Raw genomic sequence first — 111,877 nt, 5'->3', positions numbered from 1 at the left:
ACCTGAAGACGCGCATCCGTCGTTTCCATCGGAACCTGCTCCACCACTTGCTCGCCGAAGCCGATGCCGGCCCATCTTGGACCGCGGCGCTTGCCCCCTGCCGAAAAACGTTCATGCAGCCTGTCGTAGTAGCCTCCTCCGTAACCCAGCCTTCCCCCGTTCAGGTCAAAAGCGAGTCCCGGCATGATCACCGCTTCGGGCACAAAGTCATCCGCTTCGGCCGGACGGCGCCGCGGATCGGGCTCCATGATGCCGTATGCGCCGGTTTTCAGCTCGTCCCACTGCTGCAGCAGGTGAATCGTCATCGAGCGGTCCTCCGGCAGGCATCGCGGCACATAAACGTCGATGCCCGCGCGCCATGCCGCTTCGACAAGCGGTTTCGTGTCCAGCTCGCTGCGGAACGGCACGTAAATGAGCATGCTCCGGATTTGCTCCCCGGTGAGCCAGGCGGCTGCGTGACCGCATGCGTGCCCCGACAAGCTTGCATGCCTCTCGGGCGGCAGGCTGCCGCGAATCCGGGACATGCGGGCGCGAAGCTGCGCTTTCAGCTGCCGCATCCTTTCCAGTTCCCCGTTCATCACGTCAACAGCTGCCTTCCTTATCCATTTTTCAGATGTTTGCAATTTCATTTCAATTTTCTGCGGCGCAAAGATCAAGATCGGCCATGGCACCATATATAGCATCGACACACCGCCATCGATCTACATTTGGCAGCCGCTTCAGCCGCTTGATGAACTTTGCGTCCATTTTGCTCTTAGTTTACCACTGTTGCTCCATTTTCGCCAAGATAACCCCGAAGTCCTGCCCTTATGTCGCGAATTCTTCATATTTAATGTAAACTGAAATTATATGAAGCCATTCGAATGAACAACGCCTGCCGCGTGCCATTCAACATCCAAATCAAAAGTTTTTCCAAAAGCAAAATACCAAGAGAATACGACAATGATCTATAGACGGAGGTTTACAGCTCATGCTGCTTCAAGCAAGTGGAATCAAAAAATTGTACGGCGTGGAGCCCGTACTTGACGGAATTAATTTGCAGATTCAGGAGAGGGATCGCGTGGGGCTGGTCGGCGTAAACGGCGCCGGCAAATCCACCCTGCTCCAAATCCTTGCCGGCGAGATGTCCTATGACGGCGGACAAATTTTTAAAGCCAAAGAAACGACCATCGGCTATCTCGCGCAAAACAGCGGACTGCAATCCGGCCGCACCATCTGGGAAGAAATGATGAACGTATTCGCCCATCTGATCGAAACCGAAAAAGAGCTCCGGCAGATGGAGGAACAAATCGCGGATCCCGCCCTCATGGAGAATCCCAAAAAATATCAGGAGCTGCTCGACCGTTATGCCGTCCGTTCCGACTGGTTCAAGGACCATGGCGGCTACGAGATGGAGACGCGCATCCGCAGCGTGCTGCACGGGATGGGTTTCGGCAGCTTTGCGCCGGACACCCCGATCTCGACCTTAAGCGGCGGCCAAAAAACGCGCCTTGCGCTGGCGCGCATCCTGCTGCAAGCTCCCGATCTGCTCATGTTGGACGAACCGACCAACCATTTGGATATCGCCACGCTGACGTGGCTCGAAGATTATTTGCGTTCCTATTCGGGCGCGCTGCTCGTCGTTTCCCACGACCGTTATTTCCTCGACCGGCTCGTGACGTCCATCGTTGAAATTGAACGGCACCAATCGAAGCGCTACACCGGCAATTACAGCCGTTACATCGATTTGAAGGCGGCGGAATACGAGTCGGCCATGAAACAATACGAAAAGCAGCAGGACGAAATCGCGCGCATGGAGGAGTTCATCCAGAAAAACATCGTGCGGGCTTCGACCACCAAACGGGCGCAAAGCCGGCGCAAGGCGCTCGAAAAGATGGAGCGGATGGACAAGCCGCTCGGCGACTTGAAAAAGGCCAGCTTTTCGTTCGAAGTCGAATACATGTCGGGCAAGGACGTGCTGCAGGTCAAAAACCTTGCCGTTTCCTTTGCGCCGCCCCATCATCTTTTCCAAAACGTCTCGTTCGATCTGCATCGCGGGGAAACCGTCGCTTTGATCGGCCCGAACGGCATCGGCAAGTCCACGCTGCTCAAATGCCTGACCGGAAGCGAACGCCCTGCGTCAGGCACGATCCAATGGGGTACAAAAGTAAAGATCGGTTATTACGATCAGGAGCAAACGAACCTGAATCCCTCCAATACGGTGCTCGAAGAACTGTGGAGCCATTACCCTCATATGGAGGAGGCCCGCATCCGGACCGTTCTCGGCAACTTCCTGTTCAGCGGCGAGGATGTCCTGAAAAAAATCGCGGCGCTCAGCGGCGGCGAAAAAGCGCGGGTCGCGCTGGCCAAACTGATGCTGCTCGAAGCCAACATGCTCATCCTCGACGAACCGACCAACCATCTCGATTTGTTCAGCAAAGAGGTGCTCGAATCGGCTTTGATGGACTACGAGGGCACGCTGCTGTTCATTTCGCATGACCGTTACTTCCTGAACAAAATGGCCGAACGGATTATCGAGCTTCATCCGCAAGGGGTGGAGCATTTCCTGGGGAATTATGACGATTATACCGCCAAAAAGCAGGAACTTGAGGAATTGTCCCAGGAGGCGCTTGAAGCTGCCGGAAACCGGGCGCAAAAACAGGAGAATGCTGCGGAATCCGAAGGCAAACCGGGCATCAACACTTTTGAGGCCGACAAGCAAGCCAAACGGGAAGAACGCAGCCGCCAGCGCAAAATCGCGGCGCTCGAGGAACGGATTCAGCAGCTGGAAGCGGAAATTTCCGGGCTGGAGGCCGAGATGACGAAACCCGAAGTGTATCAGGATTATATCTCGCTGCAAAAACATCAGCAGGAACAGGAAGCCAAGAAAAAAGAGCTTGATGAAGCTTTTGCCGAATGGGAGCTGCTTGCCGCCGATTAATGCGGCCAGGACTTTTTGATTAGGTCTTTGAGATCAACAAAATTTAATTTGTCAAATTCACAAAACTTTTTAAATTTCGGTTCAATTCAATTATTCACAGGATTATCCACATAAACGGTGCATAACCTGGTTGAAAAAATGGCCCTCAGGGCCGTTTTTTATGGATTAAATTCATCTTTTTAATGAATATCCACTATTATCCACCAAACTATCCACATTATCCACAGTTTTTAAGGGTCCTAAATGAAAATCATATCCACGTTTTCAAAACCCTTTGAAATCAACTGATTTCGCATCCATAACGGGTTTGTACACAAATTTACTTGAATATGTGGATAATCTTGTCCACAACTTGACAAAAACTTTGTCGAATGCTGCAAAAAAAGCCCGTACTTGTTGCCAAGTACGGGCCATGAGCTGCCGTGCTATATCGCTGCTTCTTGCCGATCTTCATCTTCATCTGCCTGCAGACTGCACCGCGCTGGAGCAAGCAGCCGCGTTTCCCGGACTAGTTCGATCAGGACTCCTGAACCGACCATGCTTCAAGCGAAAATTGCGGCATCGCCTTCAGGTCCAAACCGGCGAATTGCCCCTTTTTCCACTTCAAATAGGCTGCAGCGCCGATCATGGCTGCGTTGTCGGTACAATATTCGAACGGCGGAATGATGAGCTCGATGCCTTCCTCGCGGCACTGCCGCTCCAGTTCTTTGCGCAGCCCGCGGTTTGCGGCGACGCCGCCGCAGAGCAGCAGCTGTTTGGCCTCATAGGCTCTGACCGCCCGGATGGCCTTCGTGACCAGCACCTCGACGACCGATTCCTGGAAACCGCGCGCTATGGCGCTTTCCAGAATAGGCTCCCCGCGCATTTTACGCTGGTTGACGACGTTCAGCACCGCGGATTTCAAGCCGCTGAAGCTGAAATCGTAGGAATCCGGCTCCAGCCATACCCGCGGCAAATCCACCGCCCCCTCCGCCTCCAGGGCGAGACGGTCCACGTGAGGCCCGCCGGGGTACGGAAATCCGATCGCTCGCGCGACTTTGTCATACGCCTCGCCGACGGCATCGTCCCGGGTCCGCCCGATCACCTCGAAGTTTCCTTCGGACTTCATGTAGACAAGCTCCGTGTGCCCGCCGGAAACGACCAATGCCATGCACGGATATTCCAAATTCGCCACAAGGCGGTTGGCATAAATATGCCCGGCGATATGATGGGTGCCGATCAGCGGCTTGTTCAGCGCCAGCGACAGGCTCGTGGCCGCGACGACGCCGACCAACAGGGCGCCGACCAGCCCCGGCCCTTGCGTCACGGCGATTGCCGACAGATCGTTTAGGCCGATGCCGGCTTTGCGCACCGCTTCTTCCAGCATCAGCGTAATATTTTCGACATGCTTGCGCGAAGCAACCTCGGGTACGACGCCGCCGAAGGCTTTATGGGTTTCGACCTGGCTGGCGATCAAGTTGCTGAGAACCTCTTTGCCGTCCTTGACGACGGCCACCGAAGTCTCGTCGCAGCTGGTTTCGACCGCCAATATATAGCAGGATTCCAACTCGTTATGAATTTCACTCATCAGTACGTTTCGCTTCCTTCCCTACTTCCCTGCGCGCTGCCGCGCTCAGGCAGATCCGCCCACATGATCAAAGCATCCTCCTGGTTGTCCGAATAATAACCTTTGCGGAGACCTGCGGGCTTAAATCCCAGCTTACGATATAAATTCTGCGCAACTTCATTCGACACTCTGACTTCAAGCGTCATCCGCTGCATGCCCAGATCTGAGGCGGTTTTCATCAGTTCGCGCAAAAGGCGCTCCCCCCATTTCCGCCCGCGGTACGCCCGCAGAACGGCGATGTTGGTCACATGCGCTTCGTCGATCACGGTCCACATGCCGGCATACCCTACGGGCTGTCCCAAATATTGCATGATCATGTATCGCGCAAAATGGTTCTGGGTCAGCTCGTTTCGGAATGCTTCCTCCGTCCAGGGGAGCGTAAACGATTCATGTTCGATCACCATGACATCCGGGATATCTTCCACCGCCATCTGGCGGAAGGACAATCCTTCGTGATTCGGATACATCTCCTGCTCCATGACTATCGAACTCCCTTCACGGCTTCCGCAGGAGCTTTTCAGCTTCCGCCAGCTGCGTATAATTCGGCACGAGCGCGTGCACGTCGTCGGTGATTCCCTGCATCAGCCGGTCAGACCCCAAACGGCCCACCGGTTCCCCCTCCATATCGCAAGCGGCGGTATGAAGACGGTCTCCCAGCAGGGCGCGCAGACGTTCGATGGCGGGTTCGTGTTTTCCGGCATCCCCGACGAACCAGACGCCATCCGGTTGTTCCTCCGCCGGCGTTTCGTTCCAGATCCGCTCGATTTCGCCGACCCAGTTTTCCATCAGACGAATGGCGTCTTCTTGCAGGCGCGCCGGCATCTCTGTGCCTCTGGCCCGAAACAATGCCGTGTACGCCTGACCGCGACGGGCATCCATCATCGGGATCACCCAGTTGATGCCCGTGCTTGCTGCAGCCGCCGTCAGAAGGCCGCTCCATGCCAGGGCGTGCAGGCTGGAAATGCCCGCGACGGGAATGTTCCACGCCCATGCCAACGTCTTGGCGGCCGTCACCGCAATCCGCGTCCCCGTATACGAACCCGGCCCGATTCCTACCGCAATCCCGTTCAAAGCGGATGCGTCCACTCCGGCTTCGCTCAGACCTTTTTGAACGAGCGGCAGCAAATGCACCGAGTGGTTCCGTTCTCCCGCAGCCTTGATCGTATAAAGCACCTTATCGTTTTCCATCACCGCCAGCGCAAGGCAAGCGGTCGACGTATCCAACGCCAAAAACCGCTTCAGCGGCTGTGTTTGTGGTTGATTCATTCCTGAAAGACTCCATTCTGTTTCAGGCTTCCGCACCATTCCTCATATGGCTGCCCAAAGCCCTGCAACGTAATTTTCCGCTCCGTCTCGCCGACCGTCTCGATATACAAATGCAGATGCTGCTCCGGCAGCAGCTCCCGGACGATTTGCGACCATTCGACGAGGCTGACCCCGCTGCCGTAAAAATATTCGTCAAGCCCCAGGTCCTCCGCTTCCTCCAAAGACACCCGGTACACATCCATATGGTAGAAAGGCAGGCGCCCCTCATATTCTTTAATGATCGTAAAGGTCGGGCTGTTGACGACGCCCTTTACGCCCAAATGTTTGGCGAAAAATTGCGAAAAAGCGGTTTTGCCCGCTCCCAAATCTCCGTCCAATCCGATGACCGTCCCGGGAACCGCCGCTTTTGCCAGCCATGCCGCCAGCGCTTCGGTATCCTGCGGACGAAGAGAGGTATACACAAACGGTTCCCCGTTTTGAATCTGTTCCAATACCTTGACCCACCTTCGGTTTCAATTCCTTGCATGAACTTGTCCTTAATTATATCGGTCTGTATTCGCTGCCGCAAGGACGGACGGGACCATCTTCCCGATTTTCGGCATGGCCGAACTTCACTGACCGGTTTTGTCAGGGAAGCGGTCGTATGATGTTAACAAAGGATTGACCCATCACCAAACCCAACATGCTTAGGAGGACTTTTTTATGAAAAAATTCGATAATTCCGGCTCCCAAACCGGATATGTATTCATTCACGGCGCCGGATTAAACGGCGGTATTTGGAACCAGGTCATGGATCGGCTTCCGGTTCCCTGTTTGTCGATCGATTTTCCTTTTCGCCAAGCCGAAGATGCAATTAGGCAAAAGATGTCGCTTCATGACTACATCGCCGACATCAACAACCAGATCGATCGCTGGGGCGTGGAGCGCTTTATCCTCGTCGCGCATTCGATCGGCGGCGTTCCCGCATTGCGGATTGCCGCGGACCGCCGGGAGCAGGTGGCCGGTTTGGCGGCGGTTGGTGCGGTCATCCCTGCGGACGGCGGTTCCTTTCTTTCCGTATTCCCGCCGGCCCAACGCATCCTCATGGCGACGTTAATGCGCGCGTTCGGAACGATGCCGCCGGAGCAGGTGATTCGCAAAAGCCTGTGCAGCGACCTGTCGCCGGAACAGGCTGCGGAGATCGCAAAGCATTTCACGCCTGAGCCCCTTCGCATCTATACGGATAAAATAAATGCTCATTGGCCTGCCGGAATTCCCTCGCTATACGTCAGACTTGAGCAGGATCGGGAACTCCCGGCAAAGCTGCAGGAACGGATGATCCGAAACCTTGACGGCTGCAAGACTGCGGCTATAAATTCGGGGCATATGCCCATGCTGAGCCATCCCGACGAGCTGTCCGCGATTCTTCTCCGGTTTCTTGGCGGGCTCCCCGCGTCGTGAAATCATCCGGCGGCTCCGAAGCCATCGTGTCGAGGCGCCGGTTCCAAATGCGAAGGTTCCATGATGCGCGCTGTACTGCCGTCAGGCGAGAGGAGCTTCATGGAGCCGAGCACTCTCTTAAGCATCCAACTCCGCAACTGGAGTTTATTTCTGATCAGGCCAAACAAAAAGAGAACGTCTCCAAAAGACCTTCTCTAATACATTCCCTTTTCCATTGATCGTACCGGTTGACCTGCGGATGGCAGCGCCGACCCGCCGCCAACATTCAGACCCTTAGCGAGCCGCGGAACCCTCTTGCCGCATAGTAGGATTCTGCCCCGTTGTGGTACACGAAGACCGTGTCGTAGCGGCGGTCGCAAAAGAGGGCCCCGCCGAGTTTTCTAATCCTTTCGGGGGTCAGCACCCAGCTCGACGTCTTCATATCGAAATTGCCCAGCTGCTGCAGTTCCCGGTATTGTTCTTCCGTTAACAGCTCAATGCCCATGGCAGCGGCCATGTCGACAGCACTGTTTTTCGGTTTATGTTCTTTCCTGGACTCCAGCGCTTCCCGGTCGTAACAAACGCTTCTCCTGCCTTTCGGGCTTTCGGCCGAACAATCGTAAAAAATGTATTCGCCCGTCTTGCTGTCATAACCCGCAACATCCGGCTCTCCGCCGGTTGCTTCCATTTCATGGAGCGGCCACAGCTTGTCCGGATTTGCTTCGAGTTTTGCTTGTACGCCGGCCCATTCAAGGCCCGCATGGCGGCTCATGTTTTTTTCGAAACGGGCTTTTAATGTTTTGAGCAGTCCTTCGCGTTGATCCGGCGATAACTCGATCTTGGTCATGTTCCATTCCTCCCCTTCGCTTGATCTGTCTCGTTCAACTGACGCTCTTTCCCATGAACTTTTTTCTTCTATGCGTATCTGTCCCTCTCATTTAATTGCTTCAATAGAAAAGACGAATACTTAAGCAACTCTGGTTCTTTCAGCATTTTGAAATACAAGCTTCGCAAAAAATGCTTCGTGTTGGCCCGCAATGTCTCCTTCTCCGTCATGCTGCCGGCCAAAGGGGCATAGGCAATCTTGCATATCCAGTCTGCAATATCATCGTCCGCCAAGGCGTTGCGCATCAATATGACCGCTGCCGCGTCGGCAAAGCGCTCGTCTTCATCGTTCACATACAGGTAGCTGCCGATGCAAACCTTATTTCGGATCGCTTCCAGCATCCTCAGCAAATCCGAACCCGTCATCGGCTCCAATCCCGCAAGCGATTCGATGCCGTCCGCGGCATGCGCCGCCGCATGAGCCCAGCCCTTCCCCTCCACGTAGCCTCTCAAATCCTCCTCCGAATCCAGGTACTGGATGAGCTTTGTTTTCATGGCCTGCAATTCATCTTTCTGCAAAAAAGGGGTCTGTTTATGCATATACACCGCTACGGGGAGAATAAGCGCCGAAAAAGACCGGGTAAATACCGAATCGGTCCCCTTTTCCCCGATCCCGAAAAACAGATGATCCTCATCCATTGCGGAAACGAGAAGCCTGCGCATAGCTTCAGGGGAAATGTTCCGCTGCTTCGTCCAGCGGCAAATCGTACTGTAGATCAAATCGTCCCTAAGTTCTGGATCGGTGCTGCCGATATGGTTCAACATGTCCGGAAGCAGCTGTTCCGGGTGCAGATCATCCCCGGTTCCTTTCCGGCCAGCCCGCAAATGCAGCAATGTCGTTTTTAACTTCGCTTCTTCCTCGTTCATTCCACTCCTCCCTCTCTTATCCGCTATACGAATAGTGTAACTGATTTGTCCCTCGCATTTTAGGGGGATTTAATCGCAAAAGAAAAAACTATCCGGGCATCCCCCTCGAATATCATAAAAAATGCCTAAAAAGACCCGCGAATCGCCGCGGGCCCTTTGATGGTATCCAATTATGAAACGACCGCCTTCCCTTCTTCCGCCAAAACCGGACCGCGCTCCCATACCTCGCTTGGAATTTCCCGCTTGAGCACGGGCAGCACGTCTTCGGCAAAACGCTGCAGCTGCTCCTCCTGCTCCGATTCGGCCAGTCCGTCGACGCTGATGCTCAGCACCTGATGACCAAACGCTTCGTGGTAATTCAACACCTTCTCGATGACCCGCTCCGGGCTGCCGATCAAAGCCGGTCCGTTTTCGATCATGTCCTCCAGGCTGACGAAAGGCGATTGGTTATGCTTCGAGGATTCGGTCGCGCTGAATGCATTGTAGTACGGCCGATAACGGCGGATCGCCTCCTCCGTCGTCGCTGCGAGATACAGGCTGCCCGAACCGGCACCGACGACGGCGCGCGCCGGATCATGCCCATAATGGGCAAGCCGCTCGCGGTAATGGTCGATCAGCGCTTTGTATTTGGCTTGCGGATGGAACGAATTCGAGGAGAAAATCGGTTCCCCGAACTGTGCCGCCAGCTCCGTCGAAAGCGTGCTGGACGCGCTGCCGTGCCATACCGGTATCGCCTTTTGATAAGGCCTGGGGTATGTCGTCACCTGCTCCAAGGGCGGACGGTATTTGCCTTCCCACGATACGTTTTCCTCCGACCATAATCGTTTCAGCAGCCGGTAACGCTCCGCCATCGATTCCCACTGCTCCTCTTCCGTAATGCCGAAAAGCGGATAATGCCGCGGGTCGTTGCCCTTTCCGATAATCATCTCCAGACGGCCTCCGGACAGGTGGTCCAGCGTCGCATAATCCTCGGCGACCCGGACCGGATCCAGCACGCTCAGCACCGTTACCGTAGTCAGCAGGCGGATGCGGGCCGTTTGGGCCGCAATGGCGGTCAGAACGACAGGCGGGGAAGAGGATAGGAACGGCGCGCCGTGCCGCTCGCCGACGCCGTAAGCGTCAAATCCGAGCTTTTCCGCAAGGACCGCCTGGCGAATGACGTTCCGGAACTTTTGCTGCGCCGTCCAGGTTTCGCCGGTAACGGCATTGGGGATGTTCATCATCAAGCTGAATAATGCGACCTTCATGAGATCCCTGCCCCCTTAAGGCCAGGCCACTTCTGGCCGTATCCCCAAAAGGCATAAAGACCCGGCGCCGTCATACCGCCTGCCCCTGCTCGGTCCGATTCGGAGCAGAGGCATAATGCCCAAGCTCGCGGACCAGGTCGCCAATGGCGTCATCCAGCCGTTCCTGCAGCTGTTCGGTCAGCTCGTATCCCCCGTGTTCGGTGCGGCTGACCCACCCGTCCACGGCGAACACGCCGCCCAGGATATTCGTGCCACCCAGCGCGGCCACGACCGGCTTCAGCGCATAATCGACGGCCAGCAGATGCGCGATCGTCCCGCCGATAAAAAGCGGCAGTACGATTTTGCCCTGGAAGCCCTTTTGCGGCACAAGATCCAAAACGGTCTTCAGCGCCCCCGAATAGGAAGCTTTAAACACCGGACTGGCAATGATCACGGCGTCTGCCTCGTCGACGGAGGAAAGCGCCTCTTGAATGGCGGGACTGTTGAAATTTGCCCTCAGCAGCTCTTCGGCCGGAAGGTCCGCGGCGGAGATCAAATCGACGTCATACCCCGCCCGGGCCAACCGGTCCGTAGCATGTTGAATCAAACCGAATAATCGGGATCCGTTTGATGGACTGCCTGCAATCACAGCGATTTTAGTCATCTTCATCCTCCTTAGGTTGAACTGCTGCGCCCGACACGCTTATCATGATAGGGTTGCTGCGTTTCAGGAACGGACGGCTTCCGCCCGGGCTTTCGTATACCGGTTCTCCGGCACCGCAAGCCCGAGATGGCCCCTAAGCGTGTCGCTTTCGTATTCCGTTCTGAACAATCCGCGTTCCTGCAGGATCGGCACCACTTGATCCACGAAATCTTCCAGCCCGCGCGGCACGGCGGCCGTGATCATGAACCCGTCGGCTGCTCCGGCCTCGAACCATTCCTGAATCCGATCGGCCACCTGCTCCGCGGTTCCGATGAAGTTTCCGCGCGGCGTAGCGGATTGGAGCGCCACCTGCCGGAGCGTAAGCCCTTTTTCCTTGGCGTCCCGTTTGATTTTGTCCGTGCCGCTCTGAAAGCTGTTTTTGCCGAGATCCCCAAGCTCCGGAAACGGCTCATCCAGCGGATACTGCGAAAAGTCATGATGCTCGAAAAACCGCCCCAAATAGTCGAGCGCATTTTCGATCGTCACGAGGCTCGCCACCTCCTGATATTTGCGCTCCGCCTCTTCCTCCGTGCGGCCGATGATCGGGCCGATGCCGGGAAAAATCAGCACGTCGTCCGGATTCCGGCCGAAAGCCGCGGCGCGGGCTTTGACGTCCTGCGCAAACCGCAGCGCCTCCTCCAAATTTTCGGCTCCCGTAAATATGGCGTCCGCTTCCTTCGCGGCATAGTTTTTGCCGACCTCCGATGCACCGGCTTGGAAGATGACCGGGCCCCCCTGCTTGGAGCGGGCGATATTCAAAGGCCCTTTGACGGAGAAAAACTCCCCTTGATGGTTCAGCTCATGCATTTTGTCCCGGTCGAAAAATACGCCCGTCTCCTTGTTCCGCACGAACGCGTCGTCTTCCCACGAATCCCACAGGCCGCGCGTCACTTCGAGGAATTCCGTGGCGATCCGGTAACGCTTGTCGTGATCCGGATGTTCTTTTTTGCCGTAATTGAGGGCAGACCCTTCAAGCGGAGAGGTGACCACGTTCCAGCCGGCGCGCCCGCCGCTGATAACGTCGAGGGAACCGAACTGGCGGGCCACCGTAAACGGTTCGCTGTACGAAGTGGACAAAGTGCCGACAAGCCCGATGTTCGTGCTGACGGCCGCAAGCGCGCTCAGGAGGGTGATCGGCTCGAAGCGGTTCAGAAAGTGTGGAATCGATTTTTCCGTAATGTATAGGCCGTCCGCGATAAAAATCAGGTCCAGCTTGCCCTCTTCCGCCTTGCGGACCCAGCTTTTGTACAGCTCGAAATTGACGCTTGCGCCCGGGTCGACGTCCGGATGCCTCCAAAGCGAAGTTCCTCCGCCGACGCCGTGCAGGAGAGCTCCCAGCTTCAACTGTTTTTGCTTTGCCATGATTATTCCTCCCTTTTGAAAATCCCCTGAAACGGGTCCTCCGACCCAAGCCCTTCCTTATGCCTTTTCCAATGCAAGGGCAGCGGCCTGCCGAATCCGCTCGATCTGGCCGAGATGGCCTTGAACATGACGGATGAAGCCGCGAATGATTGCCTTGATGCTGACGCTCTCCCCTTTGAAGTTGACCCCGGTCTTTTCCAGCTCTTCTTCGCTCAACCGTCCGATCAGCAAAGCGTTGTACTCCAAAATCGCGTGAAAGGCATCCAAAATGTCGGACAGCCGCCCTTCGTTCGAACGTTGGCCGCTCACCCAGGCATCCTGGTCGAACGCCGGCAGCCTTGCCGCCGTCCCCGCCAAAATGTCCCGGATCCGGAACGAAATCACGAAGCTGTGATCGACGAGATGCGAAGCCACCTCCTGCACGCTCCAGATTTGCGGCGCGGGCTTCCATTTCGCCTGCTCCTCGTTCAGTCCGGCCACCGCTTCGGCCAGCTGCCCATAGGTGTCCAAAAAAGCATCCAAATCCACTTCGCTCATGTTTCATTCTCCTCCTTGTGCAAAGCTTGGCGCAGGCGCTGCCTGCCCCGAAAAACGCGAAAGCGCAAACGGGCTCAGATCATACGGCGGTTCCTCGTCCATGACGAGCTTCGAGCAGAGTTCGCCGACGGCGCTCGAAAATTTGAAGCCGTGCCCGGAAAATCCCCCAGCGACGACAATATGCGGATAATGAGGGTGCCTGTCGATGATGAACCCTTCGTCCGGCGAAAGCTCGTATTTGCATGCAGCGCCTTGGATCAGGCGCCCGGACGCGCCGGGCATATATGTCCCGAGGGCGGCGCGCAAATCCGCTTCGTCTTCCGGAAAACTTCCGAAGGGCAAGAAAGGCTCACCCGGCTTCCACTCCCTTCCGGCGTCATGCCGCCCGATTTTCAGCCCGGCCCCGCCGATATCCGGAAAGCCGTAAAACCCGCCTTCCTCCGTATGCAGCGTAAATCCCGGAAATCTCCCAACCTTGTAATCCTGACCGGCGGTTTCGAACCAGCCGACCGTCTTGCGGACCGCCCTCACCGGGATGGAAACGAACGGTGCCAGCGTTCCGAACCATGCCCCTGCGGTCAAAATCGCCGCGGCTCCGTGAAATTTGCCGTTTCGGGTATGGACCACGACGCTGCCTCTCCGGGCCGTAATTCCGGTAACGGCCGAATGCGTCAGCAGCTCGGCTCCGTAGGCCAACGCCAACCTTTTGTAGGCGTCGACGCATGCTTCGCTGCGGAGGTACCCGGCCGCCGGCTCAAACATCGCTTCGAAATGATCCGGAATCGCCAAACCCGGCCAGCGCCTGCGGACTTCGTCCGCATTCAGCTTGACGGCGGTAACGTCGTGTTTCGCGGCTTCCGCCAGGCGGCCGTGAAAATTATGAAGCTTCGGGTCCGCAATATTGAGGACGCCGGACTGCACCAGAATCTGGGTTTCCGCCTGATCCTCAAGCTCGTTCCACAGCCGGTGGGCATGAACGGCGAGTTCCGTGTAAACGGGGTGGCCTCCGTAAGCATGGCGGATCAACCGAGGTTCCCCATGATGGCTCCCTTCCCGGTGCGGCGGGTCGAAGGCATCGATCAGCAGCGTCCGCACGCCCCGCCTGGCCAGATGATAACCGGCGCTCATGCCCATGGAGCCCGCTCCGACGATGATGACGTCATAGCTTGGGATCATCGTTATTTCCGCTCACCTCCCGCGGCGCGGAGCTGCGCCAATGCGCGTTCGGACAATTCGGCAAAAAAACGGATGCTGACCGGAAGCGCCGCTTCGTCGAGCGTAAACGCCGGATGATGCCATTCCTGCGTACCCGCCGTCCCCATGAACACGAACAATCCCGGAACCTTCCGCTGATAGACGGCAAAATCTTCGCCTGCCGGCGACGGCGCGGGGACCACGGCGCGAAGTCCCGCGGCCTCCGCCGCCGCCCGGCCGAGTTCCGCCAGCGCCTCGTCGTTGTTCACCGGCGGCGGCCCCTCGATCCAGCGCACGCCGGCGCTGGCGCCGAGAGCGGCCGTCACGCCTTCGACCACCTGGCTGAAGCGCTCCAGCACCCGTTCGCGTACCGTCTCGTCGAACGTCCGGATCGTTCCTTCCAGCACCGCCCGGTCCGGGATCACGTTCCAGGACGCTCCGCTATGAAGCTGGGTCACGCTGATCACCGCGCTCTGGAGGGCGCTGACGTTCCGGCTTACGACGGACTGCAGCGCCGTAATGACATGGGCGGCCGTGACGATCGGATCGAGCCCGGCTTCCGGAACCGCCGCGTGGGAGCCCTTTCCTTCGATTTCGACGGCAAAGCCGTCCGCGGCGGCCATGAGCGGCCCGCCTTTGATGCCGACGGTTCCGACCGGCAAATCCGGCTTGTTGTGCATGCCGAAGATGGCCTGCACCCCTTCGAGCGCCCCGGCGTCGATCACTTGCTTGGCTCCCTTGGCTTTTTCCTCGGCCGGCTGAAAAATGAGCCTGACCGTTCCCTGCAGCTCGTTTTCCTTTTCTTTCAGGGCATACGCCGTTCCGATCAACGCGGCGGTATGGAAATCATGCCCGCAGGCATGCATTTTCCCGGGGATTTTGGAGGCAAAAGGCAGCCCCGTCTCCTCCTGGACCGGCAGCGCGTCGATGTCCGCGCGCAGCGCGATCACGGGTCCGGGCTTCCGGCCACCGACCTCGGCCACGACGCCTGTCGCCAAGGGGAAATCCAGGATGCGGATCTCCGCTTCCTCAAGCCATGCCCGGATCGACTTCGTCGTTTCGAACTCTTCGTTCGACAGCTCCGGATATTGGTGCAAACGGCGGCGTATGTTTATGAATTTGTCATAACCGGTTTCGGTCACCGGCTCCAGTTGATGTCCCGTCATCATCTCCACCTCCTGTAAAATGAAGGCCGATAGCAATGGCCAATGCAGGCCGATAGCAATCTGCCCGACCCGCGCATTATACCTCCGCAACCGCCCCGTTCAAGGCCTCGGCCAGCAGTTCGAAGGAACGGAGACGTTTTTCGAACGGAGCGATGTTGCTTGTCACGATGAATTCATCCACGCCGGATGACCGTTGAAGCTCCTCAAGCTTTTCCCGGACGGATGCCTTTGTGCCTTTAGTAATGAACGGCTCCTGCTCCTCGATCGTATACGGCTCGCCGGCCTGCCGGCCGAATTCCTCCGCCTGCTCGCGGGTGCCGAGCGTCAGCGTTTTGCCGCTGGACAGATGGATCTTCACCAGCTTCTGGGAGGCAACCAGGCTCTCGGCTTCCTCCTCCGTATCGGCTACGACCACGGCAAGCGCTATAATCGCCTGCGGCCGGGTTCCGCGTTCGGCGTTAAAGCCCTCTCGGTATTTCCGGATCGCTTCGAGCGCCACGTTTTCATCCCCGTTGATAAACAAGGAGAACACATACGGCAGTCCAAGGCCGGCCGCGATTTCCGCACTGCCGACGCTGGCGCCCAGCACATAAATTTCAGCGGGCCGCTCCGCCAGCGGGGCGGCTTTCAGCCCGGCCAAAGGATGGTCCGGAGCCAGGCGGTTATGCACATAGCCGTCCAATTCGGCGATTTTGTCCGTCAAGGAGGCAGCATCGGCATTCCCGCGCTGCAGCGCCTGCGTGCTGCGGGGCAAACCGCCCGGCGCGCGCCCGATGCCAAGATCGACGCGCCCCGGCGCCAGGGAGGCGAGCACGTTGAAGTTTTCGGCCACCTTGTACGGGCTGTAATGCTGCAGCATGACGCCGCCCGAGCCGATGCGGATGCGATTCGTTTTGGCCAGCAGATAAGAGATCAGCACCTCCGGGGAGGAGCCTGCCAGCTGATCGGAATCATGATGCTCCGACACCCAGAAACGCCGGAATCCGAGCCGCTCCGATGTCTGTGCCAGCAGCACCGTGCGCGCCAGGGCTTCGGCTCCCGTTTCCCCCGGGTAAATCGGGCTTTGATCGAGAACGCTTATCGTAATCGCCATAGTTTTGTCCTCCTAAATGCTATAGTTAAGTTCCGGCGTGATCCGCTGCAGGAATTGCTTCGTCCGCTCCTCGCGGGGATGGTTGAAAATCTCCGACGGCTTGCCCTCCTCGACGATGACGCCCCCGTCCATAAACACCACGTGATTCGCCACGTCCCGGGCAAACCCCATCTCGTGCGTGACGACGATCATCGTGATGCCTTCCTTCGCGATTTTCCGGATGACGGCCAGCACCTCGCCGACCAGCTCCGGATCCAGCGCCGACGTCGGCTCGTCGAACAGGATGACTTCGGGTTCGAGCGCCAGCGCCCGGGCAATCCCGACGCGCTGCTGCTGTCCGCCGGAAAGCTGGCTCGGGTAAGCGTCCAGCTTGCCGCCAAGCCCTACCTTTTCGAGCACCGCGATGCTGCGGGCTTTCGCTTCTTCTTTCGGCAGCTTTTTCACGACGACAAGGCCTTCCATTACGTTTTCAAGCGCCGTTTTATGTTTGAACAGATTGTATTGCTGAAACACCATCGCCGATTTTTGGCGGAGCCGGTAGACGTCCTTTTTGCCTGCACGTTTGCAGTCCAAGGTGTAATCCCCGACCGTAATCACTCCGTCGTTCGGCTTTTCCAGCATGTTCACGCAGCGCAGGAGCGTCGTTTTCCCCGAACCGCTGGGGCCCAGAATCACGACCACCTCGCCTTTTTGCACGGTCAGGTCGATGCCTTTCAAGACTTGCTGGCGCCCGAAGGACTTGGTGATACGGGTCAGCTTGATCATGCCACTCCCCCCCGATTGTACATATTGATTCGTTTCTCGATGACCGCGGTCAGCCGTTCGATCAAGAGCGTCAGCCCCCAAAAAATGACGGCCGCGGCCAAATAGGCTTCGAAAAACTTCCAGTTGGTCGACGCCACGATCTGCGCCTTCGCGTTGATTTCCACCACGGATACGGCAAAAGCAAGCGTGGAGCCGTGCAGCATGCCGATGACGGAATTGGACAGGTTCGGCAGGCTTGCGCCCAATGCCTGCGGGAAAATGATCCGCCGCAGCGCCTGCGGCGTCGTCATCCCGATCGAATAGGCCGCTTCCAGCTGGCCCCGGTTCACCGCGAGCAGCCCCGCTCGGATCACTTCCGACATATACGCCCCCGCCGTAATCGAAAAGGAAATGAAAGCAAAGCCGATCATCGGGATGGAAGTCGATTTGAATCCCCACCCGAGCCCTACGGACACGGCGTCCAGCAGCATCGGCAGCCCGAAATAGATCAGCAGCAGATGGGTGAGCATCGGGGTGCCCCGTATAAACGTCACATAACCGGATGCGATCTGCCCCAGGACGGGGACTTTGTAAATCCGAAGAAGCGCGGCGATCAGGCCGATGATAAAACCGCACGAAACGGATACGGCCGTAATCGCCAGCGTCGTGGGAATCGACGGCAGCAGTTGGGTAAAAGCCGTCCAAATGAATGAAGGATCGATTTTCATGCTTCCGCCCCTCCTTTGCCTGAACCGATGCCGGCGATCAGCCGCCGGTAACCGCGTTTTCTTTGCAGCCGGAACCGTCTCTGACCCGCAGGATCGGGCTGCTCATGCCGCAGTAAACGGCGCTCCGCGATCCGCAGCAGCTTCTCCAGCGTCAGGCTGACGGCCAGATAAATCAGCGATAGCGAGATGTAGGCTTCGACAAAATGCTGCGTCAGCGCGCCCAGCGTCTCCGCTTTACCCGTCATTTCCATCACGCCCAGCGTGAATGCGAGCGACGTGTCCTTGAGCAGCGCGATCACAAGGTTCGAAAACACCGGAACCGCAATCGCGAGCGCCTGGGGCAGCACGATCCGGCTGAACGCCTGATACCCCTTCATCCCAATGGCATACGCCGCCTCCACCTGTCCCCGGTCCACCGCCGTCACCGAAGCCCGGATCGTTTCGGACATGAATGCGCCGGTATGAAGGCCGTAAGTCAAAATGACGAATACGAGCACCGGAGCTTTGGACATGTCGATATGAACCAGCTTCAGCATTTCGGGAAGGCCGTAATAAAACAGGAACAGCTGGATCAAGATCGGCGTCCCGCGGAAAAAGGAGACGTAGACCCTGGCGAGGCCGTTCAGCACCGGAATCCGGTACAGGCGGGGAAGGGCGATGAGAAACGAGACGACGATCCCCGCCAGAAGCGAACCTGCCACGATCAGCAGCGTCATGCCCAGCGTCGACAGCAGCTTTGGAAAATAGCCGAAAATATACGTGTAATCAAACGGCGCTCCCATGAGTCCCCTCCTCCCTTACGATTTGTTCGATTCGCTGCGTGGCTTATTGCTTGGAATCGGCCGTAAAGTCGTCGCCCAGCCACTGCTTGCTGAGTTTCCCTAACGTGCCGTCCGTCTTCAATTCCTTGATGGCGCCGTCAATGTCGTCGGCCAGCTTCTGCGACTCCGGATCATCTTTGCGGAATACGAAAAGAATGTCGGCTTCGGACAAATCGTCCCCGGTCGTCTTCAGCTTGCCCTGCGGGTCGATCAGCGGCAGCGAGAAATCGGCGCCGATCGTGGCTTCGACGCGTCCGCTGGTGATCTGGCTTACCGAATCCCGCGCGGCTCCGCTTTGATACACGATGTTGATCGCGTTGTTGTTTTTCTTGTTGTAGTTCTCCAAAATTTGCGCCTCGGCGCTTGTCGCCCCGGTCAGCACTTTTTTGCCTTTCAAGTCGTCCAGCGAATGGATGGAGTCATTGTCTTTGGCTACGATGATTTTGTTTCGCCAGTGGGCGTAAGGCTCTTTGTTGAACAGATATTTTTGCTCGCGCTCCGGATTTTTTTCCATCTCATGCGCGACAAAATCTATTTTTTTCGTCTCCAGGCTGAGGAGGAGGTTGGCGAATTCCTGGGTTTGCAGCTCGAACTCGTATTGCGGCAATCGCTTATCGATTTCCCTGACCAGTTCGACGTCAAAGCCGGTCAGCTTGCCGTTTTCGTCGATAAAGCATACCTTCGGAAAATTCGTCCCGGTGCCGACCACGATTTTTTTGACGTCTCCCGAAGATGCTGCGGCGGTGCCTTCCTTCGACGAGTCCGCCGTTTTGCCGGCGCCCGTTCCGCATCCGGCCATCACCCCCGCAAGCAGCAGCAAAGCGGCCCATGTCCATGTTTTTCGCATGATCTCATCCCCTTTTGTCATCCAATTTAATAAATTCCAATATGTTTAGTGTGAATTGGTTGACACTAACTTTACCGCGATTCGCCGCACGCGTCTAATAGAGTTTTTCTATTCATGGATGCAAATCCTTAATCCGGCGGGCACCCGCCCCATTCCAGAAGCGCTTCCGCGATTTCCGTATGCTCGCCGGTTAACGTGATGAGGTTCGTTTGCAGGGCGATTCCGGCCGTTTCGGTAATGTCGACGGGGACGAGCAGCCCGGCTTTGACTTCCTGCTGCACGCACAAACCGGGAAGGAAGCAGATTCCGGCTCCGCGCAGCACCAGTTTTTTGGCCGTCTCCGAATTGTCGACCTGATAGACGATGCCCGGGGGCTGCTCCAGGCTCTCGAACACGCGGTGGATTCGCATCCAATCGAGGGAGCCGCACTCGAAGAAGATCAGCTTTTCGTGCCGGATGTCCCGGATCGACGCCCTTTCGGCCATCGCCAGCGGGTGACCCTGATAAACGTACAAACGGATCGGATCTTCAAAAAAGGAGTAGGACTGAAAAGCGGGATTCATCATCTTGCGCACGAAAGCCAAATCGAGCTCGCCGGAAGCCAGTTTGCCGGCAAGCTCATCCGTCGCGGCGGTCGTTATTTTGAATTTGATATCCGCAAACCTTTCGCTCAGCCGCGTGAGCAGGTAAGGCATCAAATAATTGGACACCGACACGGTGCATCCGATCCGCAGTTCATTGGGCATGACCCGTTTGGAGTGGAGTTGATGTTTGCCTTTTTGGTACGTCTGAAGAATTTGCTGGGCATAGGGAAGGAACTGCTTGCCTTTGTCCGTCAGATGAATCTGTTTGCCGAAACGGTCGAAAAGCTTGCAATCCAGCTCCCGCTCCAGCGACTGGATCCGGGCGGTGACGGTCGGCTGGGACAAAAAGAGCACATCCGCCGCCTTGTTGAAGCTGCCGTAGTGATTGATGTACACAAAGGCTTCGAGATTTTCGATATTCAAAAGACATCCACCTCCAATGGATTACAAATCAAATACTTATTATTCATATAAAATTACATGGTTTTAACTCGGTGCAGTTTCCATAAATTATTTTTATCTTAGGGAGTTGGAATTTTATTGTCAATCCCAAAAGAGGCAGAAAATCCCTTCACCCTGTCCGGCATCGCATGACAAATCGCGGATGACCGCTTTCGTTCGGGCTCCTGCCCCTCAGACGGTAGCATTGATTTTTTTAATAAGGGCATTAATATTTATAATTTCATATAGGTTTACTTGGTTTTAAACGTTATACTGGATATCAAATTCGAAGAAAGCGATAAAAGGAGTGAATCCGATGACTGCAGCAAGCGAAATCGTCATCCGCGACGCGGAGGAATTCGAGCAGGAGAACATCGCGCAGGTTATGCTCGAAGCTTACCAGCAATATGCCTTCGATCTTCCCCAGCCCCGCTGGGAGGAATACCGGGATTCCATCCGAAACTCCGTCTACGGAAACGGTCCGTATGCCCGGATCGTGGCCGTGCTCGACGGCGAAATCGTCGGCAGCGCCCAATTGTTTTTATCCTCGGAGGCAGCCTACGGCAGACCCGAATTGGGCATCCACGCGCCGATCATCCGGCTGTTGGCCGTTTCGCCCGCGTACCGCGGACGCGGCATCGCCACGCTCCTGATCCGGGAGGCCGCGCGCAGAGCGGTGTTGCTCGGCGCTTCGTCCTTGCATTTGCACACCTCCGACATGATGGCTTCCGCCGTCCAGCTGTACGAACGACTGGGCTTCGAACGGGCTTACGAAACGGACATGCGGAACGGGGAAACGCTTGTAAAGGGGTACCGGCTTGACTTGTCTTCGACACCGCTGCTCGATCGGGTGGTATAAGGAAAAGAAAAAGGAGGTGCCCGCCTGGTTTTGGCGGGATCTCCTTTAAAAATTCCATATCCATCCGGAGGCTCTGCAGCAGCGCATCAAGGTGCGGTCACATCCGATTAAAGCCCGCTCCCATTAAGCTGTCGCTCCAGCCAATCATAAGCCATCCGGCCGCTGATTTCATGCCCTCCGTCAAAGAAATCCGCCGCCAGCCGATCCTTCGCGCCCGCCGCTTCGTAAATTTCTTCCAAGGCGGCATATGCCTTCACCGCGCCTTCCCGCGGAAACACCCGGTCTTCGCTTCCCGTTTCCAGCAAAAGGGCCCTCGGCGCAATCAGGCCGATCACGTCGGCCATCCGCGCCTCCGGCATGATCCCCGGGACATAGTTGTCGATGCAGTGGCTGCGGCTTAAAATGCTGTCTTCGAACGTATTGGCGTAACCGCTGACGACCGCCGCGCCGATCCGTTCGTCGAGCGCCGACGCAAACGAGGCGACCAGCCCCCCGCCGGATATGCCCATGCATCCGATCCGATCCGCAACCGCCTCCGTTCGGGTCTGCACGTAATCGACCGCCCGCATCGTTTCATAGACGCGATAGCCGGCCAGCGTTCGGCCGGCCATCAGCAAATGAAGGGCCAGGAGATGGCAAGAGCTTTTTTTCGGATCGCCGTCCAGATCCTCCGCCAGCCTGCGGTCGCCGAAGCCGAGAAGCTCCGGGGCGGCCACGACGAATCCGCGCCTTACAAGGTCCAGCGCAAAATCCTTGTGCAGCCCCGGCTCCCCGCTCCGCTCCGTTCCGTCCGGTTCCAAACCGACGATTTCCCGGCTGCCGTAGCCGTGGCCGTGCAAAGCCACGATGACGGGCCGCGGCTTGGCATCCGCATCCAAGGGAAGCAGGACGTAGATCGGCATCCGCAAGCCCTCGTAAGTCGTGATTTCGACCCGCTCCCGGATATGGTCGCCGAACGCCGTCCGTTCCAGAACGACCGGATCGAGCGCCGCTGCGCGTTCGGGAAACCCGCCCAATAGAAACGCAATCCGCTCCTTCAACGCCTTCCTCCAGCTTGGCCAATCGGTCCCCTGGCGAAACGCATGCTCCGCCCCCTTCGCGGCCAGCTGCTTCAAATACGAATCCGGGCGCCATCTTCCGGCATCTTCCTTTTTTCCGGCGGCAACCTCCGTCATGTCATTTCCCGGCATCATCAGCTTCAGCACCTTTCCGAATCCTACTGTTTTTGCAGCCTCCCATTCGCAGGTGTGAAAATCCATCGAAGTATCGTTCTCGCGCAAGGCTTTTGTCGGGAAGATTGTATCAAAAGCCTTTTGCCGGATCAATGACGATCTTAGGCGTGAACCTCGCTATTTTCCACGGGCGAATCTACCATGCTGCAAAATCGGACAAATAGATTCTACCTTCCGACGCAGTCCCAAACGCACAAAAAAAGCCCGATTCCCCTGCTTCGGGTCACTCGGGCTTTTTCGCTTCATTCCGTCAGCCTTCCTGCAAACGCTCCACTTTCACGGTTTGCGTGTTGGTCGGCCGGGATCCGACCTGCACCGTCGCCATGCCGTTTTGCTCATCGACGTTTTCGATCCAAACCGGTTGTCCTTCCAGCTTTACTTCGAACGTATGCTCTTTGTCGGTGTAAATTTCCATGGCGCGTTTAACGTCCATCCGTCATCATCCTTTCGATATATGTTTCGCTAACAATCGTTTTGTAATTACGCATCCTCGTCCGAACGCGCTTCGGGAACCATCGCATCCGTCGTGCTGTCGCCGATATACCCGTTATCCGCCGTAATATTGCCGCCGCCGAGGCCTTCATTCACCATGCGGTCGATGTCGAACATATGGGTTTCATGGGTCACGACCGGATCTTTGGAGGTCATCTTTTCCCAATCCACGTCATTGCCGCTTTGCGTATAACTGGCCGACTCCAGCTTGCGGGACTCTTCGTCGTATCTTTCGGTCGCCGCGGAAGCGTTCAGCTTCGCTTCATCCTGATGTTCACGCATTATTCGCTGCCTCCTGAAACATAAAATGATCTCGCGCTCCCCTTACTATGCCCTTTTCATGAAAAACCATGTCATTTGGGGCAAAACTTCTCCTTTTCTTTCAACCCGGATGTCATAGATTCGGCGAAACATACCCATACTATAAGGAACGAGCACATGCTGCAAAACGATATGATCAATAAGCGAAGGAGAGGCTAAAATCATGCATACGGTTTGGAAAGGGGCCATCAGCTTCGGACTGGTTCACGTGCCCGTCAAAATGTTTTCGGCGACGGAAGACAAGGATATTTCGATGCGTTACGTGCACAAGGAATGCGGCAGCCCGCTGTCCTATGTCCGGAAATGCCCCGTCTGCGAAAAAGAAGTGCAGTGGGAGGAAATCTCCAAAGGCTACGAATACGAAAAAGGCAAATTCGTGTTGTTCGAAAAGGACGAGCTGGAGCAGATCGCCGAGCAGGCGAACAAAAGCATCGCCATTTTGGATTTTGTGGATTTGTCCGAAATCGACCCGATTTATTTTCAAAAAACGTATTACCTGGCCCCGGACCAGGCGGGCGGCAACGCGTACCAGCTGCTGAAGGAAGCGATGAGCCAGAGCGGAAAAATCGGCATCGCCAAAATATCCATCCGTTCCAAAAGCAGTTTGGCCGCCATTCGGGTGCTCGACAATTGCCTGGCGATCGAAACCATGTTTTATCCGGATGAAATCCGCCCCGTCTCGCAAGTGCCGAATTTGCCCGAAAACATCGCCGTCAACGAAAAGGAGCTCGGCATGGCCCAAATGCTGATCGACCAGCTGTCGACCCCTTTTGATCCGGAAAAATACACGGACGACTACCGCTCGCGTCTGCTCGAGCTGATCGAACACAAGGTAACGGGCGAAGAAATCAAAATCGCGCCGGCCAAGCAGGAAACGAACGTCATCGATCTCATGGCCGCCCTGCAGGCTAGCATCGAAGCCGCCAAACCGGCCGCCATCACTCCGACCGACCCCGGGAAGCCGAAAAAAACGGCCAAGGCCAAAACCAAAACCGCAGCCGCGGAAGACAAGCAGGCCGCAGGAGCCGAAGGGCCGAAGCCGAAACGGCGGAAAACCGCAAAGAAAAATGAAACGGTATCGTAACCGGATCAAGATGGGGGATATCAGATGAAATTTGCCCCGGTAAAACCGTTCGAGCCGATCATGACCGACGTTCTTCCTTCCGGGGACAACTGGATCGCCCAGATCAAATGGGACGGCGTGCGCATGCTCGTATACAACGACGGCGAGGAAACGGAGCTGATCAACCGCAAAGGGAACAAACGCACGCCCCAATATCCCGAGCTGTGGGACACGTCCGTATACTGCAAAGCGGACTCCGTCATTTTGGATGGCGAAATTATCGCTTTGGTGGGCGGCGTGCCTTCCTTCCATCAGGTCATGAAAAGGGACGGGCTGCGCCAAGAGCAGCAGATCCGCGCCCGGGTACGGCAAATTCCGATCGTTTACATGGTGTTTGACATCCTGTACTGCAACGGGGAATGGGTGACGTCGAAGCCGCTGCGCGAACGGCAAGCCCTGCTGCAGGAAATGCTCATTCCGGGTCCCCACGTTCAGCTGGTGCCAAGCTATTCCGATCTTCCCCTGCTCCACGATATTTCGCGGCAGCACCGGCTGGAAGGGATCGTGGTCAAGGACGTAAGCAGCGCCTATGCGATCGACGGCAAAGACAAGCGATGGCAGAAGCTGAAAAACATCATGGACCTGAATGCGGTCGTCGGAGGCGTCACCTACCGCGACGGCATCGTTAATGCGCTGCTGCTCGGCTTGTACGACGAGGACGGCCGGCTGATCTACATCGGACACGCGGGAACCGGCAAGCTCGGCGTCGCCGATTGGCGGAGGATTACGGAAGAAGCCGCCGGCATGCTCCAAAAGGAAAGGCCCTTTGCCAATCAGCCGGAACGCCATAAAGGAGCGGTATGGATCCGCCCCCGGTGGGTCGTGAAAGTGAATTTTTTGGAATGGACGGTCTACGGGACGCTCCGGCAGCCGAGCATCCAGGCTTTCGTCGACGTTTTGCCGGAAGAATGCAGGCTGGACCCATGAGAAACGGCCATCATCCGGTCATTTATCCCTTCGTGCCGAAAGCACCTCCACTTCCGGGCGCAGGTCTTCTACCGGTCTAACGAACGGCGGCTCCCAAAAAGGGACGCCCGGCAACAAATTTTCTACGGAGGTACACCGATGCCGCGAATGATTAAAGGTACCATCAACATTGAAGGCCACGACATCCCCATCACGAATCCGGACAAGCCGCTCTGGCCCGAAATGGGCGTCACCAAAGCCATGTATCTGCAAAAGCTGGCCGCGCTGGCCCCTTACCTGCTCCGTTATTGCCGAAACCGCCTGCTGACGACGATTCGTTATCCGCATGGCGTGCCCGGCGAGTTTTTTTACCAGAAAAACGCTCCCGATCCGCTGCCCGAGTTCGTCCAAACGGCCGAGCAGGACGGCATCCATTATATTGTGCTGAACGGACTGCCCGAGCTGCTGTGGCTCGGCAACCTTGCCGCCCTGGAGTTCCATCCTTCCCTGCATTATGTCGGGAGCACCCTCCCTTGCGAATGGATGATCGATCTGGACCCGTCGCGCGAGGAAGAGCCGCGCATTATGGAAGCCGCCTCCATCGTCGGCAAAGTGCTGCACTCCCTGGGACTCGCTTCGGTGCCGAAAACCTCCGGGGCCACCGGCATTCAGATCATCGTGCCGATCAACCAGGGCATTACCTTCGACGAGCTCCGGGTCATCGGCCATTTCGTCGGCCGGTTCGTGACCGAAAAACATCCGGACCTGTTCACGCTCGAACGGCTGAAGAAAAACCGCGAGGGCAAAATTTATTTCGATTACCTGCAGCATTATCACGGCAAAACCCTCGCCGCCCCGTATACTCCCCGTGCCCGTCCCGGCGCGACCGTATCGACGCCGCTTTACTGGGAAGAGGTGGACAGCAACGTGTCGCCGCTTGATTTCCATCTGCTGAACATCGAGGAGCGGCTGAAGGAAACCGGCGACCTGATCGCCGCCCTGCCTCCGCAGCCGGTGGAGCAGGTGCTCCGCCATTTGAACGCGACAAAGCCCGGAAGGTAACCTTCCGGGCTTGCTTTATGCTTTGCGCTAATGAATATCTTTTTTCTTGAACCTGCCGCCCTTAACGTCATGGATATTACCAACCGCAAGAAACGCGTCCGGGTCCCAATCCCCGACGATGGACTTGAGCTTCGCTTCCTCGAGGCGGGTGATGACGACGAAAATAACCTTTTTGCTGTCGCCCGAATAGGCCCCTTCTCCTTCGAGATACGTCACGCCGCGGCCGAGACGCTGGGTCAGCGCATCGCCAATCTCTTTGTATTTATCGCTGATGATCCATACCGATTTCGATTGGTCGATGCCTTCGTTGGTGATATCAATCACTTTAAAGGCGATGAAATACGCGATAAGCGAGTACATGGCGTTGTTCCAGCCGAACACGAACCCTGCGCTCGTCAGAATGAACACGTTGATGAACATGATGATTTCGCCGACGGAAAACGGCGTTTTCTTGTTGATGAGGATCGCCACGATTTCGCTGCCGTCCGTCGATCCCCCTGCACGGATGACCAGGCCTACGCCGGCTCCCAGGATGACCCCGCCGAAGATGGCGGCAAGCAGCGGATCGAACGTAATCGGTTTGACGGGCTCGAGAAGAGCGGTGCCGACCGACATGACGAGTACGGCTGCCAGCGTCGAGAAGGCAAAGGTTTTGCCGATTTGCTTATAACCGAGAAACAGGAAAGGAAGATTGAGTAACGTCAAAAAGATACCAAGCGGCAAATGAAAGAGGTGAGCTAACATGATGGAGATGCCGGTAATCCCGCCATCGATGATATTGTTGTTTACGAGAAAGATTTCAAGCGCGACCGCCACCAGCCCGGCGCCGATCAGCATCACGATGATGCGCGACAAAACCTTGAGCTTGGAAGTCGGCGCATTTAACGGTTGCTGCTTTCCATGCGGAATTTTTGCGCGTTCCGCGGTTTGGGTATTAGAAGTTCCAGCCATCGAATCCCCCCGATTCTTATCGATTTGGTGTGTTTATCAATAAAACTGAACGCTCCCCCGGCGAGTTTTTTGTGAATATTCTTCTTATATATTATATCATAGTTTTAAGCTGAGTATTAACGTTGATGGGAGTTTTTCTATCATGAGAACCATATTTTTATTTCTGGCGGCCGGGCTGGCGGAGATCGGCGGCGGCTACCTGGTGTGGCTTTGGCTCCGGGAATCCAAACCTTGGTGGTACGGGCTGGCCGGCGCGGCCGTGCTGGTCTTGTACGGCATCATCCCCACGCTTCAGCATTTCCCTTCTTTCGGGCGGGTATATGCCGCGTACGGGGGCGTTTTTATCCTCCTTGCCCTGCTCTGGGGCTGGGGGATCGACAAAAACGTCCCGGATCTCTACGATTGGATCGGCGCGGCGCTTTGCCTGGTCGGCGTATCGATTATTCTGTGGGCTCCCCGCTCCTAAGGAGGGGCAGGGCCGCTACAGCAGCGGAGACAGCATGCGGCAAAGCATCTCCGCTTTTTTATGCAGAAACGGCCTCCGTTGGAACTCCTTTTTCGTCATCTCCCGGCATACGCCCATATCGTTCTCAAAGTCAGCCGTCAGCCGGTCGATGGCGGACGGCTCAAAGAGCGCGGCGGTCAGCTCGAAATTGCAAAAAAAGCTGCGCATGTCCATGTTGGCCGTGCCCACCGAAGCCAGCAAGTCGTCGACGATCAGCACTTTGGCATGGATAAATCCCTTTTGGTATTGAAAAAAGCGGACGCCCGCCAGCATCAGCTCCTCCACGTATGACAAGGACGCCAGATGGACAAGCCTGGAATCGGCCCTCCACGGGATCATGATCCGAACGTCGACGCCGCTGACGGCCGCGGTTTTCAGCCCTTCGTAAATGCCGGGATCGGGAATGAAATAGGGCGAAGCGATCCAAATTCTTTTTTTCGCGACGGAGATGGCCGTAAAGCAAAACTCCTGTATCGCGTTCCATGCCTGGTCCGGGCCGCTGCTGACAATCTGGATCTGCTCGTCTCCCTTGCAGTGATGCTCGGGAAACAAGGCGGGGTCGGCGATTTTTTCGCCGGAAGCAAGCTGCCAGTCGTTCAAAAACACGTTCTGCAAAAAATAGACGGCATCCCCCTCGATCTCCAGATGCGTGTCCCGCCAGTAGCCCATTTTCGGGTATTGTCCCAAATAATCGTCCCCGACGTTGATGCCGCCCACGAACCCTTTGACCCCGTCCACCACGATGATTTTGCGGTGGTTCCGGTAGTTGATGCGGCGGTCGATCAGGGCAAAAAGCGGCGGCAGAAAAAAATGAAACTCCACCCCCGCCTCCTTCAGCTTGTCCACGAACTCCCGTTTCAGCTTGTAGCTTCCCAGGCCGTCGCACATGAACCGCACTTTGACGCCTTCTTTCGCCTTGCGGATCATGATCTCCTGAAAACGGGTTCCGATGACGTCGTGCCTGAAAATGTAAAATTCGATATGGATGTGCTCCTTGGCCGCCTCCATAGCCTTCAGCATCGCGCCGAACGTCTCTTCCCCGTCGGTCAACACCCGGCTTTTGTTGCAGCCCGTGATCGGGCTTTCCGACAAACGCGACAGCAGATTAAAAAGCCGCTCCTGATGGCGGAATTCGGGATTGTGCATCTCTTCGATGGTTTGGACGGTAACCGCCCTGCTCCAGATGACCGGACGGACTTGCCGGAATAAACGCGTCCCCCGGGTGCGGAGCTGCTTGCGGGCCTTGTAGTCCTGAGCGACAAAATAGTAAACGACGAAGCCGATCATCGGGCAGCAAAACAGGATGAACATCCATGCGACCGTTTTGGAAGGATTGCGGAATTCCAGCAGCAAAATCGTTCCCATTTGAAAAATAAAGATGATGAGTGCGAGCAGCAGCCATGCCATGAAAGACTCCCCCCTTCCCCCGAACGCTTCCCGCTTGAATCGGTTACTTATCCATCATTGACCAAACCAAGCCTTCTTTATTCAAGTCATTACCTCAAGACGGACAGGCAGACGCAAGGGATGAAAAAGGTAACATTTTAGACATGTTTGGCGCCTCTTTCGAATACATAGATGATAAGACAAGTATAAACAAAGCTATGGAAAGGAGCCGCCATGAAACGTGCATCCGCCAATCGACGCATGACGCTTCTCGTTATGCGGGACGCCCAGCATTCGGTCAAGCAGATCCATCTATCCAAACCTTTGATGATGGCCGTTCCCGCCGCCGCGGTCCTCTCGTTGTCCGGCCTCATCCTTGCCCTGCAGGCCCATTCCTCCCAAGCCATATCCCAGCTGGAGCAGAAGGTCACCCTCGAAAACGCGAAAAACCTGCAGCTGCAAAACTCGGTCAACAGCCGCGAGCAATCCATCGAACGACTGCAAAACGAAATCATCAAGCTGTCGACGCAGGCGAAGGATATGCAGCAAAGGATGCAGCAAGTTGACGAATTGGAGCGGCAGCTTCAGCAGTTTATCCAAAAACACGGCACCGGCACGGCCGCGGATGATTCATCGGATAAAGCGTCTTCCCTGTCCCGGGATGCTTCGCGGCATGTCGGGGGCGAGTTCGTTGCCGTGCACCAAAACGAGATGCTGGATTTGGCCCGGGAGACGAAAGACGACTTTCAGGAGATGCAGGAGCTGCTAAAAACGATGGAAAGCAAGATCCCCCAAACGCTGCAAAAAGCCCAGGAAACCCAGCGGCAGATCGCAGGCAGCCCGACCTTATGGCCGACCGAATCCAAAGTGATGACCTCCAGTTTCGGTTACCGGACCGATCCCTTTACGGGCAGGGCTTCCTTCCATGCCGGCATCGACATTGCGGGAGATAACGGCGAACCGGTTTATGCCGCGGGCGCGGGGAAGGTCATCGCTGCCGATCAAAGCGGCGCCCGCGGGCGCTATATCGTCATCGAACACCCGAACGGGCTGCAAACCTGGTACATGCACCTCAGCAAACTGCAGGTCAAAGAAGGGGATTCGGTGGATAAAGGCGAGCAAATCGCTCTTCTCGGGTCCACCGGCCGCAGCACCGGCCCCCATCTTCACTTTCAGGTCGTCAAAAACGATAAGCCCGTGAATCCGCTTCCGTACATTCGAGCGCAGAATTCTGAATTCGATTAAGGAGGGTATTATGTTGAGCAGATCCAAATCGTCCAAAAAAAATGCCATGCCGACGGATTCGTTGATCGGCAGAGGCACCGAGGTTGAAGGCGCCTTGGCCTGCCAGGCCAACGTGCGCATCGAAGGCAAATTCAGCGGCGTCATCGAAAGCACCGCCTGCGTCACCATCGGCGAGCATGCCGAGGCCAGGTCCGACATCAGCGCCAGAGAGGTTATCATTGCGGGAAAGGTGTTTGGAGACGTGCAGGCGGAAGGCAGGCTGACGATCACCTCGACCGGCCAGATGTTCGGCAACGTGCTCGCCGCCTCGTCCCTCGTCATCGCCGAGGGCGGGATCCTCAACGGTTCCAGCAAAATGGAGCCCAAACAGGATGAACGCCAGGAAAACGCCGGAGCAGGCGATGTGCATCTGCTGGAATCGGAAGCAGGCTAAAACCCATGTACTGCCGCTGGAAAGCGTGACGCTTCACGCCATCATTCGCCCTCGGAGGGGCATTTCTCAAAAAAGCCCGGCCTTAGCGGGACGCGAGCGAATGCGCGCACAGCTAAAGCCGGGCTTGATTGAATCAGGCGGCAACGTCCCTTTTATGGAACACGTACCAGGAAACCGCCATAAACGCGATATAATATACGGCCAGCACCGCCAGGGAAAATCCAAGGGTCGCTCCGCCCGGTCCTTCGTCCGCTTTCAGGTACCCCGAGAGATCCATGTGCGAAAACAGAAGATATTTTGCCCAGCCGTAACGGTCCGGGTTGAACAAGCTCGCAAAAATCCCTTTGGCGAACATGATAAACAGCGCCAGACCGATGGACAACCCTCCGGCACGGAACACGGTCGACAGCATGAACGCAATCGCCACCGTCATGAACAAATTCACGTAATCGCAAAGCAGGTATCGGAACGTAAAGACGGGACCGCTCTCGCCCGGACCGATCAAACTGCTTTCCCCGCCGCCCGCAAAGAAAATGCTCGACGCCAACATCGCGACCGCGGCAAGCAGCAGCGTGCACAGCAGGCTAAACAGAATGACCGCTATATATTTGGAAAGCAAAATTTTGGACCGGCTCCACGGGCGGATCAAAAGCAGCTTGATCGTGCCCCAGGAAAATTCCCCCGCCACGGAATCGGCGGCGACGATGACGGAAAAGATTGTGCACAGGTAAAACGTAAACGATGCGGTCAACATGACGCTGTCCCATAACGTGGTTTGCCCTCCCGAATCGACCATGGAAAAAAGCACCGGAAGGATCGCATTGCAAAACGCCAAAATCCCGAGCATGACCCACGTCCGGACGCGCCGGTAAATTTTCATATTTTCGTTTCGCACGAGGCCGAGAAAATTACCCAATCGGATCACCTCCCGTCATTTCCAGGAACTGATCTTCCAGCGACCGGGTCACCGTTTGTATGCCGTACACCTTGATGCCCGCCTGAACCAGCCTGGCGTTGATTTCCGGAATCTCGTCCCGGGCCAGCTTCAGGGTAATCACGTTCCCCTCCCGGCTGCCGCCTTCCAGGACGGCCAGGGCGCGCTCCGGCTCATCCACCGTAAATCCGGTTTCGGCCGCTTCCGCCTTGCTTTCGCTGCCGTTTCGGAGCGATCTGACATCGATCAGCCGACCGTTCTGGATAATCGCCACGCTGTCGCACATCAGCTCCATTTCGGACAGCAGGTGGCTGGAGACGAACACGGTCGTCCCTTCATCCCGGCACAGATGGCGCAAATAATCGCGGAGCTCCCGGATTCCTTGCGGATCAAGCCCGTTGGTGGGCTCGTCCAGAATCAAAAGCCGCGGCCGGTGCAAAATGGCCTGCGCCACGCCCAAGCGCTGCCGCATTCCCAGGGAATAAGTCCTAACCTTGTCATGAATCCGGTTGCCGAGACCTACGAGCCGGACCACCTCTTCAATCCGCTTTGCGTCAATGCCCTTCATCATGCGGGCGAAATGGCGCAAATTTTGGTATCCCGTCAAAAACTTGTACATTTCCGGATTTTCGACAATAGCCCCCACGTTGGCGACGGCCTTCTCGAAATGCTCCTTTATGCTGTAACCGCAAATGTTGATATCTCCCTGGCTGATGGAGGTCAAACCGACCATCATGCGAATCGTCGTGGTTTTCCCGGCGCCGTTGGGCCCCAGAAATCCGAATACCTGCCCGGGCGGAATGTCGAGCGTAACGTTTTCCACCAGCGTTCTGGAGCCAACCTTTTTCGTTACCCCTTCCAGCCGGACCACCGGTTCATGCTGCATTCGCTTCACTCCCTCGTCGTAGGTTATCGCCTCATTGTAACATAGCCGTGACGCAAATGACCCATATACTGGTAATTTTTCTCTTTTTCCCCCTGTTGATAACATGGTTGACAGCAGCCCAAAGGAATCGTCCCCCGGTAGAATCCCGTCTGGAAAATAACCATCGCGTCCGATGCAGGCACCGCGTTCTCGCAGCACAAGCAATAGACGTACTGCAGGTTTTTCATTGGAACCGCCTTCCTCTCCCTGGGTATAAAGCCGCATTTTTTATCCTGATTTGTGGACAAACCGCCTGCCGCATCTTCTTGTTTCGGAAAGGTTACGTTTTGTATCGTTATCAGAAATCTACATCAAGCGCTGCTTTCTGTCAAGTTTCTTGCCGTACAATGCAAAAAAACCGCCGGGATGGTTTCCCGGTCGGTTTAATCCTTACTCCATATGCTGCTTGATCAACTGATGGATCCGGCTTCGTTCCTTGTCGTTCACCAGATAGTACCAGATGCCTTGGATCCGCTGCCCCTGGCCGCTGATTTCGACCTGATCGATTTTTTTGAGGTCGGTTCTGTAATCCATCAGAAAGGTTTTCATGTCTTCAAAGGTAATATCCGTTTTGACGCTGTCCGCAACCTCATCCAGCAACGACTCGATTTTGGTCACGGTGGCGATGTTCAATGAATTTTTGATGACCTGCTGCAAAATCTGGCGCTGCCTTGCGTTTCTGCCCATGTCCCCGCGCGGGTCGTCGAACCGCATTCGCGAATACATCAGCGCCTCTTGCCCGGTCAAATGCAGCTGTCCTTGTTCAAACTGGTGCCCTTCATAAGAGAAAGCAAAAGGATTATCGACATCGACGCCGCCAAGGGAGTCAATGATGCGCGCGAACCCCTCCATATTCACCCTGACATAGTAATTCACGGGGTAATCAAGGAAATGCTCCACCGTCTTGACGGACATGTTGACGCCCCCGAACGCGTATGCGTGGTTGATTTTATCCACGGTGCCGCGGCCGATAATTTCCGTCCGGGTATCCCGCGGAATATTGAACATCAGCATGCTTTGCTTCGCCGGGTTGACCGTCAGAAAGATCATCGCGTCCGATCGTCCCCGGTCATGCTCGCGCTGATCGACGCCCAGCACAAGCACGGTGAATGGTTTCTTATCCTTCAAATCAAAAGGAGCGGCCTTTTCCGTTCGGGAGGTACTGAATTCGGCCCCGGCCGCCTCGGCGGTGTTCCCTTCTTTGCCGGCCGGCTCAGGCAGCACCTGCCCATCCCTGCTTTCATAGATTTTGTGCGCGGTCGTCTTGACCGATTGGTAAATGTAAGCGGCATATGCCGTAACACCCGCGACGGCGATGATCAATATGGAAGACACGATAAGGATCCATTTTTTCATTGAATCGGCACGCTACCTTTCGTTGGTTAATAGGTGTCCCGCCCGCTGGCACAAAACTCGGTAAGCCTGGATCGCCCCCAAAAATGGCCTTTATGCTTTTGCGCAAATCCAAGTCCCCCGTATGGATTACTCCACGCTTATTTAAATGGTTTTTTCGGGCGAAAGCACTATGCAGCGCTTCGATAAATATAGTAAAATGACTTTATCCCATTGATATTCTTTTCCCGTAAAAATGCAGGTTTTTTCTAGCGATCCCATATTTTTTCCAACAACATTCCTATGTAGAAACATCAAAGATCCGGCCGCTTTCATGTTCAGCCATGACATCCGTATAGGGATCATATTGTTGCTGTCGAACTCTGCCGCCCGTGACGGTGCGGGTGATTTGTTTCGCCATGTTTGCTTGTCCGTGCTCATCCGGATCGAGGAGGACTCCGTACAGCTTGGCATTCGACAAACTGTCCTCTTTCCACAGCAGCTTGCCATGCATCCGGCAGATCGGCCTTCCATCGTAACCGATGTCGAAGCTGAGCCGGATTTCCGGCACGAGAGGAAAATCCAAATCACTGATAAATACGAGCGTGCGGGATTCGACTTCCCACAATACGGCCGGACGGGAGCGTCCCAGGGCAACGAGGTTTGCTCCTATTTGTTTAATGGATATGTACATTTGAAGGTGTATGCCGTATGACGTCAATATATTCATCGCATCGACCCTGCCTATGGGTATAAAAATATGTGAATCGAACTACACTTATTATCGATACATAATGTTTCTGATATGGATACATTTAGTATCACTCGCATTTTTTACTTTACGATACATTTTGTAACTAGTCAATCCTTTTTTAAGCCAATTTCGATATACATAAGCATAGAAAAGCATGCGATTCATTTGTTTCCTTAAATCGGTAATTTGCAAGCAATCAGAGGAGGTTAATTCATGAATCATGGTAATCGCATCGCAGAACTCCGGGATCAAAGAGGATGGACTCAAGAAGAATTAGCCCAATCGATTGGCATCACGAGAGCCGCACTCTCCCATTATGAAAAGAACCGCCGCAAACCTGATTTCGAAATATTGACCAAGCTTGCCGATAAATTTGAAGTTTCCATCGATTATTTGATCGGCCGCACGAATCAGCCCAAGCTGGAGATGGACCCCGAGGTGCGGGAATTCGTGGATCATTTGGAGCTTTCGGATTCCGATTTGCTGGACCGGTTTAACTTGACCGTTGACGGACGGAGCCTGACCGAAGAGGAAGCCAGACGTTTTATCGCATTCGTTCGGATGGAGCGCTCCATGAAATAAACAGAAAGAGACCTCGGCAGCCATCAGCCGCCGAGGTTTTCAAGATTATAGAATGTATGCGCTTTACGCAAAGGAAGAGGGATTCTATAATCATTTGCCGCATTCTATACAACAGATAGACAGATCCAACGTTTCAACCCAAGTTACCATAGAAAAAGTCGGAGCCTGCAAGCAGTATTCAGCTGGGATGAAGGGATCTATTTGGGTTCCAGCCCTACCAAACGATCCTGCTGCTTACAGTAACTATGCCAGCTGTCGGGGTGTATCCCGCATTGCTCCAGCACTTTAAGGATATCCACATGGGTCTGTGCCGGATGCTCATGATCGGTCCGTGCTTCGGTACCAAACTCCTTCTCATCTCTCATCGAAAGATACCCTCGCTCCACTCATCGATTTATTCATCATAGAATCAGATCATCCGTCTTATCCTCGAATCGAGTACGCCTTGAACAAAGAGGATAGGACTTTTCTATTATATCCCAAGTACGTCCGTGATGCTGTCGTCTGATGGAGAGTTTGTCTCTTAAATATAGTTCTATTTTTGTCGAAAAAAATGGGTCTGCGAGTTCTGTCTCCTTTCGGAGCCCGAATCACAGACCCGTTTATGACCGAGCCTACACGTTCACGAAAATGTTATGACTTATTGACTGCCGGTTCTGGCAAGCTCTCTCATGTTGGCTTCGAAGGCCGCCATAAGGGCCGCTTCGCCCGTCAGTCCTTTTTCTTGAACCTTGCGGATATGCTGCGTCATCCGTTTGTAATCCTTCGGAATGACCCGCACGAACTGATTCAAGTTGTGATCCCAGTTTTCGAGCACTCTTTGTCCCATGGCGCTGCCTGTATAGGATACGTGCTTTTGAATCAGCTGCTTCAGTTCTTCCGCCTCTTCGATTTCCTCCACCCGCTCCAGCAGCACCATTTCCAGGTTGCAGCGCTGGATGAAGTTATTCTCCGGATCGTAGACATACGCGATTCCTCCGGACATGCCGGCCGCAAAGTTGCGTCCCGTGCCGCCCAGCACGACGACGCGTCCGCCCGTCATGTATTCGCAGCCGTGGTCGCCCACGCCTTCGACGACGACCGAAGCTCCGGAGTTCCGGACCGCGAAACGTTCTCCGGCAATTCCGTTGATGTACGCTTCGCCGCTGGTCGCCCCGTAAAACGCGGTGTTGCCGATAATGATGTTCTCTTCGGCTTTGAAGGTCGCTTGATCCGACGGTTTCACGATCAGCTTGCCGCCGGAGAGGCCTTTGCCCGTATAGTCGTTGGCATCGCCCACGACCGTCAGGGTCATGCCTTTCGGCACGAATGCCCCGAAGCTTTGGCCGGCGGTTCCCGTAAACGTGAAGGATATCGTATCCTCCGGAAGCCCGGCCGCGCCGTATTTCCGCGTAACCTCGCTGCCCAGGATCGTGCCGACGGCCCGGTCCACGTTGGTGATCGGAAGCGTGCCTGATACAGCTGCCCCGTTTTCCAGCGCCGGTTCAGCGAGGGAAAGCAGGCGGCGCATATCCAGCGTTTCTTCCAAACCATGGTTTTGCGTTTTGCTGCGGTAACGCGTGCTTCCTTCCGGAATTTCCGGCATGTGCAGCAGCGCGGACAAATCGATGCCCTTCCGCTTCCAATGGTCGCTGACCGCATCTGCATCCAGGCAATCGGTACGTCCGATCATTTCTTGCACGGTACGGAAGCCCAGCTCGGCCATCAGCTCGCGCAGATCTTCGGCCACGAATTTCATGAAGTTGACGACATGGGCCGGATCGCCCATAAAATGCTTGCGCAGCTCCGGATTTTGCGTGGCGACGCCGACCGGACACGTATCCATTTGGCAGACGCGCATCATGATGCAGCCGAGCGCAATCAGCGGCGCGGTGGAGAAACCGTATTCCTCGGCCCCCAGCAGCGCGGCGACGGCCAGGTCGCGTCCGTTCAGCATTTTGCCGTCCGTCTCCAGCACGACGCGGTCGCGCAGATTGTTCAGGATCAGCGTCTGATGCGTTTCCGCGAGTCCGAGCTCCCACGGCATGCCGGCATGGCGGATCGAGCTTTGCGGCGATGCTCCCGTGCCGCCGTCATACCCGCTGACCAGAATGATGTCGGCTCTGCCTTTGGCCACGCCGGCCGCGATGGTGCCGACGCCCACCTCGGATACGAGTTTGACGTTAATGCTTGCTCTCGGGTTGGCGTTCTTCAGATCATAGATCAGCTCCGCCAAATCCTCGATCGAATAGATGTCATGATGCGGCGGCGGCGAAATGAGGCCGACCCCCGGCGTGGAACCGCGCACTTCGGCTACCCAAGGGTACACCTTGCGGCCGGGCAGCTGCCCGCCTTCGCCCGGCTTGGCGCCTTGCGCCATCTTGATCTGGATTTCGTCGGCATTCACCAGGTAATTCGATGTAACGCCGAATCGGCCCGACGCAACCTGCTTGATGGCGCTGCGGCGGGAATCGCCGTTCGCATCCGGAATGTAACGCGCGGGATCTTCCCCGCCTTCGCCGGTGTTGCTTTTGCCGCCGATCCGGTTCATCGCGATCGCCAGGCTTTCATGCGCTTCCTTGCTGATCGAACCAAAGGACATCGCCCCGGTCTTGAAACGGCGCATGATGGATTCGATCGGTTCGACCTCTTCGAGCGGCACGGCAGGTCCTACCGGTTTTAGCTTCAGCATGGAACGGATGGTCATCCGCTGCTCGTTTTCGCCCTGCACCAGCTTGGCGTATTTTTTATACACCTGGTAATCGCCGGTGCGCACGGCCTGCTGCAGCAGGTGGATCGTTTGCGGGTTGAACAGATGCTCTTCCCCGTCTTTGCGCCATTGGTATTCGCCGCCGGAGTCCAGCACCTTGTCGTTGCCGTCCTTGTCGGTGAAGGCGCGGTTGTGGTGCGCCAGCGCTTCGGCCGCCACCTCTTCCAGGCCGATGCCGCCGATCCGGGACGGCGTGTTGGTAAAGTATTGCTCCACGAATTCTTCCTTCAGGCCCACCGCCTCGAAAATTTGGGCTCCGCGGTAGGACTGGATCGTGGAAATGCCCATTTTGGACAATATTTTCACGACGCTTTTCGTCGCCGCTTTAATATAGTTTTTGACGGCTTTTTCATGCGTTACGCCGCGCAGCAGCCCCTGCCGGATCATGTCGTCCAGCGTCTCGAAAGCGAGGTAAGGGTTGACCGCGCTGACGCCGTAACCGAGCAGCAGCGCGTAATGGTGCACTTCGCGCGGTTCGGCGGATTCCAGCAGGATGCTCACCTTCGTGCGCGTTCCCTGGCGGATCAGGTGGTGATGCAGGCAGGAAACGGCCAGCAGCGCCGGAATCGCCGCATTTTCGCGGTCGACGCCGCGGTCCGACAAAATCAGGATGTTATGGCCTTTGGCGATGACGCGGTCCGCCGCTTCGCACAGCACGTCAAGCGCCTGACGCAAACCTTCGGCCCCGTCCGCCGCCGTGAAAAAGATCGGAATCGTCATCGACTTGAAGCCCGGACGATGCACATGGCGGATTTTCGCGAAATCCTCGTTGGAGAGGATCGGCGTGTCCAGCCGGATCTGCCGGCAGCTTTCCGGCTCCGGATGCAGCAGGTTGCGCTCCGGTCCGATCGTCGTTGCCGTCGACGTGATGATCTCCTCGCGGATCGCGTCGATCGGCGGGTTCGTGACCTGCGCGAACATTTGCTTAAAGTAATTGTACAAACGCTGCGGCTTGTCGGACAGTACGGCCAGCGGAGCGTCGTACCCCATCGAGGCGAGCGCCTCCATGCCGGTAGCCGCCATCGGCTCCAACACTTTGCGCAGCTCTTCGAACGTATAGCCGAACGCCAGCTGCAGCTGCGTCACGTTGTCATGCTTCGGATTCGGCAGCTCCGGCGCGTCCGGAAGCTCATCAAGGTTGACCAAATGCTCGTCGAGCCACTGCCGGTAAGGCTGCTCGGATGCGATTTGCGCCTTGACTTCCTCGTCGGAAATGATGCGCCCTTCCTTCGTGTCGACCAGCAGCATGCGGCCCGGGCGCAGCCGGTCCTTGTACAGCACGTTTTCCGGCGCGATGTCGAGCACGCCCGCTTCGGAGGACAGGACGATCAAATCGTCTTTGGTCACGTAATAACGGGAAGGTCTCAGGCCGTTCCGGTCCAGGATCGCCCCGATTTGCACGCCGTCCGTGAACGCCATGGCCGCAGGCCCGTCCCAAGGCTCCATCAGAGTGCTGTGGTATTCGTAGAACGCTTTTTTCGTTTCGTCCATCGTTTCATGGTTGTTCCACGGCTCCGGCACCATCATCATGGCCACGTGCGGCAGGGAACGGCCGCTCAGATAGAGGAACTCAAACGTGTTGTCGAACATCGCGGTATCCGAACCGTCCGGATTGATGACCGGCTTTACCTTGTCCAGGTCGGCGCCGAAAACGTCGCTTTTGAACAAGGATTGGCGGGCATGCATCCAGTTGACGTTGCCGCGCAGCGTGTTGATTTCGCCGTTATGGATCATGAAGCGGTACGGGTGCGCCCGCTCCCAGCTCGGGAAGGTATTCGTGCTGAAACGGGAGTGGACGAGCGCGATGGCCGTTTCGACCGCTTCCTTTTGCAGATCAAGGTAAAATTGGCCGACCTGCGCCGTCGTCAGCATGCCTTTGTATACGATTTTCCGGCAGGACAGGCTGGAAATGTAGAACGTTTCGCCTTCAGGCGTCCCGCCGTAACGAATGGCCCGTTCCGCGCGTCTGCGGATGATGTACAGCTTGCGCTCGAAATCCAAATCTTCTTTCAGGTCGGCGCTGCGTCCGATAAACACCTGGCGTACGTAAGGTTTGGCTTCTTTGGCCGATTTGCCGAGCATTTCGTCGTAGGTCGGAACGTCGCGGAATCCGAGGAATCTCTGCCCTTCTTCCTTAATGATCTGAATCAGCCGGCTCTCATGAGCCTCACGAACGGCTTCATCATGGGATAGAAACAACATGCCTGCTCCGTATTGCCCGGGCTCCGGAAGCTCGAAACCTTGTTTTTGCGCCTCTTCGGCAAAAAAACGATGCGGAATCTGCAGCATAATCCCGGCTCCGTCACCGGAATTCGGTTCGCTGCCCTGTCCGCCCCGATGCTCCATATTTTCGAGCATCGTCAGCGCCTGGGTGACGATTTCATGGGAAGCCCTGCCCTTGATGTGAGCAACAAACCCCATGCCGCAGGCGTCTTTTTCAAACTGCGGATCATAAAGTCCCTGTTTAGGGGGAAGTACCGTATGTCTCATGGAAAGCAACCTTTCTGTCTTCAGAATGAATAATGACTTAATTTCGGGTACGGCAAAACAAAACCACGTCGAGACGATCATTGGCTACAGAACAAAACAGTGACTAAGATTGGGGAATGGGGTAACTTACAACAGCGGACAACCTTGTTGCTTAGGGGAATGGGTATTGATATTTATTCAGCAAGAATTGGTTTTTTTATTTTATCACTGCCCTAAAAGCAGCGCAATTCAAAGTTTTTATGAGCCCGATAAATAATGATTTGCAGTGCCGCATTAAAGCGTTTTCCGGTTAAATACTATAAATGCCGAATAAAAATGCATGGCGCATCCTGGATTTTCCTCCACCGGCCATAATACTCCCCTTGCACATGGATTCATCGTTGCTTGAAACATTTTTGCCTTCCGGGCCGTTTGTTAAAATGCGGTAATCTATCAAAGCTTATGGAGAAGGAGACTACATCCCATGAAAAAAACCTGGACTGTAACCGCCCTGTCTTTCGCCCTGCTGGTATCGGCGGCCGGCTCCGCCTTGGCTTCGGCATCTTTTCGGGACATCGGCGAAAGCGGCGCCAAGCAACAAATCGAAGCTTTGCAGGCCAAGGGAGTCGTGACGGGCGTTGCCGCCGACCGGTTTGCGCCAGGCGAACGGCTCCTGTTGGCCCAAGGCATGGCCATGATCGCCCGCGGCCTGTTAGCCGATGTGCCGGCAAGCGATGACAAAACGGGCCCGGGCGGCGCGTATTTCACAAGCATCCCTGCGGATGCTTGGTATCATGCTTCATTTGTTGCTGCCCATGACCACGGGCTGGATCTGCCCGCCGACGCCAATCCGGCAGGCGCCGTAACCAAAGAGCAGTTTGTCCATTATGTCATGCAGGCTTTGGAGTCGACGAAGCGTTTCCCTATGATCAATCTGGTTCCTGCAGCCCTCGCGGACGAAGACCAGTTGACCGTCGAATACCAGGGCACGATTCAGCGCGCCCTGCACTACGGTTTGGTTGATCTTGACGAGTCGGGCCGTTTCCATCCGCAAACCCAAATAACGCGGGAAGATGCCGCTTCGATTTTATACAAAGCGATCGCGCTTTATGAGAAGCAGGCCAAGACCAACGATCCAACGAAGCCGCAAAGCTCCCAGGATTCTTCCAAATAACGGGACCTTGTGAAGATTCGGAGATATCGCGCGCCGAGGTGCCGCATCAGCGAAAAAAACTCTTCGAAGCCCGCTTGAAACGCGGGATTTGAAGAGTTTTTTTAATGGCTTAAGGTACGCTCGATCCGTTGATCCGGCATGAACCACACCACGGCAACAAGCACGAAAAAGATGCCGGACAACCATGGACTCACGTAAGCGGTCAAAACCGCGAACAAGTAGAGCAGCGGAGACAATTTCCCTTTCCAGTCTTTCCCCATCGTTACGACGAAGGAGGAGTCGCCGGCATGCTGGTTCATGATCGTGCGCTGAAGCAGCCAGTACGAGAACGCCGCCAGCATTAAAACCATGCCGTACAATGCGGTAGGAGTGGCTGCAAAATGGCTTTCCCCCATCCAGGCCGTCGTGAACGGCACCAGGGACAACCAGAACAGAAGCAGCAGGTTCAGCCACATTAACCGGCCGTTCATCGTTCGAACTATGTGCAGCAAGTGATGGTGATTGTTCCAGTAAATGCCGACATACACGAAGCTGAAAATGTAGCTAAGAACTTTCGGCCCAAGGCCGATCAACGCATGCCAGTCATGGCCTTCCGGCACTTTGAATTCCAGGACCATGATCGTAATGATAATCGCCAGCACGCCATCGCTGAACGCTTCCATGCGATTTGCTTTCAGAGTGGTTCCTCTTTTCCCGCTTCCGCGCTCTATTCAATATTCGATATCAGTAAAATTGCATGATCCCCTTTATATTGTCAAGCCGAATTTTTTAGCGAACGGCCAACAGCCCCTGCCCTCGGCGTGATTCGTTATTTTTTCTCCGTGGCAAAATATAATATCGCAGCGACCGGAAATGCCAGACCGAACCATAACGCAGCGCTCCATCCTCCCGTGGCGTATGCCCAGCCCCCGACCGCCGAGCCCGCGGCGCCGCCCAAAAAGAAAATAGCCATAAAAAGCCCGTTCAAACGGCTGCGTATTTCGGGGCTCAGCGAGAAAAGCGCGCGTTGTCCAAGCACAAGATTCGCGGATACTCCCGCATCCAACAATATGGCTGCAGCGACGAGAACCGCGACGCCGACCGGCGAACCGGTCCGGACGACCAGCGGCAGCAACACCGACAGGACAACCGTAACGAGCGCGATTCCTGTGCCGGGCCTGGTCCAGCCGCGGTCTGCCAGCCGTCCGGCCACAGGCGCGGCAACCGCGCCCGCGATGCCCGCAAGCGCGAACAACGCGATGGCTTTCTGGGAAAAATGAAACATTGGGCCGGCCAACAGGAACGGAACCGTCGTCCAAAACAGGCTAAACGTCGCAAACACGCATGCATGATACGCGGCCCGGCGGCGCAAAAGCGGGGTGGTTCGCAGCAATCGCCACATCGATCCGAGCAGCGCCGGGTAGGAAGCGTTCGAGGAAGGCCGTCTCACAGGCAGCACCTTCGACAATACGAGTGCCAAAACCAAAACGGCTGCGCCGGACAAAACAAATACGGCATGCCAGCCAAAAAGATCGGCGACCAGGATCGACAGCGGGCGCGAGAGCATAATGCCGAGCAGCAAGCCGCTCATCACATTGCCGACCACGCGGCCGCGCGAAGATTCGGATGCAAGGTACGACGCAAAGGGCACCAAGGCATCCGTTCCGCCTGAATCAAGGTTGGATCGGCCCATGGAGCCATAAAGGCAGAACATCCGGATACAACGGACCATGCCGGAAATCAAAAACGGGACCGCCCCCCGAATGAAACGTTGGGGAACGGTCCCTTATTCATGCCTCCCGTTAAATTAGGCCGACACGGAAGACTGCTGTTGGTCGAGGACGCTTTTATGCGATTTCATCAGGAAGTACACCAGCGTCAGAGCCAGGAAAACGATACCTACCGCGCCAAGCACGGCCGTTTGCTGCCACATGGCCGCGAAATCGCCGGTGGACACGACCGCTTTGAAGCCGATCACGCTGTACGTCATTGGCAGGAGCGGATTGAGGGCTTTCATCCAGTCCGGAATGAGCTCCAGCGGGAACGTGCCTGCGCTCGTCGTCAGTTGGAAAATCAGCAGAACGATGACGACAAAGCGCCCGGGCTGATCCAACCAGGTGACGATGGCCTGAATCATGAACATAAAGGACAAACTCGTAATAAACGTAAACAAGTAGAACAGAGGCACGTTTTTCACATCAAGCTTCAAACCGTAAAGAATGATGATGGCCGACAGCAACGATTGCAGCACACTCATCATGACAAACGACAACGTCCGGCTGATGAACCGGTTGAACCCGGATGCCCCGAGCACGGAACTGTCCCGCATCGGAATGACGATGGTCGAGATCAAAGCGCCCACGAACAGTCCCAGGGACAGGAAATACGGCGCGAAGCCCGTTCCGTAGTTAGGAACTTTGGAGAACTTCTTCTCCTCAATTTTCACCGGTTCGGCGAACATTTTAAAGTTATCGTCCCCCGCCCTCACTTCCCCGCTTTTTTCGGCGGCTTCGTTCAGCTTGGACGCAAGCTCCCCGGAGCCGTCCTGCAGCTTGCCGAGTCCTTCCGTCAATTGTCCGGCGCCGTCATCCAACTGCTTGGAGCCGTCCGCAATCGCCGCTACGCCGCTGCCCAATTGGCTCATGCCGCCTTTCAGCTTGCCGGAGCCTTCAGCGATTTGGGCTGCGCCGCTCGCCAGCTGCTTGCCGCCTCCCGCCGCTTCGCCAAGCTTCGTGCCGAATTGCTTCATGCCTGATTCCAGCTTGGATTGCCCGGCTTCAAGCCGGGTCGCTCCTTCAAGAAGCTCCTTTTGCCCTTGATGCAGCTGCTCCATCCCGGCCGTCAGCTGCTTCGCGCCTTTGCCGAGCTCATCCGCGCCTCCCGAAACCTGCCGCAGCCCGTCATGCAGGCCCGCGGCTCCGCTTGCGAGCTGCCGCTGCGATTGATGCAGCTGGGAGGTCCCCTCGCTCAGCTGTTGTTGCCCTTGATGCAGCTCCTCGGTGCCTTTGGCTACCGATTGGCTCGCTGCAACAAGCTTCTGGAAAGCCGGGTTTTGCGCCAGCTCGGGGTTCTGCTGAGCCAGCTGCTGGAGGCCCTGCGCCACGCTTTGGGCGCCTGCGGCGACCTTGGCTCCCCCGGCTTCAGCCGTTCTCATGCTTTCCGCCAGCTTTGCGCTGCCTGCCTCCGATTGCTTCAAGCCGTCCTGCAGCTTGCCGCTGCCTTCCAGCGTGGCCGCCAATCCTGCTTGCAGTTTGCCGCTGCCTTCCACGGCGCTTTGAAGCCCGCTTTGCAGCTTCGCGCTGCCGGCCGCCGAAGCCTGCAGCCCTTCTTTTAATTGGACCGTGCCCTGATGCGATGCACTCACGCCGTTTTCCAGCTGCTTATGCGCCGAGGCGAGTTGTCCAAGACCGCCTGCAAGCTGCTGAGAGCCTTCTTTCAAGCTCAACGCGCCTTTCTGCAAATCGGCTGCACCGCCTGCCAGCGGCTGGACTCCCTGCTGAAGTTTGACGGTGCCCGCTACCATTTTGCTTAAGTTCTCCTTCAGCTTGGCAGCCCCTTCATTCAGCTTAACCGTGCCGTCGGACAGCTTTGAGGCGCCTTTTCCGGCTTCCCCGAGCCCGTCCGCTACCTTGGTGATTTGTTCAAACAGGCTTTTGGAATAAGCCTCCGTCACTTTTTCGGATACTTTGGCCCGGATTTCCTTGACGGCCGTCCCGCCTATTTGGGAAGCCAGGAAGTTATACCCCTCGTTCGGCTCGAAAATGATCTCCGAAGGCTGCGGATGTTCATCCAGTACCGTCGCGGCTTTGGAGGAGAAGTCCTCAGGGATGACGATCGTCATATAATAGCGGTTCTCCTCCATCCCCTTCTCGGCCTCGTCGCGGCTGACGAACTTCCAGGCGAAGTCCGCCCCTTTTTTCAACTCCTCAACGAGATCATTGCCGATCTGCAATTCCTCGTCCCCGTACTTCGCCCCGGTATCGTTATTGACAACCGCTACGGGCAGCTGGTCCATTTTGCCGTAGGGGTCCCAAAAGGCACCCAGGAACAGTCCGGCATACATGACCGGAATGCAAATGACCGCGATCATGGAAATGAGCAGTTTACGGTTGCGGGCCGTCGCAGCCATATCCTTTAAGAATACCGATAATGACCTCATCATAGTTCTCTCCTTAAGTCCGTATTGAAGTGGTGAAACCAATTGACCGTTTTAATCATTCGGTCAATTTTTGACCGATAAAAACTTCCTCTTCGTCGCCGTCCGTCCGGACCGCTTACGGGGAAGCACTTTTCATCAGGTATGCTGATATGGCCTGCATTCAAGATTCGCGAGACCGTCCGCCAAAAATAAACGGATATAATGGTGGATTTCTTCTTTGCCGAGCGGCTCCCGCACATGCTTGTAATCGGAAGTCAGCGCAATGTACAGCTTGAACATGACAAAAGCGGCCACCTGAGGATCGCATGTGCCGATCTCCTCATGATCCAGCGCATAGGCGATCTCTTTCTCCAAATACTCCAAGATGACCCTCTCCAGCCTGGCAAGGCCGTCTCTGGCTTTGAGCGTTCCGACGTCCCGCACCTCTTGCGAAAGCTTGATGAACAGCTCATGTTCGCCGCGAAACTCCAGCAAAGCATCCAGGACGCTGAACAGATTCTCGAAAAAGGTCTTTTCCCTGTCCACCTTGCTCTCGGCCAACCGTTTCATCTCCAGAATGGCCGTATTCAAAATCTCGTCAAACAGCTCTTCCTTGTTCGAGAAAAACGTATAAATCGTCCCTTTGCCGACATTTGCTATTTTGGCCACTTGATCCATCGTCGTGGCTTTGTACCCAAAAAGCGTAAAAGATTGCGCCGCCGCACGAAGGATTTGCTTTCGGCGATCTACGGCAGACATACCCTCGCCCCCTTTCCGTGGGGAATGGTCGTTCATGAGTTATGACTGATTTTCCATTTCGGTCAATTGGTCAATTCATACTTTAGCACGCCGATCGATTTTTGGCAACCCTTGCCATCCTCTTTTTTTGATTTTTTCTGCAATTTTCCGCGATGGTTTTCATGCTCCGGCGATTCCCTTGCTCTTTTATGGATTTTTGATATGGCCTCCTGTAAGATAGAGGAAGGAAAAGTGGGTGAATACATGCGAAAAAAGAGAGTGCTGCTGCTGTCCGAAGGTTTCGGCACCGGGCATACGCAAGCAGCCCACGCGCTGGCGGCCGGGATGAAAAGGCTCGACCCCCATTTGCAATGCCGCGTTATTGAGCTCGGCAATTTTTTGAATCCGAAGATGGGCCCCTTCATCCTTTCGGCCTACCGCAAAACGGTCAGCAGCAGCCCAAGGCTGGTCGGAATGCTCTATCGCAAGCAATACGACAAATCGCTGAACCGGCTGACCAAACTTGCGCTGCACCGGATTTTTTACACGCAGGCGGCCCGGGTGATGAAGCAGCTCAGGCCGGATTTGATCGTTTGCACGCATCCCTTTCCCAACGCGGTGATCTCCCGCCTGAAACGGAAAGGAATCCAGGCGCCGCTGATCACGCTCATTACGGATTACGACGTCCATGCCACCTGGGTCAACAAAGAGGTGAACCAATACCTCGTCTCGACGCCCCAGGTGCGGAATCTGCTGCTGCGGCGAAACGTGCCGGCCGAGTCGGTCCAGGTTACCGGCATCCCCGTCCATCCGAATTTTTGGGAACGAGGGGACAAGGAGCAGCTGCAGAAAGAACTGGGACTGAAGCCGATGCCGACGGTGCTGATCATGAGCGGGGGCTGGGGCGTTTCTTTTAATAAAGAAATGATACGTCTGCTCTTGTCCTGGGCGGATGACATTCAGTTGATATTTTGCATGGGAAGCAACGAAAAGCAGCTGCAGAAGATGAAAAGCACCCCCGAGCTCGCCCACCCGAATATCCGCCTTCTCGGGTATACGAAGGATATCGACAGGTGGATGGATGTTTCCGACCTGCTGATTACGAAACCCGGAGGCATGACTTGCACGGAAGGGCTCGCCAAAGGCATTCCGATGCTGTTTTACGAGGCGATTCCCGGGCAGGAGGAAGAAAACGGCCAATATTTCGTGGAGCTGGGCAGCGCGGAGATGATCTCTCCCATGGTGCTTCGCCGCTGGCACCACCGCCTCTTGCATGAATACGGCCAGGTGGAAAACGACAGGCAGAAGGCGCTGACGGCCACCGGCCCCGGAAAAAAACCTTGTTATTGCGCGCAGCAGGTTCTGGAATGGCTCCATCGACATACGCTGTCTTAAAGCAAGGGACTCTTCAACCAGGTTACATAGGATCCAGCCTAAATGCGGACGCAAAAACAGCTCCCTCCAACAATATGGAGGAAGCTGTTTTTTTGTGGCGATGCACGGGGAGTAAGTCCCCTTCTACAAGAAGCGCCCGCCGGATGCGGCGATTATTTCCGGATGACGCCGATCCGCCCTTTGCTTTTCGCCGAATCCCCGTCCCCGGCCACATAACCTGCATATAAAGATTGCAGCCGGACAGCCCAGCGGGTTTCCCCGTTCATGGCGCGCTGCAGCATCCATTGCAGCTGCGGATCCGGCGTGCAATGCAGCAGTCCCTCGTACAGCTCGGCGGCATCAAGCGCCTCGCCAATCAACAGGCGGAGCCCGTCCGGATATTCCTTGGGAGGCTCAACCTTGCTGAACACCGGATAACAAGCGGTCAAACGGTAATACCATCGCGTCCAGACCACAAGGCGCTCCTTCTGCTTCATTTCCACGTTCCTGGCAAAGTACGCCCGGTGCTCCGGCGGCGCAAGCTGAAGCAATCGCTGCGCGTAAATCATCGAACGATACTCCGCCTGAATCATGTATTGAAGGTCGTGAACGGCGATGGGGCTGCATCCGGTCGTCCGGTCCATCATCGGGAGACTCCCGCCTTTCCTGTAGGCTTATTCCCGACCAGTATATGCCCAGGAAGCGGCGTGGTGTTTGTCTGAAGACATGACGCTGCTTTGAAAGCGAAGTTTTAGATTTCGAAGCTTTCGCCGGATTTCAGCGGGTGACCCTGGATGCCTTTTTGGGCCAGCCGCTCGCAGAACGCGGAAGCGTCCTGCCGGATGCCTTCGAACGTATCGTAGTGTACCGGAAGAACGTGGGACGCCCGCAGCCATTCCGCCGCCACGAGCGCGTCCTCGGGCCCCATGGTCAGCGAATCGCCGATCGGGAGCGCCGCCGCATCGATCCGGTTCATTTCCCCGATCAGGCGCATATCGCCAAACAGTCCGGTATCGCCTGCATGGAAAAAGGTTTTGTCGCCGATCGTCAGCAAAATGCCGCCGGGTTCGCCGGTATAAATCACGGTATCCCCCACCGTAAGCGAAGAACTGTGAAACGCGAGCGTATATTTTACCTTAAAGCCGTCAAACGTCTGACTGCCGCCGATGTTCATACCGTACGCTTCAACCCCTTGGCTTTTGCAATATTCCGCCAATTCGTAAACGGCAACGATCGGGCACGCATTCGCTTTTGCGATGTCGATGCAATCGCCAAAATGATCTCCGTGGCCGTGCGTCAACAGCACCGCGTCCACGCGGATATCCCGGGGAGAAACGGTCGCGGCAGGATTCCCCGTCAGGAACGGATCGATGATGATTTTTTTCCCTTCCGCCTCCACCAACACACATGAATGACCGTAATACGTAATTTTCATAAACGTCGGCACCTCCTACAATTGATCGCCAAAACATGATATTCCGGATTGAACGGCAAAGCCCGTACAACCCATCTCTATCATATCGAATTGGGATTTATTTGTAAAAAGTATGATTGCCGATACGCTTTTCGTACGTGCGGGTATGATGAATGGTCAGGTCCTGCGCCAGCTTCAGGGACAGGAAGAAATACGTGTCATCCGTTACGGCTTTTTTGCCGTTCAGCGCCTCGTTCACCGCGCGAATGCAATCCCGGTTCGGCTTTACGCGGTCAAAGCGTCCGTTCGCCACGGGACTGAACTGATGTTTTTGATAGATGACCTTTTTAATCGTATTGGGAAAATTGGCTGACCGTAGCCGGTTCAAGACAACGTTCGCGACTGCGATTTTGCCTTGGTACGGTTCGCCTTCTGCTTCTGCCATGACGATTTTTTGCAGCAGGAGCACATCTTCAGCGGTCACGTTGTACTGCCAGGTGGCTTTCGCCCGTTCCGACGGACTCAGCAGTTTAGTCCGGCTGAAGAATAATGTTTTTGGGGGAGTCAGCTGAAGATTTTGCTTTTGCCGATGGGAAGCCTCCGCCTGAACGACCTTCGGTTTCGCTTGGGCTTGCTCGCGTGCCGACACCGTTTTGGACTTCGGCGACGTCGAAGGAAGCTGCTCAACAAAAGCAATTTTCGTATTATCATTCCACGATTTGAAATTATTTACATTTTGCAATTGAATAGGCAACTCAAAACGCGTCTGTTGCGACGTGCTCCGTTTGCCCTGAACCTGTATATGTTCCTTGTTCACCGCGCTCGCGTTATCGTTCATGCTCAAAGAAACCGCACCGATCCGGTCCAGCGTCATATTGCCTTTATGCTGCAGTTTTTTCGCCTGCTCGTCTTGCAGAAGCAAACAAATCGCAGAGAAACACACCAGAAGAACTCCGATCAGCAAAGCCATCCAGCGGTTTTGTCTTAAAGTGTACATGTTTTTCCTCCCACTACTCCCGGCACATTCCCTTTTCACACCGAATTTTGCAAATGACGATCATCTTGCATCATTCTCATGTAACCGAAAATAGAGGTTTTGAAAACCTGTTAATATTTTCAGTGATTTGCTGCATCCGCGAATACGAGAAAACGGAAAATACGTTTGTTACATCTTTACAACACCAAACAGCTTCGTGACGGCACAATTTTACGGTTCACAGATACGGCTAAAGGGAACAAGCTATTGTTTTATGTGCAGGAATGTTTTGAATGATCGGATCTTGCCGGACATCCTCGCCCGGATGCCCGCAAAATCCATGTATGCTAAAAACGCTCGAAAATATCAATCTACGAATTTTCCATACGGAAGGATTCTAGTATCTCATACATTGGCTTTTCGTGCAAATGTGTGGAAAAAAGTACAAATTCATCGACGATCCATGTTGCCATGTCGCCCCCTTGTTCCGAAGCCGCTGTTTGCGGAAGCAGAGGGGGCATCGAAGCCAGCTGAAACCCCTGATTTCCCGCGTATTTTCGGGCGATCGTGATGTGCGGGCGATAAGGTCTGGACTCTTTGGCGAACCCTAAGGTTTCCATGGCGTCCGTCACCTTTTCCTGCAGTTTTGCGAGGTCGTTTTTGTAGTCAATTACTCCAGCCCAGAGCACTCTCGGGGAGGCCTCTGCGCCAAACGCCCCCGCCTTTCCAAAACCAAGCTCAAATGGGCGAAATTGGCTGGCGATGGACTTTAATTTTTCCGTGATTGCCGGCACGCGCTCCGGTTCGACGTCCCCTAAAAATTGCACCGTAATATGATAATCTTCCCTGTGCGTCCATTTTTTGAAAGGATACAGATGTTGATGGGCTTCCCGCCAACGTTCCATCACCGATTTCAATTCATCCGGCAATCTCACCGCGATAAACAGCCGCAGCGGCCGCTCCTTATTTTCCTTGTCCAAGTAAAATCTGCTCCTTTCACAAATTTTTGCTACTATATAATACCGTCCATTTTATCATATCCAAAATCGCCTGTTTCCACCAAAACAAAAAGGATGTTCCGAAAGCTCCAAAAGCCTTCAAAACATCCCTCCAAGCATTCGGCTTCACCCAAATTGCGCCTGGTGCAATCTTGCGTACACGCCCCCGCTTCTCAGCAGCTCCTCATGCCGCCCGTGTTCGGCGATGCCTTCCTCCGTGACGACGATGATCCGGTCCGCGTTCCGGATGGTGGCCAGCCGGTGCGCAATGACGAGCGTGGTCCGGTTCACCGCCAAAGCTTCCAGCGCCTCCTGGATGATCGCTTCCGTTTCGGTGTCGAGAGCCGACGTCGCTTCGTCCAAAATCAGGATCGGAGGATTTTTCAAAAACATCCTTGCGATCGCCAGCCGTTGGCGCTGCCCGCCCGACAGCTTGAGCCCCCGCTCGCCGATGACCGTATCCAGCCCGTCCGGCAGGGAGGCGACCAGCGACTCCAGATGGGCTTTGCGCACCGCATCCATCAGCTCATCCTCGGCGGCGTTCAAGTTGCCGTAAAGGATATTTTCCCGGATCGTCCCGCTGAACAGAAACACGTCCTGCTGCACCATGCCGATTTGCGAGCGGAGCGATTGCTGGGTCATTTCGCGGATATCGATGCCGTCAATCGTGATGCTTCCTTCCTCCACCTCGTAAAACCGCGGGATCAAGCTGCACAGCGTCGACTTGCCGGCACCCGAAGGCCCGACGAGCGCTACCGTCTCCCCGGCTTGGACGCTCAGGTCGATCCCTTCCAAAATCCGCCGCTGCTTCTCATAGCCGAAGGAAACGTTCCGGAACTCGATGTTCCCGCGGAGCTGCCGCACCTCTATCGCATCCGGCTGATCTTGGATGTCCGGCTCGGTGTCCATCAGCTGGCAGAAGCGCTTGAAACCCGCCATTCCTTTCGGATAGATTTCCATCAAGGCGTTGATTTTGTCGATCGGCTTCAGAAAAATGTTGACGTACAGCAAAAATGCCACCAATTCGCCGTAGCTCAGCTTGTTTTGGTATGCAAACCAGGCCCCGCAGACGAGCACGATCAGCGAAATCAACCGCGTCAGCATGTACATGCCCGAGACGCTGAACGACATGGCCAGGTACGACCGAAGCTTGGCGAGGCGGAATGCGGCGTTGCTTTCGCGGAAACGCGCGATTTCGTATTCCTCGTTGCCGAACGATTTGACGACCCGGATGCCGGACACGCTGTCTTCCACGCCGGCGTTCAGCTCCGCGATGTTGCGGAACATTTCCGAGGAAGCATGGTTCAGCTTCTGGTTAAAATACACGATCATCCATACGATGACCGGCATGACGATAAACGTGATCAGGGCAAGCTGCCAGTTCACCGACCACATGATCGCAAACGCCCCGAAAAAGGTCATGACGGCGATAAACATGTCCTCCGGCCCATGGTGGGCCATTTCCCCGATATCAAACAAGTCGTTGGTCATGCGCGACATGAGATGCCCCGTTTTCGTATTGTCAAAAAACTTGAAGGACAGCTTCTGCACGTGATTAAACGCCTGCTGGCGCATATCCGACTCGATGTTGATCCCCAGCTTATGCCCCCAATAGCTGACGATAAACTGCAGCCCCATGCTGATCAAATATAAAGCGAGCAAGCCGCATCCGGCGGCGACGATCGTCCCCCACGCCCCGTCCGGCAGCAGCCGGTCCACGACCCACTGGACGGCGACCGGAAACCCGAGCTCCAGCAAGCCCGCCACCACCGCGCAGCCGAAATCGACCATAAACAGCCGTTTATGCGGGCGGTAATACGACATAAACCTTCGAATCAAGCCAGGCTGAGGGCCCGAAGCCTTACCTGCTGCATCTTGCATCATAACGGTATTCTTGCCTCCAAATTCTGTATGAAATACTCTAATTATAGCGTATTCCTGTGCACATGGAACCAGAAAAACTGGATGTTGGTTCGCCGCCGCCCCAACGGCGATTCGTCCAAACGCCTTTTCACTCCCTGCCGGAATCTGGTATCCTAAAAACAATTCTGCTTAGGCAAATAACGATCGACGGAGGAGCCGAACCATGAAATCTATCGTATGTCTTCATTCCTTAACGCCGGATCAAGTCGGGCAAATCAAGCAGGCCGCCCCAGGCTACGATTTGATCGTAAAAAATAAAAAGGAACTCAGCGCGGAACAGGTCCAAAACGCGGAGGTCATTCTCGGCTGGTCAAAAACGATCGTCGAAGACGCCCTGCTCGCAACCAGCAAGCTGAAATGGGTGCAGACCTGGTCGGCGGGCGTGGATACGCTGCCTTTGGAACGCCTGCGGGACAAAGGGGTGCTGCTCACGAGCGCCAGCGGCGTGCACGCGATCCCGATCTCGGAAAGCATCATCGGCATGATGCTTTCGTTCTCGCGCCAGCTGCATATGGCGGTTCGCCATCAACTGAAAAAAGAGTGGAAATCCGACCTCTCCGTTCCCGGTCTCGCCACGTTGGGCGAAATCAGCGGCAAAACGCTGGTCATCGTCGGCGTGGGCGAAATCGGCCGCGAAACGGCCCGGCTTGCGAAAGCGTTCGGCATGCGGGTAATCGGCGTCAGACGGTCGGACAAGCCGGAACCGCATGTGGACCGGATGTATACGATGGACGGCCTGCATGAGGCGCTGGGACAAGGCGATTACATCGTGAACATCCTGCCGTTGACGGCCGAAACGCGCCACATCTTTAATGCAGCGGCTTGGAACGCAACCAAGGAGGGCGCTTATTTCTTCAATGTCGGCCGCGGACCTACGGTGGATACGGATGCGCTTATGGATGCCCTCAAAAGCGGCCGGCTGAGCGGCGCGGGCCTCGACGTATTCGAAGCGGAGCCGCTTCCGGCGGACCATCCGCTCTGGAACATGGAGCAGGTCATCATCACTCCGCATGTCGCGGGCAGCAACGACCGTTATACCGAACGCGTCATCGACATTTTTACGGAGAACCTCAAAGCCTACGCCCAAGGCCAAAAACCGCCTCGCAATCTGGTGGATTACGGGCGGATGTATTAAAATTTCGGGCATATTTGAGAAAACGATAGGCTTTAACGAAAAATATCCCTTAACCGGGCACCGGAGCGCCATGCAGGCCTCCGATCCCCTGTAAGGGGTATTTTTTCATTCGGCGCAAACGGGCGCCTTTTCCTCTCCATCTCCTTAAGACAAGCGTCTATTCGATGGCCGCAGAGCCCACGAGAGCATATTTAGTGCAGCATAGGAAAGCGGGAGGATCAGATTAAACCCGTAATCTCCATAATCGTTAGCAAATGCATGGGAACATGCCGCGCCCGTCATTAAAAAGAAGATCCCGGCGTGAACCCATTCTTTAAGCCGAGGCAAGCCCGGCACGACGAGAGCGACGGCCCCCAGCACCTTCCAAATCCCGAGAATGGTCAATACGTATAATGGATACCCCAGATTTTTCACCAAATCGATGTTTCCTCCAAATTGCATCAGCTGTCCGATCCCGCTTAGCGCAATCGCAATGACGAGCAATGATGTAACTGACCAATAAGCCACCCTTTTTCCAAGGGGCTGGGGATAGACTTTCATACTTGTTTCCACACCGACCATCTTACTCATTTTGACTCCTCCTCATCATTATAAAATCTTTTTTTGTTTCAAAAAGACGAGCCGCGAACGTCTCTATTTCCTAACGACAGGAATCCACATTTCTCCATATACCAAACCGTTTCGCTCACCCATCTCCACCGTCACGTTTGGCCCGCCGACATAGGCAAAATCGGTGGCTTCCGGCAAAACTTGACCAAAGGCAATGCCGGAAAGGATGTTGCCCAGCTCATCGGCCGTTTTCCCTTCCCCTTTGACCACGAGGTATTCCCCTTTAGGAAACTCAATCACGCGGGTTGCTTCGGGTACCGAGGCCTCCGTCATGACGCCGGCGTAGTACATCATCTTGTTGTTTACCGCTTCGTTGACGGCAAAAATGCAGTCGTTTGCGGCTACGGATTTTAAAGCGTCCAGTCTTCCGTCTTGCATCACGGCTTTCCGAAAGTCGGCCTTCTCCTGGTTTATGCCGGCATAGTCCGTATAATCGCTTCGAAGCTCCGTCCCAATGCCCAAAACGTTAAAGCTTTCTTTTTCCTCAAGGGTGTAATTTTTCATCTTCGATTCCTTCCTTCGCTTTAAATTTTCAATGATTCGTCTTTTCTCTTGATGGGTTTATCATAACTTCTAATCATGCCAAAAAATGATACTGTTTAAAGGCCCGCAAAAAAATAAAGAGGAGGACCAACGCGGTCCCCCCTTTAAAGTACGACCCGGAACTTTCAATGCCCCGGTATTGGCCGGGGAGCCTCGGCGCAGGCCCCCCATCCCCATATATTATAATTTCGATTTCCCGCATGTTACTGGAGCGCTTCGCAAAGCCACACCTGCCGCACGAAGCTTCCCTTCCTCACTTGGCATTCATCGGCGATCCGATATCCCGCTTCTTCCACCCGGACCCGCACATCCTCTTCCGTCGTGACGATCACCGCGCGGGGCGCCAGGCGGCGCAGGCTTGTCAGCATCCTCCGCTGCTCTTCTTCCGGAAGCACCGAGCACAGATTGTAGGGCATGTCCAACACCGCCGCATCGTAATGGCCTTCCAGGTCGTTCATATCCCCAAGCGTCACCAGCGTTTCGGGAAATCCGTAATGCTTGAGGTTCGTTCTGGCGCCGCGGATCGCAAGCGGATTGATGTCCCTTCCCCGGATATCCAGCCCCATGGATAATGCCTCGATCAGGACGTTTCCCATGCCGCAGCAGGGATCAAGCAGGCGCAAGCCTTCCGTCTCCGGAGCCGCGATGTTCACTAGCGCCCGGGCCACGGCCGCGGAAAGGCCGGTGGAATAATTCTGCGGCTTATGAATATGCGCGTGCCAAGCCCGCTTTGAGGCATGCCATACGCCAAGCACCCAAGTCCCGTTCACAGCCGTCAGCCCCAGCGTCACATCGGGATGCTTCATGTCCGCCTTGCCCTGAATCCGGCTGCCGACCAGCCGTTCGAAGCTTCTTTGTTCTGCATAATCAAACGGATCCCCGGCTTTGATGTACGTGACCTTAAACGTTTCTCCGCTTTCTACCCAACGCCTTGAGCCCGCGAGCTCGGCGATTTTTTCCGCAGAGTCCCCGCAAGCGGCGATATCCAGACGCAGGTTTAGAAACGGGCTGCGATCCGGGTCGATCCTCCGGCGGCTGAGCAAAAGCGCCCCCGTCTTCCATTCTGTGCTACCGCCGAACAGCGCCCGCAGCTCCATCGCGCAAAGCTCGGCTTCCGTTTCATGGCTGGCGTACGCGTATAGATAAAGCGAGCGGCCGGCGGCCAGCGCTTGTTGGATCCGTTCACCGATCCGTTCATCGATTGGTTCATCCATTCGCCCAGCGATTTGTTCATGCATCGGCCGATGCATCCGACCACTTGCCTGTTCCTGTTTTTTATTCATCCATGTAACCCGTACCTTTCCCTGCATCTTTCGGCTTCTTACCCTTTCCAGCCGCCGGCGGCCAAAAGCCTGTAAGATTCCAGGCGGTGCCGGTAATCCTGGATGGGGCAAAAGATCAAAAACTCCCGGCATCCGGTCGATTCCGCCACCCGGACAAGCCGTTCCCGCACCTGCTCGGGCGTACCCGATATCAATCGCCTTTGCGGATCGGAGTGCTCCTCCGGCTCCTCCTGCTCCGCGGCCCGCTCGGGTCCCGGCAGCTTTGCGTCCTCCAGCAGCTTCCGGGCTTTCGCCTCCGTCCGGGCGCAGATGACCCCGATCGACAGCATCGCACGGGGTTTGTCCAGCAATGCCGACGGCTTGAACTGTTCGCGGTACGTTTGCAGCACTTCGGCCCCGTCCCGCTCGCTCATAAACTGCCCGAAAACATACCCGGTCCCGTATTCGGCGGCAAAACCGGCGCTTTTGCTGTTCGTTCCAAGCATCCACACATCGGGCTGCACCGTCGGCAGCGGCCGCGCCTGGACCAGCCTGTCCTCATACATATAACGGTCTTCCAGCAGCTTGATCAATGCGCGCAGCTTTTTGGGCATATCCGCCACGTTTTGCAGGAAATTGCCGCTAAGCGCCATCGAAGCGTGGGCCGACCCGCCGGGCGCCCGCCCGATGCCGAGGTCGATCCGTCCCGGATACAGCGCCGCCAGAAGGCGGAAGCTTTCCGCGACCTTCAGCGGGCTGTAATGGGGCAGCAGCAGCGCGCCCGTGCCAAGGCGAATGCGTTTCGTTTTCGCCCCGATGTGAGCCAGCAGCACTTCCGGCGACGCGCAGGCCAAATCCTTCAGATCATGGTGTTCGGCCGCCCAGTAACGTTCATAACCCCATTTTTCCGCGGATACGGCCAGCGCCGCCGCCTCTTGCAGGGCTTGTTCGTAAGAAGCGTCCCCGATTTTCGGAACCAAGTCCAGCACTCCCAAGCTTAACCCCGTAACCATCTGCGAAACTCTCCCCTCATGCCGCTGTTTCTCGTCTCTTCTCAAGTGAACCCGGCCGCTTAATCCAAATCGTAAATGGACCCGACCTTCAGTCCGTACAGTTCATTATAAATCTTTTCCGCAAAGGCGTCCGTCATGCCCGCAATATAATCGATCACCATATGCTCCCAAGTCCAGATCGGGTTCGGGCTGGCCTGATCCCTTTCGAACCGCTGCAGCCAGTCGGAAGGAATGATGGATTTCGATGCCACCGGATCAAGGAAAGCGTCCCACAGCCGTTTGATCATCCATTCGCTCCGTTTTTGCAGGCGCTGCACGCGCAGGTCGCGGATCATCGTCACCCACGCAAAGCTTTTCAGCACGCTGACGGTCCGAAGCATATCGAAATCTTCTTCCTGTCCTTTGATGAAGGTGACCTTTTTCCAATCCCCGTCCGGGATGACGCCCAGGCTGCCGACAAAATGGCTCACCCAAAAGGCTTTGACCTCGCGCCGCGCCCGCGAAAAATCATGCTCGCAATACGGCAGCTTCTCCTTCCACACGTGAAGAAAAGCGGCCATGACCTCTTCCACCTTCAGCCGGATGCGGTCCGCGTCCCAGCCCTGCCAGAAAGCGTCCTCGAGCGTCATGATTTTTTCGATGATCAGCCGGATAATGTACGGGTCATATAGAAAATGCTCATGCACTTCGATTTTTCCCGCCTTGATGCCGTCCTCCAGATCATGGGCCGAATAGGCAATGTCGTCGCACAGGTCCATCAGCTGGGATTCCAGCGTTCTTTTTCCTGCCGGAATGCCCCATTCGTTGCGAATCTCCGAAATATAGCTCCATTCATGCTTGTACAAGCCCTTTTTATTGACCGTGCCGGGAAACGGATATTTGTTGATGCCAAGCAGCACGGCGTCGGAGAGATTCAGGCCGTCCACGTTTTCGCGTTTTTCCAGAAACATGATCAGCCGGAAATTATGCGAATTCCCTTCAAAATGCTCGTATTTATGCCGCATCCGCGTCCGCACGTCCTGGATTTGCTCGGAATTCATGTAGAGCCCTTCCACGGCTTCTTTCGTTTTATCCTTGATCAGTTGCTCCAAAATGCCGTCCAGCACTTCTTCGCCCTTATGGCCGAAAGGCGGATGCCCGAAATCATGCGCGATCGCCGCGCATTCCACCACCTCCGGATCGATCACGAGCCCGGGGTTGCCGGCCTGTTCCTCGGTTACTTCCGGGTAAGCCCGCACGAGACTTTTGGCCGCTTCCCGCGCGATTTGCGCCACCTCCAGCGAATGCGTCAGGCGCGTCCGGTAATAATCGCCCGTGCCGGCACCGAAGACCTGCGATTTCCCTTGCAGGCGGCGGAACGTCGGCGAATGGATCAGCCGCGAATAATCCCGTTCATACGTCGCCCGGGATGCGTCCGCTTTGGTTTGTTCAGGGTACTGACGATGTTCCCTTTGATCCTTGATATTCATATACAGCACTCCCTACTCCGTTTTTTTATTTTTTCATTATAAGGCATTTCGGCCTGTGCCGTTCTTTGATTTTTTCATGAGCGCGTGGTGCCTCTGTCAACCATTGTTGCCAGTCCGCCGGCCCATTAGGAGGTTGGGAGTGCATGTCTCGAAAAAAAAGGATCCTTTCGGTAGGGCTGCATGCAAAAATAAACCGCCCCTCTCGGCCGTTGCCTGAAAAGACGGTTTATGAGTAAATCATTCGGCGCGGCCTATTCGCGCCAGTTCCACAGCGCAACCTCCCCGATGCGGATCGCGGATACTTCCGGATCTTCCTTCAGTTTTAAAATTTCTTTGGTCGGTCCGGTAATGACGGCACCGTAGATTTTGACCCCGTTATTTTCGATGTAGTCCAGCGTTGCTTTGAAATCGACGGAGGGAACCAGACTCCCGGCAGCCCGTTTATGTTGGTACAGGACGCGCAGCGTCTGGATGAAATTCGCTTCCCGCAAAGCGCCGGAGCCGTACGGATCGATCGGAGGGTACGAGGTGGAAGATGAGCTCATGGTGACAAACGGTCCGACTTTTTGTTTTGGGCCTTCGGTCACTTGGCCGTCCCCCGGGTGCCATACCGGCATCGCCGGAAAACCGATCGGGCTGATGACGAGCCCGTCAAAGCGTTTGATGTCTGAGTCCCCATTGTCAACGGCAAACCAAAGCGGGTCGTAATGTTTGCCCTCGAACCTTTTCAAAAACTCGTCGGTCGAATAGAGCTTTTTATAAGAAACATAGGCCTCCGCCACCGTTCCTTCAGGCAGCTTCTCCAGCCGTGTCCATTCCGGCCCGCTGTCGCCCCCCTGATAACCCGGGAAAAGAAACGATCCCTTATAGGCCACGCTGCTGTCCGACCAGGAAAAATCATAAAGCCGGAGCCATTGAAAGGAATACGTCGCCGAAAAATCGCCGACCTCCCGTTGTTCGTCCCCGATACGTTTGGACATTTTGCCGCTAATCTTCATATTAAAATAGGTTCCGGCGTTGCTGTTGGGTTGAATCGTCACATTCGGATAACCGACCGCAAACGCCGATTTCACGACGTCGCGGTTGATTTCGCTAAAACTCGTATCTCCCGCCTGATAAAAAATGGACGTGCCGATCGAACACAGGATGCTAAAGCCGATAAAAAAGCCGATCAACGTAAACGCCGTCCCGATCCGCGCCTTCCATTTTCCTTTTCTCAGCAGCCTGGCTTCACGTTTATGCCTTTTCTTTTCGGCGTCCGATAGGGGACGAGGGTTCGCATTTGCCGCGTGTTCTTCAAGGTCCATCATTTCATCCAGATAGGATTGATAGACCTCCATCTTTTCGAGTTCACGCTCCAGCTCTTCCCGCTCCTCCCCGGACAGTTTTCCGTCCTTGTAATCCCGGAGCTTTTGCTTAAAATCGTCGCTCATCCCGCTCCTCCTTTTCCCGAATCTTCCTCAGCTGCTGCCGCGCCCGAAACAGCACGACCTTAAAATGGGACAACGTGATGCCCATGATCTCCGCGCCCTCCTGGTACGAAAATTGATGCAGATCCACCAGAACCACCGCTTGCTTCTGCATCTCCGGCAGCCCCCCAATCCATGCCAACAGCCGGTCATGCCCCTCTTTGCGCAAAAGCACCGATTCCGGCCCATTCCCGTCGTCGTCCGGCAAGCGATGAAACCACTCGTCCGCAGACGCGATGCTCCGGCTCTCTTTGCGCTTCAGATCGATCAACGCATGGTAGGCGACGCGGAAAAGCCAAGGTTTGACCTGCTCATCCCTATAATTTTCGAGGTGCAAATAAGCGCGGTAAAACGTCTCCTGCACCAAGTCTTCCGCTGTCGCATCGTCCCCGCAAAGGGAACGCAAATATCGGTAAACGTCCGGCATATAAGTTCGATATACGCTTTCGAGCGTGCTGCGTTTGGCCATTTCATCCCCTCAATCTAAACACGTTTCAAACAGGGGAATAGTTACATAATTTCGGAAAAATGTTCATGTTTCGGAAAGAAGGGATGATAAATCCCCAGCAAATCGGGGTTTATTTCCGCACAAAAACGGCCCACCACTTGGATCGGAAAGGCAGCGGGCCGCGTCGTGGGCAAATATTTATTCAGTCTATGGAAGTTTTACGGCATGAACTTTAGGGTTTCAAGCGGATTCCCGCGCACGCCCCTCCGAATAATGCCGATTCCGGCCGGACGGCCCAAAGCTGCGCTGAGAAAGCAAGCATATCACGCCCATGGCGAGAACCAGGATCCGCATATAAAGGAATACCTTCCCTACGCCCAGTTTGCGGATCAGCGTTCACCCAAGCAAAGGCGAAACAACCATGATCAGGCTGGCAGACATGTTGGGCCATATGCGTCCCTCCTTTCTGCTGATTCGCAGGATGCTGAAAACAAAAGAGACCCGCCGGTTGCGGGGCTCTTCTCTCCTTCTATTTGAATGCCATGGCGGCGTGGATCGCTTTTTTCCACCCGGCATACAGCTTATCGCGCTCCTCTTCCCCCATCGCAGGCTCGAATTGGCGCTCCTTGGCCCACATGGCGGATATTTCCTCCTGGCTTTTCCAATAGCCGACCGCAAGTCCGGCCAAATAAGCCGCGCCCAGCGCCGTCGTTTCGTTGATCACCGGCCGTTCCACCGGCACGCCAAGCAGGTCGCTTTGGAATTGCATCAGGAAGTTGTTCTGCACGGCCCCGCCGTCTACGCGGAGCGTCCGCAGCTCGATGCCCGAATCGCCCTCCATCGCCGAGATGACGTCCCGCGTCTGGTAAGCGAGCGACTCCAGTACCGCCCGGATAAAATGCTCTTTGGAGGTGCCGCGGGTCAAGCCAAACACCGCTCCGCGCACATCGCTGTCCCAATACGGCGTACCGAGGCCTACGAATGCAGGCACGACATAAACGCCTTCCGTGCTTGCGACCCGGTTTGCGTAATTTTCGCTTTCTTTGGAATCCTTCAGCATCCGCAGTCCGTCCCGGAGCCACTGCACCGCCGATCCCGCCACGAAAATGCTGCCTTCCAGCGCGTATTCCACGCGGCCGTTAATGCCCCAGGCGATGGTGGTCAACAACCCGTGCCCGGAGCGAACAGCGGTTTCGCCGGTATGTTTGAGCATGAAGCAGCCGGTGCCGTACGTGTTTTTCGCCATCCCTTCGTCAAAACAAGCCTGCCCGAACAACGCCGCTTGCTGGTCTCCGGCCGCCCCGGCAATCGGAACCTCCTGCCCGAAAAAGTGGTGCTTCACCGTGTGCCCGTAAATTTCGGAGGATGGGCGCACTTCCGGCAGCATCGAAGCAGGCACGCCCAGGATTTCCAGCAGCTCGTCGTCCCATCGGAGTTCGTGGATGTTGTACATCAGCGTGCGGGAAGCGTTGGAATAGTCGGTGACATGCCGTTTGCCCCCGGTAAACTTCCAGATCAGCCAGGAATCGATGGTGCCGAACAGGAGCTTGCCCTGCTCGGCTCTTTCGCGGGCGCCTTCCACATGGTCGAGAATCCACTTGACCTTCGTTCCCGAAAAATACGGATCGATGAGCAGCCCGGTTTTTTCGCGGATCTTGTCGTCGTATCCTTTCGCTTTCAGTTCCTCGCATATGCCGCCCGTCTGCCGCGACTGCCACACGATCGCATGGTACACCGGCTCTTCCGTTTCCTTATCCCACACGACGGTCGTTTCCCGCTGGTTGGTGATGCCGATGCCTTCGATCTGCTCCGGCTTCACGCCCGATTCCGACAGCACCGACGCGATGACCGACAAAATCGACCCCCAAATTTCGTTGGCGTTATGCTCCACCCAGCCGGGCTGGGGAAAATGCTGAGTTATCTCCTTTTGCGCGATATGAACGATTTCGCCCGCTTTATTAAACAAAATCGCCCGCGAGCTTGTCGTCCCCTGATCCAATGACAATATGTAGGTTTCCATCGTTCTCCCCCGTTTCGTAGGCATGTTGGATGTTTAGTAAGCGCTTTATCAATAAGATGAAGTGAAGTGATCTAAGTATGGACTTATGTGGGTATGGCTGCTGCAATTGGCTTCCTACTTCTTATGCTATTCGAAAACGGGGAGGTTTTGAAGGGGGATTTTTAAAAGAGGAGGCGGAAAGGACGAACAGAGGAGAATTCGCGAGATTATACAGAGTCAAATCGTATGTATTCATTTGTACAAACTTGAATTTTAGACCGTTCTCCCTGCATTGCTAGCCTTTCGTTTGAGTTGTAGCAATAATCTCGTTTTTTTTTAGCAATTTCTATTTTTAATTCTAATCCGGACTTTGAGGATCAAAGAATACAATTTCGGCAACGTTCCGCATTTTGCTTATCCGGTTAAAAAACCAAACTTAGTTAAAAGCCGCCGATCCATAAGGTCAGCGGCTTTTTATGCCGACACTCTTAAAAGCGTGCTATGACAAATAGAGCAGTTCATTCCTTCGTGCCACCACTTCGGCGGTTAAATGCCAATTCAAACAAGCCTGTAGCGGACAGCCCGGCAATTCCTCCTGCCCAGATCCTGAGCACCAGTCCTAACTCCGTAAAAGGATAGGCTGCCGCACCGATGATGAAGCCGATAATCAGGCCAACGACCGGTACGATATTCTTCGGCACGTTTACCGCGCTTTTAACAAGTTGGACTAGCGACAGAACAAACACCGCCAAAACGGAGGCAAATGCTAGCACATGATCCAATACTTCATTTTCCATGTCGATTCTCCTCTCTTATTCTTCCGGAATACCCGCGGCGCGCCGCAAATTATTCGCCAAGTTATGGTAATGATTCATAGCCGTCCGGTCTCCAGCAGCTTTAGCCTGAAACCATGCCGGCGAAAGCCAACGGAAAATAATCTCCTGCGCGTTGCTTTTCGGCAATCGGGTAAGCGGTTGGGCTGCCTTTCCCGCTTCCAGTGCTATCCCTGCAGCCAAACGAAGATTATTGGCCAAGTTATGGAAATGGGTTTTCCCTGCTTCATCCCCGAAGTTATGAGAGGAAAACCACGCTGGTTGTATATAGTAGCGGATCAGCGATTGAGCGATAGCAGCGGGTAAAGGTTCAAAATCAGGTGCAGCGATCGGAGCCGCCAACTCAGCACCCACGTCCAGGATTAAATCCTTGAAGGTTTTATTGCCTGCAAACAAGGCTTGTTCGCAATCGCTCTTACGGGCTGGATCAAGCTGTTTGTGGCTCACGATATAAGTGGAGGGATTTTTGCCCCACTTGTCACAGCAATACGCCAAATACCATACGAACCGTTTGTAAGCCTCCACGAAGCTGATCTTGCCGCCATAACAAAGCTCAATGCCCAAAGCAGCATCGTTGGCGTCGTAGCCGAAACGTTCGTTGTCTGTCGTGACGTTATAAATCACATGCCAGGCTTTTTCCGCCGGATCAGGTCCGGTCCCGGTCGGAATGATCTCCAAAATCTTTGTGTCGTCGATAAAAACCTGCGCGGAAGCAGAACGGTCCTTAAGGTTATTGAAATACGTGTAATGGTTATCTGCCGTAGCCCCCGGATTTCCGGTGTCATGGGCAACAAAAAAGGCCGGGGTTCCGGTTGTTAATCGGAGTCCAGGCCTTGTGTTATGGCGAACGCCGATATATCGACGCTCGATCTTGTATTTGGCTTTATCCAAAATTCAAACTCTCCCTTTTGCTTTTTCAAAATGGTCTACTCGTTTTTGCATCGATTTCTGGGATTCTTCCAGGCGCGTAACACGTTCGGCCAGCTCGTCGAACCGCTTTCCTTGGGCCCGTTGTTCATGCTTGATGTCCTCAATGCCGCGCTTAATGTACTCGATGTCGGCGCGAGCCATGGCATCCGATCGGGCTTCTTCTTTTGTATCCTGCCTGACTGCGCGGGTCCTTCCCGACCAGCCGATAATAATACCGCTGATTACCCCGCACACCGATAAGAGAGCAGTGATCGCTGCGAAGTCCATCATCGATTCCTCCTTTCGTGAAGGTGAATTGCCCCCGGGAGCTCCGAGGGCAAAATAAAAACGCCTATGTGGCGTTGGGTTATACTGGTGTTCCGTTTATGGCTTCCGAAACGACCTCTTTAAGGTTGTAAAGCTGCGGCACTTGCTCGATCTTATAAGTCCCTGCCATAACCAAGCTTACCCAAATCTTTACAAGCCCGTTGTCCTTGGTAAATTGCATGATCATTCACTTCCTTTCAGTTACGCCGAAGGCGTTGCGGCTAGAAGCATTGTCAGCTCGGCGACGGCTTGTTTTAATTCCTCAACTTGGTCCGTAAGAGGTCTTTGGTGTATCGGCTGCTCAGGGGCCGGATCGCTGGGGTCAGGATAGCTAAAAAGAATCTGCCCGGTCTCCGGGTCAAATCTCCAACTCTTTGCCTGCTTAAAATCCTCAGCATATTGTCCGGGCTCGAAGGTAGTCATTTCAATTGCTTCAGGATCGTAGCCTTTCAGTTCGATGTAGACCTCGAAGTCCTCTTCTTTTGTCGATTCGACACCTTGAGCCATCTCCTGTCGCTGCGCAACGATATTACCAGTTTTCTTGACCCAGAAAAACCGGCGCCCAAGTGGTTCAATCTTATTCACGGTCACGCCTCCTTTACACTCCAAACACTAAAATTTTTAATACCTCACTGAGTGTGGTCCCATTTATACTTGTTAAACTGTAGTTAACAAAGTTTGATCCAAACACAAGGCCATTATTATCCGTAAAATACGGCGCACTGGCCGCCCTTGGCGCTCCGGTAGATCCGCCATAAGCGTCTTGATCTTGGTAGGGACTTTTATAAAGTGTACCGTCAAGATTGTACCCCAGCATATAGGAGTCAGCTTCCACGCCGTAGGAGTCTCTATTGCCTCGATGATGTACGTTAATTAAAATGATCTTAGGCACAAACGGCAAGTTTGCAATAGTCCCGGTTAAAGCACCTCCATTTGGGTTGTCGAACCTCGCAACCTTAATTCCCGTACTGATCTGCCCGATCTTGGCCGCCAGTGTTGGAAATGAATCACTTCCTGATGCTGGAACTCCCTTGCCGCTAATGGCGGAAGCGATACTGGTTTTCCCATTAGCGACAGATTGAAAAAGGTCGTCAGACCAAGGTCCCCATGAACCATTGTACATAATTCTCGTTCTATAAGATCCGGATTGAACAAACAGATCTCTGGCAATTTGTACAACCCATGAATCTGATGACATCGCTTGCACTTCGATATACCACCACGCTCCAGGTGCTGTTGTCGGAGCGTTTGCTATGTTCTCTCCTACATAAAAACCTGTAGAAGTTAAGTTATTTGCGTTGCCATTGTTGACATTGATGCAATGTCCGTTTTCTTCGGTCAATTTTCGTTTTTGCCAAGGGGCTCCGTTATCAATAATCTGCATCCACGGTCCCCAGGCATTATTTGAAACCGTTCCTGTACGGTGATACATCCCTCCGGTCGTTCCGCCCGAAGCGTATTCATGAGTGACGCCGCCGCTGTCATCATTCCAGCCCTTAAAGCCGTGAATAACAACGAATTGTTCTGCGGGAAGTCCGACGGTTGCCCCTGATTTAAAAGAGTACGCGATGCTTTTACTGTAGTCGCTCGGCTTTGTTGGGACGTTCCGCGTATCCGGAATCGCTTTTGGTATGGCAGCATCCGCTATAGCCTGCGCAGCCGCAGCCGCCGAAACGCCCGCACTCCCTCGATCATAAGCCGCCTTTACCGCCTTCGGTGTCGCAGCCATACTCTCAGACGTACTATTTGTAGCACTAGATAGTTGCGTAATCCCCTTTTCCGTCAAAGAAGCATCAGGAACTTTAATATTCCCCACAGCTTCATCGATCTTATCCCAGTTATCATTCAGCATCGTTTGAATATTAAACGTCTCATTCCCATCAGCTACCGGATCTTTTTTTAACAAACCAAGATTAGGCGTATTACTCGCCATTTCAAGCACCTCCTGCAAATTTGGATAATGGCGTTTGTTCCATTTGATCTAGGGTCATAACGCCTTCAATGTCCCGGATGAGCAAATAACTGAATTCGTATTTTACAGTCAGATGCGCGGGCTTCACTTCTTCGACTACGGATTTGAGATCCTCCAGATTCGGGGGAATCCCGATCGTATCAACGAATTTGATCGTAAAACCCCATTCGGCAGGTTGAAAAGAAACATCCACTTTTCCGCCGTCATAGGCCTCCGCAACGTTTTTGACCAGACGCCCTGAGAACTTGCCTGCTCCGCGCAGCTTTGATTCTACTAAGGAACGCCGCTGTTCGATCGGTTTAGTACGATCCGTTTCGATTCCAAGCTCATACTCCCATCGATCCAGTCCCCATGTGGCCGTCCGGACAAAAAACTGATCAAGCGTTTGGTTCAGGGCCGTGTATAAGGCATCCATCTCCGTCCCCTTTGCATTCAAGTCAGCCTGCATGACTCGGGAAGACTCGTAATAGGCAGGCAAATAAGAAAAGAGCTCGGCGCCTCTCGGACTAGCGATCGTAAAATCAGCCATTCAGCGTCACCGTCCCCAATACGGCCACCTGACCGGGGTTGATCTGAATATTGGTGTCCGACTGGTCATTGACGGTAAGATTCGAGTAGTCGATAATCGGAGGAATATCCAGCAGCACCGCAGCGATCCGGGTGTAACGAACGAGCGGATCTGCAAAAGCAAGCTGCCTAAGATACGCAGTAACCCCCTTCTCTACCTGTTCCTTTACTTGTTCGATCGTTGCGTCGGCCGCCAGCGTGAGCTGAACCGAGATATGAATAGGCACCTCCTCGGCCGCCATGACGGTGACGATCGGCCCGGCTGGCGCTTGCCCTTCTCCTTGACCGTCCATCGTCGGATCGATATAGTCTTGAGCGGCTTGTACAATCGCCGGACTTGCGGCGCGTTTATCCATATCCAGCAAATAAATACCGACCGTGCCCGGTCCTTTCCACAAGGGCTTGACCTGAACCCCGCCTACGCCGGCGACCTCATTCGCCCATTGAATGTATTGGGCTTTGTTGCCGCTTGTCCCCTGGTTGCGAACCCGGGTATAAAAGCGCTCCAGCAAGGATTCATCGGACTCCACATCCGCGCCGCCTTTGATCGCTTCCGGATTTGTCACCGACACTACGCCGGTAACCGGTGCCGAGATGATTTCGATGACGCCCGCGGGCACGTTGCCGGCTTTGCCGGGCACAACCGCTGTCACTTGAGCGATCCCTTCGCCATTACCGTCCAGCGTTACTTCCGCAGTCGTTTTGTATTCAATGCTCGGTTCCCCGGAAATTTCGTCAGCCGGCGTTGCGACCACGATTCCGGAAGGGATCTGCTTTCCGGGCGTCCCCTTAAACTTAACCGTTCCGGTAGCGGCCACCGCTTGACGGCGCGTCACCCCATGCTCCTCCGCCCGCATATCCAAATATTCTCCGAATGTAGTCCGGGCAAAGCCCCGCTCCAGCACCTGCTGCGCCCATATCGCCGCTTCGGACAGCATAAACGCCACGGGCGCCTGCGCGTCCCAAATAAAAGAGCCCTCGGATTTATCGATATCCGCGGGCACCCGGCTCAGCATGCGCTGCATGATTTCGTCTTCGGTTTGATCTTGCAAATAAAGCGGCAAATCCGCCATTATCCCACACTCCCTTCCAATACGGCTTCTTCATCGCGGATATTCGTAATCCGGCAGGTGAAACGACAGCTTTCCCCTTCCCACTCGAAAACAAACTGGTCCACGTTTTGCGTTCGAGCATCCGCTAGCAGCGTTTCGGACACCATACGCCGGATTTCGCTTTCCTGAATCGCCCGGTTGCCGCTGCCGATCAGTTCCTCCAGCTCGCTGCCATAATCACGGGAATAGATGAGATGGCGGTAACGCGGCGTTCGGATCGCTTTTTCGCACCAAAGCACCCAAGCCTCTTTTTCATCGGCCACGGCCATTTTACGGGTCGGCGACATGACAAATTCGCCTGCGTCAAAATCGAACTTCCAGCTGCGGCCGAACACGGCCCCGCTTCCTTCATACGTCTCCGGCTCTGTCGCATCCTCCCAGACCATGTCCTCCGTCTCCGGAAACAAATTAGCCATGCCCGCTCACCACCTTGCATACGACCACCACATCATTCCCACCATTCACCCGAACCGCCAGCACACGATCCCCAGGCTTTAAGGCCAAGCTAAGACGAGCATCTTCAATTTCGGTTTCATCCGAAGAAGTTTCCTCCTGCTTAGGGTCCCCTGCCGACCGTACGTCCAACATGGGTGTCCCTGCCATGACAGAACCCGGAACAGCCAATACACCCGGCAGCTCCGCGACCATAAAGTCCTGAAACTCGTGTTTAAAATCATCCAGCTTCAAACCGGTTCCGGTAATCGTACCAAGAACGGCTCCCACGCCGCCAAGCGCCTGCCTCGTATGTTTGCCGACAGAAGAATAAAGCGCTGACGCCAGCTGTCCGTAAGGATCTTTATTCAAGATAAAACCTCCTTTTCACGTCATCGTAAGTGCCCAGCTCAAGCGACATGCTTCCCGGATTCCCCAGTTCCCTGCTGACTGAAATGACGATGAGCCTCATGCTGCCCAGCAAAACTGCGTCCCCGGCACGTATCGTGTTGATGTCGGGCGCGTTGACGGAAATCGTCTGCGAGATTCCACGCAGTTTGCTTTTGGCCAACTCTTTCGCCGCTGCTTGCGATTTGACTTCATCGTCCTGGATAATCGCCTGGAGCTGGCCATATTTGTCGATGTCCTTCTTGGCGATCGCCATCACTTTGGACGGAACCTCTTGCCCGGATTCGCTGGCTGTCGTTGCAAGTACCTTCACCTGGGTAGCCGCTCCCTCCAACGTCCGGGATTGGGTCGTATCCGTAACATGTTCAAGAATGTATACCTCCGGGTTGGTCCCGAGCTCATACAGCTCAAGCCCGGATGAAATCATCCGCGGATGATACAGCTTTCCGCCGGCTTTGGCCGTCTCCCTGAGGTCGGCGAACATGCTGGCATAGATAGACTGCGTCCGGTAGACGGAACGTCCGAGCTCTTTTTTGGTATCCGGCAGCTTTGCGATTTTTAAATTCCAATCGGAAGCATATTTTTTGAAACGTTGGGATGCTGTCTGTTTCGCCGGAAACAAGTATTCATCCTCGGACTTGTCCAAATAGATCGTGCGGTCATAAATGGTCAGCGTCATCCGTTTAATTCCGTTGTTCGAGGTCTCCACTTCCCAAACAACGCCGGGATTCAACAGCGGCACGTAATTCGTTTTGCCGTAAGGAACGCCGCTGATCCGAATGGACATGCCCGGCGAGATCGGCGGCATATCCGGCGAGACGACCAGATTCACCGTAGCTTGATAGGCGACCTGCTCTAGCGAATCCCGCAGATTGATAGCCTCCACCAGCGGAGTCAAATCATATTTGTTCTGCAAAATCACCTTGTAGCTCATGGCAGCACCAGCTTCTGTCCGGGTTTGATCGCATTCGGGTTACTGCCGATGATCTTTTTGTTCAGCTGATAGATTTTATTCCAGGCCGAACTGTTTCCAAGCTCCAGTTTTGCGATTTTGGATAGGGAATCTCCCGGTTTGACGACGTAAGTTTTGCTTTTTTCTTTCAGGTCGACGCGCGGCTTTTTGTTGGCAGTAGCTGTCTTTCCCTGGCTGCCGCCGGCGATTTTGGCCACCTTCAGTTCCCTCCAGGTCCGGAGCGTAATTTCAAAATATACGTCCCCCGGCTCACCCCCGCGAAAAGTGGAATTATGCGAAGCCACAAATACCGGCACATTCACGGCTGTTTCTGAAATAATAAAACGCAATGGCGTCTTTAACGCCAAAAATTCATTCAGCTTATTCATCGCCGTCTGCGGTTCAGGCAGATCGTCCTTACTTCCTCGGCAAAAGGATCCATCGAATGTTTTAGGAAAAAAAGAGGCGAAGGAAATTTCCTTCACCTTATCTCCCTGCGGAAAATCAAATTCCCCGGATGACAAAATATTCACCGTATCCAGACCCTTTTGCCTTGAGATCGTAACCTCTTCCGGATTGACCGGAAATAGAAAGTCTTTCCCTTTGCCGTCCCTCAGCAAAAATTCCATTGCTTCCGCCTTCCTCCTTTCAGCAAAAAATTAACCAGTGTACCACCCTGCAACTTCGCTTTAAGCAAGCGCCATAGACTGCGGTTTTCGATTTTGCGTCGCCTTCGCGAATTCCGCCCGCAAACGCTGGCCGACTTGCTGGATAATACCTTCGACATCGACCGGATATTCCTCGTGAACCGTCACCTGTACCGCACCTGGCGGCAGGTTGTATTGGGTCGTCGTTTCGGTTTTCATGTCCCGCAAAAATCCCGACAACGTCGTCAACTGCTCCGGACTGATCTGGACAACCTGCGGCATTTTTCCGCCTGCCGAAGTAGCGTTGTTTGTCACTGCAGACTGCATGCGGGGGCCGGGCCCAGCCATGTTCATGTTCTGTGGTGAAGTCATCCCCATACCCATTTGATAACTTTGGTAGTACGGAGAGGACGGTGGATAAGGTGGTAAGGTCCGGTTTTGAATTAACGGAGCTGTACGCACTGACGGTGGATTATATGGGTTGTAAGGAGCATTCTGCAATACAGGTTTCTTTTCTGGATTGTACGGTGCAGTAATGACGTCAGGTTTCTTTTCTGGATTGTACGGTGCAGTAATGACGTCAGGTTTCTTGGCAACGTCCTCTTTGTCTTTTGGCTTGTCCTTTTTACCTAAAATATTTTTGGAGAACCAACTCGTAACCCCATCATATGCTTCTTTGATTTTTGGAGCGCTATCGGCTATAAAGCCCCCGATTTTACCGCCGACAAAATCTCCGACCGCACCGCCGACCATGGAACCTACGGCTGTTCCTACCCCTGGGATAGGTATTAATGTCCCCAGAGCACCACCAACGACAGAACCTATAGTACCCCCTGCGGCCGAGCCGATCGCTTGTGAACGCTCTTTACCCGGTTTGGCGGAAGCGATAGACATAACATCACCAACAAGACCAAGCGGCCCTGGTAACTTCTTGAGTCCTCCTTTTATAAGCCCGCTTGCCATAGCACCCAGATTACCTTTTCCGATTTCACTAGCAGCAGAACCTACAAAAGATATAGCTTTTGAAGCAATACCGCTTCCTCCACCAACTAACTCTTTACCGGACTTCCATAAACCTTGAGTTCCCCCTATTAGATCGGCACCAGCCGATCCAAACGTTGAAACTAAGTCACCTAGCGCTTTTGTGGTATTTAACATTCTTTGGCGCCTTGGCATTGACTGCTGTACTCCGTTAACTATTCCTTTCCAAGCGTCTTTAACTGCCTTGCCTTTCCCAGGTATCTCAGCAGCGCTTTTCACACCGCCTCCAAACGTTTTAATAGCACCAAAACCGTCTTTCGTTTTATCCCAAAAAGTTCTCGGTTTCTCGGGGGCTTCTGGGGCAGCCGGGGCCACACCTCCAATTTGTAACGCCCCAAGTGCCTTCGTTAAATCCTGCAAAGCTATCGTATTTCCTTGAAGAGCTTGAACGACCAACGAGAAATCAGTCTGCCCTGAAGCCTGCTTGATGTTTAAATTGACCGTCCCCGAAGCATTCACCACCTCCGACCGTACCCGCTGCAGCTTGCGCAGCAGGTTGTCCAGCCCTTTCGAGGCCCGGTCCTTCAGCACGATCTCGGGAGCCATACGGGTTCGGCCGATTCTCAGGACGCGGCCCTGGATGCGCTCGAAGTAACGCTCCATGGCCCGCAGCTCGCGGTTGGCTTTGATGACGTTTTTCGGGTCGATGACCAGGTTCATCCGATAATTCATCGTTTCAGCCATCTCTATGTCACCTCCTCATCGGTCCAAAATTTGGGCTGCCAGGCGGTCCATCTCTTCTTCCGCAAAAGCGATCAGAAGCAGGCGCTCGCCGCGCGGCAGCCGCCAGAAATCTCCGGGACGAAGGTGATGCCGTACCCACAGATGATACAGCATCGTCGTCATTCCCCCGGAGCGGATTAGTTTTTTACGTCATCGATGTCGACGCCGAAGCCGGACAGCTCCAGCACCTTGTCGCCGACGGCGTCCAATTCGCCTGCCAGCAGCATGCGGCGCACCGCCTGCTCCCCGCCGGACAGCTTCATGCGGCTCGTAATCCGCGGATCGCCCCAGCCGTTCAGGGCCAAGCCCTTCACTTCCAGCTTTCCGGTCGCTTCCGCGATCAGCAAGGCGTTAAACGTTTCGCTGTCCACCTTCTCTTCCACCGAACCTTTCACCGTCCGGCGGATCATGCAGCGCTCGCGGATGCTGTCCACCTTGCTCGAAGTGAGCCCGTGCAGCACGATGTTCATGTCCAGCCGTTTGATGCGGACGGTCGCTTCAGGCAATTTTTCCGCAGCCTCGAACAGGCTGTCCAAAATTTGCTCCTCCGTCATATGCTCATGTACGCTCATGTCTCATTCTCCTTTTCCCTGGTTTCGAAAAATGCCTTAGTTGCCGACGATCGGATCGAGCAGCTCGTAGCCTTCAAACGTAAACGGCGTCTCTTCCTGCACCTCTTCGCCGGCCGTCCAGTTGGCAAGCTGGATTTTGTCCGGCATGCAGTTGATCAGGCGCACGCGCTCATGCCCGAAAGACTCCGGATCGTCGAGCTTGGAGATAATGTCGAACTTGGAGAACCCGCGCTGAATCATGTCCGACGTGACTTTGTAGCCGCTCATCGTGCCGCTGCCCTTTTTGGCGCCGTTTTTATGCACCTTCCAGTCCCGGCCGACCAGGTTCAGCTCTTTCTTTTCGATCTCCACGCTCGCTTCCAGCTTGTTAATATGCGTTTGCCATACCCCGTCGATATAGGCCTGGCCATACGTCCCCATAATGACTCTTGAAGCATCCAACATTGTTTTTTCCTCCCCGTATTTTAAAAGTTCATGAATTATTTGTTTAATCCGCTGAATCATTCAGCCTGTTGAATCCAAAACCGTCCTTATTGCACGTAAAACGTTCCGAACAGCTGCTCCATCACGTCGGTCAGCTTCACGTTCCACTGCAGGAACACCTGATCCGGCTCCGGCGTGTTCACGGCGCTGTCGCCGTAATAAGCCGGGTCCAAAATGACGTCGTAACCGTTCGGTTCGATGACGCTGCTCAAAGACAGCTGGGCCAAATACTCCTTCACGGCGCCGATGAGCGCCAAACGGCCTTCCTCGGTGTTGTTCACCTTGCCGATATACGATTGCTCGGCGGCAAGCTGAAGGTCGGCGTTGATCGCGTCCATGACGCGGATGGAGCGGATTTTTTTCCAGGCGTTGTTTTGGCCTTCGGCAGGCGTCACCAAGCTGTTGATGCCGCGCAGCGCTTTAACCTGGCGGCCGTCGTAAAAGAGCAGGAACACGCCGTTTTTCACCGCTTCCTCCTGCTCGGAACGGGTCCAGCGGCGGGTCACGTCTTCAAAAGGCGTCACCGCATACGTCGCGGACTGGTTCAGCCGCTGCCCGGCAATAAGGCCCGCAACGTAAGCCGCCGTGTGCGCGGAGCTGTAATCCGTCCCGGCGAGGCGCACGCCCGTGCCCACATTGATGATGCCTTCATGATTGAGCGCCAGCGATCGGGATGCAGCGAGCTTAACGGCATCCTTGGCCGTATCGTCCGCAGCCGAACCGCCAAAGACAGCCATAACGCCCCTGCCCTCGCGGCGCATCCGCTTGATCCATGCCGCAAAGCTTTGCAGCAGCGCCATATCGGCGGCGTAATCGAGCGCCAGCACGTCAAAATCCTGGCCTTCCGCCGCTTCCTGCATGGCGATGTAGTCGGCATTCGTCAGTCTGCCGTTGCCGCTGGCGCCTCCCGTAAAGGCAGCGCCGCTCACGTCGGCAGGCGTTCCGCCTTGCCCCAGCACTTTGGCCGTAATCCAGGCATTGCTGTTATCCTTGTTGATCTGTTCGGCGATCGAGGCGGCCGTGCCGTCGGCTCCCTTGTAAGTTCCGAGCAGTTTGGCACCCTCGTACAGGCGAAGTTCCTTCGCATTCGGCTCGCCAAGCGCCGGCTGAATGGTTACGGTAAAGCCGTTGCCGCGGCTTCCCGGATATTTCGCCTGCAGCTGCAGCGCGTCTTGCGGCGTGGCATCCCCCGTTTGCAGCGTCAGGCTGGCTTGCGCCGCGGTATCATCCGCGAGACGGTAAGCGACCAGCTTTTTCGGTCCGCCCAGCAACGCGAGATACAGCGACTTGTACGCCGTCGCGCCGTCCGCTGCGTCCGTCGAGTACACCTGGCCAATAGCCGTTTCGCTTCCGATTTCCACGAACTCGCGCACTGGCCCCCAATTTGCCTTCACCGGCACGAGCACCGTGCCGCGGGAACCGCCCTGGATCGCCGAAGCGGCCGCCGCCTTGAAATTCATATACAATCCCGGCAATACCGGTTTATTCGTGTTTTCCCATGTTCCGCCTGCCATAATTAATCCACCTTCGCTTTCATGAATTGTTCGATTTTTGCTTTTGCTTCCGCCACTGAAAACGTCTTGTCCCCTTCGCCATAAAAGGCACCCGCCATCACTTCTTCCTGAACGCCAAACAAATCTTTGGATCGATCCGTCAGCTCCGAAAGCATGTAACGCGGTTCACTGGCTGTTCCTTCGGTTTGCGCCGTTTTTTTAACCGCCATGCCAAACACCTCATTTCAAAATAGGATGAATCTCTACCCTGCGGATCAGCGCCGCCTCTTCGGCCGGCCGCATCCGACGCTGCACCAGCGTCAGTTTCACCTGCCCATCCAAAAACGCATCCGCGTTCAAGTCGGCCGACGCTTCCGTAACGGACATGTACCTGCGCTGGTCGGTGCTCAAAGGCAGCTGCACCTGAGTTCCCAAGCCTTCGATGAGCGAAACGGCCGCCTGCTGCTCTACGTCGGAATTCGGCGCGGCGATATGCCCTGCAAAATGTTTGCGGACCTCGTAAAGCGACGCCCCCGCCATTTTTGTCTCGCAGCCCGTCATCCGCCACAGCACGGCATGGTCGTCCGGTCCGGAAGGCCACGACGTTTGGTATACCGTCCACGGCTCGCCTAACCTTTTCCCGGTCCAGCCGGCCAGCGCGCTTAACCATTCATCCGGCCCGGCCCCCGGGCTCCCGGACCCCGCTTCCGGAACATACACGCCAAACCGCAGCGTCCGAACCGCTTTGCCCGTCGTTGGTTCCAGCCTTTCGGCTTCCCGCGCTCCCAGGTAAACCAGCGTAAACGGCGCTGCATCCGGATAGGCCACCCGCTTCCGGTGCAGCCCGCCGACAAGCGATTCCGCCCACTGATCTGCTTGATCCAGGCCTGCGTTGCCTGCGTAAAGCTTAAGCCGGATTACCTGCCGGTATCCCGCCCAGGCCGATTTCCAGATTTCCTCGCCGAACGCGATCACCCCGTAGGGCTCCGCTGCACCGTCAGCCGGGGGCTGCACGTCGTACAGCCTGTCTTTCAGCGCTGGCACGACCTCCGCGATCGCTTGCTTGAGCGCCGCCTTCATACCGGGGGCTGCCGTAGCGCCCCTCGTTCCCTAAGGCTGTTCATGCCTGCAAGCACCGCTTGCTTTTGCATTTGCGGCTCCTCCTTTCTGCCAACATTCGCACCGGACATGAGCCAAGAGAATTTCACCGCCAATCAAAAACCGGCCACATGGGCCGGCTTGAACATCGACTGTTAGCGTCTTCGGTTGTTCTCTTGATTTCATTTCCGATGATACAATCTTACACCCCTCAAACGGATGCGCTGACGCCGAATTGGACGGTTTCAGACGTATTGTCGGATGAAAAAAGTACGAATGTATGTTCGTATTTTTTCTCTATATATCGAGGTCTGCACACCGTTAATAGATGATTTGATATTTGGAAATAAAAAAAGGACAGGGGTCTCTCCCCTATCCTTTCAATCATAGCCTCAACGATATTCTAACGGACCTCACAACCGCTAAGTAGGTAAGAAAGGCCCGTTTAATATTCTAACGGTTATCACTGTGCTTATTTGCTCCGAAACACTTCCAAAAATGAGCTTTTTCAAGAAATAGCCTCAACTGTATCCGTTAAAAAACAAATGGAGCCAATTTACCCTCAATAACGGCGGCTGCAACCGTTAGAGTTGTTCGTGCGATGCAGTCAGTACGTCCGAGGATGGAGCCACGACTGTTTCACGGCGGTTACTGCGACTGATTTCACGATCGCTTCTACGATTGCTTCTACAATTGCTTCTACAACTAGCCTCTCGATTGCTTCCACGGCTGCTTCAACAATTGCAGCTACTTTTATTTCCACGGGTCTCTACGCCCGTATCTACCACAGCTTAACTCGCCTGTTCCTCAGCGTTTCCACGGCTTCTTCAACAGACTCCATTCTGCCGATTCATACTAGGTGGCGCCCAGCCGCAGCGACCTGAACCGTTCATGCGAATGGTTTGCCTTCACAAATCTAAAATCTAGCCCACCGTCACCCGCTTTTGCAGCCCGTCAAGCTTAAGCAGCCCCAAATCGGCGAAGGCCAGCGCCAGCTTATAAAACGCCCGGGTCCGGATTTTCGTGTACGTGTCCTTGCTGACCGGCGGATCCAAAATGTAGTTGTACACCTTATAATCGAACACATCGTCCTGCTTCATGTACCGCTCGCGGATGATCAGCCGTTCCCGTTCCCCCAGCCGGTCCACGACGGATTCGATCGTTTCGCAGTACGCCCTGCGGGCCGCAGGCACGTCCACGTTGTAAACGGCGATTTGCGCGGTCTGGTCGGAAGTGACGTTCGTCGGTCCGTGGAAGCGTTCGGTATACGAAGCGGTAATGCTTGCTTCCCTGGCTTCGAAGGTGATCGTTTTATAAATGCGATATTTTTCGAACAAAGCCTCGATCGCGGTTTGCGTTTTGCGGCGGTCCAGCTCCGGCAGAAATTGTTCCATGAATATGCACTCCTTCAAGATTAAAATAGTAAATAGTTGTAGCGTGTTCGCATTTTTGTTCGTATAATGATGTTAACATACCACTTTTTGGTACAAGCCGTAAACCGGCAAAATCGAAGAAAACGGGTGGTTATCCCTCCTCTTTTATACCTTTTGGCATGAAATCCGCCTTTTTCTTTACCTTTTGGCAACAAGACGTTATAGTAGTATGCGGGAACGTAAGTTCTTAATAGAGGATCTGCAAAAACGCCGCGCTTCCACAAGCCGTTCGAATTTTGCACAGGTCCTGATGGATGCAAAGGAGTGGACATACTCGTGGAAAACGAATTCGGAATGCTGTTAAGAAAACTTCGCGAACAAAAGGGCATGTCGATCAACCAGCTGGCGGAAACCGCGGGAATCAGCAACTCGCAAATTTCGCGGATGGAAAACGGCGTACGCGGCGTGCCCAAAGCCCCCACCATCCGCAAGCTGGCCGATGCCCTGGGCGTTTCCTACGGGGAGCTGATGACGGCCGCGGGATATTTGGAGGGAAGCGGGACTGCTCACGATGCCGCTCAGGCGCCGGAGTGGGCCACGTACAAAGACAAACGCGATTTCAAAAAAATGCTGGAAGAAGACGGCGAGCTGATGTTCGACGGAATTCCCCTGGACGAGGAGGACCGGCAGCGGATCAAGGACGTATTGACCGGGTTGTTCTGGGAAGCCAAGCAAATGAACAAAAGAAAGAAAAAACCAAACGGAACGCCGGATGGAAAATAGCTCCTCCACACGCTGCCAACTTACGACTAAACGACAAAGCAGGTGAATATGGTGGACGAGATCATTCGAAAATTAACCCGCAAATACAAAACAAGCTGTCCCTTCGAGCTTGCGCGTGCGCTTGGCATACAGATCCGTTATACCGACCTTGGCAAATCGACCAAGGGACTGTATTACCGCAAGCTGCGAAGGCGGTTTATCGTCATACACAACCAGCTTTCCCCCGAGTGGCAGCGATTCGTTTGCGCGCATGAACTGGGCCATGACCGGCTGCATAAGGGGATTAACCGTTTTTTCCTGGAGGAGCATTCCTATTTTGCGCCGGGCAAGTTGGAGCGGCAGGCCAACCGGTTTGCCGTCCTGCTGTTGACCGCAGGGGTCGCCATACGTCAGGATGAAACCGCCGAGGACGTTTGCAGGCGCAGCGGCATTCCGCCGGAAATGTGCCCTTTGCTTGAGGGCATGTCCCGGACATGAGTCCCGCCAGAAAAGAGCCGCTTCGAGCCAACCATAGCAAAAGAAAAAGGAGCTGTCCGCGCCATGTGATGGCCGATCGGTACAGCTCCTAATTTTTTGGGCAGCATCCGGATTATGACAGAATGCCGTCCCGGATATGGGTCGCCGCAAAATTCGGCGGATTAAACCAGTTGCCGCTTTGCGCCCACGTCGGATCCAGCGGAACCCATTTTTTTTGCTCGCTCAAGTAGACTTCGTTCCAGGCATGCGGACCATACCCGCCTTGTCCGTTATACCCCTGCCCGGTGACGACCCGGACCTGCAATCCTTGCGACCGGGCCATCATCGCATACAGGCGGGCATAGTCGATGCATACCCCTTTTTTCGTATCGAACGTATCCTGCGGCGTCTGTTCATGCCAAATGCCTTTTTGCTCGTAATCGTCGACCTTGCCGTAATCGTACTGCACCCGGGTCCCGACCCAGTCATACAGCCGTCTCGCCTTGTCTTCATCGGTTTTGGCGCCTTTGACGATTTCGGCGGCGGCCGCATCGATATCGTCCGGAATCGCATGGTCGATGACCTCGTATTTGCGCTGCATGATGCCGCTAAGCTCTTTTTCCACCGCCTTCGTAAATACCGGCAGCTTGTCCTTCACCAAATTGCCGGATAACGGCTCAATGACCCGCTTGGCGCCTTCCTGATAAATCGGCGAGGCCTCCACGTAACGGGTAAAAGAAGAGTCGGGGTACAGCGTAGCAAACACGAACAGCAGCGCCACGACGACGATGCAGCGTCCCGCTCCGATCAGAAGACCGAGCGCCGCGCCCGACAATCGGCTGAACAGCGACGAGGACTGGCGCGTCCCCGGCACAAACAAAGCGTCTTTGCCGCCGAATACGAGCACCGTCAGCCAGCGCATCAACAAACGGATGATGCTGTAGCTGAGCATGAACAGTACCGCAAACCGCAGCAGCGGAAACTCGGCCATCGACGACATCAACGTATAATAGATCTGCTCCCACACGCTCAAATCGCGGTTCGGGATCGTGCTCGAATATTCCGTAAGCCATTCCTGCACCTTGGGCGATGCCCATAAGGTAAACGGCACCGACAGCACCAAGGCCACTAAAATAAAAACTCCCTCCCGCAGCAGGGAGAGGAGTCTTCCGGCCGAGCGCGACGCTCCCCGCCGCCAGCCTTGAAGCAGCGAAACCAGCAGGATCAGCAGCAAAAAAATCGAAACCGCGTTAAACTCCCGCAAGCTCTGGATCCATGTTTCTACCATCAGACAACCTCCCTCCACGACATGCCCTGGTACGATGATTGTTTTCTTGTTTTATTTCGCAGTGACATTGGTGTTGTTCTTCGATTCCTCGATAAACGACTTGACCGTATCGCTGATCTTCCACTCGCCAAGCGAAACGCCGCGCAGCGAAACCTCCACCTTTTCCTTCCCCTTCTGGCCTTTCAATTCCAGGTTGGGGGTCGTGATCGTAAAGTTTCCAGCCGCATCCGATGTATATTTTGCCTCTTTCGCTTCCTTCATCATGAGGTTCGTGGCTTCGCTTTTAAGCGTATCCACGGTTTCCGTCTTCATGTCATTCACCACGTCCTTGATTTGATCGAGGGAAACGCCGCTGTACACCACCAAGGCCACGACGATGATGGCGGCAATCGCCCATTTGACCATGGTCTTCACCAGATTCAGGACCACGAACAGCACAATGAGAGCAATAAGGATTACCAGCCAGTTTTGCTGTAAGAAATCGGACCATACCTGCGTATTCATTCACATTCACTCCCATCAGCTAAAGCTTGGTATCAGAATAAAGACGTTCTTATTATACATGATCGGAACAGGGCCTGTCAGCCCGCCCTCATGCTGCTCCCTCAAGCTGCGAACGCTGCTGCGGGCACCACCCGAAAATTCGGGTCTAATACGGGACGTACAAGCGTAAAGGTATATTATGACTTGTCTTCCGCCGGAAAGGAGCTGCCTCAAGTGAAAACCGCCATTTGGCTGTACATGTTTTTGTTTCTCGCTTTTTTCGATCTCCATGCCCAATACCCCATACTAACGCCGTTTGCCGTGTCCCTCGGGGCGGCGCCCGTTTTTATCGGCTGGATGATGGGCATCTACGCCTTGACGCATTTGCCCGGCAATCTGATCGCAGGCACCGTGATCGACAAACATGGCAGCCGACGTTATATCATATTCAGTCTCGTGTCGGCCGGCATCGTGCTGCTGCTCCAATCTTACGTTCATTACCCGTGGCAGCTGCTGGCGCTCCGGTCGGTCAGCGGTTTCGTGCTTGCCTTTCTTTCCCCTGCCTGCCTTGCGCTGCTCGCCTCGCTTTCTTCGGATAAAGTCGTCCAGGGCAAATTCATGTCCGGCCACGGCGTCGTGCACACGTTAGCTTCCGTCGTGTCCCCCGCAGCAGGGGCGTTTATCGTTGCCAAAGCCGGGTATTCGGCTACGTTCCAGGGGCTTGGCTGGCTTCTGATCGCTACCGGCATCATGGCCATGTTCAGCCTTCCGCGGACGCTGCAAACAGCGGTTCGCCCTTCCGGCAATACGCCGGAAATAGACGACCAAGTTTCCCAGACCACTAAATTCCAGGTCCCCTGGCGCATATATATTCTGCCGTTCGTTATCTCATGCTCGCAGGGAATTCTGTTTTTCGAGCTTCCGCTGCGGGCCACCGGCATGGACGGTATTATGTCGACGGGCATTCTGTTTTCCGTCATGAGCATCGGCGCGTTATTGACGCTCAGCATGCTTTTCGTCAACCGGTACTCCCCCTTCAAAAGAGTCTTGGGCGGCATTTTCCTGCTGGCGCTTTGCTTTTATGGCCTGGCAGCCTTTCAGAGCATACCGCTTACGGTGACGCTGTTTATCCTTGGAACCGCAAAGGGGATCATTTTCCCCGCCATGGCCTCGCTGTTTATTCAATTGAGCGGCGGCAGCAAGCTCGGCCGGGTTTTTTCGCTGCAGTCCATCGCCATGTCGATCGGCTCTTTTATCGGGCCCATCGCGGCGGGGCAGCTTCGCGACTTCGTGTCGCCGTATTTTATTGCGTTTGCCCTATTGATGCTCGGGCTGATGATGATCCCGACGAGCCGCAAGCCCGGTTCCCTGCTGTATCCGAACGCGAAGCAGACGCCGGCTTCATGAGCGATCATCCCATATGGGTAAAAACCTAAATCAGGGCGAATGGGCCATTGCACAAAACTTATGCCTTATACCCACATAGGATACATTGTGTCATGCGACATAAACGAGAGCGGGGTGATAGGTATGGGTCATCATTTGGGACACTGCGGCTGCGGTCCCGTAGCGCCGGTTGCTCCAGTAGCGACTGCACCGGTCGTTTCGCCTTGCGTAGGCAGCAATGTCGGAGTGGTTCTGGTGCTCTTTATCTTGCTGGTCATCATTTTGCGCGCCTTCTGGTGTTAGTTTAGGGAAAACCTGAATAGACGATCTGCCTGCCAAGGCCGGTCGTCTTATTTTTTGCATGACGGCCATGAAAAGAGCTACACTAAAGGAAACCGGGGACGATGTTTGTTTTCAACATTTCCCGGGGAATTTCGATAGGAGACGGCAGCGTCTCTCCTTACCCGAGGTGAACTCATGGCCATTTACATTATCGTCGAGGGCAAAAACGACCGCAGCAAGCTCCGCCGTTTGCTTCACGAGGACGTCCGGATTGTGTGCACCTTCGGCACGCTCAATTCCAACAAACTCGAATCGCTGCGCAAAGAAATCAAGGACGAAGAGGTTTATCTTTTTATGGATAACGACAGCTCGGGCAAAAAAATCCGCGGCGTGCTCCGCGACGCGTTTCCCGATGCGGGACATATTTATACGAGGCGAGGTTATCCCGGGGTCGAGGGTACGCCGGACGAATACCTGGTTGCCCAGCTTGAAAAAGCGGGACTTGAAGAATTCATCATTTACCCGGACCTTCCTCCGATTCCGTGACGGTCACTTCTTCGTTCATGCACGTAAAAAAGCGCCTTTCGACTCAACCTAGAACCTCTAGGTGAATGAACGGCGCTTTCGATTGCCCGTGTATGCTTTTTATTGCTTCGCCAGCTCCTCGACGTCTTTGGCCAGCGCTTCCGCAGTGACGTTATCGGTGTCATTGGCGTTGTACAGCTTGCGCACCTTATTGTCGCGGTCCACCAAAGCGATGATGTTGGAGTGGGCGAAGTTGTCCTTGTTGTCGCCTACGATCGCGATTTTAAACGACTTTTCGGCGACATCCCTGATTTTTTGGTCTTCCCCTCGCAGGAAATACCATCCGTTGTAATCGACGTAAAATTTATCCGCAAACTCTTTGATCTTTTCCCGCGTATCCACTTTTGGATCGAAGGAGATCGATACGAATTCCGCATCCTTGCCGAACGTTCCGTCTTTAATCAGCTGCTTCTGCGTCTGGGAGAGCAGGAACGTCGTTACGGGGCATACGTCCGGGCAGCTGGTGTAAAAGAAATAAAACAGCCGGACTTTTCCTTTGGTGTCGTCGCGGGTTACCGTTTTGCCGTCCACGTTTTCGAAGGAAAAATCCTCGACTTCCCCGAGAACCGGCAGCTTGGATTTCCCGATCCCCGTACCGGCATAAACCAAATATCCCGCCAAAATGACGATGATCGCCAGCAGAATCCATGTCCATTTATAGCGTTTCAACATGTTCCATTTTTCCTCCCACGATCCGTTCGCAAGCTGTCCGCCAACTTGAAGCAAACGGTTATTATAAATTCAGGTAGACGCCCGAAAGCTTCTACCTGATTCCAATCCTTTCCCCTGCCGTCCCGGGCCATATTCGATGTTGTCGGAAATTGAAGGCTTTCCAGAAAAAATCCCATGCATCCATGGGATTTGTCCGGTTATATATTGGTTAATGAACGGTATTCAAAATCATGACGATCAGGCTCAACGTCAAAAAATTGATCGAAAAGATAAACAATTTTTTCGCCCAAGCGTCGTCGTCTTTAGCCGTCAAACCTTTGATGCTGAGATACAGCCAGAAGAGCGAAAGCAGCGTTCCGATAATCGCGAAATAAATGCCGGTATAACCAAACACATACATCAGGATCGGAATGGGAACGAGCAGCGCCAGATACGGAATGATCTGGATTTTGGTTCTTTTGATGCCTTTGACTACAGGCAAAAGCGGATAACCCGCGGCTCTGTATTCTTCAACGCGGCGAATGCCAAGCGCCCAGAAATGCGGCGGCTGCCACAGAAAGAGCAATGCAAACAGAAGAAAAGCTCCGAGATCGACGCTCTGCGTCACGGCGACGTAGCCGATGACCGGAGGCATCGCGCCGGAGATGGCGCCGATCGACGTGCTCCATGTCGATGAGCGTTTCAGCCACATGGTATACACGATCGCATATACGAACATGCCGACGAGCCCGAAAATACCGGCAAGAACTCCCGAAAAAATAAAAAGATCCGCCAGTCCAAGGACCCCCAGGATAAATGCATACCATAACACAATCGAGGGCTTCAGGCGACCGGCTGGAAGCGTACGGTTCCGTGTGCGTTCCATTTTCATATCGAGTTCTCGATCAAAATAATTGTTATATACACAGGCGGAGGCCATCACGAGCACCGTTCCCAGCAGCGTGAGGATCAATTTCCCGAATTGAATGTCCCACTGGGAGGCAAGCCAGTAGCCTGCAAAAACAGCAATTAAATTAGACCGGATAATCCCGGGTTTTGTAAGTGTAATGAAATCTTTCCATGTAGCCGATGAATTCGGCGGCGTTTGCTTGATGGAAAGGGTCGCGGAATCCGAAGGAGCCTGGTAACTTAAATGATTGTCCACGCCTTTAGAATCCTCCTTATTCTGTCGTTCTGGAGGAATTGAAGCCTCCGCTATAAAGTTTATCATATCAAAAGGCAAAAGTGTTTGACAATCCTCTGCAAATTCTTTCACCTTTTTGACAATTCGGTGACACAAATTAGTATGGTCAAACCCTTATATATTCATCCAAAAGTGGGTAGTAACTATTATAAGGAAGAAAATTGCACTATTCGCAAAATGGTCACACGAATGGCCCCGTCGGGGCAGGAATGCATTTTCAGGTTTTGTTACAATGGAAATAAGAACAACAAGAAGGAGACATGGAGATGGATACAGCCACACATTTTGTCATGGGTCTCAGTTTGGCCGGACTCGCTTACGTCGATCCCGCCGTCGCCGGCAGCCCCATGCTCGCCACCGCGGTGCTTCTCGGCACGGTCATCGGCTCCCAGGCCCCCGACTTCGACGGGCTTTTGCGCGTCAAGAGCAATGCCCTCTACGTGAAAAACCACCGGGGCATTACGCATTCGCTTCCTTTTCTCGTCATTTGGACCGCGCTGATCAGCGGCATTTTGGCGATGTTGTTCAGGAGCGTGCCGGCAGGGCATATCATTCTCTGGACCGGAATCGCCGTTTGCGTTCACGTGTTCAGCGATTTGTTCAATACGTACGGTACGCAAGCCGCACGCCCGTTCTCGGAACGCTGGATATCCTGGAACATTATCCATATTTTCGATCCGTTTATTTTTTCGACGCATGCCGCGGCCGTGCTGCTGTGGAGCACGGGAGCGATGCAGCCCGCTCCCCTGTTCACGGGATTATACATTTTGACGGCCCTGTATTACGTATGGCGAACCATCGTCCATTCCATGAAAACGGCCGAGGTCAAACGTCTCGATGCTTCCCGCCAAGAAGGCGACCGCTATTACGTCATCCCGACCGTCACTTTCCATAAATGGCATGTCGTCAAAGCTTTAAAAGACGGCAGCTACGAAATCGGGGTGCTGAACGGAAATGAGCTGGAGTGGCGAAAACACGCCCGCACCGAGCAGCATCCGGCCGTCGAGCATTCCAAGCGTCATCCCGACGTCCAGGCGTTTCTTTACTTCACCTCGTTTGCCGTGGCCGAAGTCGAAAACCTGCCTTGGGGTTACGTCGTCCGCTGGGCCGACGTGCGTTACCGCCACCGCAAGCAATATCCGTTCGTGGCCGTTTTGGTCATGGATAAACAGTATCAACCGATCAACACGTACGTTGGATGGCTCAGCGCCAAAAAAATGGATAAAAGACTGTCCATCAATTCGGGCTGATGCCCGTGGATTAACGCGAAGCTGCTTCCTTTTTAGGGGGCGGCTTTTTATGCGTCTTCCCGATTTCGGCTTGACGAATGCTTTTCGGTACGAGAGAATCACCGTAAGAGCGTTTTCGCGCGTAGGAATCGCCTTCACCGCAAGCAGGGGGTTGCATTGCTTAAAGCGATCTTTCGCAGAGCCACGTTAAAAAGGCCCGAAACGCTTCATGCGCTTCGGGCCTGGGACAAGTCGGATTATTGACGGCCTTGCAACGATTGTTCGGCCAACTGGACCAGACGCTTGGTAATATATCCTCCAAGGGAACCTGTTTCGCGGGAGGTCATGTTACCGTAGTAACCGTCCTGGGGAATTTGAACCCCCAGCTCGCGCGCAGCTTCCATTTTCATTTGCTGCAAAGCTGTTCTTGCTTGCGGAACGACCAGATTGTTAGAACGAGATTGACCCATAATAAAAATCTCCCTTCTATTCTGCATGTGAGTTCGGAATTTGCAAACATCCGGCAACGGCTCCCTTCAGGCGCCGAATCTGGCACAAGCACATCGCTCAAGCCAGCTCCCGTCCAAAGTCCCGTTCGGATCTTTGCAATATCCTCAAGTGAGTAACGAACTTGCAAGCTTAGTATGTCACCGTCTTTAAGAGTTATACAGAACAGAATTCATATCTTGTCTGGAGGTTTTTTACATGAGTAAAGGTTTGTCCCTTTGGTTTGCATGCTCGTCCATTTTCCTTTTGGGTGCCTGCGCCATTGCCATAAGCTATAACGGATGGATCGCCCTATTGTTAGGCGTGCTGGCCATCTGCAACATCGGCTGGGGTTTTGTGGTCAAGGCCAAAAAGAACCGTTCCAACGAAGCGTAAACCCGTTTATTTTTTCGGCAGCAGGAAGCCCATCCGCTCTTTCACGTCCGAAAGCGTGCGCGATGCGGTTTCCGTTGCTTTTTCGGCGCCTCTTTGAAGGATATCGTGAAGCTCGCCGGACTCCCGGATTTCGTAGTATCGCTTTTGCAGCGGTTCAATCACGGAAACGACCGCCTCGGCCAAATCCTTTTTAAATCCGCCGTACATTTGCCCTTCGTATTTGTTTTGGATCTCGGCGATCGACATGCCCGAACATTCCGCGTAAATGCTCATCAGGTTGCTGATTTCGGGTTTTTCGGCAGGGTCGAAACGGACCTCTCTGCCCGAATCGGTCGTCGCGCGGCTGATTTTTTTGCGAATCTCATCCGGCGTATCGAGAAGCGCGATATAACTTCCCGGATTCGGGTTGCTTTTGCTCATTTTTTTCGAAGCGTCGTCCAATGACATGATGCGTGCGCCCACTTCCGGAATATACGGCTCGGGAATCGTAAAATATTCGCCGAAGCGGTGGTTGAACCGTCCCGCCAAATCGCGGGTCAGCTCCAGATGCTGCTTCTGGTCTTCGCCGACGGGCACCAGATCCGCATTGTACACCAAAATGTCGGCCGCCATAAGCGACGGGTACACGAACAGACCGGCCCCGACCGAATCTTTTCCGGCAGCCTTGTCCTTGAATTGCGTCATGCGTTCGAGCTCGCCCATCGAAGTGAGCGTCGTCAGAATCCATCCCAGCTCCGCGTGCGGCGGTACATGGGACTGCATATATACGTTGGCTTTATCGGGATCGATGCCCGCGGCGATGAACAAGGCCGCTACCGCCTCAGACTGCTCGCGAAGCGCCGCCGGTTCCTGAGGAACCGTGATCGCATGCAGGTCGACGACCATGAAATTGCAGGCGTAGTCGTTTTGCAGCTTGACGAAGTTTTTCATGGCGCCGATATAGTTGCCCAGCGTCAGCTTGCCGCTCGGCTGAATGCCGGAAAGTACCTTTTTCATGAAATATCCCTCCAAATGTTAATTGATGTGTATGCAAAAAAGGCCCCATCGCCCGCAAGGGACGTGAGACCGTGGTGCCACCCTTTTTTGCCGCCAGCATGAAAACGATCATGCATACGAAGCGTACGCAAAACCCATGTTCTGGAAGCCTTTCGATTCCTTAACGTGGAATAAGCCGGCCGGCCTACGCGGGAAGCTTACTGCTTCCGTTCAACTCGGCACTCAAGGGTCCATTCGGCAAAATCGGCCCCACCGGTTCGCATCAACCACCGGCTTTCTGAAGGTTATGCCGCCTTTGCTTACTTGTCCCTGTCATCGTGTTCGTATAATCATTGAAAGCCTTTATGCAATGCCTATGATATCGCTGAACTTGTCAAATTGTCAAACCTCTTTTTTACGAACCGTCGCAAAATCTGTTATGATATCTTAAAGTGACCGTTAACGAACTGAATTCAAAGATTGGAAAAGGAGCATCGATATGAAACAAGTGACCAAAGGGCAATGGAATGGTTACGATACTTACATCCTTCATAGTCGCGAGCTTGAAGTCACGCTGCTGCCGTGGCTGGGGAACAACGTGATTTCCATCTGGGACAACATCCAGAACCGACAAGTCTTAAGAACACCCGATGAGAACGATTTGGCATTTTATATGCAAAAACCCTATCATTTCGGCATGCCGATGCTCATTCCTCCGGGCAGAATCCGCGGGGGGCACTTCGAATATGAAGGCCGCAAGTATCAATTCGACCGCAACACGGCCGGGGACAACCATATCCATGGTCTGCATCGCACGCAGCCTTGGAGAGTCAGCGATATCGAAGAAGACGAAGAAGGCTGTGCGGTAACCACGGAATTTCTGACCGCGGACGATCCGAATTGGATGCGGCAGTTTCCGGCACCGATGAGGCTTGAAGTCACGATGCGTTTGCAGGGGGCAAGATTGACCCAGCATTTTAAGGTGACCCATTTGGGAGATCAGCCCGTGCCTTTCGGAATCGGGTACCATACGTGGTTCCTGCTGGATGGGCAACCCGAAGAATGGACGCTTAAACTTCCGGTGGACGCCGTCTACGGTCTGGATCAGGATTTGTTGACGACGGGCGAAGTGCTGCCGCTGGGGCCTTTGGAACAACTTAATGAAGGTTTAAACCTTCAAGGAACGAATTTCGACACGCTTTTCCGAATCGGACAAGGCCAGCCGGCCGTTGCGACATTGATGCGCAGCGACGGTTACGGGCTTCAATATTCGGCGGATCCGCAATATTATAAGCATTGGGTCCTATACACCAAAGGCGATGCCAAGGAATTTTTGTGCATCGAGCCCTACACCTGGCTCCCGAACGCTCCGAATCTGGATGCGGGACCCGATGTCACGGGCTTGATCCGGCTGGAGCCCGGGCAAGCGGTTGAAATGGATTTGCATCTTGATATGGTGTACCCTGCAGGGTCTTAACATACGAAGGATTACGCAAAAGGCGTCCTTTCGACATATGTCGAAGGGGCGCCTTTTTACGAAAAAACGCAAATTTTACTGTCAAACCGTACAAGCTGCTTTCGACGAAAAGTCGGCGTGCCCCCATTTTTTCAACAAAGGCCGTAATCATGTAAAATATTCCCACCGTTTTTCGTTCTCTTTTACCGCATGTTTTCAAATCTTTAAAACCATAATAACACCATAAAGTTCAAAGGAGGTGACAATCATGGGTCAAGCAGGACAACAAAACCAAGGACGCGGCAACCGTTCCAACAACCTGGTGGTTCCTCAAGCTAACGCAGCTCTTCAACAAATGAAGTTTGAAGCTGCTCAAGAGCTTGGCGTTCAAATCCCTCAAGACGGATACTACGGCAACATGACTTCCCGCGAGACTGGTTCTTTGGGAGGTTACATCACGAAACGTCTGGTACAAATCGCAGAACAGCAGCTTTCCGGTCGTCAATAATCTGCTTTCGGCATTTGTATAATGTGATATCATGTCGGTCGGCGGCAAGGCGTGAGCCATACCTGCCGTCCTGCGGCCAAAACGTCCGCAAGAAAAGGCAGCCTTCGAGGTTGCCTTTTTTGCTTGCTTCAAGCTGCTGAGCGTATCTGGTTAAAAAACTTCGGTCAATGAATCTGAATATGTATGTCTGGGATAGCGGATCATTAAATTCGCCATGTTATAATTCGACTCCAAAATGGCGTCGACGATGATCGAGCCCTGCCGGACCGCAAACTCATAGCTGATTTCGCCGTGCGTCCAGTGGCGTTTGTACTTCAGGCTTTCAAGCGCCATGATGCGGAATGAAGAATATTGAACCGGAGTCAAGCCGGAATCCCCGGATCGCAGTTCTCCGTTTCTTCCCTCCAGCGGATGATGACGAATCCCGAATTTGCCGATGGTGTTATTTCGTATTTGCACAAACACCGTTCCTGACGATAGGCCTGAAAGCTCTTCTTCAAGTTCCTTGAAGACCAGATCAAGTTGTCTTGCTAGGGATAATTGCTCAGTTTTCATCATTTCCTTCTTCCTCTCTTCAACTTTCGCCAAAATAATTAGGGCTTATGACTCATTATAAGACAGGGTGCCGGAACAGACAACAATATAAAACATAATTGGGTATTTATTCCTAACACTTTCGCTTTTTCGATCCTTTTTTCGTCTAGATTCCGATATAATTCTGGTTAATATGACAAAATCCTTGATTTTTCCTTTCAAACGCAAAAAAACAGGAAAACCGCCATCAAGGGCGGTTTTTCCTGTTTTTATCGTTCCGTGCCGAGTTCAAGCAGGCCTTAAGCCATAGAATCGGTCATGGCCAAAAATTCTTCCACGTCTTGTTTGAGGAGATCGGAAGCGCTTTGCCAGAACTCCCGTCCGGTCAAGTCCGCATTCAAATGCTTTTTCGCCAGCTCTTCGACGGTCATGGCGCCGGTATCCTGCAGTAGCGCATCGTATTTGTCCGCGAAGCCGCTGCCTTCCTGAAGCGCCTGCGCGTAGATGCCCGTGCTGAACATATATCCGAACGTATACGGGAAATTGTAGAAAGGAACGCCGGTGATGTAGAAATGCAGCTTCGAGCACCAAAATGTCGGCTCATAAGCCGATAAAGCGTCGCAATACGCTTCTTTTTGCGCTTCTTCCATCAAATCGTTTAACTCCTGGACGCTAAGCAAACCGTTTTTGCGTTTTTCGTAGAAGCGGGTTTCGAACAGGAAACGGGCGTGAATGTTCATGTAGAACGCAACGCTCCGCTGGATTTTGTCCTCAAGCAGCGCAAGCTTTTCCTGCTCGTCGCCGGCTTTTTTCACCATGGCGTCGGAAACGATCATTTCCGCAAACGTCGAAGCCGTTTCGGCCACGTTCATCGCATAGTTTTGGTTGAATACCGGAAGGTCGTCCATCACGTGCTGATGATATCCGTGTCCCAGCTCATGCGCGAGCGTAGACACGTTCGAAGCCGTGCCGCTGTATGTCATGAAAATCCGCGTCGCTTTGCTGACAGGCAGGGAGGTACAGAACCCGCCAGGGCGTTTGCCGGGACGGTCCTCGGCTTCGATCCACGACTTGTCAAAAGCCATTTCGGCAAAATCGGCCATTTTCGGGCTGAATTTGCGGAACTGCTCCACGATCGTTTCCGCCGCTTCCTGGTAAGACACGGTGGAGGAAACCTTGCCGATCGGCGCTTCGACATCGACCCAGCTCAGTTTGTCGACGCCGAGAAGCTTGGCCTTGCGTTCCATATATTTGACCAGCATCGCCTTGTTGTCCTGAATGACGCCCCACATCGCGTCCAGCGTCTGCTTGGACATGCGGTTGATGGCGAGCGGCTCCTTCAATACTTCGTCCCAGCCGCGGCGCTCATACAGCTTTAAGCGGAAGCCGCCCAGATGGTTTAACGTATCCCCGCAAAAATCGGCCTTCTCGGCCCATGCTTCCTTCCACTTGACGAACATGGAGTCGCGGACTTCCTTATCCGCGTCATGCAGTTTGTTATGCGCTTGCCCCGCGGACAGCAATACGGTCTCCCCGTCTTTTTCGAACGGGATTTTGATATGGCTGACAACGGTATCATAATGATCGCCCCAGCCATGGTAACCGTCTACGGCCAAATCCAGCGCCAGGCTTTCCAGCTCAGGGCTCATCTTTTCGCGTGCCTGATCCCTGCTTTCATTCAGGACGAAGGAAATCGGCTGCACCTCTTCGCGCTGCATCCAGGCTTTCCAAGTATCGTCGTCCGTGCGGGCGAGAAGATCGTCGAACTGCGTGGTAATCGTGCTGAGCAGCGCATGCAAGCCGGTGATGCGGCCGGAGAGCTGAACGGCTTTTTTATCGCTCTGATCCTGTGCCTGCAAACAGCTGACAAACGCGCTGCCTTCGGAAAGGCGGGAAATGCAGCTGCTCATCGATGCGATGATCGCGTCGAACGCTTCCGTCTCCTGAACGCTGGCCGGAGCTTGGGCGGCTTCCACGTCCTGCTTCAGCTGGCGGAGATCCTTCTCGAGCGTATCCAGGAACGTTTGGTATTCCGAAGAAGATGAACCACCCGGAAATATGGATTCCAAATCCCAGGTCAATTTCAATGGGTTATTCATAAACAATCACCTTTCTTTGAATAGGATTTCAATTGAACGGTTTTCGTGATAAGGTGTATTACGTAAGGGAACAATCCTGCAAACAGGTCCCAAAGGGACTGAAATAGATCCGAATGGAGGGATGCTTGCCATGAAACCACTGCAAATCTCGCCGGAAACGGCCGTCAAGCTGTCCGAAAAACTGGGAGTGCCGCTCGAACATCTCATGCACATGCCGCAGCATATTTTGCTGCAAAAAATCGCGGAGCTCGGCAAAGAACCGGCCGATGCCAAAGAAGCGGAAAAGAAGGACAAGCCATGATCCCTTTTTCGCATACTTGGCCTTACGACAAACAGATGGGCGACATCTATGTGCATGAATGCCCTTTTTGCGGTGCCCGGAACGTGAGGTTGAACCTGAAGCCCAGCGAACTGAAAACCGTCAACGAAGGCCGCAAAAAGCTGGTGGTTTTCCCCTGCTGCAGCAGCAGGTTGAACGTCATCGAAACGGATAACGACTATCTTCGCTTCGACCAGCCTGTCCGATAAAATAACCGTCTTTGTACGCAAAACACGCATGAGTCATGCGTGTTTTTGTTTGCTTAAGCCGGATTCATTTCGGACGGCAGCTCCAGTTTGCGGGCCAGCATTTGCTCGCGGAGAACGCCCCATTGTTCGCGGGAGGCCCGGATCATGGCCGCGTCGATGATGTTTTTGTCGTTGATGACCCGCGAGAACCAACGGACCGCTTCGTTGAAAGCGCCGATTCTGCGGTTCAGCTCCCCGATCAAATATAAAAGACGGGCGTTGTTTGCGCCCACGCCTTCGAGTTCATAAACTTTTATGTATGATTCCAGGCAGTATTTCAGGAAACGCTGCTCTTGTTTTTCGTCTCCTTTATACCGGTACAGCCAGGCGATGTGGTGAAGCAGGCTTGCGATGATCCGCTCCCTTTCACCGATCGTCTGGGCGACGAGCAAAGCGAGCTTGTACGTTTCCAAAGCCGCTTCCCAATTCCGGCGCCCTCCGAAGTCCTTGCAGGTCCAGCGGCTGCTGATGCTGCTTTCGAACCGCCTTTTTTGCGAATCGTTCAGCCGTTCCATCGAGTTTTCCGTCGAGGCAAACCCGCATTTGGGGCAAACCCTGACGACGTAGTAATCCGGATTTTCGTCCTTGTAATACGCGCAAAAGTCGGAATCGGTCCGGATGGCTTTCTTGAAGCTGGGACGGACCCGCGAGGTTTGAAATTCATGTTCGCAAAAACTGCAGGTTACTTTAATGGTATAAAGAGGTTCTAAAGCCACATCCCCACGTTCCTTTCATGTCTTTCGTTCTATAGTCTGTGGATCCATGGTGTTTCAAGCAGGCAGGACCCAAAAGCCGAAGAGGCGCATGGTTTCATTTCCAAGTATATCAAAAAACAAAAAAAGGCGCTAAACGTTTGTTTAGCTCCTTCAAGATAATGATTAGTAGCTGCTCCAATCCTCTTCCCCAGGATGGACCAGTGAGGCGCGAATGACATACACGAAGGCGCAGACCAGAACACCGGCGACAATACTCATGATCCCATCACTCCATCCATATATTCAAATTTAATCCTTTAAATTGAGGTTTTGTTTGTATATTTTAACATACATTCGCCAAAAAAACACCCGTTTTTGTAAACGCTTTCTAACTTTTTTTGTACTGTTTGTCCGATGCGAAACATAAATTTTGGGTATACAGGTTCATTTCCATTGACCCATGAACAGGAAGGTGTGACTATGTCCGTAAAAAAGCTGGGTCTTCCGATCATGATCGTTTCACTTGCCGCGCTCCTTCTACTCATGATGCTGTTCCCGGGGGCATACCTGGAATCCGCCTTGCGAGGCCTTGAGATATGGTGGGACGTCCTTTTTCCTTCCTTGTTCCCGTTTTTTATCATTTCGGAAATCATGCTTGGCTTCGGCGTCGTCCATTTGTTCGGGACGCTGCTCGACCCGCTGATGAAGCCGTTGTTCCGGATTCCCGGCAGCGGAGGATTCGTTGCGGCCATGGGTTACGTATCCGGCTACCCGATCGGCGCCAAGCTGACGGCCAAGCTGTGGGAACAGAACATGGTGACCAGGGACGAAGGCGAACGGCTCGTCGCTTTTACGACGTCTTCGGATCCGATTTTTCTGATCGGAGCCGTCTCCGTAGGATTTTTCCATGACCCGAAAATGGCGGTTATTTTGGCGATTTCCCACTACGGCGGCGGTTTTTTGATCGGGCTGCTCATGCGTTTCCACGGGAGCCGGCACAGCATGCCTGCGGCTTCGGGCGCTTCGGGCAAATCGGCGCAAAACGTAAAAAATCGGCGCAGCCGGATTCGGCGTGCTTTTGCGGCGATGCATCATGCAAGAATGGAAGACGGCCGGAGTTTGGGCGAAATGATACGGCAGGCCGTGGAATCCTCATTAAGGCTTATTATTGTCGTTGGAGGGCTAGTCGTATTCTTTTCGGTTTTTTTGGAGCTTCTGACCCAGGCCGGCGTGATGAGGAGCTTGTACCTGGTGCTGGAACATTTGCTGAAGATCGGGGGGTTCCCCCCTTCGCTGTCCGAGGCCCTTGTGGGCGGGCTTTTTGAGGTGACGCTTGGCGCCCGTTCCGCCGGAGAAGCGGCGGCCTCCATTCCACTGCCCTTCAAAGCGGCGGCGGCGGCGTTTATTTTATCCTGGGGAGGCCTTTCGGTTCATGCGCAAATCGCGAGCATCCTGCATGCCACCAATTTACGGTACCTGCCGTTTATGTTTGCCCGCCTGATCCATGCCGTTTTGGCGGCGGCGCTTGTCCTGCTGCTGTGGAATCCGGTGATGGGCAAGCTGTTGCCTGCACCTGCATTCCAGCCCTTCGTGCCGGACCCGGGGTTTGCATGGGCTCCCGGCGCGTTCGCCGACCGGTTGGCGTACTTCTGCCTCTTGATCGCGTTCATTACCGCAGCCTCGCTGTTATGGACGTTCGTTCGCTCGATCTGGCGGCGGCTGCATGCGGAAAGGTGAAATAACGTTGTGTTATGCTCCGATATTGTTTATGATCTTTATATCCCCAAATAAAGGAGCTTAACTCTCTTGAGATATTATGTTCTGGATCGCGGTGATCAGTTATCCGTTGATTTAAGTGAGCAGTTCCACAAGATGGCGGCCAAGCACGGTTTTCGGCTCGATGCCGAATCCCCCGAGATCGTCGTTTCGATCGGCGGCGACGGGACGATGCTTCATGCTTTCCATACGTTTATCGACCATATTCCCGATATCGCTTTTGTTGGCGTCCATACCGGCCATCTCGGCTTTTACGCCGATTGGCAGGCAGACGAGCTCCCGCAGCTCGTCGAGCTGATGAGTTCCGCCAGCAAGTCCGGCTCCGTCCGGCCGAGGATCGTGAAATATCCTTTGCTTGAGCTGGAAATCCACCGGAAATCGGGCAATACTTCCTATATCGCTTTAAACGAGTTTACGCTGAAAGGCATGGACGGCACGGTCGTCGCCCAGGTGGACATCAATGACCAGACCTTTGAGATGTTCCGCGGCGACGGAATATGCATCTCGACTCCGACCGGCAGCACCGCGTACAACAAAAGCCTTGGCGGCGCGATGGTGCACCCGACGATCGAGGCGCTGCAGATTGCGGAAATCGCGTCGATCAACAACCGCGTGTTCCGCACGATGGGATCTCCCCTGCTGCTGCCGAAACACCACCATACCGACATTTTTTCGCGAAAGGAACAGCGGCTGCTGCTCACGATCGACCATATCAACATTCAAGTGGACGATTTGATTTCGGTGCGCTGCCAGGTCGCGAAGGAAAAGGTCAGCTTTGCCCGTTACCGCCCGTTTCCGTTTTGGAACCGCGTCAGGGAGGCTTTCCTGGGTTAACATGCATCATTCATAAAAGCGGCCTGCGTGCCGTTCAATAAATGGGTTTAAGCAAAACGAAAGCGGCTCCTATTGGGAACCGCCTTTTGCTTTTTCGGGCTTATCTTTTTCTTTATCTTTTTCCTTGTCCTTCTCTTTCGGCTGAACGTCCCGGTTCTTTTGCAGAACGAAGTAAGCACATCCAAAATTGCAGTATTCGTTAATGTAGTCCACCATGCCGGAAAAAGCGGTGTCTTTGGTGGCTTTAGGATGCTTATCCCGGTAAAATCCCTTCAACCGCAGCTGGTTGTAACCCCAGTCTCCGACGATGTAATCGTAGCGGTCCAGCACTTCGCTGTAACGGTCGCGAAAGGCTTCAGGGTTCCAACCGTTTTTATGGTCTTTCAGCAGCTCGTAGCTTTTTCCGCCTATCAGAATCAAATGTGCTCCCCCTGCCTTCCACTGCTCAAATGAATAAATTGATTTTATTTATGGCTTGCCGCCGATTTCACCTGCTCGTGGGCATGATAGGAACTGCGGACGAGCGGTCCGGATTCCACGTGGCTGAAGCCTCTCTTCATGCCTTCTTCCTTCAGCTTGGCAAATTCGTCAGGATGATAATATTTAACGACGTTCAAATGCTGCGGCGACGGCTGCAGATATTGGCCGATGGTCATGATGTTGCAGTCCACGGCGCGCAGATCGTCCATTGCCTGCAGGATCTCGTCCCATTCTTCCCCTACGCCGAGCATAATGCTCGATTTGGTCGGAATATCCGGCTGAAATTCCTTCGATTTTTTCAAAAGCTCCAAGGAGCGGTCGTATTTCGCTTTCGCGCGGACGCGATTCGACATGCGTTCCACGGTTTCGATATTGTGGTTCAAAATATCCGGCTTGGCGTCCATCACAACCTTCAGCGCATCCCAGTTCCCCATGAAATCGGGAATAAGGACCTCGACGCTGCACAGCGGCAGGCGTTTGCGGATCGCCTTAATCGTTTCGGCAAAAATACCAGCGCCTCCGTCGGAAAGATCGTCCCGCGCAACGCTTGTGACAACGCAATGCTTCAGCCCCATGTTTTCGGCGGCTTCCGCAACGCGCTCAGGCTCCTGCAGATCCAGCTCGGTCGGTTTTCCCGTGTTGACCGCGCAAAAGCGGCAGGCGCGCGTGCAAATATCGCCCAAAATCATAAAAGTCGCCGTGCGGTTCGCCCAGCATTCGTATATGTTAGGGCAACGCGCTTCTTCACACACGGTATGTAGTGTCTTCGAGCGCATCATGCTCTTGATTTCCTGATAATTGTCACCGGTTGTCAGTTTGATGCGAATCCAGTCCGGCTTTGGTTCCTTGACGGTTTGTTTAGGCAATGATCTGACCTTCTTTCGCTTCATGGTTTTACTGCTGCATGCCCCATATTATATCATGAAATACCCCAAAATACTTCCATTTCTCTACCCGGGATAAAATGACTTCCCTTGTATCAATCTAAGTTTATGACCGTTACGTCCGGAAACTTCGATAAAAGCTGCCAGCAGGAGGTTAACGATGAAAAAATCCGAATCCAAGCCGAAAAAAGCGCGCCGTTTGTTGATTAGCGCAACCGCCGCAGCGGTTCTTTTCGGTACCGCGGCTTGTCCTGTTAGGGGAAGCGCCGATCCCGAATCCGCCACAACCGCCGAATCTTTGGACAAGATGAGCCGGGAGGACATACTTGCCTCGCGAAAAAAGCTTTACGATAAAATAGCGGCGACCACCCGGATTCCATGGTACCGGATCGCCGCGGTCGACCAGTACGAGCATACGCTCACCAAAGCCCATCCGAAAGACCGCAGCCACCCGAAACGGCTGACCGGCATTTACATGAACGAACCGGTCTGGAGCGGGATGTTCAATCCCGACCGGAACGACAGCAACCCCCGTTCCATCAGCATCTTCAACGGCTACGGCAAAGACGGGTCGGGCGACGGCCGCGCCGACATCAACGACGATATGGACGTGCTTTACAGCATGGCCTCCTATCTTCTTCGGCACGGTCAATCCGAGGACGACTTTGGCATCGCCTTATGGGAGTATTATCATAACAGCCGGTCGGTGCAGCGCATTTTGCAGTTTTCCAAGCTGTACGAAAAATTCCAAACCCTCGATTTGTCCGGACATGCCTTTCCGCTCCCCGTTTCGGCTTCGTATTCGTACCGGGACACGTGGGGCAGCGGGCGAAGCTGGGGCGGATACCGCATCCATGAAGGAACCGATATTTTCGCGCCGTACGGAACCCCCGTCCGCAGCACCTGCTACGGCATCGTGGAGCTGAAAGGCTGGAACCCGTTTGGGGGCTGGCGCATCGGCATTCGGGACCTCGATAACCGGTACCATTATTACGCGCATTTGCAAGGCTTCGAGAAAAGCCTCAATCAGGGCGACATCGTCACCCCCGGCCAAACGATCGGCTGGGTGGGCAGCTCCGGTTACGGCAAGCCGGGCACCCAAGGCAAATTCCCGCCGCATCTCCATTACGGCATTTACCGCGACAGCGGATTGGCCGAATGGTCGTTTGATCCCTACCCGCTGCTGCGCCACTGGGAGGCGGAGGAACGGAAGGCGATCAAGGCCAAAAGAAAAGGGACCTTCTGAGCGAAGGTCCCTATTGTCATTTAAGAAATCGTCTTAACGCGTTTCCCGCATCGTCCGGAGCTTGCGCTTCCATGACGATGAGCTGCCGTTTATGATTCGCCTGCCGATCGATCAGATAAAAGACGAACAACGTTAGAATCACCACGACCGCGGTTCCATATAACGTTTTGCCCCACCATGCGGACGTGTCGGAGCCCATCCACAACGCGTGCCCCAACATGAGCAGCCAAGAAGGGAACACCAACAAATGCACCGCCTTCCACACCGAACGTTTTAATCGGCTCATAAGGAGGTCCGATGTGAATAAAACAACAAGCAGCAAATAAAAGGAAATCATGCCCAGCGAGGTGGCCGCCCGCATATAATCCGATACGAACGGGACGAATATTGCAGCGAATGTATACGGCTGGTACCGATCGATCATAAGGATCAGCATATGGACCAGACACGCGTTGATTCCCGCCCAGCTCGAGGAGATATGAATCAATTGAAACAAGCCCTTATGCCTTCTGAAACGGTTGAACCTGCCCAACATGCCGAACGCCAATGAAATCGTAAAAAAGAAAAAGGCGAGCAGCCCCATCCATCGAATGACATGCCAGGAACTGAAAAGTTGAAAGACCCTATCCATATCAAGACCTTCTAGTCGTTCCGTCGGTTTGATGCCTTCCTGCAAACGGCCGCTCGCCTCGGGTCGCAAACCGCTCCTCATTCGATCCGTCGAACGATGGACTGCTCTCCTGCTGCTCTACCTGGCCGTTGTTTTGGAAATCCGCCGCGTGTTGATCGGCCGAGCCGAACTGGCTTAATACGAAAGCCGAAAATGCCACGCCGCTGACGCCTATGATCCATTTTGCCTTTTTGTTCGCTTTCATGATGCACTCTCCTTGCTTCTATTTCGTACGACCGTCCCATCCTCCATAACCAGCACATACAATACGTCCGGAAAACGTTCGGCAAACCATTCCTCCCGTTCCCCGCAGCCGAGCAGAAAGCACATTTTGGCGCAAACCTCCGCTTCGACGCAGTCTCGGGCCATGACGGTCGCTTGGACGATATCCGATTCAACGACCCGGCCGGAACGGCCGTCCAGCAGATGATGTTTTGTTCGACCGCCCTGCATCCAGCTGCGGTAAAGGCGGTTGGACGTCGCGACCGCCCGATTTTTCAGGCGCAATACATCGATCGGTTCCACCCGGTTCCAAGGATCGGCAATGCCGATGTTCCACTCCTTCGATCCATCGGACCAAAGCGTCATGTCGCCTCCCCCGTCGACCATGCCGAATCCGGCACCCTGTCGTTTCAGCCATTCGGCTGCGCTTTGCACCGCATAACCTTTGGCGATGCCGCCCAAGTCCAGCTGCTCCGACGTAAGCTTTTCAATCGCGTTCCCCCCGCAAAAACGTATGGGGCGTTCCTCAAGCTGAAACGTAAAAGGCGGCGTATCATCCGCATGGGAAAACGGAAACGGGCGGTCATACCCTTGATGCTCCATGGCTCTTTTCAAAAAGGGGGAGAATCTTCCTTCCGTCAGCTCCCGATATCGCTCCGCCATCCTTAGAACATCATAGAGGGGAGGCGGCAGCCCGATCTTCACCCCTTCCGGCGCTTGATTCAGCCTACTGAGCTCATTATGATCCCGGAACCTGGACCACTCCCGGTCAACGTACGCAAACCATCGCCGCATCTGTGCTCTCCACCCGGGAGCCACGCCGTCCGAAACGGCAACCGAAAAGTCGGTGTTCATAAAGCGGCCCGCGTAATGCTGCATCGTCCTCCCCGCCTTCCGTCGGTAAAAGGTTCGCCGCCCAACGCGGCTTGTTCAGAATTATAGATTCCGATGCTTAACCGAACCTGAAAGCAAAAGGGAGCACGGCTAAAATCACTCTATTAAGCGGGGGATCTGCTCCGGTCGGTTATCCAAAGCGCCGGATAAAACCATAAAAAAGCACCTGTGTCAGGCGCTCAGGCTGTCGAGAAACCCACGTCTTGGAGACGCTGGGTTTCTCTTTTTTTCTTTGCAGTTGCTAAAAAGCCAAAGCAAAGCCCTTTAAAAAAGTTGTCTGATTTACTATTGACAGTCCAGTAAAAAGACCATTGAACGCAAAGAGATATAAGGAACCATGGAGACTAATTGAATGTGAGGAGATGTGGGGAATCGAGGGTACAATTGGACGCGAGGAGATGTAGTCAATGTGAGGAGGCAAATCAAAGTAGGGAAGTAAATTTCTAACGATTGCCACAGCGGTTAATGCCGGGAAAATGGAGGTTATGATATTTTAACGGTTCTGGTTGACGTTATTTGGGCATTATGGTGGAACTTCATATGGTAATCTTTCAAATAACCCCATTGGTAACCGTTAGAACTTACAGAGAACCATTTGAAGCCACATAGGCGCTGTCACAACCGTTAGAATTTGAGAACAGCTTACGCACAGCGATCTAACCCTGTTTGTGCCTCCGTAGACATTTCAGAGGATGATGAATTTCTCCATGAACTGCCCGGCGACGCTTGTCTGCCTACCCTTATCTGCTAAAATGCTTGTTTACCGACGTTATTCTATCGATGCTTATCTACGACACGTTCTACCCCTAACGAAAAATAGCAACTCTGTGGCGCTCTCCGTCCTCCCCTATACGGCGAGGCCCCGCTCCCAGTGCGGGACCCGCCTCACTTGCAAGATTCATCCCTCATCTCCGAAACAAAAATACTCATTGGAGCGCCTGTGTCAGGCGCTGCATGGGTTTGTCTCAACTCAAAGTCAACCTTTATATTCACTATTTCGCCTTTCCGGTCTGGGATTTCTCTTCCGCCCCGCCCTGCTCTCCGGCCGGAATTTCCGGCACCGCGGCCGCTCCCCCGCTTGGGTCCCCGGGTCCGCTCTTGTGGGATGAAGCCCCTTGGCCGGCAATGCCGGGCAGCGCGATGTTCGGCGCATTGGCGCCGTTGCTGCCGATGGGCTGGCCCTGGCTGTTGTAGTAATACATCGGCACGTCCCCGACGACCATCAGGTAGGAAACGGGAATTTCCGTATCGATCACCTCCGGCTCCATGTCAAACGGAATGACGACCGCCACTTCCACGGTGACATGGATGAAAACCTCGACCAGCACCATGTTGATGCCGGCGTCTTTTTCCCTCGTGTTCAGCTCCACTTTGACGGCCCCCTGCGGTTCGACGCGGATCGGAACGTTCGGGCCGAAAGAAGCAAGAATCGGGCTGCCCAGCGCCTGCCCCAGCGGGATGCTTTCGGAAAGCATATGCTTGTTTTGCAGCGTATTTTGCACGACCTTGAACGTCTCCGACGTGATTTTCATATGTTCGGCATAATTCAGCATAAATCCGGATACTTTGCCGGAGGAGTCCATCTTCCAGTCGATCAGCTCTTCCGCGTTTTCCCCTTTGGCCACCTGCGATGCGACGGCTTCGTTGATGGCGTCCGTTCCGATTTGCTTCATGCGGATTTTGGCCAGATGCATGATCGGGGGTTTCATGTGGTTTTCCACGTACGCAAAAAATTGCAGAAGAAGAATAAGGCACACCAATATGGCGATCAGCCATACCTTCCGTCTGCTGCGCGGTTTATTGGCGCCTCTGCTTCGCCATCTCGCCCTTCTTCTCATGTTCGCCCATCCCTCCTTTGAAGAAGAGGTTGCCTACCTTACAGCATATGTCCCTGTCCACCGAAATAACCCACAAAGTCGGGCCGAGCCATATAGCCCCTGCCTTTTGCGAACGTGGCCGATCATTCTGTTCAGGCCCCTTCCGGTTTGCCAAAAAACGGGCTTGCCGTTCTTTGATGAAGAAGGAATTTCATGCACGAACGGGTATAATGGGAAAAAGGCTGCGAATTTTTTTTGCGCGCCCGTATCCTTTAATGCCATCCCAAACGTTTATTATGTAGAGGCCTCTCAAGGAGAGTGATTAACATGTTAATCCATAAAGAAATGGAAGACGTTTACCCGAAACTGAAGCACTTCTGCCTGAGCGTGACCGGCAATCCTTGGGACGCCGAGGATTTGGCCCACGACTCCATGCTCAAGGCGCTGAGATTTTGCCAAAAGGACCCTTCAGGCAAACGAACGCCAAGCTTCCCGCTGTTGGCTACGATCGCCCGCAACCACTGGATTGACCAGCTGCGCAAAAAAGGGCGCGAAACGACGGGCCAGTCCGTAGACGAACCGTCCTCCGACAAACCGCTGGAGCTTTTGCTCAGCGGACTGGAGACGCTGATGGAGCGATTGACGCCCAAGCAGCTGCTTGCCTTCGTGCTGAAGGATGTCTTCGAATACAAGTTGTCCGATATTGCCGATGCGCTTGAAACAAGCGAAACGGCCGTCAAATCGCTTTTGCATCGGGCGCGCCACAATGTAAACGGAGAAGAGTTTCCGGAACCCCCCGCTTCCGCCCAAGAGTGGGAGCCTGTCGATGCGGATTGGTTCCAGCGGCAGCTGCTTGTTGCCATCCGCATGGAACAGCCCGAGCTGCTGCAACGGCTGGCCGTCCAACTGCGGAAAGTCAAGCAAGCAGAACCTGCGCAGCGGCATGCGCATCCATCCGGAAGCGGGTCCATATCCCTTCGGTTGCGTGCGGCGTAGCCCTTTCGCAAGGTTCATTTTGAATACCCGAAGGAGGCTGCATGCATGAACACGATTCCTTACGTCGTCGAGCAATCCCGTCTTGGGGAACGCTCGTATGATATATACTCCAGGTTGCTGAAAGACCGGATCATTTTCCTCGGTTCCGAGGTGAACGACCAAGTGGCGAACAGCATCATCGCCCAGCTGCTGTTCCTCGCCGCCGACGATCCGGACAAAGAAATTTCGCTGTACATCAACAGCCCAGGCGGATCGATCACATCCGGGTTCGCGATCCTCGACACGATGGATTACATCAAGCCGCAGGTGAGCACGATTTGCATGGGCATGGCCGCTTCCATGGGCGCATTCCTGTTCCTCGGCGGCGCCAAAGGCAAACGGTATGCCCTGCCGAACAGCGAATTTATGCTGCATCAGCCGCTAGGAGGCGCACAGGGGCAGGCCAGCGACATCGAAATTTCCGCCCGCCGGATCCTTAAAACGAGAGAAAAAGTCAACAAATTCATCGCCGAAAAAACCGGCCAACCGCTGGAGAAGATATATAAAGACACCGACCGCGACTTCTTCCTTACCGCCGAGGAAGCCCTCGAATACGGGATGGTAGACAAGATCATTACGCAGCCGCTGACCTGAAGCATTCAGGATCCTATAGGCAAAAGCTGCCTGAAGCATACATGGCTTCAGGCAGCTTTTTTCCGCTTAAGATCAACGCTAGGGCCATTCAGCACCAAACAACTCGAAATCCAGGGCATCCAGCCTAACGTTCAGGCGCCGAAGCCCCGCCTCGTACAAACTTTGCGCCTGCCGTCCAATCAGAAGTCCGTTCGTCGTGCAGCCGATATCCCCGATGCCCAGAAATGCCTTTCAGCACTCGGATCAAATCGGGGAAGCCGCGCCGCATAAGCGGTTCGCCGCCGGTCAACCGGATTTTATGCACGCCAAGCATTGTAAGTACATGTATTCACAAAGGTAATAGGGAAGTTCCAAGTTCCCTCGTCCCAACCTCGCCCAAATTTCGAGATTCCAACTCCCATACTTGTATGGTAGTATGGAACCTAGGAGGTGAACCTTATGGATGATCGTATGCTTCAACCGTCGGGCTCGGCAGGCAGCATGGTATATCAGCGGCTGAAACAGCAAATCGTCAGCTTAGAGCTGCCGCCCGGAACCTCTTTGTCCGAAAAGGAAACCTCCCTGGCCTTTGAGGTGAGCCGGACGCCGGTGCGCGAAAGTTTCGTGCGGCTGGCGCAGGAAGGATTGGTGCTTGTGCTGCCCCAACGCGGCACCCGGGTATCGCTGATCGATTCCGAGCAGGTCGAGGAAGCCCGGTTTATGCGCGAGCAGCTGGAAAAAGCGGTCGTGCGCCTGGCTTGCGGGGCTTTTCCGGAAGAGCGGCTTGCCGCCCTGGAACACAATCTTGAACAGCAGCGGGAAGCGATCCAGCGCCAGGACAGCAAAAACATGTTCGAGCTGGACGAAGAATTCCACCGGATCTTGTTTGACGGCTGCCGCAAAAGCGGAACATGGAACGTCATTCAGCAGATGAATGCCCATTTCAACCGCACCCGCATCCTGTGGCTGTGGACCGATCCGCATTGGGAGCTTCTTTATGAGCAGCACCATCAGATGTTCCTCGCGATCAAGCAGCAGCAAGCCGACCAAGCCGAGCGGATCATGATGGAGCATATGCGGCTCAGCATCGCAAACCTTCCCGTGCTCAAAGAACGTTACCCTGAGTATTTCAAGTAAAAAAAGATGTAAGCCCTACCAACTTCGAGATCTTGCCCGATGACCGGACATAGGCCGCTTCCCAAAGCTGCGGAACGTCCCGATTCATTACGTAAAAAGGCGGTGTAGATATGCGTATGGTATTCCGGTGGTTCGGCGAGGGAAACGACACCGTTTCGCTGAGCCACATCAAGCAAATCCCCGGCGTGGAAGGCATCGTTTGGGCGCTGCACGACGTGCCGGCCGGAGAAGAATGGCCGATGGAAAAAATCCTTGAGGTCCGCGACCAGGCGGTAAAACACGGCCTCCATCTCGACGTGGTCGAAAGCGTCAACGTTCACGAGGACATCAAGCTCGGCCGGCCGACCCGCGACCTGTATATCCAAAATTACATTGCAACGATCGAAAAGCTTGCGCAGGTCGGCGTCAAAGTGATTTGCTACAATTTTATGCCCGTTTTCGATTGGGCCCGGACCGAACTGCACAAAAAGATGGACGACGGCTCGACCGCGCTTTTTTTCGAAAAATCCCGCATCGACGGCATCGATCCGTTTAAGCTTGTCGAGGAGATCAACCGGAACAGCACCTTGACGATGCCGGGCTGGGAGCCGGAACGGCTGGCGCATTTGACGAGCCTGTTTGAGGCCTATAAAGGCGTTTCCGCCGAGGATTTATGGGAACATCTTGCTTATTTCCTCAAAGCCGTCGTACCCGTGGCCGAACGCTGCGGCATTCGAATGGCCATCCATCCGGATGACCCGCCATGGCCGATTTTTGGCCTGCCGCGCATCATTACCGGCCAGGAAAGCCTGCGGCGGCTGCTCCGTATCGTGGATAGTCCTTCCAACGGCATCACGCTGTGCAGCGGTTCGTTCGGGGCCAATCCGGAAAACGACATCATCGGCATGATCCATGAGTTCCACGAGCGGATTCCGTTCGCCCATATCCGCAATGTCCGCGTTTACGACAACGGCGACTTCATCGAAACCTCGCACCGCACCCAGGACGGAACCGTCGACATCGCGGGGATCGTCAAAGCGTACCACGACCATGGATTCAGCGGATACGCCAGACCCGACCATGGCCGCCATCTCTGGGACGAAGAATGCAGACCCGGATACGGGCTTTATGACCGGGCGCTTGGCATTATGTATTTGTGGGGATTGTGGGATGCTTTGGAGCGGGTCGAACCCATCCACGGAAAAGGAGGAACCGTATGAACATCAATGCGAATACGATGCCCATCCACCCAGCCTTGAAAGGCAAAACGGCGGTCATTACCGGCGGGTCGGGCGTATTATGCCGGGCCATGGCGCTGGAGCTTGGCCGTCAGGGAGCCCGGGTGGCGATTTTGAACCGGACCGCGTCCAAAGGCGAAGCCGTCGCCGAAGACATCCGCGCCGCAGGCGGCACCGCCGTCGCCATTGGCTGTGACGTCACCGACAAAAACAGCGTCGAGGCGGCGGAAAAAGAGGTCCGCGAGAATTTTGGCGGCTGCGACATCCTCATCAACGGGGCGGGCGGCAACCATCCAAGCGCCAACACGACCAATGAAATTTATCGGAGCGGCGACGAAGCGCTGCCGGATGTCACGTCCTTTTTCGACGTCAGCGTGGAGGGCTTCCGGAACGTCATGGATTTGAACTTTATCGGCACCTTCCTTCCGACGCAAATTTTCGCCAAGCATATGGCAGGCCGCCCGGGAGCGACCGTGCTGAACATTTCCTCCATGAGCTCCGTCAGCCCGATGACGAAAGTGCCTGCTTACAGCGCGGCCAAAGCGGCCATCAACAATTTTACGCAGTGGCTTGCCGTGCATTTTGCGGAAACGGGCATCCGCGTCAACGCGATGGCTCCGGGTTTTTTCCTTACGGAGCAAAACCGCACGCTGCTGACGAACCCCGACGGCTCGCTTACCGAACGTTCTCATAAAATCATCACCCATACGCCGATGCGCCGTTTTGGCGTCCCGGAGGATCTGCTGGGCACCATGCTCTGGCTGGTCGACGATACGGTATCCGGCTTTGTCACGGGAACCGTCATTCCCGTGGACGGAGGTTTCATGGCCTACTCGGGCGTTTAGACTAAGCCTGGAGATCCAAAACATCGTACCCTGAAAGATAAAAAAGCAAAGAACGGGATCAAGGGAAAAACGTAAAGAGGCGGAACGTTCTCGCCTGCAAGCCTTGGAACCCGTGATACCGGCGCGCAAAAAGGGGAAGCCCGTCGCATTCGCGATATGGGACTTCCCCTTTTTTGGGATTATTGTTTGACTTCCAGCACGATCAGCCCGATGCCGCCGGCGGTCAACCGGTCCGGGTTCAAGGATCGAATATGTTCCTCGCCCATGACGGCGCTCCATTCTCCCAACGTTGGAAGCGGAAGGATCGTTTCCTCGGCCCTGGCATGATACAGCACATACAAATGCTTCGACGGGTCGCCGCCGGCATGATCGCGCAGCGTATATGCCACGCATCCCGCGGGCGCTTCTTCGAACACAAGATGCGTCTTGATCTGCTCCGCCGTACGAAGGCGGAAGGCCGGATGCTCTTTCCGGAGCCGGATCAAGCGCCGCACGTAGTCGACTTCGCAGGGGTGGACGGCGCAGCGCTCCCAATCCAGCCAATTGACTTCATCCGGCGATTTGTAGCTGTTTTCAACGCCGTTTTTGGTACGCATAAATTCCTGGCCGGCATGGAGCAGCGGGATGCCTTGGCTGGTCAGCACGATCGCCGTCCCGAGGCGGTGCATGCTTTTCCGCATGTCATCCCCGATTCCTGGCGTCGAAAGCACCAGCTTATCCCACATCGTGTGATTATCATGGCATTCGGCGTAATTGACCGTTTGCACCGGCTCTTCGGCATACTGCCGCAGCCTGTCGCTGTACCGGATTCCTCCGGCCACGCCTTTTCGGATATCCTGTTCAAAGCCGGTCGCCCCGCTGATAAAACCTTTGTTTTCATGGTTGAAAATGCTGCCTTTGACCGCATCCCGCAGCCCGTCGTTGAATTGGCCGATTCCCGGAAGCTTGGCGGCATTCGCCTGGTTGGCCCGCTTCTCGGCAGGCAGCGTCGTATCGGACATATTCCAGCCTTCGCCGATCATGATGATGCTGGAATCGATTTCATCCAAGCGACGGCGGATTTCATTCATCGTTTCGATGTCCATCAGCCCCATCAGGTCGAACCGGAAACCGTCAATATGGTATTCCTTCACCCAATGCAGCACGGAATCCACGATGAATTTCCGGGCCATTTTCCGTTCGGAAGCAAATTCGTTGCCGCAGAAGGAGCCGTCCGACAGCGTCCCGTCATCCCTGTAGCGCAGGTAGTAGCCTGGCACAAGCTTGGTAAAGTTGATGAAATACCAATCGTACACATGGTTGTACACGACGTCCATTATGACGCGCAGGCCTTTGTCATGCAGCGTCTGCACCAGCTGCTTCAATTCCTTGATCCGCACGGCGGGATCATAAGGATCGGTTGCATAGGAGCCTTCCGGCACATTGTAGTTTTTCGGATCGTATCCCCAGTTGTACTGCGGAACGTCGGATTTTGCTTCGTCGACGCTTTCGGTCGCAAAATCGTAAATGGGCATCAGCTGGACATGCGTTACCCCAAGGCTGCGGATATGATCAAGTCCGGTCGGGATCTGTTTCGGCCCCCGCGTCCCCTCTTCGGCTAACCCGAGATATTTTCCGCGATGGGAAATCCCGCTCTTTGGATGAATGGACAAATCCCGGAGGTGCAGTTCGTAAATGACCGCATCCACCGGCGATGCAAGCGGAGGCCTATCCTCCGTCCAGCGCTCCGGGTTCGTCGCTTCCATGTCCACGATCGCCCCGCGGTCCCCGTTGATTCCTACAGCCGTGGCATAAGGATCCACGCCTTCATTCCACTGCCCGCCGATTTTCACCTTATAGTTGTAGCCGATTCCCTTGTAATCGCCTTCAAGGGTCAGGGTCCACGTCCCGCCTTCATCGCGGGTCATGTCCATCTCTTCGGCAAACGTGCATCTCCACACGGGATATAACAATACCTTCGCCTCGGAAGCCGTTGGCGCCCATAGACGGAACTTGGTTGCCTCCGGCGTATAACGTACGCCAAGGTCGTCGCCTTCATACGCAAATAAAGAGTCGAATTCCGGATCAAACACGGAAATGCCCTTCGTCACCGCCGGATTCCCGTAATCGACCACCACGCCATGATGCTCTTTTTGTACCGACACGCATGCCACTCTCCATTAATTTGTCATTGTCATTATGTATATGATATCAAGCCTTATCCATCGGTTGCATCGGCTTCCTTCACATGATTCAGCAGTTCTTTTAAGGCTGCCTTGTCATGGCCCGTCAACACCGGAATGGATTCCGTTATTTTTTCAATATCCCAATCCCACCACTTTAAGGCATGAAGCATCTCTATGGTTTCTTCGTCGAATCGATAACGGATTAATCGGGCCGGGTTGCCTCCGACGATAGAATAAGGGGCCACATCTTTGGTCACCACGGCGTTTGAGGCGATGATCGCGCCGTTGCCGATGCGAACCCCGGGCATGATCGTAGCGTTGTAGCCGATCCAAACATCATTTCCGACATTTGTATCGCCCTTGTAACCTCCGCTTAAATTCGTTAATCCCGTTTCCCAGTCTCCGCCAAACGCCCCAAAAGGGAACGTCGTAAACGAATTGATATTATGATTCGCCCCGTTCATGATAAATTTTACGTTCGATGCAATTGCGCAAAATTTTCCGATGATAAGTTTATCCCCGATAAAATCAAAGTGATAAAGAACGTTTTTCTCAAAATTTAGCGGATTATCATGATCATCGTAATATGTGAAATCCCCGACTTCTATATTAGGATTGACCACAATGTTTTTTAGGAAACAGAGACTTCTGACATTTTTCATCGGAAAAACGCTTCTCGGATCCGGAACGCTCATCTCGCGACCTCCTTCAAGATATTATTGTACTACATCACAATCCACCTGCTTTATCGAAATCAACAGCTCTTAGAATCCATGCTGCTGAGGCAGGGCATTTACGCGGCCTTTCCATTATATTCGGTCATGGCCCGCTATAAGCTTAAAGGCAGCCGCTCCTTGTATTGCAAGGGTTGACTGCCTTTAAGCTATCCCGTCAGAATGTATTTTTTAAGCCTTGATGTATGTCGGAACCGCTTAAGCTTGGCAGGATTCACGGCTGGTTAAAAATGCTGTAACCAACAAAAAATTACTGTCTAAAAACTTCCTTACTCCAACACGCCCCAAGCCTTCTCCCCCACTTCTGGGATAAAAATTCTAGTCCCTTCATGTCAGGTCACAAGGACAAAAAACTGGTAAAGAACTGGTTCAATTGTGAACGAAAATAGATAAAAATTGGTGTCCGAAAGGCGGGGAAAATGACAGGGGAAACGCGGGGATGAGGGTCTAAAAATCCGAATAAGGATCTGAGAAAAGCCTTCTCCATAACTCCTAAACCCTTGATTCACCTGGGTTCTACGATGATTTTTTCGCCATTTATTAATTCAATGTACAAATCGGATGCTACAGTATTCGTCAGTTTAGCCACACCTTCTTCGAATCCTACAATGTCTTTGCACCATTGTAATAAATGAATCATAATCGTAAATTCCATTTCATTTTCTTTGCCCCATATCCTCTTAGTGAGGTCAGTCGGCGTCAAACCGAGCATACCACTAACTTGTTCTTGTTGTTTTTAATTCAGGAAGTTTTTGATACTATAAAATGCCTTTATTTTCTCCATTGATGCTGGTTCCATGGTCATTGATCTCCTTATCCATTAGCCAACTACAAGCCAGTTATTTTATGTTCGAAAATTATTTTGGAGATGGGACTGTTTATTAACAAATGAGTGTTTTGCATAATTCCGTTTCAGAGAAGAAGCGATAGCATATTCACTGTCGTTAAGGGGTAATTTTCGAAAATGGTATTATATGGATGAAGAAAAGGGCAGACTTGCAGAATTTTAGAAC

General features: G+C 54.3%; 114 protein-coding genes and 2 pseudogenes (1 of these 116 cut by a window edge). 32 read left to right on the top strand and 84 right to left on the bottom strand.

What is annotated here, in order from left to right:
• Window positions 1–578: the 5' portion of a 5-formyltetrahydrofolate cyclo-ligase gene (locus AC27KL_RS18315; protein ID WP_487170700.1), read on the bottom strand. It extends 67 nt beyond the left edge of the window; 578 of the gene's 645 nt are visible here — the first part of the coding sequence; the start codon lies at window positions 576–578; the stop codon falls past the left edge of the window.
• A gap of 392 nt (window positions 579–970) precedes the next feature.
• Between AC27KL_RS18315 and AC27KL_RS18310 the strand changes: the two genes are divergently transcribed.
• Entirely contained in the window at window positions 971–2,920 is a 1,950-nt protein-coding gene (locus tag AC27KL_RS18310; protein WP_487170583.1) for an ABC-F family ATP-binding cassette domain-containing protein, read from the top strand.
• Window positions 2,921–3,437: 517 nt separating this feature from the next.
• On the opposite strand, the gene tsaD is transcribed toward AC27KL_RS18310, so the two are convergent.
• Genes tsaD through tsaE form a run of 4 tightly spaced genes read right to left on the bottom strand, consistent with a single transcriptional unit; the run spans window position 3,438 to window position 6,274 of the window.
• On the bottom strand, window positions 3,438–4,487 hold the full coding sequence (tsaD, locus tag AC27KL_RS18305; protein WP_487170582.1) for a tRNA (adenosine(37)-N6)-threonylcarbamoyltransferase complex transferase subunit TsaD: 1,050 nt from the start codon (window positions 4,485–4,487) through the stop codon (window positions 3,438–3,440).
• Window positions 4,487–5,005 carry a ribosomal protein S18-alanine N-acetyltransferase gene (gene rimI / locus AC27KL_RS18300; RefSeq protein WP_487170581.1) on the bottom strand — a complete coding sequence of 173 codons (519 nt, stop codon included), beginning with the start codon at window positions 5,003–5,005 and terminating at the stop codon, window positions 4,487–4,489. Before rimI ends, tsaD begins: the two co-directional genes overlap by 1 nt.
• A gap of 16 nt (window positions 5,006–5,021) precedes the next feature.
• Window positions 5,022–5,792 (bottom strand): tRNA (adenosine(37)-N6)-threonylcarbamoyltransferase complex dimerization subunit type 1 TsaB, encoded by a 771-nt coding sequence (tsaB, locus tag AC27KL_RS18295; protein WP_487170580.1) that lies wholly within the window; start codon window positions 5,790–5,792, stop codon window positions 5,022–5,024.
• Window positions 5,789–6,274 carry a tRNA (adenosine(37)-N6)-threonylcarbamoyltransferase complex ATPase subunit type 1 TsaE gene (gene tsaE, locus AC27KL_RS18290; RefSeq protein WP_212950278.1) on the bottom strand — a complete coding sequence of 162 codons (486 nt, stop codon included), beginning with the start codon at window positions 6,272–6,274 and terminating at the stop codon, window positions 5,789–5,791. Before tsaE ends, tsaB begins: the two co-directional genes overlap by 4 nt.
• Window positions 6,275–6,494: 220 nt before the next feature.
• On the opposite strand from tsaE, the gene AC27KL_RS18285 reads away from it, so the two are divergent.
• Window positions 6,495–7,232 carry an alpha/beta fold hydrolase gene (locus AC27KL_RS18285; RefSeq protein WP_339322256.1) on the top strand — a complete coding sequence of 246 codons (738 nt, stop codon included), beginning with the start codon at window positions 6,495–6,497 and terminating at the stop codon, window positions 7,230–7,232.
• A gap of 265 nt (window positions 7,233–7,497) precedes the next feature.
• Here the strand turns inward: AC27KL_RS18285 and AC27KL_RS18280 are convergent, their stop codons facing one another.
• The 14 genes from AC27KL_RS18280 to AC27KL_RS18215 all read right to left on the bottom strand — a co-directional run bounded on the left by AC27KL_RS18280 (window position 7,498) and on the right by AC27KL_RS18215 (window position 20,391).
• A complete protein-coding gene (locus AC27KL_RS18280) occupies window positions 7,498–8,058 on the bottom strand; it encodes a DUF4256 domain-containing protein (protein ID WP_487170579.1) in 561 nt (186 codons plus the stop codon).
• Window positions 8,059–8,126: 68 nt separating this feature from the next.
• Window positions 8,127–8,963, bottom strand: coding sequence for a DUF2785 domain-containing protein (locus AC27KL_RS18275; RefSeq protein WP_487170578.1), 837 nt, complete (start codon window positions 8,961–8,963; stop codon window positions 8,127–8,129).
• 170 nt (window positions 8,964–9,133) lie between these two features.
• The gene (locus tag AC27KL_RS18270) at window positions 9,134–10,210 is read right to left on the bottom strand and encodes an LLM class flavin-dependent oxidoreductase (RefSeq protein ID WP_487170577.1); all 1,077 of its coding nucleotides are present in this window, start codon (window positions 10,208–10,210) and stop codon (window positions 9,134–9,136) included.
• A 70-nt stretch (window positions 10,211–10,280) separates the two neighbouring features.
• On the bottom strand, window positions 10,281–10,853 hold the full coding sequence (ssuE, locus tag AC27KL_RS18265) for an NADPH-dependent FMN reductase (RefSeq protein ID WP_487170576.1): 573 nt from the start codon (window positions 10,851–10,853) through the stop codon (window positions 10,281–10,283).
• Between the two features lie 63 nt (window positions 10,854–10,916).
• The gene (locus AC27KL_RS18260) at window positions 10,917–12,254 is read right to left on the bottom strand and encodes an LLM class flavin-dependent oxidoreductase (protein WP_487170575.1); all 1,338 of its coding nucleotides are present in this window, start codon (window positions 12,252–12,254) and stop codon (window positions 10,917–10,919) included.
• Between the two features lie 57 nt (window positions 12,255–12,311).
• The gene (locus AC27KL_RS18255; protein WP_487170574.1) at window positions 12,312–12,791 is read right to left on the bottom strand and encodes a DinB family protein; all 480 of its coding nucleotides are present in this window, start codon (window positions 12,789–12,791) and stop codon (window positions 12,312–12,314) included.
• A gap of 3 nt (window positions 12,792–12,794) precedes the next feature.
• Window positions 12,795–13,967 (bottom strand): N-methyl-L-tryptophan oxidase, encoded by a 1,173-nt coding sequence (solA, locus tag AC27KL_RS18250; RefSeq protein WP_487170573.1) that lies wholly within the window; start codon window positions 13,965–13,967, stop codon window positions 12,795–12,797.
• Between the two features lie 2 nt (window positions 13,968–13,969).
• Complete coding sequence (locus AC27KL_RS18245; RefSeq protein WP_339322264.1) at window positions 13,970–15,151, bottom strand: amidohydrolase; 1,182 nt, start codon at window positions 15,149–15,151, stop codon at window positions 13,970–13,972.
• Between the two features lie 76 nt (window positions 15,152–15,227).
• On the bottom strand, window positions 15,228–16,244 hold the full coding sequence (locus AC27KL_RS18240) for an LLM class flavin-dependent oxidoreductase (protein ID WP_487170572.1): 1,017 nt from the start codon (window positions 16,242–16,244) through the stop codon (window positions 15,228–15,230).
• A gap of 12 nt (window positions 16,245–16,256) precedes the next feature.
• On the bottom strand, window positions 16,257–17,009 hold the full coding sequence (locus AC27KL_RS18235; protein ID WP_036709101.1) for an amino acid ABC transporter ATP-binding protein: 753 nt from the start codon (window positions 17,007–17,009) through the stop codon (window positions 16,257–16,259).
• Window positions 17,006–17,716 carry an amino acid ABC transporter permease gene (locus AC27KL_RS18230; RefSeq protein WP_339322266.1) on the bottom strand — a complete coding sequence of 237 codons (711 nt, stop codon included), beginning with the start codon at window positions 17,714–17,716 and terminating at the stop codon, window positions 17,006–17,008. Before AC27KL_RS18230 ends, AC27KL_RS18235 begins: the two co-directional genes overlap by 4 nt.
• The gene (locus AC27KL_RS18225; RefSeq protein ID WP_487170571.1) at window positions 17,713–18,498 is read right to left on the bottom strand and encodes an amino acid ABC transporter permease; all 786 of its coding nucleotides are present in this window, start codon (window positions 18,496–18,498) and stop codon (window positions 17,713–17,715) included. Before AC27KL_RS18225 ends, AC27KL_RS18230 begins: the two co-directional genes overlap by 4 nt.
• 43 nt (window positions 18,499–18,541) lie before the next feature.
• Window positions 18,542–19,384 carry a transporter substrate-binding domain-containing protein gene (locus AC27KL_RS18220; protein ID WP_487170570.1) on the bottom strand — a complete coding sequence of 281 codons (843 nt, stop codon included), beginning with the start codon at window positions 19,382–19,384 and terminating at the stop codon, window positions 18,542–18,544.
• A gap of 128 nt (window positions 19,385–19,512) precedes the next feature.
• Window positions 19,513–20,391, bottom strand: coding sequence for a LysR family transcriptional regulator (locus AC27KL_RS18215; protein ID WP_339322269.1), 879 nt, complete (start codon window positions 20,389–20,391; stop codon window positions 19,513–19,515).
• A gap of 334 nt (window positions 20,392–20,725) precedes the next feature.
• On the opposite strand from AC27KL_RS18215, the gene AC27KL_RS18210 reads away from it, so the two are divergent.
• Complete coding sequence (locus AC27KL_RS18210; RefSeq protein ID WP_487170569.1) at window positions 20,726–21,268, top strand: GNAT family N-acetyltransferase; 543 nt, start codon at window positions 20,726–20,728, stop codon at window positions 21,266–21,268.
• Window positions 21,269–21,375: 107 nt separating this feature from the next.
• On the opposite strand, the gene AC27KL_RS18205 is transcribed toward AC27KL_RS18210, so the two are convergent.
• From AC27KL_RS18205 to AC27KL_RS18195, 3 genes are all read right to left on the bottom strand, one after another.
• Entirely contained in the window at window positions 21,376–22,527 is a 1,152-nt protein-coding gene (locus tag AC27KL_RS18205) for an alpha/beta hydrolase family protein (RefSeq protein ID WP_487170568.1), read from the bottom strand.
• A gap of 223 nt (window positions 22,528–22,750) precedes the next feature.
• The gene (locus tag AC27KL_RS18200; RefSeq protein ID WP_036709089.1) at window positions 22,751–22,933 is read right to left on the bottom strand and encodes an H-type small acid-soluble spore protein; all 183 of its coding nucleotides are present in this window, start codon (window positions 22,931–22,933) and stop codon (window positions 22,751–22,753) included.
• A 47-nt stretch (window positions 22,934–22,980) separates the two neighbouring features.
• Window positions 22,981–23,274 carry a hypothetical protein gene (locus AC27KL_RS18195; RefSeq protein ID WP_036709085.1) on the bottom strand — a complete coding sequence of 98 codons (294 nt, stop codon included), beginning with the start codon at window positions 23,272–23,274 and terminating at the stop codon, window positions 22,981–22,983.
• A gap of 202 nt (window positions 23,275–23,476) precedes the next feature.
• Between AC27KL_RS18195 and ku the strand changes: the two genes are divergently transcribed.
• The 3 genes from ku (at window position 23,477) to ligD (ending at window position 26,404) form a co-directional block, all read left to right on the top strand.
• The gene (gene ku, locus AC27KL_RS18190; protein WP_487170567.1) at window positions 23,477–24,397 is read left to right on the top strand and encodes a non-homologous end joining protein Ku; all 921 of its coding nucleotides are present in this window, start codon (window positions 23,477–23,479) and stop codon (window positions 24,395–24,397) included.
• Window positions 24,398–24,421: 24 nt separating this feature from the next.
• Window positions 24,422–25,363: an ATP-dependent DNA ligase gene (locus AC27KL_RS18185; protein WP_487170566.1), complete on the top strand. Its 942-nt coding sequence runs from the start codon at window positions 24,422–24,424 to the stop codon at window positions 25,361–25,363.
• 138 nt (window positions 25,364–25,501) lie between these two features.
• Window positions 25,502–26,404, top strand: coding sequence for a non-homologous end-joining DNA ligase (gene ligD / locus AC27KL_RS18180; RefSeq protein WP_487170565.1), 903 nt, complete (start codon window positions 25,502–25,504; stop codon window positions 26,402–26,404).
• Between the two features lie 27 nt (window positions 26,405–26,431).
• On the opposite strand, the gene AC27KL_RS18175 is transcribed toward ligD, so the two are convergent.
• The gene (locus AC27KL_RS18175) at window positions 26,432–27,355 is read right to left on the bottom strand and encodes a YitT family protein (RefSeq protein ID WP_081992286.1); all 924 of its coding nucleotides are present in this window, start codon (window positions 27,353–27,355) and stop codon (window positions 26,432–26,434) included.
• A gap of 142 nt (window positions 27,356–27,497) precedes the next feature.
• On the opposite strand from AC27KL_RS18175, the gene AC27KL_RS18170 reads away from it, so the two are divergent.
• Entirely contained in the window at window positions 27,498–27,821 is a 324-nt protein-coding gene (locus AC27KL_RS18170) for a YnfA family protein (protein ID WP_373316231.1), read from the top strand.
• 15 nt (window positions 27,822–27,836) lie between these two features.
• Here AC27KL_RS18170 and cls read toward each other — a convergent pair whose 3' ends face one another.
• A complete protein-coding gene (gene cls, locus AC27KL_RS18165) occupies window positions 27,837–29,267 on the bottom strand; it encodes a cardiolipin synthase (RefSeq protein WP_339322276.1) in 1,431 nt (476 codons plus the stop codon).
• Between the two features lie 213 nt (window positions 29,268–29,480).
• Here cls and AC27KL_RS18160 point away from each other — a divergent pair, with 213 nt between their 5' ends.
• Entirely contained in the window at window positions 29,481–30,491 is a 1,011-nt protein-coding gene (locus AC27KL_RS18160) for a M23 family metallopeptidase (protein WP_487170564.1), read from the top strand.
• A gap of 13 nt (window positions 30,492–30,504) precedes the next feature.
• On the top strand, window positions 30,505–30,924 hold the full coding sequence (locus tag AC27KL_RS18155; RefSeq protein ID WP_246536890.1) for a bactofilin family protein: 420 nt from the start codon (window positions 30,505–30,507) through the stop codon (window positions 30,922–30,924).
• A gap of 133 nt (window positions 30,925–31,057) precedes the next feature.
• Here the strand turns inward: AC27KL_RS18155 and AC27KL_RS18150 are convergent, their stop codons facing one another.
• The 4 genes from AC27KL_RS18150 to AC27KL_RS18135 form a co-directional block, all read right to left on the bottom strand.
• Complete coding sequence (locus AC27KL_RS18150) at window positions 31,058–31,840, bottom strand: ABC transporter permease (protein ID WP_487170563.1); 783 nt, start codon at window positions 31,838–31,840, stop codon at window positions 31,058–31,060.
• Window positions 31,833–32,744 carry an ABC transporter ATP-binding protein gene (locus AC27KL_RS18145; RefSeq protein WP_487170562.1) on the bottom strand — a complete coding sequence of 304 codons (912 nt, stop codon included), beginning with the start codon at window positions 32,742–32,744 and terminating at the stop codon, window positions 31,833–31,835. Before AC27KL_RS18145 ends, AC27KL_RS18150 begins: the two co-directional genes overlap by 8 nt.
• Window positions 32,745–33,173: 429 nt before the next feature.
• Entirely contained in the window at window positions 33,174–34,139 is a 966-nt protein-coding gene (locus AC27KL_RS18140) for an LCP family glycopolymer transferase (protein ID WP_487170561.1), read from the bottom strand.
• 277 nt (window positions 34,140–34,416) lie between these two features.
• Complete coding sequence (locus AC27KL_RS18135; protein ID WP_487170560.1) at window positions 34,417–34,845, bottom strand: hypothetical protein; 429 nt, start codon at window positions 34,843–34,845, stop codon at window positions 34,417–34,419.
• A 237-nt stretch (window positions 34,846–35,082) separates the two neighbouring features.
• Between AC27KL_RS18135 and AC27KL_RS18130 the strand changes: the two genes are divergently transcribed.
• Window positions 35,083–35,451, top strand: coding sequence for a helix-turn-helix domain-containing protein (locus AC27KL_RS18130; RefSeq protein WP_036709062.1), 369 nt, complete (start codon window positions 35,083–35,085; stop codon window positions 35,449–35,451).
• A 640-nt stretch (window positions 35,452–36,091) separates the two neighbouring features.
• On the opposite strand, the gene gltB is transcribed toward AC27KL_RS18130, so the two are convergent.
• Entirely contained in the window at window positions 36,092–40,690 is a 4,599-nt protein-coding gene (gene gltB / locus AC27KL_RS18125; RefSeq protein ID WP_487170559.1) for a glutamate synthase large subunit, read from the bottom strand.
• 463 nt (window positions 40,691–41,153) lie between these two features.
• On the opposite strand from gltB, the gene AC27KL_RS18120 reads away from it, so the two are divergent.
• A complete protein-coding gene (locus AC27KL_RS18120; RefSeq protein WP_036709057.1) occupies window positions 41,154–41,843 on the top strand; it encodes an S-layer homology domain-containing protein in 690 nt (229 codons plus the stop codon).
• 101 nt (window positions 41,844–41,944) lie between these two features.
• On the opposite strand, the gene AC27KL_RS18115 is transcribed toward AC27KL_RS18120, so the two are convergent.
• The 4 genes and pseudogenes from AC27KL_RS18115 to AC27KL_RS18100 all read right to left on the bottom strand — a co-directional run bounded on the left by AC27KL_RS18115 (window position 41,945) and on the right by AC27KL_RS18100 (window position 46,719).
• Window positions 41,945–42,520 carry a TMEM175 family protein gene (locus AC27KL_RS18115; RefSeq protein WP_036709055.1) on the bottom strand — a complete coding sequence of 192 codons (576 nt, stop codon included), beginning with the start codon at window positions 42,518–42,520 and terminating at the stop codon, window positions 41,945–41,947.
• A gap of 131 nt (window positions 42,521–42,651) precedes the next feature.
• Window positions 42,652–43,479 (bottom strand): annotated as a pseudogene (locus AC27KL_RS18110) (MFS transporter); the annotation flags it as partial.
• Window positions 43,480–43,629: 150 nt separating this feature from the next.
• On the bottom strand, window positions 43,630–45,981 hold the full coding sequence (locus AC27KL_RS18105) for a YhgE/Pip family protein (RefSeq protein WP_487170558.1): 2,352 nt from the start codon (window positions 45,979–45,981) through the stop codon (window positions 43,630–43,632).
• Window positions 45,982–46,116: 135 nt separating this feature from the next.
• On the bottom strand, window positions 46,117–46,719 hold the full coding sequence (locus AC27KL_RS18100) for a TetR/AcrR family transcriptional regulator (protein WP_487170557.1): 603 nt from the start codon (window positions 46,717–46,719) through the stop codon (window positions 46,117–46,119).
• 243 nt (window positions 46,720–46,962) lie between these two features.
• Here AC27KL_RS18100 and AC27KL_RS18095 point away from each other — a divergent pair, with 243 nt between their 5' ends.
• Entirely contained in the window at window positions 46,963–48,093 is a 1,131-nt protein-coding gene (locus AC27KL_RS18095) for an MGDG synthase family glycosyltransferase (RefSeq protein WP_487170556.1), read from the top strand.
• Window positions 48,094–48,245: 152 nt separating this feature from the next.
• Here the strand turns inward: AC27KL_RS18095 and AC27KL_RS18090 are convergent, their stop codons facing one another.
• The 5 genes from AC27KL_RS18090 to AC27KL_RS18070 all read right to left on the bottom strand — a co-directional run bounded on the left by AC27KL_RS18090 (window position 48,246) and on the right by AC27KL_RS18070 (window position 53,299).
• Complete coding sequence (locus AC27KL_RS18090; protein ID WP_487170555.1) at window positions 48,246–48,719, bottom strand: hypothetical protein; 474 nt, start codon at window positions 48,717–48,719, stop codon at window positions 48,246–48,248.
• 104 nt (window positions 48,720–48,823) lie between these two features.
• The gene (locus AC27KL_RS18085; protein WP_036709049.1) at window positions 48,824–49,507 is read right to left on the bottom strand and encodes a metal-dependent hydrolase; all 684 of its coding nucleotides are present in this window, start codon (window positions 49,505–49,507) and stop codon (window positions 48,824–48,826) included.
• 97 nt (window positions 49,508–49,604) lie between these two features.
• Complete coding sequence (locus AC27KL_RS18080; protein ID WP_487170554.1) at window positions 49,605–50,483, bottom strand: cell wall hydrolase; 879 nt, start codon at window positions 50,481–50,483, stop codon at window positions 49,605–49,607.
• Between the two features lie 350 nt (window positions 50,484–50,833).
• Window positions 50,834–51,442 (bottom strand): RNA 2',3'-cyclic phosphodiesterase, encoded by a 609-nt coding sequence (thpR, locus tag AC27KL_RS18075; protein WP_487170553.1) that lies wholly within the window; start codon window positions 51,440–51,442, stop codon window positions 50,834–50,836.
• A gap of 144 nt (window positions 51,443–51,586) precedes the next feature.
• Window positions 51,587–53,299, bottom strand: coding sequence for an ABC transporter ATP-binding protein (locus tag AC27KL_RS18070; RefSeq protein WP_487170699.1), 1,713 nt, complete (start codon window positions 53,297–53,299; stop codon window positions 51,587–51,589).
• A gap of 247 nt (window positions 53,300–53,546) precedes the next feature.
• Here AC27KL_RS18070 and AC27KL_RS18065 point away from each other — a divergent pair, with 247 nt between their 5' ends.
• Window positions 53,547–54,518: a D-2-hydroxyacid dehydrogenase gene (locus AC27KL_RS18065; protein ID WP_487170552.1), complete on the top strand. Its 972-nt coding sequence runs from the start codon at window positions 53,547–53,549 to the stop codon at window positions 54,516–54,518.
• Between the two features lie 144 nt (window positions 54,519–54,662).
• Here the strand turns inward: AC27KL_RS18065 and AC27KL_RS18060 are convergent, their stop codons facing one another.
• From AC27KL_RS18060 to AC27KL_RS17925, 28 genes are all read right to left on the bottom strand, one after another.
• Window positions 54,663–55,088 (bottom strand): DoxX family protein, encoded by a 426-nt coding sequence (locus AC27KL_RS18060; protein ID WP_487170551.1) that lies wholly within the window; start codon window positions 55,086–55,088, stop codon window positions 54,663–54,665.
• Window positions 55,089–55,151: 63 nt separating this feature from the next.
• Entirely contained in the window at window positions 55,152–55,631 is a 480-nt protein-coding gene (locus AC27KL_RS18055) for a GyrI-like domain-containing protein (RefSeq protein ID WP_487170550.1), read from the bottom strand.
• A 242-nt stretch (window positions 55,632–55,873) separates the two neighbouring features.
• A complete protein-coding gene (locus AC27KL_RS18050) occupies window positions 55,874–56,908 on the bottom strand; it encodes a THUMP domain-containing class I SAM-dependent methyltransferase (RefSeq protein WP_487170549.1) in 1,035 nt (344 codons plus the stop codon).
• 83 nt (window positions 56,909–56,991) lie between these two features.
• Window positions 56,992–57,945, bottom strand: coding sequence for an MsnO8 family LLM class oxidoreductase (locus tag AC27KL_RS18045; RefSeq protein WP_487170548.1), 954 nt, complete (start codon window positions 57,943–57,945; stop codon window positions 56,992–56,994).
• Window positions 57,946–58,004: 59 nt separating this feature from the next.
• Entirely contained in the window at window positions 58,005–59,414 is a 1,410-nt protein-coding gene (locus tag AC27KL_RS18040) for a deoxyguanosinetriphosphate triphosphohydrolase family protein (RefSeq protein ID WP_212950199.1), read from the bottom strand.
• A 251-nt stretch (window positions 59,415–59,665) separates the two neighbouring features.
• A complete protein-coding gene (locus AC27KL_RS18035) occupies window positions 59,666–60,847 on the bottom strand; it encodes an anti-sigma factor (protein WP_487170547.1) in 1,182 nt (393 codons plus the stop codon).
• The gene (locus AC27KL_RS18030; protein ID WP_339322296.1) at window positions 60,831–61,352 is read right to left on the bottom strand and encodes a sigma-70 family RNA polymerase sigma factor; all 522 of its coding nucleotides are present in this window, start codon (window positions 61,350–61,352) and stop codon (window positions 60,831–60,833) included. Before AC27KL_RS18030 ends, AC27KL_RS18035 begins: the two co-directional genes overlap by 17 nt.
• Window positions 61,353–61,860: 508 nt before the next feature.
• Window positions 61,861–63,351 carry a glycerol kinase GlpK gene (gene glpK / locus AC27KL_RS18025; RefSeq protein WP_487170546.1) on the bottom strand — a complete coding sequence of 497 codons (1,491 nt, stop codon included), beginning with the start codon at window positions 63,349–63,351 and terminating at the stop codon, window positions 61,861–61,863.
• A 497-nt stretch (window positions 63,352–63,848) separates the two neighbouring features.
• Window positions 63,849–64,127 (bottom strand): holin, encoded by a 279-nt coding sequence (locus AC27KL_RS18020; RefSeq protein ID WP_339322299.1) that lies wholly within the window; start codon window positions 64,125–64,127, stop codon window positions 63,849–63,851.
• Between the two features lie 15 nt (window positions 64,128–64,142).
• Window positions 64,143–65,054, bottom strand: coding sequence for a peptidoglycan recognition protein family protein (locus tag AC27KL_RS18015; protein WP_487170545.1), 912 nt, complete (start codon window positions 65,052–65,054; stop codon window positions 64,143–64,145).
• Between the two features lie 3 nt (window positions 65,055–65,057).
• Complete coding sequence (locus AC27KL_RS18010) at window positions 65,058–65,360, bottom strand: hypothetical protein (protein ID WP_487170544.1); 303 nt, start codon at window positions 65,358–65,360, stop codon at window positions 65,058–65,060.
• A 79-nt stretch (window positions 65,361–65,439) separates the two neighbouring features.
• Window positions 65,440–65,580: a CD1375 family protein gene (locus AC27KL_RS18005; RefSeq protein WP_487170543.1), complete on the bottom strand. Its 141-nt coding sequence runs from the start codon at window positions 65,578–65,580 to the stop codon at window positions 65,440–65,442.
• 20 nt (window positions 65,581–65,600) lie between these two features.
• Entirely contained in the window at window positions 65,601–65,984 is a 384-nt protein-coding gene (locus tag AC27KL_RS18000) for a hypothetical protein (RefSeq protein WP_487170542.1), read from the bottom strand.
• A 13-nt stretch (window positions 65,985–65,997) separates the two neighbouring features.
• The gene (locus AC27KL_RS17995; RefSeq protein WP_487170541.1) at window positions 65,998–67,332 is read right to left on the bottom strand and encodes a pyocin knob domain-containing protein; all 1,335 of its coding nucleotides are present in this window, start codon (window positions 67,330–67,332) and stop codon (window positions 65,998–66,000) included.
• Window position 67,333: 1 nt separating this feature from the next.
• Window positions 67,334–67,900 carry a YmfQ family protein gene (locus AC27KL_RS17990; RefSeq protein ID WP_487170540.1) on the bottom strand — a complete coding sequence of 189 codons (567 nt, stop codon included), beginning with the start codon at window positions 67,898–67,900 and terminating at the stop codon, window positions 67,334–67,336.
• On the bottom strand, window positions 67,893–69,011 hold the full coding sequence (locus tag AC27KL_RS17985) for a baseplate J/gp47 family protein (RefSeq protein WP_487170539.1): 1,119 nt from the start codon (window positions 69,009–69,011) through the stop codon (window positions 67,893–67,895). The genes AC27KL_RS17990 and AC27KL_RS17985 overlap by 8 nt, the downstream gene beginning before the upstream one ends.
• Complete coding sequence (locus tag AC27KL_RS17980) at window positions 69,011–69,466, bottom strand: DUF2634 domain-containing protein (RefSeq protein WP_487170538.1); 456 nt, start codon at window positions 69,464–69,466, stop codon at window positions 69,011–69,013. The genes AC27KL_RS17985 and AC27KL_RS17980 overlap by 1 nt, the downstream gene beginning before the upstream one ends.
• The gene (locus tag AC27KL_RS17975; RefSeq protein WP_487170537.1) at window positions 69,459–69,854 is read right to left on the bottom strand and encodes a hypothetical protein; all 396 of its coding nucleotides are present in this window, start codon (window positions 69,852–69,854) and stop codon (window positions 69,459–69,461) included. The genes AC27KL_RS17980 and AC27KL_RS17975 overlap by 8 nt, the downstream gene beginning before the upstream one ends.
• A complete protein-coding gene (locus AC27KL_RS17970; protein ID WP_487170536.1) occupies window positions 69,847–70,824 on the bottom strand; it encodes an XkdQ/YqbQ family protein in 978 nt (325 codons plus the stop codon). The genes AC27KL_RS17975 and AC27KL_RS17970 overlap by 8 nt, the downstream gene beginning before the upstream one ends.
• Complete coding sequence (locus AC27KL_RS17965; protein ID WP_487170535.1) at window positions 70,821–71,471, bottom strand: LysM peptidoglycan-binding domain-containing protein; 651 nt, start codon at window positions 71,469–71,471, stop codon at window positions 70,821–70,823. The genes AC27KL_RS17970 and AC27KL_RS17965 overlap by 4 nt, the downstream gene beginning before the upstream one ends.
• A gap of 60 nt (window positions 71,472–71,531) precedes the next feature.
• Complete coding sequence (locus AC27KL_RS17960; protein ID WP_487170534.1) at window positions 71,532–73,214, bottom strand: hypothetical protein; 1,683 nt, start codon at window positions 73,212–73,214, stop codon at window positions 71,532–71,534.
• Window positions 73,215–73,229: 15 nt separating this feature from the next.
• On the bottom strand, window positions 73,230–73,367 hold the full coding sequence (locus tag AC27KL_RS17955; protein WP_201452216.1) for a hypothetical protein: 138 nt from the start codon (window positions 73,365–73,367) through the stop codon (window positions 73,230–73,232).
• A gap of 23 nt (window positions 73,368–73,390) precedes the next feature.
• Window positions 73,391–73,825, bottom strand: coding sequence for a phage tail assembly chaperone (locus tag AC27KL_RS17950; protein ID WP_036709006.1), 435 nt, complete (start codon window positions 73,823–73,825; stop codon window positions 73,391–73,393).
• A gap of 36 nt (window positions 73,826–73,861) precedes the next feature.
• Window positions 73,862–74,269 carry a phage tail tube protein gene (locus AC27KL_RS17945; RefSeq protein ID WP_036709003.1) on the bottom strand — a complete coding sequence of 136 codons (408 nt, stop codon included), beginning with the start codon at window positions 74,267–74,269 and terminating at the stop codon, window positions 73,862–73,864.
• 86 nt (window positions 74,270–74,355) lie between these two features.
• Window positions 74,356–75,822 carry a phage tail sheath family protein gene (locus AC27KL_RS17940; protein WP_487170533.1) on the bottom strand — a complete coding sequence of 489 codons (1,467 nt, stop codon included), beginning with the start codon at window positions 75,820–75,822 and terminating at the stop codon, window positions 74,356–74,358.
• A 2-nt stretch (window positions 75,823–75,824) separates the two neighbouring features.
• Window positions 75,825–76,031, bottom strand: a complete 207-nt coding sequence (locus tag AC27KL_RS17935) for a YqzN/YkzM domain-containing protein (RefSeq protein WP_339322311.1) — start codon at window positions 76,029–76,031, stop codon at window positions 75,825–75,827.
• 10 nt (window positions 76,032–76,041) lie between these two features.
• Window positions 76,042–76,881, bottom strand: coding sequence for a hypothetical protein (locus AC27KL_RS17930; RefSeq protein ID WP_487170532.1), 840 nt, complete (start codon window positions 76,879–76,881; stop codon window positions 76,042–76,044).
• A 941-nt stretch (window positions 76,882–77,822) separates the two neighbouring features.
• On the bottom strand, window positions 77,823–78,293 hold the full coding sequence (locus AC27KL_RS17925) for an ArpU family phage packaging/lysis transcriptional regulator (RefSeq protein WP_212950166.1): 471 nt from the start codon (window positions 78,291–78,293) through the stop codon (window positions 77,823–77,825).
• 333 nt (window positions 78,294–78,626) lie between these two features.
• On the opposite strand from AC27KL_RS17925, the gene AC27KL_RS17920 reads away from it, so the two are divergent.
• Both AC27KL_RS17920 and AC27KL_RS17915 read left to right on the top strand, forming a co-directional pair.
• Complete coding sequence (locus tag AC27KL_RS17920; RefSeq protein WP_445164824.1) at window positions 78,627–79,055, top strand: helix-turn-helix domain-containing protein; 429 nt, start codon at window positions 78,627–78,629, stop codon at window positions 79,053–79,055.
• A gap of 51 nt (window positions 79,056–79,106) precedes the next feature.
• Window positions 79,107–79,532 carry an ImmA/IrrE family metallo-endopeptidase gene (locus AC27KL_RS17915; protein ID WP_197069946.1) on the top strand — a complete coding sequence of 142 codons (426 nt, stop codon included), beginning with the start codon at window positions 79,107–79,109 and terminating at the stop codon, window positions 79,530–79,532.
• A gap of 112 nt (window positions 79,533–79,644) precedes the next feature.
• Here AC27KL_RS17915 and AC27KL_RS17910 read toward each other — a convergent pair whose 3' ends face one another.
• Both AC27KL_RS17910 and AC27KL_RS17905 read right to left on the bottom strand, forming a co-directional pair.
• The gene (locus AC27KL_RS17910; RefSeq protein WP_339322315.1) at window positions 79,645–80,799 is read right to left on the bottom strand and encodes a transglutaminase domain-containing protein; all 1,155 of its coding nucleotides are present in this window, start codon (window positions 80,797–80,799) and stop codon (window positions 79,645–79,647) included.
• Window positions 80,800–80,850: 51 nt separating this feature from the next.
• A complete protein-coding gene (locus AC27KL_RS17905) occupies window positions 80,851–81,303 on the bottom strand; it encodes a hypothetical protein (protein WP_487170531.1) in 453 nt (150 codons plus the stop codon).
• A 213-nt stretch (window positions 81,304–81,516) separates the two neighbouring features.
• Here AC27KL_RS17905 and AC27KL_RS17900 point away from each other — a divergent pair, with 213 nt between their 5' ends.
• From AC27KL_RS17900 to AC27KL_RS17890, 3 genes are all read left to right on the top strand, one after another.
• Entirely contained in the window at window positions 81,517–82,689 is a 1,173-nt protein-coding gene (locus AC27KL_RS17900; protein ID WP_487170530.1) for an MFS transporter, read from the top strand.
• 123 nt (window positions 82,690–82,812) lie between these two features.
• The gene (locus AC27KL_RS17895; RefSeq protein WP_156124547.1) at window positions 82,813–82,971 is read left to right on the top strand and encodes a hypothetical protein; all 159 of its coding nucleotides are present in this window, start codon (window positions 82,813–82,815) and stop codon (window positions 82,969–82,971) included.
• Window positions 82,972–83,145: 174 nt separating this feature from the next.
• Window positions 83,146–83,496, top strand: a complete 351-nt coding sequence (locus AC27KL_RS17890; RefSeq protein ID WP_036708982.1) for a toprim domain-containing protein — start codon at window positions 83,146–83,148, stop codon at window positions 83,494–83,496.
• Between the two features lie 99 nt (window positions 83,497–83,595).
• Here the strand turns inward: AC27KL_RS17890 and AC27KL_RS17885 are convergent, their stop codons facing one another.
• Entirely contained in the window at window positions 83,596–84,207 is a 612-nt protein-coding gene (locus AC27KL_RS17885; RefSeq protein WP_036708978.1) for an SCO family protein, read from the bottom strand.
• Window positions 84,208–84,415: 208 nt separating this feature from the next.
• Window positions 84,416–85,351 (bottom strand): heme o synthase, encoded by a 936-nt coding sequence (cyoE, locus tag AC27KL_RS17880; RefSeq protein ID WP_212950156.1) that lies wholly within the window; start codon window positions 85,349–85,351, stop codon window positions 84,416–84,418.
• A 305-nt stretch (window positions 85,352–85,656) separates the two neighbouring features.
• Between cyoE and AC27KL_RS17875 the strand changes: the two genes are divergently transcribed.
• A complete protein-coding gene (locus AC27KL_RS17875; protein ID WP_212950154.1) occupies window positions 85,657–86,640 on the top strand; it encodes a metal-dependent hydrolase in 984 nt (327 codons plus the stop codon).
• A 236-nt stretch (window positions 86,641–86,876) separates the two neighbouring features.
• Here AC27KL_RS17875 and AC27KL_RS17870 read toward each other — a convergent pair whose 3' ends face one another.
• Complete coding sequence (locus AC27KL_RS17870) at window positions 86,877–87,089, bottom strand: alpha/beta-type small acid-soluble spore protein (protein WP_036708971.1); 213 nt, start codon at window positions 87,087–87,089, stop codon at window positions 86,877–86,879.
• Window positions 87,090–87,324: 235 nt separating this feature from the next.
• Here AC27KL_RS17870 and AC27KL_RS17865 point away from each other — a divergent pair, with 235 nt between their 5' ends.
• On the top strand, window positions 87,325–87,501 hold the full coding sequence (locus tag AC27KL_RS17865) for a hypothetical protein (protein WP_487170529.1): 177 nt from the start codon (window positions 87,325–87,327) through the stop codon (window positions 87,499–87,501).
• Between the two features lie 6 nt (window positions 87,502–87,507).
• Here the strand turns inward: AC27KL_RS17865 and trpS are convergent, their stop codons facing one another.
• Complete coding sequence (gene trpS / locus AC27KL_RS17860) at window positions 87,508–88,497, bottom strand: tryptophan--tRNA ligase (RefSeq protein WP_339322319.1); 990 nt, start codon at window positions 88,495–88,497, stop codon at window positions 87,508–87,510.
• A gap of 478 nt (window positions 88,498–88,975) precedes the next feature.
• Here trpS and AC27KL_RS17855 point away from each other — a divergent pair, with 478 nt between their 5' ends.
• Complete coding sequence (locus tag AC27KL_RS17855; RefSeq protein ID WP_339322320.1) at window positions 88,976–89,953, top strand: aldose 1-epimerase; 978 nt, start codon at window positions 88,976–88,978, stop codon at window positions 89,951–89,953.
• A 247-nt stretch (window positions 89,954–90,200) separates the two neighbouring features.
• Window positions 90,201–90,440 carry an alpha/beta-type small acid-soluble spore protein gene (locus AC27KL_RS17850; protein WP_036708966.1) on the top strand — a complete coding sequence of 80 codons (240 nt, stop codon included), beginning with the start codon at window positions 90,201–90,203 and terminating at the stop codon, window positions 90,438–90,440.
• 150 nt (window positions 90,441–90,590) lie between these two features.
• Here AC27KL_RS17850 and AC27KL_RS17845 read toward each other — a convergent pair whose 3' ends face one another.
• Both AC27KL_RS17845 and AC27KL_RS17840 read right to left on the bottom strand, forming a co-directional pair.
• Window positions 90,591–90,998: an O-methyltransferase gene (locus tag AC27KL_RS17845; RefSeq protein WP_339325236.1), complete on the bottom strand. Its 408-nt coding sequence runs from the start codon at window positions 90,996–90,998 to the stop codon at window positions 90,591–90,593.
• A gap of 275 nt (window positions 90,999–91,273) precedes the next feature.
• Window positions 91,274–93,073, bottom strand: coding sequence for a M3 family oligoendopeptidase (locus AC27KL_RS17840; RefSeq protein ID WP_339322321.1), 1,800 nt, complete (start codon window positions 93,071–93,073; stop codon window positions 91,274–91,276).
• Between the two features lie 130 nt (window positions 93,074–93,203).
• Between AC27KL_RS17840 and AC27KL_RS17835 the strand changes: the two genes are divergently transcribed.
• Both AC27KL_RS17835 and AC27KL_RS17830 read left to right on the top strand, forming a co-directional pair.
• Complete coding sequence (locus AC27KL_RS17835; RefSeq protein WP_339322322.1) at window positions 93,204–93,374, top strand: YycC family protein; 171 nt, start codon at window positions 93,204–93,206, stop codon at window positions 93,372–93,374.
• Window positions 93,371–93,601: a hypothetical protein gene (locus tag AC27KL_RS17830; protein WP_339322323.1), complete on the top strand. Its 231-nt coding sequence runs from the start codon at window positions 93,371–93,373 to the stop codon at window positions 93,599–93,601. The genes AC27KL_RS17835 and AC27KL_RS17830 overlap by 4 nt, the downstream gene beginning before the upstream one ends.
• Before the next feature lie 53 nt (window positions 93,602–93,654).
• Here AC27KL_RS17830 and AC27KL_RS17825 read toward each other — a convergent pair whose 3' ends face one another.
• Window positions 93,655–94,356, bottom strand: a complete 702-nt coding sequence (locus AC27KL_RS17825) for a DUF2225 domain-containing protein (RefSeq protein WP_036708959.1) — start codon at window positions 94,354–94,356, stop codon at window positions 93,655–93,657.
• 459 nt (window positions 94,357–94,815) lie between these two features.
• Here AC27KL_RS17825 and ylbJ point away from each other — a divergent pair, with 459 nt between their 5' ends.
• Complete coding sequence (gene ylbJ / locus AC27KL_RS17820; RefSeq protein ID WP_487170528.1) at window positions 94,816–96,072, top strand: sporulation integral membrane protein YlbJ; 1,257 nt, start codon at window positions 94,816–94,818, stop codon at window positions 96,070–96,072.
• 69 nt (window positions 96,073–96,141) lie between these two features.
• Window positions 96,142–96,945: an NAD kinase gene (locus AC27KL_RS17815; protein WP_339322326.1), complete on the top strand. Its 804-nt coding sequence runs from the start codon at window positions 96,142–96,144 to the stop codon at window positions 96,943–96,945.
• Between the two features lie 69 nt (window positions 96,946–97,014).
• On the opposite strand, the gene AC27KL_RS17810 is transcribed toward AC27KL_RS17815, so the two are convergent.
• Both AC27KL_RS17810 and lipA read right to left on the bottom strand, forming a co-directional pair.
• Complete coding sequence (locus AC27KL_RS17810) at window positions 97,015–97,365, bottom strand: YutD family protein (protein WP_339322327.1); 351 nt, start codon at window positions 97,363–97,365, stop codon at window positions 97,015–97,017.
• 44 nt (window positions 97,366–97,409) lie between these two features.
• Window positions 97,410–98,315 carry a lipoyl synthase gene (gene lipA / locus AC27KL_RS17805; RefSeq protein ID WP_339322328.1) on the bottom strand — a complete coding sequence of 302 codons (906 nt, stop codon included), beginning with the start codon at window positions 98,313–98,315 and terminating at the stop codon, window positions 97,410–97,412.
• Between the two features lie 154 nt (window positions 98,316–98,469).
• Here lipA and AC27KL_RS17800 point away from each other — a divergent pair, with 154 nt between their 5' ends.
• Window positions 98,470–99,555: a M23 family metallopeptidase gene (locus tag AC27KL_RS17800; protein WP_339322329.1), complete on the top strand. Its 1,086-nt coding sequence runs from the start codon at window positions 98,470–98,472 to the stop codon at window positions 99,553–99,555.
• 16 nt (window positions 99,556–99,571) lie between these two features.
• Here the strand turns inward: AC27KL_RS17800 and AC27KL_RS17795 are convergent, their stop codons facing one another.
• The 4 genes from AC27KL_RS17795 to yunB form a co-directional block, all read right to left on the bottom strand.
• On the bottom strand, window positions 99,572–100,186 hold the full coding sequence (locus tag AC27KL_RS17795) for a hypothetical protein (RefSeq protein ID WP_339322330.1): 615 nt from the start codon (window positions 100,184–100,186) through the stop codon (window positions 99,572–99,574).
• 1 nt (window position 100,187) lies between these two features.
• Window positions 100,188–100,430 carry a hypothetical protein gene (locus tag AC27KL_RS17790; RefSeq protein WP_339322331.1) on the bottom strand — a complete coding sequence of 81 codons (243 nt, stop codon included), beginning with the start codon at window positions 100,428–100,430 and terminating at the stop codon, window positions 100,188–100,190.
• A complete protein-coding gene (locus AC27KL_RS17785) occupies window positions 100,427–101,326 on the bottom strand; it encodes an FAD:protein FMN transferase (protein ID WP_339322332.1) in 900 nt (299 codons plus the stop codon). Before AC27KL_RS17785 ends, AC27KL_RS17790 begins: the two co-directional genes overlap by 4 nt.
• Window positions 101,327–102,333: 1,007 nt before the next feature.
• The gene (gene yunB / locus AC27KL_RS17780; RefSeq protein ID WP_339322333.1) at window positions 102,334–103,179 is read right to left on the bottom strand and encodes a sporulation protein YunB; all 846 of its coding nucleotides are present in this window, start codon (window positions 103,177–103,179) and stop codon (window positions 102,334–102,336) included.
• Between the two features lie 306 nt (window positions 103,180–103,485).
• On the opposite strand from yunB, the gene AC27KL_RS17775 reads away from it, so the two are divergent.
• On the top strand, window positions 103,486–104,154 hold the full coding sequence (locus AC27KL_RS17775) for an RNA polymerase sigma factor (protein ID WP_339322334.1): 669 nt from the start codon (window positions 103,486–103,488) through the stop codon (window positions 104,152–104,154).
• Window positions 104,155–104,199: 45 nt separating this feature from the next.
• Window positions 104,200–104,787, top strand: a complete 588-nt coding sequence (gene clpP, locus AC27KL_RS17770; protein WP_487170527.1) for an ATP-dependent Clp endopeptidase proteolytic subunit ClpP — start codon at window positions 104,200–104,202, stop codon at window positions 104,785–104,787.
• A gap of 93 nt (window positions 104,788–104,880) precedes the next feature.
• Here clpP and AC27KL_RS17765 read toward each other — a convergent pair.
• A pseudogene (locus AC27KL_RS17765) lies at window positions 104,881–105,115 on the bottom strand (radical SAM protein); the annotation flags it as partial.
• Window positions 105,116–105,225: 110 nt separating this feature from the next.
• Between AC27KL_RS17765 and AC27KL_RS17760 the strand changes: the two are divergent.
• From AC27KL_RS17760 to AC27KL_RS17750, 3 genes are all read left to right on the top strand, one after another.
• Window positions 105,226–105,903, top strand: coding sequence for a GntR family transcriptional regulator (locus AC27KL_RS17760; protein ID WP_487170526.1), 678 nt, complete (start codon window positions 105,226–105,228; stop codon window positions 105,901–105,903).
• A gap of 110 nt (window positions 105,904–106,013) precedes the next feature.
• Complete coding sequence (gene uxuA, locus AC27KL_RS17755) at window positions 106,014–107,102, top strand: mannonate dehydratase (RefSeq protein ID WP_339322337.1); 1,089 nt, start codon at window positions 106,014–106,016, stop codon at window positions 107,100–107,102.
• On the top strand, window positions 107,099–107,965 hold the full coding sequence (locus tag AC27KL_RS17750) for an SDR family oxidoreductase (RefSeq protein WP_487170525.1): 867 nt from the start codon (window positions 107,099–107,101) through the stop codon (window positions 107,963–107,965). Before uxuA ends, AC27KL_RS17750 begins: the two co-directional genes overlap by 4 nt.
• A 179-nt stretch (window positions 107,966–108,144) precedes the next feature.
• Here AC27KL_RS17750 and pulA read toward each other — a convergent pair whose 3' ends face one another.
• On the bottom strand, window positions 108,145–110,109 hold the full coding sequence (gene pulA, locus AC27KL_RS17745) for a type I pullulanase (protein WP_487170524.1): 1,965 nt from the start codon (window positions 110,107–110,109) through the stop codon (window positions 108,145–108,147).
• 53 nt (window positions 110,110–110,162) lie between these two features.
• Window positions 110,163–110,825: a CatB-related O-acetyltransferase gene (locus AC27KL_RS17740; RefSeq protein WP_487170523.1), complete on the bottom strand. Its 663-nt coding sequence runs from the start codon at window positions 110,823–110,825 to the stop codon at window positions 110,163–110,165.
• Window positions 110,826–111,877: the final 1,052 nt, after the last annotated feature.

The sequence above is a fragment of the Paenibacillus sp. YAE3 genome (assembly GCF_057546105.1).
This window is presented reverse-complemented; position numbering and strand designations above follow the sequence as displayed.

What these genes read in the sequence shown, in the direction of transcription:
- AC27KL_RS18090 (WP_487170555.1), bottom strand. Translation starts at nt 48,719, where the DNA reads ATGATGGACCGGACGACCGGATGCAGCCCCATCGCCGTTCACGACCTT.
- AC27KL_RS17940 (WP_487170533.1), bottom strand. Translation starts at nt 75,822, where the DNA reads ATGGCAGGCGGAACATGGGAAAACACGAATAAACCGGTATTGCCGGGA.
- AC27KL_RS17995 (WP_487170541.1), bottom strand. Translation starts at nt 67,332, where the DNA reads ATGGCGAGTAATACGCCTAATCTTGGTTTGTTAAAAAAAGATCCGGTA.
- AC27KL_RS18095 (WP_487170556.1), top strand. Translation starts at nt 46,963, where the DNA reads ATGCGAAAAAAGAGAGTGCTGCTGCTGTCCGAAGGTTTCGGCACCGGG.
- AC27KL_RS18145 (WP_487170562.1), bottom strand. Translation starts at nt 32,744, where the DNA reads ATGCAGCATGAACCGGTGGTCCGGCTGGAAGGGGTAACGAAAAAGGTT.
- AC27KL_RS17845 (WP_339325236.1), bottom strand. Translation starts at nt 90,998, where the DNA reads ATGATGAAAACTGAGCAATTATCCCTAGCAAGACAACTTGATCTGGTC.
- AC27KL_RS18060 (WP_487170551.1), bottom strand. Translation starts at nt 55,088, where the DNA reads ATGAGTAAGATGGTCGGTGTGGAAACAAGTATGAAAGTCTATCCCCAG.
- AC27KL_RS17795 (WP_339322330.1), bottom strand. Translation starts at nt 100,186, where the DNA reads ATGGATAGGGTCTTTCAACTTTTCAGTTCCTGGCATGTCATTCGATGG.
- ylbJ (WP_487170528.1), top strand. Translation starts at nt 94,816, where the DNA reads ATGTCCGTAAAAAAGCTGGGTCTTCCGATCATGATCGTTTCACTTGCC.
- AC27KL_RS18005 (WP_487170543.1), bottom strand. Translation starts at nt 65,580, where the DNA reads ATGCAATTTACCAAGGACAACGGGCTTGTAAAGATTTGGGTAAGCTTG.
- AC27KL_RS18130 (WP_036709062.1), top strand. Translation starts at nt 35,083, where the DNA reads ATGAATCATGGTAATCGCATCGCAGAACTCCGGGATCAAAGAGGATGG.
- AC27KL_RS17945 (WP_036709003.1), bottom strand. Translation starts at nt 74,269, where the DNA reads ATGTTGGATGCTTCAAGAGTCATTATGGGGACGTATGGCCAGGCCTAT.
- AC27KL_RS18285 (WP_339322256.1), top strand. Translation starts at nt 6,495, where the DNA reads ATGAAAAAATTCGATAATTCCGGCTCCCAAACCGGATATGTATTCATT.
- AC27KL_RS17985 (WP_487170539.1), bottom strand. Translation starts at nt 69,011, where the DNA reads ATGGCGGATTTGCCGCTTTATTTGCAAGATCAAACCGAAGACGAAATC.
- AC27KL_RS17760 (WP_487170526.1), top strand. Translation starts at nt 105,226, where the DNA reads ATGGATGATCGTATGCTTCAACCGTCGGGCTCGGCAGGCAGCATGGTA.
- AC27KL_RS18255 (WP_487170574.1), bottom strand. Translation starts at nt 12,791, where the DNA reads ATGAGCGAAGTGGATTTGGATGCTTTTTTGGACACCTATGGGCAGCTG.
- AC27KL_RS17960 (WP_487170534.1), bottom strand. Translation starts at nt 73,214, where the DNA reads ATGGCTGAAACGATGAATTATCGGATGAACCTGGTCATCGACCCGAAA.
- AC27KL_RS18170 (WP_373316231.1), top strand. Translation starts at nt 27,498, where the DNA reads ATGAGAACCATATTTTTATTTCTGGCGGCCGGGCTGGCGGAGATCGGC.
- AC27KL_RS18205 (WP_487170568.1), bottom strand. Translation starts at nt 22,527, where the DNA reads ATGGATTTTCACACCTGCGAATGGGAGGCTGCAAAAACAGTAGGATTC.
- AC27KL_RS17875 (WP_212950154.1), top strand. Translation starts at nt 85,657, where the DNA reads ATGGATACAGCCACACATTTTGTCATGGGTCTCAGTTTGGCCGGACTC.
- AC27KL_RS17890 (WP_036708982.1), top strand. Translation starts at nt 83,146, where the DNA reads ATGGCCATTTACATTATCGTCGAGGGCAAAAACGACCGCAGCAAGCTC.
- AC27KL_RS18275 (WP_487170578.1), bottom strand. Translation starts at nt 8,963, where the DNA reads ATGAACGAGGAAGAAGCGAAGTTAAAAACGACATTGCTGCATTTGCGG.
- AC27KL_RS18020 (WP_339322299.1), bottom strand. Translation starts at nt 64,127, where the DNA reads ATGGAAAATGAAGTATTGGATCATGTGCTAGCATTTGCCTCCGTTTTG.
- AC27KL_RS17990 (WP_487170540.1), bottom strand. Translation starts at nt 67,900, where the DNA reads ATGGCTGATTTTACGATCGCTAGTCCGAGAGGCGCCGAGCTCTTTTCT.
- ku (WP_487170567.1), top strand. Translation starts at nt 23,477, where the DNA reads ATGCATACGGTTTGGAAAGGGGCCATCAGCTTCGGACTGGTTCACGTG.
- AC27KL_RS17830 (WP_339322323.1), top strand. Translation starts at nt 93,371, where the DNA reads ATGATCCCTTTTTCGCATACTTGGCCTTACGACAAACAGATGGGCGAC.
- AC27KL_RS18240 (WP_487170572.1), bottom strand. Translation starts at nt 16,244, where the DNA reads ATGGCGATTACGATAAGCGTTCTCGATCAAAGCCCGATTTACCCGGGG.
- AC27KL_RS18260 (WP_487170575.1), bottom strand. Translation starts at nt 12,254, where the DNA reads ATGGCAAAGCAAAAACAGTTGAAGCTGGGAGCTCTCCTGCACGGCGTC.
- AC27KL_RS18080 (WP_487170554.1), bottom strand. Translation starts at nt 50,483, where the DNA reads ATGTACACTTTAAGACAAAACCGCTGGATGGCTTTGCTGATCGGAGTT.
- AC27KL_RS18035 (WP_487170547.1), bottom strand. Translation starts at nt 60,847, where the DNA reads ATGAGCGACGATTTTAAGCAAAAGCTCCGGGATTACAAGGACGGAAAA.
- AC27KL_RS17920 (WP_445164824.1), top strand. Translation starts at nt 78,627, where the DNA reads ATGCTGTTAAGAAAACTTCGCGAACAAAAGGGCATGTCGATCAACCAG.
- AC27KL_RS18280 (WP_487170579.1), bottom strand. Translation starts at nt 8,058, where the DNA reads ATGACCAAGATCGAGTTATCGCCGGATCAACGCGAAGGACTGCTCAAA.
- ssuE (WP_487170576.1), bottom strand. Translation starts at nt 10,853, where the DNA reads ATGACTAAAATCGCTGTGATTGCAGGCAGTCCATCAAACGGATCCCGA.
- AC27KL_RS18195 (WP_036709085.1), bottom strand. Translation starts at nt 23,274, where the DNA reads ATGCGTGAACATCAGGATGAAGCGAAGCTGAACGCTTCCGCGGCGACC.
- AC27KL_RS17930 (WP_487170532.1), bottom strand. Translation starts at nt 76,881, where the DNA reads ATGAAGGCGGCGCTCAAGCAAGCGATCGCGGAGGTCGTGCCAGCGCTG.
- AC27KL_RS18245 (WP_339322264.1), bottom strand. Translation starts at nt 15,151, where the DNA reads ATGACGGGACATCAACTGGAGCCGGTGACCGAAACCGGTTATGACAAA.
- AC27KL_RS17850 (WP_036708966.1), top strand. Translation starts at nt 90,201, where the DNA reads ATGGGTCAAGCAGGACAACAAAACCAAGGACGCGGCAACCGTTCCAAC.
- trpS (WP_339322319.1), bottom strand. Translation starts at nt 88,497, where the DNA reads ATGAAAAAGGTACTTTCCGGCATTCAGCCGAGCGGCAAGCTGACGCTG.
- cls (WP_339322276.1), bottom strand. Translation starts at nt 29,267, where the DNA reads ATGGCATGGCTGCTGCTCGCACTCATCATCTTTATTTTTCAAATGGGA.
- AC27KL_RS18210 (WP_487170569.1), top strand. Translation starts at nt 20,726, where the DNA reads ATGACTGCAGCAAGCGAAATCGTCATCCGCGACGCGGAGGAATTCGAG.
- uxuA (WP_339322337.1), top strand. Translation starts at nt 106,014, where the DNA reads ATGCGTATGGTATTCCGGTGGTTCGGCGAGGGAAACGACACCGTTTCG.
- AC27KL_RS18200 (WP_036709089.1), bottom strand. Translation starts at nt 22,933, where the DNA reads ATGGACGTTAAACGCGCCATGGAAATTTACACCGACAAAGAGCATACG.
- AC27KL_RS17955 (WP_201452216.1), bottom strand. Translation starts at nt 73,367, where the DNA reads ATGCTGTATCATCTGTGGGTACGGCATCACCTTCGTCCCGGAGATTTC.
- AC27KL_RS18175 (WP_081992286.1), bottom strand. Translation starts at nt 27,355, where the DNA reads ATGGCTGGAACTTCTAATACCCAAACCGCGGAACGCGCAAAAATTCCG.
- tsaB (WP_487170580.1), bottom strand. Translation starts at nt 5,792, where the DNA reads ATGAATCAACCACAAACACAGCCGCTGAAGCGGTTTTTGGCGTTGGAT.
- AC27KL_RS17740 (WP_487170523.1), bottom strand. Translation starts at nt 110,825, where the DNA reads ATGAGCGTTCCGGATCCGAGAAGCGTTTTTCCGATGAAAAATGTCAGA.
- AC27KL_RS17935 (WP_339322311.1), bottom strand. Translation starts at nt 76,031, where the DNA reads ATGGCGGTTAAAAAAACGGCGCAAACCGAAGGAACAGCCAGTGAACCG.
- AC27KL_RS17895 (WP_156124547.1), top strand. Translation starts at nt 82,813, where the DNA reads ATGGGTCATCATTTGGGACACTGCGGCTGCGGTCCCGTAGCGCCGGTT.
- AC27KL_RS18105 (WP_487170558.1), bottom strand. Translation starts at nt 45,981, where the DNA reads ATGAGGTCATTATCGGTATTCTTAAAGGATATGGCTGCGACGGCCCGC.
- AC27KL_RS18230 (WP_339322266.1), bottom strand. Translation starts at nt 17,716, where the DNA reads ATGAAAATCGATCCTTCATTCATTTGGACGGCTTTTACCCAACTGCTG.
- AC27KL_RS17970 (WP_487170536.1), bottom strand. Translation starts at nt 70,824, where the DNA reads ATGAGCTACAAGGTGATTTTGCAGAACAAATATGATTTGACTCCGCTG.
- AC27KL_RS18270 (WP_487170577.1), bottom strand. Translation starts at nt 10,210, where the DNA reads ATGAAGGTCGCATTATTCAGCTTGATGATGAACATCCCCAATGCCGTT.
- glpK (WP_487170546.1), bottom strand. Translation starts at nt 63,351, where the DNA reads ATGGAAACCTACATATTGTCATTGGATCAGGGGACGACAAGCTCGCGG.
- AC27KL_RS18120 (WP_036709057.1), top strand. Translation starts at nt 41,154, where the DNA reads ATGAAAAAAACCTGGACTGTAACCGCCCTGTCTTTCGCCCTGCTGGTA.
- AC27KL_RS18030 (WP_339322296.1), bottom strand. Translation starts at nt 61,352, where the DNA reads ATGGCCAAACGCAGCACGCTCGAAAGCGTATATCGAACTTATATGCCG.
- gltB (WP_487170559.1), bottom strand. Translation starts at nt 40,690, where the DNA reads ATGAGACATACGGTACTTCCCCCTAAACAGGGACTTTATGATCCGCAG.
- AC27KL_RS18160 (WP_487170564.1), top strand. Translation starts at nt 29,481, where the DNA reads ATGAAACGTGCATCCGCCAATCGACGCATGACGCTTCTCGTTATGCGG.
- AC27KL_RS18310 (WP_487170583.1), top strand. Translation starts at nt 971, where the DNA reads ATGCTGCTTCAAGCAAGTGGAATCAAAAAATTGTACGGCGTGGAGCCC.
- AC27KL_RS17855 (WP_339322320.1), top strand. Translation starts at nt 88,976, where the DNA reads ATGAAACAAGTGACCAAAGGGCAATGGAATGGTTACGATACTTACATC.
- AC27KL_RS18050 (WP_487170549.1), bottom strand. Translation starts at nt 56,908, where the DNA reads ATGCATGAACAAATCGCTGGGCGAATGGATGAACCAATCGATGAACGG.
- AC27KL_RS18100 (WP_487170557.1), bottom strand. Translation starts at nt 46,719, where the DNA reads ATGTCTGCCGTAGATCGCCGAAAGCAAATCCTTCGTGCGGCGGCGCAA.
- ligD (WP_487170565.1), top strand. Translation starts at nt 25,502, where the DNA reads ATGCCGCGAATGATTAAAGGTACCATCAACATTGAAGGCCACGACATC.
- AC27KL_RS17750 (WP_487170525.1), top strand. Translation starts at nt 107,099, where the DNA reads ATGAACATCAATGCGAATACGATGCCCATCCACCCAGCCTTGAAAGGC.
- AC27KL_RS17790 (WP_339322331.1), bottom strand. Translation starts at nt 100,430, where the DNA reads ATGAAAGCGAACAAAAAGGCAAAATGGATCATAGGCGTCAGCGGCGTG.
- AC27KL_RS18065 (WP_487170552.1), top strand. Translation starts at nt 53,547, where the DNA reads ATGAAATCTATCGTATGTCTTCATTCCTTAACGCCGGATCAAGTCGGG.
- AC27KL_RS18135 (WP_487170560.1), bottom strand. Translation starts at nt 34,845, where the DNA reads ATGAATATATTGACGTCATACGGCATACACCTTCAAATGTACATATCC.
- AC27KL_RS18185 (WP_487170566.1), top strand. Translation starts at nt 24,422, where the DNA reads ATGAAATTTGCCCCGGTAAAACCGTTCGAGCCGATCATGACCGACGTT.
- AC27KL_RS18040 (WP_212950199.1), bottom strand. Translation starts at nt 59,414, where the DNA reads ATGAATATCAAGGATCAAAGGGAACATCGTCAGTACCCTGAACAAACC.
- AC27KL_RS18235 (WP_036709101.1), bottom strand. Translation starts at nt 17,009, where the DNA reads ATGATCAAGCTGACCCGTATCACCAAGTCCTTCGGGCGCCAGCAAGTC.
- AC27KL_RS18010 (WP_487170544.1), bottom strand. Translation starts at nt 65,360, where the DNA reads ATGGACTTCGCAGCGATCACTGCTCTCTTATCGGTGTGCGGGGTAATC.
- AC27KL_RS18140 (WP_487170561.1), bottom strand. Translation starts at nt 34,139, where the DNA reads ATGAAAAAATGGATCCTTATCGTGTCTTCCATATTGATCATCGCCGTC.
- AC27KL_RS17870 (WP_036708971.1), bottom strand. Translation starts at nt 87,089, where the DNA reads ATGGGTCAATCTCGTTCTAACAATCTGGTCGTTCCGCAAGCAAGAACA.
- clpP (WP_487170527.1), top strand. Translation starts at nt 104,200, where the DNA reads ATGAACACGATTCCTTACGTCGTCGAGCAATCCCGTCTTGGGGAACGC.
- AC27KL_RS17840 (WP_339322321.1), bottom strand. Translation starts at nt 93,073, where the DNA reads ATGAATAACCCATTGAAATTGACCTGGGATTTGGAATCCATATTTCCG.
- AC27KL_RS18055 (WP_487170550.1), bottom strand. Translation starts at nt 55,631, where the DNA reads ATGAAAAATTACACCCTTGAGGAAAAAGAAAGCTTTAACGTTTTGGGC.
- AC27KL_RS17910 (WP_339322315.1), bottom strand. Translation starts at nt 80,799, where the DNA reads ATGGTAGAAACATGGATCCAGAGCTTGCGGGAGTTTAACGCGGTTTCG.
- AC27KL_RS17980 (WP_487170538.1), bottom strand. Translation starts at nt 69,466, where the DNA reads ATGGCTAATTTGTTTCCGGAGACGGAGGACATGGTCTGGGAGGATGCG.
- AC27KL_RS18045 (WP_487170548.1), bottom strand. Translation starts at nt 57,945, where the DNA reads ATGGTTACGGGGTTAAGCTTGGGAGTGCTGGACTTGGTTCCGAAAATC.
- lipA (WP_339322328.1), bottom strand. Translation starts at nt 98,315, where the DNA reads ATGAAGCGAAAGAAGGTCAGATCATTGCCTAAACAAACCGTCAAGGAA.
- AC27KL_RS17775 (WP_339322334.1), top strand. Translation starts at nt 103,486, where the DNA reads ATGTTAATCCATAAAGAAATGGAAGACGTTTACCCGAAACTGAAGCAC.
- AC27KL_RS17865 (WP_487170529.1), top strand. Translation starts at nt 87,325, where the DNA reads ATGAGTAAAGGTTTGTCCCTTTGGTTTGCATGCTCGTCCATTTTCCTT.
- AC27KL_RS17925 (WP_212950166.1), bottom strand. Translation starts at nt 78,293, where the DNA reads ATGGAACAATTTCTGCCGGAGCTGGACCGCCGCAAAACGCAAACCGCG.
- AC27KL_RS17785 (WP_339322332.1), bottom strand. Translation starts at nt 101,326, where the DNA reads ATGCAGCATTACGCGGGCCGCTTTATGAACACCGACTTTTCGGTTGCC.
- AC27KL_RS17885 (WP_036708978.1), bottom strand. Translation starts at nt 84,207, where the DNA reads ATGTTGAAACGCTATAAATGGACATGGATTCTGCTGGCGATCATCGTC.
- yunB (WP_339322333.1), bottom strand. Translation starts at nt 103,179, where the DNA reads ATGAGAAGAAGGGCGAGATGGCGAAGCAGAGGCGCCAATAAACCGCGC.
- tsaD (WP_487170582.1), bottom strand. Translation starts at nt 4,487, where the DNA reads ATGAGTGAAATTCATAACGAGTTGGAATCCTGCTATATATTGGCGGTC.
- AC27KL_RS18085 (WP_036709049.1), bottom strand. Translation starts at nt 49,507, where the DNA reads ATGAAAATTACGTATTACGGTCATTCATGTGTGTTGGTGGAGGCGGAA.
- AC27KL_RS18220 (WP_487170570.1), bottom strand. Translation starts at nt 19,384, where the DNA reads ATGCGAAAAACATGGACATGGGCCGCTTTGCTGCTGCTTGCGGGGGTG.
- rimI (WP_487170581.1), bottom strand. Translation starts at nt 5,005, where the DNA reads ATGGAGCAGGAGATGTATCCGAATCACGAAGGATTGTCCTTCCGCCAG.
- AC27KL_RS17950 (WP_036709006.1), bottom strand. Translation starts at nt 73,825, where the DNA reads ATGAGCGTACATGAGCATATGACGGAGGAGCAAATTTTGGACAGCCTG.
- AC27KL_RS18225 (WP_487170571.1), bottom strand. Translation starts at nt 18,498, where the DNA reads ATGGGAGCGCCGTTTGATTACACGTATATTTTCGGCTATTTTCCAAAG.
- solA (WP_487170573.1), bottom strand. Translation starts at nt 13,967, where the DNA reads ATGATCCCAAGCTATGACGTCATCATCGTCGGAGCGGGCTCCATGGGC.
- AC27KL_RS17965 (WP_487170535.1), bottom strand. Translation starts at nt 71,471, where the DNA reads ATGGAATTTTTGCTGAGGGACGGCAAAGGGAAAGACTTTCTATTTCCG.
- AC27KL_RS17905 (WP_487170531.1), bottom strand. Translation starts at nt 81,303, where the DNA reads ATGAATACGCAGGTATGGTCCGATTTCTTACAGCAAAACTGGCTGGTA.
- AC27KL_RS17835 (WP_339322322.1), top strand. Translation starts at nt 93,204, where the DNA reads ATGAAACCACTGCAAATCTCGCCGGAAACGGCCGTCAAGCTGTCCGAA.
- AC27KL_RS17800 (WP_339322329.1), top strand. Translation starts at nt 98,470, where the DNA reads ATGAAAAAATCCGAATCCAAGCCGAAAAAAGCGCGCCGTTTGTTGATT.